This window comes from Taishania pollutisoli, assembly GCF_014518315.1.
GTDB lineage: Bacteria > Bacteroidota > Bacteroidia > Flavobacteriales_D > Crocinitomicaceae > Taishania > Taishania pollutisoli.
Genome location: NZ_JACVEL010000009.1, coordinates 57,672 through 152,649, shown reverse-complemented (window position 1 = coordinate 152,649; position 94,978 = coordinate 57,672). Strand labels below are relative to the sequence as shown.

General features: G+C 40.2%; 94 protein-coding genes and 1 other RNA gene (1 of these 95 running past the window's edge). 53 read left to right on the top strand and 42 right to left on the bottom strand.

The features are described 5' to 3' along the window. Window positions 1-158: 158 nt before the first annotated feature. Together H9Y05_RS12950 and H9Y05_RS12945 are read right to left on the bottom strand one after the other, a co-directional pair. A complete protein-coding gene (locus H9Y05_RS12950) occupies window positions 159-1,433 on the bottom strand; it encodes a serine hydroxymethyltransferase (protein ID WP_163491330.1) in 1,275 nt (424 codons plus the stop codon). A gap of 6 nt (window positions 1,434-1,439) precedes the next feature. Continuing rightward, window positions 1,440-2,360, bottom strand: a complete 921-nt coding sequence (locus H9Y05_RS12945; RefSeq protein ID WP_163491332.1) for an NAD-dependent epimerase/dehydratase family protein — start codon at window positions 2,358-2,360, stop codon at window positions 1,440-1,442. Between the two features lie 186 nt (window positions 2,361-2,546). Here H9Y05_RS12945 and H9Y05_RS12940 point away from each other — a divergent pair, with 186 nt between their 5' ends. The 3 genes from H9Y05_RS12940 (at window position 2,547) to H9Y05_RS12930 (ending at window position 5,723) form a co-directional block, all read left to right on the top strand. After that, complete coding sequence (locus tag H9Y05_RS12940) at window positions 2,547-3,989, top strand: aldehyde dehydrogenase (RefSeq protein ID WP_216714533.1); 1,443 nt, start codon at window positions 2,547-2,549, stop codon at window positions 3,987-3,989. Window positions 3,990-4,029: 40 nt separating this feature from the next. Continuing rightward, the gene (locus H9Y05_RS12935; RefSeq protein ID WP_216714532.1) at window positions 4,030-4,665 is read left to right on the top strand and encodes a GldM family protein; all 636 of its coding nucleotides are present in this window, start codon (window positions 4,030-4,032) and stop codon (window positions 4,663-4,665) included. A gap of 104 nt (window positions 4,666-4,769) precedes the next feature. Beyond that, the gene (locus tag H9Y05_RS12930; RefSeq protein WP_216714531.1) at window positions 4,770-5,723 is read left to right on the top strand and encodes a transglycosylase SLT domain-containing protein; all 954 of its coding nucleotides are present in this window, start codon (window positions 4,770-4,772) and stop codon (window positions 5,721-5,723) included. Between the two features lie 6 nt (window positions 5,724-5,729). Here the strand turns inward: H9Y05_RS12930 and H9Y05_RS12925 are convergent, their stop codons facing one another. From H9Y05_RS12925 to H9Y05_RS12915, 3 genes are read right to left on the bottom strand one after another with little or no spacing between them, the layout of a single operon-like run. After that, window positions 5,730-6,884, bottom strand: a complete 1,155-nt coding sequence (locus tag H9Y05_RS12925; RefSeq protein WP_216714530.1) for a glycosyltransferase — start codon at window positions 6,882-6,884, stop codon at window positions 5,730-5,732. Window positions 6,885-6,889: 5 nt separating this feature from the next. Then, window positions 6,890-8,095: a glycosyltransferase family 4 protein gene (locus H9Y05_RS12920; RefSeq protein ID WP_216714529.1), complete on the bottom strand. Its 1,206-nt coding sequence runs from the start codon at window positions 8,093-8,095 to the stop codon at window positions 6,890-6,892. Beyond that, window positions 8,092-9,579 (bottom strand): LptF/LptG family permease, encoded by a 1,488-nt coding sequence (locus H9Y05_RS12915; protein WP_163491344.1) that lies wholly within the window; start codon window positions 9,577-9,579, stop codon window positions 8,092-8,094. Before H9Y05_RS12915 ends, H9Y05_RS12920 begins: the two co-directional genes overlap by 4 nt. Window positions 9,580-9,887: 308 nt before the next feature. On the opposite strand from H9Y05_RS12915, the gene H9Y05_RS12910 reads away from it, so the two are divergent. Further along, window positions 9,888-10,286: a hypothetical protein gene (locus tag H9Y05_RS12910; protein WP_216714528.1), complete on the top strand. Its 399-nt coding sequence runs from the start codon at window positions 9,888-9,890 to the stop codon at window positions 10,284-10,286. Here H9Y05_RS12910 and H9Y05_RS12905 read toward each other — a convergent pair. Next, window positions 10,267-10,728 carry a hypothetical protein gene (locus tag H9Y05_RS12905; RefSeq protein WP_216714527.1) on the bottom strand — a complete coding sequence of 154 codons (462 nt, stop codon included), beginning with the start codon at window positions 10,726-10,728 and terminating at the stop codon, window positions 10,267-10,269. The genes H9Y05_RS12910 and H9Y05_RS12905 overlap by 20 nt on opposite strands. A gap of 55 nt (window positions 10,729-10,783) precedes the next feature. After that, window positions 10,784-10,984, bottom strand: a complete 201-nt coding sequence (locus H9Y05_RS16485; protein ID WP_216714536.1) for a SymE family type I addiction module toxin — start codon at window positions 10,982-10,984, stop codon at window positions 10,784-10,786. A gap of 250 nt (window positions 10,985-11,234) precedes the next feature. Here H9Y05_RS16485 and H9Y05_RS12895 point away from each other — a divergent pair, with 250 nt between their 5' ends. The 4 genes from H9Y05_RS12895 to H9Y05_RS12880 are packed head-to-tail and all read left to right on the top strand — an operon-like array spanning window position 11,235 to window position 13,700. Beyond that, window positions 11,235-11,660 (top strand): helix-turn-helix domain-containing protein, encoded by a 426-nt coding sequence (locus tag H9Y05_RS12895; protein ID WP_216714526.1) that lies wholly within the window; start codon window positions 11,235-11,237, stop codon window positions 11,658-11,660. Between the two features lie 29 nt (window positions 11,661-11,689). Continuing rightward, entirely contained in the window at window positions 11,690-12,739 is a 1,050-nt protein-coding gene (locus H9Y05_RS12890) for a ParA family protein (RefSeq protein ID WP_216714525.1), read from the top strand. A gap of 14 nt (window positions 12,740-12,753) precedes the next feature. Then, complete coding sequence (locus tag H9Y05_RS12885; protein WP_216714524.1) at window positions 12,754-13,410, top strand: hypothetical protein; 657 nt, start codon at window positions 12,754-12,756, stop codon at window positions 13,408-13,410. Window positions 13,411-13,421: 11 nt separating this feature from the next. Beyond that, on the top strand, window positions 13,422-13,700 hold the full coding sequence (locus H9Y05_RS12880; RefSeq protein WP_216714523.1) for an HU family DNA-binding protein: 279 nt from the start codon (window positions 13,422-13,424) through the stop codon (window positions 13,698-13,700). 16 nt (window positions 13,701-13,716) lie between these two features. On the opposite strand, the gene H9Y05_RS12875 is transcribed toward H9Y05_RS12880, so the two are convergent. Then, entirely contained in the window at window positions 13,717-14,472 is a 756-nt protein-coding gene (locus H9Y05_RS12875; RefSeq protein ID WP_216714522.1) for an HNH endonuclease, read from the bottom strand. Between the two features lie 992 nt (window positions 14,473-15,464). Then, window positions 15,465-15,773 (bottom strand): hypothetical protein, encoded by a 309-nt coding sequence (locus H9Y05_RS12870; RefSeq protein ID WP_216714521.1) that lies wholly within the window; start codon window positions 15,771-15,773, stop codon window positions 15,465-15,467. A 214-nt stretch (window positions 15,774-15,987) separates the two neighbouring features. On the opposite strand from H9Y05_RS12870, the gene H9Y05_RS12865 reads away from it, so the two are divergent. Beyond that, window positions 15,988-16,353, top strand: a complete 366-nt coding sequence (locus H9Y05_RS12865) for a hypothetical protein (protein ID WP_216714520.1) — start codon at window positions 15,988-15,990, stop codon at window positions 16,351-16,353. Window positions 16,354-16,453: 100 nt separating this feature from the next. Here H9Y05_RS12865 and H9Y05_RS12860 read toward each other — a convergent pair whose 3' ends face one another. Next, a complete protein-coding gene (locus H9Y05_RS12860; protein WP_216714519.1) occupies window positions 16,454-18,307 on the bottom strand; it encodes a hypothetical protein in 1,854 nt (617 codons plus the stop codon). A gap of 258 nt (window positions 18,308-18,565) precedes the next feature. Next, window positions 18,566-18,850, bottom strand: coding sequence for a hypothetical protein (locus H9Y05_RS12855; RefSeq protein ID WP_216714518.1), 285 nt, complete (start codon window positions 18,848-18,850; stop codon window positions 18,566-18,568). A gap of 221 nt (window positions 18,851-19,071) precedes the next feature. Between H9Y05_RS12855 and H9Y05_RS16480 the strand changes: the two genes are divergently transcribed. After that, entirely contained in the window at window positions 19,072-19,206 is a 135-nt protein-coding gene (locus H9Y05_RS16480) for a hypothetical protein (RefSeq protein WP_262890178.1), read from the top strand. Between the two features lie 26 nt (window positions 19,207-19,232). Here H9Y05_RS16480 and H9Y05_RS12850 read toward each other — a convergent pair whose 3' ends face one another. Together H9Y05_RS12850 and H9Y05_RS12845 are read right to left on the bottom strand one after the other, a co-directional pair. Further along, on the bottom strand, window positions 19,233-19,745 hold the full coding sequence (locus H9Y05_RS12850) for a DUF421 domain-containing protein (protein WP_216714517.1): 513 nt from the start codon (window positions 19,743-19,745) through the stop codon (window positions 19,233-19,235). A 183-nt stretch (window positions 19,746-19,928) separates the two neighbouring features. Beyond that, on the bottom strand, window positions 19,929-21,005 hold the full coding sequence (locus H9Y05_RS12845) for a type I restriction endonuclease (protein ID WP_163491355.1): 1,077 nt from the start codon (window positions 21,003-21,005) through the stop codon (window positions 19,929-19,931). 366 nt (window positions 21,006-21,371) lie between these two features. Between H9Y05_RS12845 and abc-f the strand changes: the two genes are divergently transcribed. Next, on the top strand, window positions 21,372-22,961 hold the full coding sequence (abc-f, locus tag H9Y05_RS12840; RefSeq protein WP_216714516.1) for a ribosomal protection-like ABC-F family protein: 1,590 nt from the start codon (window positions 21,372-21,374) through the stop codon (window positions 22,959-22,961). A gap of 125 nt (window positions 22,962-23,086) precedes the next feature. Next, window positions 23,087-23,797, top strand: coding sequence for a VIT1/CCC1 transporter family protein (locus tag H9Y05_RS12835; RefSeq protein ID WP_163491359.1), 711 nt, complete (start codon window positions 23,087-23,089; stop codon window positions 23,795-23,797). A gap of 10 nt (window positions 23,798-23,807) precedes the next feature. Here H9Y05_RS12835 and H9Y05_RS12830 read toward each other — a convergent pair whose 3' ends face one another. Beyond that, window positions 23,808-24,275: an Mpo1 family 2-hydroxy fatty acid dioxygenase gene (locus H9Y05_RS12830; protein ID WP_163491361.1), complete on the bottom strand. Its 468-nt coding sequence runs from the start codon at window positions 24,273-24,275 to the stop codon at window positions 23,808-23,810. 133 nt (window positions 24,276-24,408) lie between these two features. Here H9Y05_RS12830 and H9Y05_RS12825 point away from each other — a divergent pair, with 133 nt between their 5' ends. From H9Y05_RS12825 to H9Y05_RS12805, 5 genes are all read left to right on the top strand, one after another. Next, window positions 24,409-25,188, top strand: coding sequence for an isocitrate lyase/PEP mutase family protein (locus H9Y05_RS12825; protein WP_216714515.1), 780 nt, complete (start codon window positions 24,409-24,411; stop codon window positions 25,186-25,188). A gap of 887 nt (window positions 25,189-26,075) precedes the next feature. Continuing rightward, window positions 26,076-27,059, top strand: a complete 984-nt coding sequence (locus H9Y05_RS12820; RefSeq protein ID WP_163492689.1) for an LLM class flavin-dependent oxidoreductase — start codon at window positions 26,076-26,078, stop codon at window positions 27,057-27,059. An 81-nt stretch (window positions 27,060-27,140) separates the two neighbouring features. Beyond that, on the top strand, window positions 27,141-28,319 hold the full coding sequence (locus H9Y05_RS12815; RefSeq protein ID WP_216714514.1) for a glycosyltransferase: 1,179 nt from the start codon (window positions 27,141-27,143) through the stop codon (window positions 28,317-28,319). Beyond that, the gene (locus tag H9Y05_RS12810; protein ID WP_163492687.1) at window positions 28,309-29,574 is read left to right on the top strand and encodes an MATE family efflux transporter; all 1,266 of its coding nucleotides are present in this window, start codon (window positions 28,309-28,311) and stop codon (window positions 29,572-29,574) included. Before H9Y05_RS12815 ends, H9Y05_RS12810 begins: the two co-directional genes overlap by 11 nt. Further along, window positions 29,571-30,845, top strand: a complete 1,275-nt coding sequence (locus H9Y05_RS12805; protein WP_216714513.1) for a hypothetical protein — start codon at window positions 29,571-29,573, stop codon at window positions 30,843-30,845. The genes H9Y05_RS12810 and H9Y05_RS12805 overlap by 4 nt, the downstream gene beginning before the upstream one ends. Window positions 30,846-30,866: 21 nt before the next feature. Here the strand turns inward: H9Y05_RS12805 and H9Y05_RS12800 are convergent, their stop codons facing one another. The 4 genes from H9Y05_RS12800 to H9Y05_RS12785 form a co-directional block, all read right to left on the bottom strand. After that, window positions 30,867-31,715: a restriction endonuclease gene (locus H9Y05_RS12800; protein WP_163492685.1), complete on the bottom strand. Its 849-nt coding sequence runs from the start codon at window positions 31,713-31,715 to the stop codon at window positions 30,867-30,869. Window positions 31,716-31,800: 85 nt separating this feature from the next. Next, a complete protein-coding gene (locus tag H9Y05_RS12795) occupies window positions 31,801-32,382 on the bottom strand; it encodes a hypothetical protein (protein ID WP_216714512.1) in 582 nt (193 codons plus the stop codon). Between the two features lie 89 nt (window positions 32,383-32,471). Beyond that, complete coding sequence (locus tag H9Y05_RS12790; protein ID WP_216714511.1) at window positions 32,472-32,909, bottom strand: hypothetical protein; 438 nt, start codon at window positions 32,907-32,909, stop codon at window positions 32,472-32,474. Between the two features lie 12 nt (window positions 32,910-32,921). Beyond that, complete coding sequence (locus H9Y05_RS12785; RefSeq protein WP_163492683.1) at window positions 32,922-33,791, bottom strand: hypothetical protein; 870 nt, start codon at window positions 33,789-33,791, stop codon at window positions 32,922-32,924. Between the two features lie 178 nt (window positions 33,792-33,969). On the opposite strand from H9Y05_RS12785, the gene pepT reads away from it, so the two are divergent. The 5 genes from pepT (at window position 33,970) to H9Y05_RS12760 (ending at window position 38,778) form a co-directional block, all read left to right on the top strand. Further along, window positions 33,970-35,217, top strand: coding sequence for a peptidase T (gene pepT, locus H9Y05_RS12780; RefSeq protein ID WP_163492682.1), 1,248 nt, complete (start codon window positions 33,970-33,972; stop codon window positions 35,215-35,217). 1 nt (window position 35,218) lies between these two features. After that, window positions 35,219-36,217: a DNA polymerase III subunit delta gene (gene holA / locus H9Y05_RS12775; RefSeq protein WP_163492681.1), complete on the top strand. Its 999-nt coding sequence runs from the start codon at window positions 35,219-35,221 to the stop codon at window positions 36,215-36,217. Then, a complete protein-coding gene (locus H9Y05_RS12770) occupies window positions 36,217-36,906 on the top strand; it encodes a 16S rRNA (uracil(1498)-N(3))-methyltransferase (protein WP_216714510.1) in 690 nt (229 codons plus the stop codon). The genes holA and H9Y05_RS12770 overlap by 1 nt, the downstream gene beginning before the upstream one ends. Window positions 36,907-36,982: 76 nt before the next feature. Further along, complete coding sequence (locus H9Y05_RS12765) at window positions 36,983-37,618, top strand: DUF4159 domain-containing protein (protein ID WP_394366346.1); 636 nt, start codon at window positions 36,983-36,985, stop codon at window positions 37,616-37,618. Window positions 37,619-37,665: 47 nt separating this feature from the next. Further along, on the top strand, window positions 37,666-38,778 hold the full coding sequence (locus tag H9Y05_RS12760) for a hypothetical protein (protein ID WP_216714508.1): 1,113 nt from the start codon (window positions 37,666-37,668) through the stop codon (window positions 38,776-38,778). Between the two features lie 6 nt (window positions 38,779-38,784). Here H9Y05_RS12760 and H9Y05_RS12755 read toward each other — a convergent pair whose 3' ends face one another. Both H9Y05_RS12755 and ruvC read right to left on the bottom strand, forming a co-directional pair. Further along, a complete protein-coding gene (locus H9Y05_RS12755; protein ID WP_216714507.1) occupies window positions 38,785-39,621 on the bottom strand; it encodes an aldo/keto reductase in 837 nt (278 codons plus the stop codon). A gap of 30 nt (window positions 39,622-39,651) precedes the next feature. Next, window positions 39,652-40,206, bottom strand: coding sequence for a crossover junction endodeoxyribonuclease RuvC (gene ruvC / locus H9Y05_RS12750; protein WP_216714506.1), 555 nt, complete (start codon window positions 40,204-40,206; stop codon window positions 39,652-39,654). A gap of 13 nt (window positions 40,207-40,219) precedes the next feature. Here ruvC and H9Y05_RS12745 point away from each other — a divergent pair, with 13 nt between their 5' ends. Continuing rightward, window positions 40,220-41,128: a lysylphosphatidylglycerol synthase transmembrane domain-containing protein gene (locus H9Y05_RS12745; protein ID WP_216714505.1), complete on the top strand. Its 909-nt coding sequence runs from the start codon at window positions 40,220-40,222 to the stop codon at window positions 41,126-41,128. Further along, a complete protein-coding gene (locus H9Y05_RS12740; protein WP_216714504.1) occupies window positions 41,125-42,225 on the top strand; it encodes a glycosyltransferase in 1,101 nt (366 codons plus the stop codon). The genes H9Y05_RS12745 and H9Y05_RS12740 overlap by 4 nt, the downstream gene beginning before the upstream one ends. On the opposite strand, the gene H9Y05_RS12735 is transcribed toward H9Y05_RS12740, so the two are convergent. Next, on the bottom strand, window positions 42,222-44,387 hold the full coding sequence (locus H9Y05_RS12735; RefSeq protein WP_216714503.1) for a S8 family peptidase: 2,166 nt from the start codon (window positions 44,385-44,387) through the stop codon (window positions 42,222-42,224). The two genes, H9Y05_RS12740 and H9Y05_RS12735, sit on opposite strands and share 4 nt — an antisense overlap. Before the next feature lie 159 nt (window positions 44,388-44,546). On the opposite strand from H9Y05_RS12735, the gene rseP reads away from it, so the two are divergent. Continuing rightward, window positions 44,547-45,878: an RIP metalloprotease RseP gene (gene rseP, locus H9Y05_RS12730; protein WP_216714502.1), complete on the top strand. Its 1,332-nt coding sequence runs from the start codon at window positions 44,547-44,549 to the stop codon at window positions 45,876-45,878. Between the two features lie 211 nt (window positions 45,879-46,089). Continuing rightward, window positions 46,090-49,701 carry a T9SS type B sorting domain-containing protein gene (locus H9Y05_RS12725; protein WP_216714501.1) on the top strand — a complete coding sequence of 1,204 codons (3,612 nt, stop codon included), beginning with the start codon at window positions 46,090-46,092 and terminating at the stop codon, window positions 49,699-49,701. Window positions 49,702-49,764: 63 nt separating this feature from the next. Here H9Y05_RS12725 and H9Y05_RS12720 read toward each other — a convergent pair whose 3' ends face one another. After that, window positions 49,765-50,406, bottom strand: a complete 642-nt coding sequence (locus H9Y05_RS12720; protein ID WP_163492670.1) for an O-methyltransferase — start codon at window positions 50,404-50,406, stop codon at window positions 49,765-49,767. Window positions 50,407-50,437: 31 nt separating this feature from the next. Then, window positions 50,438-50,535: signal recognition particle sRNA small type (gene ffs, locus H9Y05_RS12715), an RNA gene on the bottom strand. A 171-nt stretch (window positions 50,536-50,706) separates the two neighbouring features. Here ffs and H9Y05_RS12710 point away from each other — a divergent pair. From H9Y05_RS12710 to H9Y05_RS12695, 4 genes are all read left to right on the top strand, one after another. After that, entirely contained in the window at window positions 50,707-52,878 is a 2,172-nt protein-coding gene (locus tag H9Y05_RS12710) for a S9 family peptidase (protein ID WP_216714500.1), read from the top strand. Window positions 52,879-53,015: 137 nt separating this feature from the next. Next, window positions 53,016-54,062 (top strand): agmatinase family protein, encoded by a 1,047-nt coding sequence (locus H9Y05_RS12705; RefSeq protein WP_163492668.1) that lies wholly within the window; start codon window positions 53,016-53,018, stop codon window positions 54,060-54,062. After that, on the top strand, window positions 54,059-54,556 hold the full coding sequence (locus H9Y05_RS12700) for a hypothetical protein (RefSeq protein WP_216714499.1): 498 nt from the start codon (window positions 54,059-54,061) through the stop codon (window positions 54,554-54,556). Before H9Y05_RS12705 ends, H9Y05_RS12700 begins: the two co-directional genes overlap by 4 nt. Before the next feature lie 71 nt (window positions 54,557-54,627). Continuing rightward, on the top strand, window positions 54,628-55,347 hold the full coding sequence (locus H9Y05_RS12695; RefSeq protein ID WP_163492666.1) for a T9SS type A sorting domain-containing protein: 720 nt from the start codon (window positions 54,628-54,630) through the stop codon (window positions 55,345-55,347). A 255-nt stretch (window positions 55,348-55,602) separates the two neighbouring features. Here the strand turns inward: H9Y05_RS12695 and H9Y05_RS12690 are convergent, their stop codons facing one another. From H9Y05_RS12690 to lpcA, 4 genes are read right to left on the bottom strand one after another with little or no spacing between them, the layout of a single operon-like run. Beyond that, entirely contained in the window at window positions 55,603-56,055 is a 453-nt protein-coding gene (locus H9Y05_RS12690; RefSeq protein ID WP_163492665.1) for a DUF1569 domain-containing protein, read from the bottom strand. Window positions 56,056-56,061: 6 nt separating this feature from the next. Continuing rightward, window positions 56,062-56,940 (bottom strand): diacylglycerol/lipid kinase family protein, encoded by an 879-nt coding sequence (locus tag H9Y05_RS12685; protein ID WP_163492664.1) that lies wholly within the window; start codon window positions 56,938-56,940, stop codon window positions 56,062-56,064. Then, window positions 56,937-58,832: an LTA synthase family protein gene (locus H9Y05_RS12680; RefSeq protein WP_216714498.1), complete on the bottom strand. Its 1,896-nt coding sequence runs from the start codon at window positions 58,830-58,832 to the stop codon at window positions 56,937-56,939. The genes H9Y05_RS12685 and H9Y05_RS12680 overlap by 4 nt, the downstream gene beginning before the upstream one ends. A gap of 26 nt (window positions 58,833-58,858) precedes the next feature. Beyond that, on the bottom strand, window positions 58,859-59,425 hold the full coding sequence (lpcA, locus tag H9Y05_RS12675) for a D-sedoheptulose 7-phosphate isomerase (protein ID WP_216714497.1): 567 nt from the start codon (window positions 59,423-59,425) through the stop codon (window positions 58,859-58,861). Between the two features lie 111 nt (window positions 59,426-59,536). On the opposite strand from lpcA, the gene H9Y05_RS12670 reads away from it, so the two are divergent. The 4 genes from H9Y05_RS12670 to H9Y05_RS12655 all read left to right on the top strand — a co-directional run bounded on the left by H9Y05_RS12670 (window position 59,537) and on the right by H9Y05_RS12655 (window position 62,822). Further along, on the top strand, window positions 59,537-59,959 hold the full coding sequence (locus H9Y05_RS12670) for a hypothetical protein (protein WP_163492662.1): 423 nt from the start codon (window positions 59,537-59,539) through the stop codon (window positions 59,957-59,959). 62 nt (window positions 59,960-60,021) lie between these two features. Beyond that, window positions 60,022-60,816 carry an SDR family oxidoreductase gene (locus H9Y05_RS12665; RefSeq protein ID WP_163492661.1) on the top strand — a complete coding sequence of 265 codons (795 nt, stop codon included), beginning with the start codon at window positions 60,022-60,024 and terminating at the stop codon, window positions 60,814-60,816. Window positions 60,817-60,861: 45 nt separating this feature from the next. After that, window positions 60,862-62,040 (top strand): acetyl-CoA C-acyltransferase, encoded by a 1,179-nt coding sequence (locus H9Y05_RS12660; RefSeq protein WP_216714496.1) that lies wholly within the window; start codon window positions 60,862-60,864, stop codon window positions 62,038-62,040. Window positions 62,041-62,150: 110 nt separating this feature from the next. Further along, window positions 62,151-62,822, top strand: coding sequence for a hypothetical protein (locus H9Y05_RS12655; RefSeq protein ID WP_163492659.1), 672 nt, complete (start codon window positions 62,151-62,153; stop codon window positions 62,820-62,822). Between the two features lie 66 nt (window positions 62,823-62,888). Here H9Y05_RS12655 and dusB read toward each other — a convergent pair whose 3' ends face one another. After that, window positions 62,889-63,893: a tRNA dihydrouridine synthase DusB gene (gene dusB / locus H9Y05_RS12650; protein WP_163492658.1), complete on the bottom strand. Its 1,005-nt coding sequence runs from the start codon at window positions 63,891-63,893 to the stop codon at window positions 62,889-62,891. A 116-nt stretch (window positions 63,894-64,009) separates the two neighbouring features. Between dusB and H9Y05_RS12645 the strand changes: the two genes are divergently transcribed. Further along, window positions 64,010-66,070 (top strand): M43 family zinc metalloprotease, encoded by a 2,061-nt coding sequence (locus tag H9Y05_RS12645; RefSeq protein WP_216714495.1) that lies wholly within the window; start codon window positions 64,010-64,012, stop codon window positions 66,068-66,070. Window positions 66,071-66,083: 13 nt separating this feature from the next. Here H9Y05_RS12645 and H9Y05_RS12640 read toward each other — a convergent pair whose 3' ends face one another. Then, window positions 66,084-66,929 carry an anti-sigma factor gene (locus H9Y05_RS12640; RefSeq protein ID WP_216714494.1) on the bottom strand — a complete coding sequence of 282 codons (846 nt, stop codon included), beginning with the start codon at window positions 66,927-66,929 and terminating at the stop codon, window positions 66,084-66,086. 1 nt (window position 66,930) lies between these two features. Then, the gene (locus H9Y05_RS12635; protein WP_235992201.1) at window positions 66,931-67,503 is read right to left on the bottom strand and encodes an RNA polymerase sigma factor; all 573 of its coding nucleotides are present in this window, start codon (window positions 67,501-67,503) and stop codon (window positions 66,931-66,933) included. Between the two features lie 191 nt (window positions 67,504-67,694). Between H9Y05_RS12635 and msrB the strand changes: the two genes are divergently transcribed. The 8 genes from msrB (at window position 67,695) to H9Y05_RS12595 (ending at window position 73,265) form a co-directional block, all read left to right on the top strand. Continuing rightward, entirely contained in the window at window positions 67,695-68,138 is a 444-nt protein-coding gene (gene msrB, locus H9Y05_RS12630) for a peptide-methionine (R)-S-oxide reductase MsrB (RefSeq protein WP_235992200.1), read from the top strand. Between the two features lie 105 nt (window positions 68,139-68,243). Continuing rightward, on the top strand, window positions 68,244-68,816 hold the full coding sequence (locus H9Y05_RS12625; RefSeq protein ID WP_163492654.1) for a fasciclin domain-containing protein: 573 nt from the start codon (window positions 68,244-68,246) through the stop codon (window positions 68,814-68,816). Between the two features lie 185 nt (window positions 68,817-69,001). Next, entirely contained in the window at window positions 69,002-69,316 is a 315-nt protein-coding gene (locus H9Y05_RS12620; RefSeq protein ID WP_163492653.1) for a DUF4286 family protein, read from the top strand. After that, the gene (gene rsmA / locus H9Y05_RS12615; protein WP_163492652.1) at window positions 69,313-70,095 is read left to right on the top strand and encodes a 16S rRNA (adenine(1518)-N(6)/adenine(1519)-N(6))-dimethyltransferase RsmA; all 783 of its coding nucleotides are present in this window, start codon (window positions 69,313-69,315) and stop codon (window positions 70,093-70,095) included. The genes H9Y05_RS12620 and rsmA overlap by 4 nt, the downstream gene beginning before the upstream one ends. 80 nt (window positions 70,096-70,175) lie before the next feature. Beyond that, on the top strand, window positions 70,176-71,300 hold the full coding sequence (locus tag H9Y05_RS12610; protein ID WP_216714493.1) for a hypothetical protein: 1,125 nt from the start codon (window positions 70,176-70,178) through the stop codon (window positions 71,298-71,300). After that, complete coding sequence (locus H9Y05_RS12605) at window positions 71,297-72,232, top strand: hypothetical protein (RefSeq protein ID WP_163492650.1); 936 nt, start codon at window positions 71,297-71,299, stop codon at window positions 72,230-72,232. The genes H9Y05_RS12610 and H9Y05_RS12605 overlap by 4 nt, the downstream gene beginning before the upstream one ends. 121 nt (window positions 72,233-72,353) lie before the next feature. Then, window positions 72,354-72,551, top strand: coding sequence for a hypothetical protein (locus H9Y05_RS12600; RefSeq protein WP_163492649.1), 198 nt, complete (start codon window positions 72,354-72,356; stop codon window positions 72,549-72,551). 60 nt (window positions 72,552-72,611) lie between these two features. Beyond that, window positions 72,612-73,265, top strand: a complete 654-nt coding sequence (locus H9Y05_RS12595) for a 2-C-methyl-D-erythritol 4-phosphate cytidylyltransferase (protein WP_216714492.1) — start codon at window positions 72,612-72,614, stop codon at window positions 73,263-73,265. Window positions 73,266-73,454: 189 nt separating this feature from the next. Here H9Y05_RS12595 and H9Y05_RS16660 read toward each other — a convergent pair whose 3' ends face one another. The 3 genes from H9Y05_RS16660 to H9Y05_RS12580 all read right to left on the bottom strand — a co-directional run bounded on the left by H9Y05_RS16660 (window position 73,455) and on the right by H9Y05_RS12580 (window position 77,527). Further along, the gene (locus tag H9Y05_RS16660; protein WP_449649467.1) at window positions 73,455-73,928 is read right to left on the bottom strand and encodes a T9SS type B sorting domain-containing protein; all 474 of its coding nucleotides are present in this window, start codon (window positions 73,926-73,928) and stop codon (window positions 73,455-73,457) included. A 742-nt stretch (window positions 73,929-74,670) separates the two neighbouring features. Beyond that, entirely contained in the window at window positions 74,671-76,035 is a 1,365-nt protein-coding gene (locus H9Y05_RS16655; protein ID WP_449649466.1) for a lectin-like protein, read from the bottom strand. 1,072 nt (window positions 76,036-77,107) lie between these two features. Beyond that, entirely contained in the window at window positions 77,108-77,527 is a 420-nt protein-coding gene (locus H9Y05_RS12580; RefSeq protein ID WP_163492647.1) for a nucleoside-diphosphate kinase, read from the bottom strand. A gap of 171 nt (window positions 77,528-77,698) precedes the next feature. Here H9Y05_RS12580 and H9Y05_RS12575 point away from each other — a divergent pair, with 171 nt between their 5' ends. The 3 genes from H9Y05_RS12575 (at window position 77,699) to H9Y05_RS12565 (ending at window position 80,128) form a co-directional block, all read left to right on the top strand. Then, a complete protein-coding gene (locus H9Y05_RS12575) occupies window positions 77,699-78,268 on the top strand; it encodes an RNA polymerase sigma factor (protein WP_163492646.1) in 570 nt (189 codons plus the stop codon). Window positions 78,269-78,274: 6 nt separating this feature from the next. Then, the gene (locus tag H9Y05_RS12570; RefSeq protein WP_163492645.1) at window positions 78,275-79,624 is read left to right on the top strand and encodes a hypothetical protein; all 1,350 of its coding nucleotides are present in this window, start codon (window positions 78,275-78,277) and stop codon (window positions 79,622-79,624) included. 129 nt (window positions 79,625-79,753) lie between these two features. Next, window positions 79,754-80,128: a YbaN family protein gene (locus H9Y05_RS12565; protein ID WP_163492644.1), complete on the top strand. Its 375-nt coding sequence runs from the start codon at window positions 79,754-79,756 to the stop codon at window positions 80,126-80,128. 2 nt (window positions 80,129-80,130) lie between these two features. Here the strand turns inward: H9Y05_RS12565 and fabF are convergent, their stop codons facing one another. After that, window positions 80,131-81,375, bottom strand: coding sequence for a beta-ketoacyl-ACP synthase II (fabF, locus tag H9Y05_RS12560; RefSeq protein WP_216714489.1), 1,245 nt, complete (start codon window positions 81,373-81,375; stop codon window positions 80,131-80,133). Between the two features lie 214 nt (window positions 81,376-81,589). Between fabF and H9Y05_RS12555 the strand changes: the two genes are divergently transcribed. Next, window positions 81,590-82,897 carry a serine hydrolase gene (locus H9Y05_RS12555; RefSeq protein ID WP_216714488.1) on the top strand — a complete coding sequence of 436 codons (1,308 nt, stop codon included), beginning with the start codon at window positions 81,590-81,592 and terminating at the stop codon, window positions 82,895-82,897. Here H9Y05_RS12555 and H9Y05_RS12550 read toward each other — a convergent pair. Further along, complete coding sequence (locus tag H9Y05_RS12550; protein ID WP_216714487.1) at window positions 82,894-83,136, bottom strand: hypothetical protein; 243 nt, start codon at window positions 83,134-83,136, stop codon at window positions 82,894-82,896. The genes H9Y05_RS12555 and H9Y05_RS12550 overlap by 4 nt on opposite strands. 43 nt (window positions 83,137-83,179) lie before the next feature. Here H9Y05_RS12550 and H9Y05_RS12545 point away from each other — a divergent pair, with 43 nt between their 5' ends. Then, window positions 83,180-83,539: a hypothetical protein gene (locus H9Y05_RS12545; RefSeq protein ID WP_216714486.1), complete on the top strand. Its 360-nt coding sequence runs from the start codon at window positions 83,180-83,182 to the stop codon at window positions 83,537-83,539. Further along, on the top strand, window positions 83,536-84,180 hold the full coding sequence (gene nth / locus H9Y05_RS12540) for an endonuclease III (RefSeq protein WP_216714485.1): 645 nt from the start codon (window positions 83,536-83,538) through the stop codon (window positions 84,178-84,180). Before H9Y05_RS12545 ends, nth begins: the two co-directional genes overlap by 4 nt. Window positions 84,181-84,211: 31 nt before the next feature. Here the strand turns inward: nth and H9Y05_RS12535 are convergent, their stop codons facing one another. The 3 genes from H9Y05_RS12535 to proS all read right to left on the bottom strand — a co-directional run bounded on the left by H9Y05_RS12535 (window position 84,212) and on the right by proS (window position 87,031). Beyond that, window positions 84,212-84,628: an ArsR/SmtB family transcription factor gene (locus tag H9Y05_RS12535; protein ID WP_216714484.1), complete on the bottom strand. Its 417-nt coding sequence runs from the start codon at window positions 84,626-84,628 to the stop codon at window positions 84,212-84,214. Window positions 84,629-84,852: 224 nt separating this feature from the next. After that, window positions 84,853-85,554, bottom strand: coding sequence for a hypothetical protein (locus H9Y05_RS12530; RefSeq protein ID WP_163492638.1), 702 nt, complete (start codon window positions 85,552-85,554; stop codon window positions 84,853-84,855). 1 nt (window position 85,555) lies between these two features. Beyond that, window positions 85,556-87,031 carry a proline--tRNA ligase gene (proS, locus tag H9Y05_RS12525; protein ID WP_216714483.1) on the bottom strand — a complete coding sequence of 492 codons (1,476 nt, stop codon included), beginning with the start codon at window positions 87,029-87,031 and terminating at the stop codon, window positions 85,556-85,558. A gap of 108 nt (window positions 87,032-87,139) precedes the next feature. On the opposite strand from proS, the gene H9Y05_RS12520 reads away from it, so the two are divergent. Then, window positions 87,140-88,411 (top strand): hypothetical protein, encoded by a 1,272-nt coding sequence (locus H9Y05_RS12520; RefSeq protein WP_216714482.1) that lies wholly within the window; start codon window positions 87,140-87,142, stop codon window positions 88,409-88,411. A 2-nt stretch (window positions 88,412-88,413) separates the two neighbouring features. Next, the gene (locus H9Y05_RS12515) at window positions 88,414-89,892 is read left to right on the top strand and encodes an OmpP1/FadL family transporter (RefSeq protein ID WP_216714481.1); all 1,479 of its coding nucleotides are present in this window, start codon (window positions 88,414-88,416) and stop codon (window positions 89,890-89,892) included. Here the strand turns inward: H9Y05_RS12515 and H9Y05_RS12510 are convergent. Further along, entirely contained in the window at window positions 89,878-91,413 is a 1,536-nt protein-coding gene (locus H9Y05_RS12510) for a hypothetical protein (protein ID WP_163492634.1), read from the bottom strand. The two genes, H9Y05_RS12515 and H9Y05_RS12510, sit on opposite strands and share 15 nt — an antisense overlap. 153 nt (window positions 91,414-91,566) lie before the next feature. Next, entirely contained in the window at window positions 91,567-92,490 is a 924-nt protein-coding gene (locus H9Y05_RS12505; RefSeq protein WP_163492633.1) for an AraC family transcriptional regulator, read from the bottom strand. 107 nt (window positions 92,491-92,597) lie between these two features. Between H9Y05_RS12505 and H9Y05_RS12500 the strand changes: the two genes are divergently transcribed. Together H9Y05_RS12500 and H9Y05_RS12495 are read left to right on the top strand one after the other, a co-directional pair. Next, on the top strand, window positions 92,598-94,112 hold the full coding sequence (locus tag H9Y05_RS12500; RefSeq protein WP_163492632.1) for an aldehyde dehydrogenase family protein: 1,515 nt from the start codon (window positions 92,598-92,600) through the stop codon (window positions 94,110-94,112). A gap of 78 nt (window positions 94,113-94,190) precedes the next feature. After that, a complete protein-coding gene (locus H9Y05_RS12495; protein ID WP_163492631.1) occupies window positions 94,191-94,565 on the top strand; it encodes a DUF779 domain-containing protein in 375 nt (124 codons plus the stop codon). Window positions 94,566-94,579: 14 nt separating this feature from the next. Here H9Y05_RS12495 and H9Y05_RS12490 read toward each other — a convergent pair whose 3' ends face one another. Next, a complete protein-coding gene (locus H9Y05_RS12490; RefSeq protein WP_205729605.1) occupies window positions 94,580-94,846 on the bottom strand; it encodes a NifU family protein in 267 nt (88 codons plus the stop codon). Further along, window positions 94,843-94,978 carry the 3' portion of an Mrp/NBP35 family ATP-binding protein gene (locus H9Y05_RS12485; protein WP_235992199.1) on the bottom strand. It continues 953 nt past the right edge of the window, so the window shows 136 of its 1,089 coding nt (coding positions 954-1,089); its start codon lies beyond the right edge, outside the window; it ends in the stop codon at window positions 94,843-94,845. The genes H9Y05_RS12490 and H9Y05_RS12485 overlap by 4 nt, the downstream gene beginning before the upstream one ends.

Sequence of the window (94,978 nt, the reverse complement as noted above, 5' to 3'; positions counted from 1 at the left end):
TATCGTAATATCGTAATATCGTAATATCGTAATATCGTAATATCGTAATATCGTAATATCGTAATATCGTAATATCGCAAAATAAAAAACGATCTGCATCCACTAAAAAAGCACATCCCGTTACCGAAATGTGCTTCCATTTATTATTGACTTATTTCTTAAAACTGAAACAAAGGTCTGCTTCCCATCAGTGCTTTTACTTTTGTTTTCACTTCATTGATCACTGATTCATTTTCAATGTTCATCAACACCTGATCAATCAATTCAACAATCTGAGGAATTTCTGTCTCAACAACACCACGAGATGTGATTGCTGCTGTTCCGACTCTGATTCCGGAAGTTACGAACGGAGACTCCGTATCAAACGGAACCATATTTTTATTCACCGTAATATCTGCTTTAACCAATGTGTTTTCAGCATCTTTTCCCGTAACACCTTTTGAACGCAAATCAATCAACATGGAGTGATTATCTGTTCCTCCGGAAATAATGGTATACCCACGTTTGATGAACTCATCCGCCATTACTGCAGCATTCTTCTGAACCTGCTTCATGTAGTTTTTATAGTTATCCGTCAATGCTTCGCCGAATGCTACTGCTTTTGCAGCGATAACGTGCTCCAACGGACCTCCCTGAATTCCCGGGAAAACCGCTGCATCCAACAATGCACCCATCGATTTCAGATTTCCGTTGTTCCACTTTAATCCAAACGGATTGTCAAAATTGTGGCGCATCATGATCACTCCACCTCGCGGGCCTCTTAATGTTTTATGTGTTGTAGAAGTGACAATGTGGCAATGCTCCAACGGATCTTCCAACAAACCTGCTGCAATCAATCCGGCAGGGTGGGAGATATCTGCTAAAATAATTGCTCCAACCTCGTCTGCTACTTTTCGGATACGTGCGTAGTCCCAATCACGGCTATAAGCGGAAGCTCCGCAGATAATCATTTTCGGTTGTTCACGACGAGCAGTTTCTTCCAACACATCATAATCTACACGCCCTGTTTCTTTGTTAACGCCATAGAAAAACGGTTGGTACAATTTACCTGAGAAATTTACCGGTGAACCATGTGTTAAATGTCCCCCGTGAGAAAGGTCAAATCCTAAAATTTTATCTCCCGGTTGCAAACACGCTAAAAATACGGCAGCATTTGCCTGTGCTCCTGAATGTGGCTGTACGTTTGCCCAGGTAGCACCGAATAATTGACACAAACGGTCAATTGCCAATTGTTCCACCTTGTCAACAACTTCACAACCTCCGTAATAACGTTTTCCCGGAAGTCCTTCAGCGTATTTGTTCGTTAACACACTTCCCATTGCCTGCATCACCTCTTCGCTGACAAAATTTTCAGAAGCAATCAACTCAATCCCGTTGATCTGACGTTGCTTTTCTTCTTCGATTAATTTAAAAATCTCCGTATCTCTAACCATTTTCTATTATTTGTAATTTAACGCGTATATTTTTTCCAACCCTTCTTTCAGTGAAGTATCCGGTTTGTAATTGGTCAAAGCTAATAATTTATCTGAACTTCCGACTCTGCGCTCTACTTCATAATCGTATCGCTTTTTAGGAGCCTCAATGTAACTGATCTCGGAATCAGATTTGGTAATCTTTTTAATTTCAGTTGCTAAATCTTCGATGCACCATTCTTTTTCATTGGCAATATTCACAATGTGAAATCCTTTTACATCCATCAATCTCACACATGCTTCGACAGTATCGTCAATGTATGTGAAATCCCGTGTTTGCTTTCCACTTCCGAATACTGTAATCGGCTCGTTGTTGATTGCTTGCTCAAAAAAACGGGGAATTACCATCCTGTTGTCCTGATTGTATCCGTACACATTGAAAAAACGTACCGCGATGGCATCAATTCCCTTTTCTTCGTGGTGAGAAGCCAGGTAAATTTCGTTGTAACGTTTTGCCATTGCATAAGATGTTCTAGGATCCACAAGTACTTCTTCCGTAAGCGCATTCCCAATGGCAGAATGACCATAGATTCCACTTGTAGAAGCATACATAATTTTCTTTACATTGTTGATCTGGGCTGCCAGCACAACATTTCTGGTTCCGATGACTTCCACATCCATTGTTTCAACAGGATTGTCAGCAACAATATCAACACCTAATACAGCAGCAAAATGAATAATGATGTCGCACGATTTACTTGCCTCCAGAACAGTTTCAAAATCACGTACATCTCCCTTGATAAAGGTTATTTTTTCAAAAGATTCCGTGTCAATTTTATTTCCTCTCAGCAAATTATCCAAAACGACTACTGTATGATTTTCTTCGATCAATCGCTTTGTCAGGTTACTACCAATAAATCCCGCTCCTCCGGTTATGAGTACACGCATGGTTCTATAAATTTCGGCAAAGATACAATTATTCATGGATGAATTCATGAAAATAAACACGATGAAGCGAAAACCTGCCTGTGAAAAACAGAACGATTCAGAATTCATTGACAGTATGCCATCTTGACAATAAAACGCTATATTTGTAAGGCTTAAAATTAACAAAGACTTTATTTTAATAATACTATGGAAAAGTTGTCCAATTTCATTGATGGTGCATCCGTTCCTCCTGTTGACGGAAACTACATTGATAATTATGAACCTGCAACGGGAATGGTCTATTCATTGATTCCGAATTCAAATGAAAAGGATGTAAACAATGCTGTTGCTGCTGCAAAAAAAGCATTTCCGGTATGGTCTTCACTTTCCATTGAAGAAAGAGGTCGTTGTTTGATGCGTGTTGCTGACGGAATTCGTCGCCGGATGGATGAATTTGTTGCTGCAGAATCACGGGACAATGGAAAACCGCTATCATTGGCGGCTCATGTTGATATCCCACGTGCCATTTCTAATTTTGAATTTTTCGCAACAGGAATTCAGCACTTTGCCAGTGAGTCGCATTATATGGAAGGGGTAGGAGTGAATTACACATTGCGTAAACCAATCGGTATTGTGGGTTGTATTTCTCCATGGAACCTCCCGTTGTACTTATTCTCCTGGAAAATAGCACCTGCATTGGCGGCAGGAAATTGTGTCATTGCCAAGCCGTCGGAAGTGACACCTTACACTGCGTATTTATTGAGCGAAATCATCAAAGAATCGGGGATGCCTGACGGTGTCTTGAATATATTACACGGATTGGGTGGCACAGTCGGAGATGCGATTGTCAAGCATCCTCAAATCAAAGCAATTTCATTCACAGGAGGAACATCAACCGGTGAATACATTGCCCGTACCGCAGCGCCAATGTTTAAAAAATTAAGTCTGGAATTGGGAGGTAAAAATCCAAACATCATTTTTGCAGACTGTGATTTTGACGAGATGCTGAAAGTAACGCTTCGTTCTTCGTTTGCCAATCAAGGACAGATTTGTTTGTGTGGTTCCCGGATCTTCATTGAACGTCCTATTTATGAGAAGTTCAAAGCCGCTTTTGTCGATAAAGTCAGTAAAATGAAAGTTTCCTTTCCTTCCGATCCGGATGCACGGATGGGGGCACTGGTTTCAAAGCCGCACCTGGAAAAAGTTCTTTCTTATGTTGAATTGGCAAAACAGGAGGGAGGTACCGTATTGACGGGCGGGGAAAAAGAAACACTTGCTGCACCATATTCTAATGGATATTACTTGCGACCGACGGTCATTGAGGGGTTGGCATACGATTGTAGAACCAATCAGGAAGAAATTTTCGGACCGGTTGTTACGATTACTCCTTTTGATACGGAAGAAGAAGTACTGATGATGGCCAATTCTGTTAAATACGGATTGAGTGCAACGTTGTGGACTTCCAACCTTCAACGTGCACATCGTGTGGCAGATAAAGTAGATGCCGGAATCGTGTGGATCAATGAATGGTTGGTACGCGATCTTCGAACTCCTTTCGGTGGTGTGAAAGCTTCCGGTGTAGGAAGAGAAGGAGGGTGGGAAGCCCTGCGATTCTTTACAGAGCCGAAGAATGTATTTATCAGGTATTGATGTTGGTTTGATTTTTGTTATCCCAGTATAAAAATAGTCCATGAAGTATTTTTTTGCCCTTTTCTGTTTATTGTCATCTTATGCGATGCATGCGCAGTTGGAAATGCGGAATTCTTCGTTGTCGGATCCAAGTCAACCTGTTGTTTACCGGAATTTTTACAACCTGCTGGAATTTCAGTCATCTATCAATGATTCCATTCTATGTGTACTCATTGAGAATGACACGGTTGAACGGTATCTGAATACGTTTTATATTGTTCCTGACGAATCGCACACATCCATTGTCATTGATGTGGTGACATCTGCAAATGATACGACTCAATTTGAATTAGAAGCACGGGATATCCCCGTTCCTGAGCTGTTTTTGGGAGACCTTCCGAACGGACCTCTCAGTAAAGCATACCTGTTGAACAATCCCGGATTAATGCTTGAATATCCGGATCATTCGTTGCTTCCGTTTATGTATGTGATTAAATGTGAATTGATCCTCATTTCCTCAAAGGGAAAAGAAACGCAACTGAAAGTTTTTGGAAATGCCTTTTCCGAAAAGCAGCTCAAAAAACTGAGTAAGCTTCAAGCAGGGGATACATTGTGGTTCAAAAATGTGCAGATTTCGTGTACGACATGTATGGATAATCGGATTCCCACGGAACTGAAACTCGTCTTAACTGACTGATAACGGCAGTTTATTAAAAATCGGTTGTTTAAAATAATTCACAGAAAAAAACGTTGTTAAACGAAATATCTCTAAATTCAGCAACTGTTAAAACTCTTGAACCCATGCGCATCCTTATTTCTCTTTCCTTAGCCGGTACGATCGCGTTTACTGCATGCAGTCAGACCTCTTCGTATGATCATGAAAAAATAGATGTTATCAAAGACAACAATTCCAGCGTTCTGATGGATGCTGCGATGTTGTACCAGGATAAATGGAGCGAACTGGCACAACCTCAGTTCTGGAAAAAAATCATGCGGCTTTCTCCCGATTCGTGTATCATTAATGTTGCGTCGACGCGACAAATCATTGCGATTACTTCTTTTGCTCAATGGAGAAGCCAAACGGAAGAACAAAAAGAACGCTACAAAGATTCGATCAAACTTGCATACAACCTGGATACAACCGAGCGCATTTATGTAACAACAGGAAAAAATGATTTTTACCGTTTTTCCGATGTTTACCCGAGCTTATCAAAAGGGGTGGAGGCATTCGAACGATACAACGTTGATCCGTGGTATGCACAAGCAATTCTACTGATTGAATCTCCGGGGCAGCTAAAAAAATCATCGGCGGGGGCTTATGGTGCCTTTCAGTTGATGCCTGCTGTGGCGCGAAACCAGGGATTAATTGTTAATAAAACAGTTGATGAACGTAAGGATTTTGACAGATCTGCTTATGCAGCATCTCGTTTAATTCGTACCATCTGTATTCCTGAGGCACGTAAAATTGTTCAAAAACATCAGTTGAGCTACAATGAACAGGATCTGTGGTTCCGATTGCTGGTACTACACGTTTATCATGCGGGAGCATTGAATGTTGCAGCAGCAGTAGATAAAATTGCACCTAAAAAGGGCGGACAGGAATTAATCACCGCTTTGTGGCAGACAACAGCAGCTAATTTTGGAAACAATTCACAAAATTACACACAGTTGGCGTTGGCTTCTCAGTTGATTTTACATGAATTGGTTCATGAAAACAGTGATTATGTCCATGCGTGTATGACCAATAAAGAATAAGGGGAATCAAATCAGGTGCTGCGTTGCTTTTTCCCAGCTGTAACGTTCACGAACAAATTGTTTTCCGGCACTTCCTATTTCTTCTCTCCATTCAGGATTTTGCATCAATTCCTTCAAATGTTGAATCATTTGTTCATTTGTGTCACAAACAATAATCGATTTATTGTGAATGGCTCCAATTGCATTATTGGCTAATGATGTTGTAACACATGGTAATCCCAGCGCCATTGCTTCCAGGAGTTTATTCTGCATTCCAGTACCCGTTTTCATCGGAGCAAAGAAAATTTCTGCGCTTGCATACGCTGTCCGGATATCGTCTACCCATCCGGAAATGGTCACGTTCGGATTCTCTTTTGCAGCTTTGATCAGTTTCGGATGCGGTGTTGCTCCGGCAACCAGTAATTTTCCGTTTGGAAAAGAAGGCAATATTTCATTGATAATGAACAGAACGGCTTCCACATTCGGAGGATAGTTCATATTGCCGACAAAAGCAAAATCGTACTTTTTTTCACTGAGAACGGGTTCCAGAAAATGTTCATCGATACCATTCGGCACGCAGATGATTTTTTCCCGTTCCGGGTGAAAAATATAGCGTTTATCCTGCTCTGAAATGATGGTTTTCTTATCAAAATAATCAAACATCACGCGTTCGTAGATCAGCAAGCGACGGTATTCGGTTTTGAAGAACCATTTTTTATACCAGGGCGCACGTTCAATCCGACGTTCCATTCCTTTGGACAATGCATCCATGTAATCCAGTGTTTTCGGGCAGTGGTGATAATTTTTTGTGTATTCTGTGGTGCGAATCAATTGCGATAAGATATGATCCGGTCGAATCGCATTCAAACTGGCTGTGATTTTTTTGTAAATTGCGTAATTGAAAAAATATCCCACCTGAATCGGTTTTTTCCCGATAAGCGCGATAAAAGTGTTGAACAAAATAGAAATTTTACTCAATTGGTGTACAGAAACCGAATCACAGTATTTCTTCAGTTCCCGGATGCTGTTTTCTTCAACAGGCGCATCACTCAGGGCAATCAAATGAATGGAATAGTTGCGGGATAATTCCTTTATCTGGTAATAGGATCGCAATTTATCGCCTTTTTCCAGAGGAAATGGAAAACGGGATAAAACAATTACTAATTTCTTTTTGCCATCCATCTCCATTACTTACTTCTATCTTCCTTGATCTGATAATACAATTCAATCACTTTTCCGGTCACGGATTTATTTTCAAATTCACGACACACCAGTTCTTGTGCTTTTTGCTCAATTGCGATTCGTTTTTCGTCCTTTTCCAACAAGGATGTAATGGCATTTACCCATTCATCCACCGTATCAGCAATTACAATATTTTCTTCATGTGTGTAGGGGATTCCTTCCGCTCCAACCGATGTGCTGATCACACATTTTCCGGATGCAAATCCTTCTATGATCTTCACACGCATTCCACTTCCTGAGAGCAGGGGAACAATCATCAGTTGATAGGCATTCATAAACGCAACGGAATCATCGACGAATCCATGAACAACCACATTTTTTTGGTTCAGCTCTTTCAACCACTGAGGCGTTGCTTTTCCGGCAATGTGCAACTCTAATTCAGGCTTTGCTGCTGTGACTTGCGGCCATACTTGTTTCAAAAACCACTTCAACCCTTCGATATTGGGCATCCAGTCGAGTGAACTAATACTGAAAATTGTCGTTGGTTTTCCGCGATCTCCTTTGTATTTCACGTATTTATCCAGAACGATTCCTGCCGGAACAACTGAGATAGGGGAGGTGACACCCATTTCCAACATTCTCAAGCGATCATCTGTTGTAATGGATGCAATTCCGTCTGCTTTGCTGTAATAAACGGTTTCAAATTTCTTCAGTCGCTTTGATAAATGCTTGAAGAACATTTTTTTTAACGGATTTTTCTCATGCACGGACAATCGTTCCCAAATCAGGTATTCGATGTTATGCGTCCGGATAATTACGGGAACATCGGTGTGTTTTCGAATATCGTCCATGTACAATGCTGTAAATGCACTTTCCAGTTGAATGAAATCATAGTGATGTTCGTTCAATAGGGTTTTCAATTGATCAGCTACTGCTTTGGAATAAAATCGTTCTACATTGTAAGGAATGCTTCCGAACGCTACATTTTTCATCAATTTAAGTGCAGAGATGTTTGTATCTACAAACACATTGTATTGATTGTAAGTTCTATTTTCCGTTGCTTCTGCCTGCTTGTGCTTCGGGGTATTAATTGCCACCACATCCAGGATGCAACCATTCTGGCTCAATCCGAGAATCATATTTGAAATGGCAATTGACCCACCGTCATTGGCAGGAAAAGGAACACGATACGTCAGGTGTAAGATTCTCATGCGTTCGTTGAAGCGTGTTTTTTTGTTCGTTTAAACCGTAGAAAACCAAACATACTTTTCCAGGTTTCTTTTTCGAACAACGGTGAATCATTGGCTGCTGCGTACATGAGAATACATGCGATTGGAGTGAGGACAATCGAGGAGAACCACATGCCCCAAAACGGGCTTACCGCTTCGGAATCCACCAAACTTTCTCCAATCGTGATCAAAACAAAATAGAGCATAAATAACAATGCAGCAATCACAACCGGAGCTCCGAATCCTCCTTTCCGGATAATTGCACCGAGTGGTGCGCCAACAAAAAACAACACAATGATTGCGTAGGTCAATGCGAATTTCCTGTAAAATTCAACCCAGTATTTATTGGAATTTCTTGTCACCCCGTTCATGTACTCAATTTGTGTATCTAATGTCGCAATGCGGGAGTCTACTTTTTGAAGTGCATTTGCCAGGAAATTACTTTTTTCGGATCCCGTCATTTTGGTAATGTCTAACCGCTGTGTAATCGTATCGTTACTTTTTACGTGTAGTGAATCTACCAGTTTCCGGTAATTAATTCCCTGGAAATATTCATGTGTATTCTTGATTGTTGCAACAAAACCACCTTGTGTGGAATTTACTTTCTTCTTCACGGAGTCAATGGCTGCACTGATCTGAAATACAGTCAGCATTTCATAATCATCTTTAAAACTTTCATCATCCCCGCGACTCATTGTAAAGCCGACCAAATCAATTTTATAGGTTGCCTGATCGAAGGTAGATCGTCGTGTTTCTCGCTTGTATGTATTGTTTAATTGTCGCACGCCATTCACATCATAAACAGGAGGTTGTATCGTCATTTCTTCAATAATCACACCGTTTTTCAGGTTAAAAAACAGGTGTTTACCATTTTCTGACTTAAACAATGTTCCTTTCTCGGCTTTTACGGTTTTGAGCTCGTTTGGTGTCGTTTTATCGTGAATGGTAATTCCTTCAAATGACCCGTCTTCATTTTTTGTATTCGCTTTAATGGCATATCCTTCCAGTTCTTTTGTATATACTCCGGGAACAATAATGGATGCGATTTTCGTATTCTGGAAGTCATAAATTAAGGAGTGCCATTTATAATTCGCCACAGGAATCACATAATTGGCAAATAAAAATGTCGCCAGGGAAATGATCAATACAATCATGGTCAGCGGACGCATAATCCGATACAGCGATAAACCGCTCGCTTTCAATGCTGTTAATTCATTGTTTTCTGCCAAATTTCCCATTGTCATAATCGACGACAGCAGCATGGCCAAGGGCAACGCCAAGGGAATTAAACTCGCCGAAACATAAAACAACAATTCCAGGATGTAAATCGTTTCAATTCCTTTTCCCATCAAATCATCAATGTATTTCCAGAAGAACTGCATGATGAGAATAAACATAGAAATAGCAAAGGTCACCAGAAAGGGACCTGTAAAGGAACGAATACTAAAAACGGACAGTCGTTTCAAAAGTTCAATTTTCAGCCAAAGTTAGTGAATACAATTCAAACGGGGAGGATTCGAGGGGATTGTATTTTGAATGGAGGTTTTTTGTCATTGTTTTTATTTAACATAATATTAATTATAGGACAAAATGATTTGTCGCTATAATGTATATTATGTCTGCGCTCCATTGCATTTCGCTTGCCCTGCGGGTAAATAAAGGCTCACGTCTTCGAAATTCAGCAAATAAAGTCTCGGCTCCGTATTTTGTCCTATAATTAGTCGTTATGTATAAATAGCCGCACGGCCAACGCAATTTGCTTGCAAAATTTTGAATGTGTCTTTTAAAAATCTACACATTAAATTTTGCTGCACAAAGCCACCGCACAGCCTCTGCATTTAATTTTTTTTTTTGCCCACGCACAAGAGAAAGAAAATTTTTATTTCGTGGCGTTCGCTGGCATACAAAAAATGCGAATGTGCCTTACAGGCTTTTTCCGCATTTTTCTATGCTGGCGCTCACGAGCTTGTCTATACGTTCTTTTGCCTTGATGCAAAAGAACCAAAAAATCAAGGCAAAAATATGCTGCCACGCGCTCTTGGCTTTCTTAACGGCCCTCGCATTACGGCTGCTCAGGCCTAAAAGCCAATTCACACCCACGCTCGGCCCGCATTTTTGCCGGGCCACCGCACGCCCCAACTTCAACGGTAATACTATTTTCTATTTAACATAATCTTTTCGAACCAGTATTTTTCTGCCAGTATTGGGATGGTATTTTTTGAAATATTGATGCCCCAGGATGGTTTATTCCGGGAATAATCGGTGCTGTCTATAAATAGTTCGTTGGGTGTACGCCAAACAATGGATGGAATCAGGTAAAAAATAGGTTCTTGCTCATCCATAAATAATACCAATGCCACGTACAGATTTTCCCTGAGTTCCTTTTCCCAGTAATATTTGGGAATGGCAACGTAATTTGTTTTCCCGATGTAAACTGTGGCTAAATAAATGTCCACATATTGCCCTTTCTCGTTTTTCACCACGAAGTCCACTCCCCTACTCCCGCCTGCATCTTCGTAAATGGCACAGTGGGCAGCAATGAAATTCATCTTTACATAATGTTCCGCATATTTTTGGAACTGGAGCGTGGTAAATGCCGACCAATCATTTTTCATTTGTTATAAGAATGGATTTACATCCTTAAAATTAGTTGTTTTTTCAAATTACCTGTTACCGCGTTTCATTTTTACGCACCGGAGCTATGGTAATGGTGAGCTTACTAGCTTCGGTGGAAACTTCGATTTCCTGTCCGGGACTGAACCCGCATTCCTGAAGCCACCGACCCATCAGCCGGATTTCGGGAAAGGTTACATTATATCTTTCATACTGGTAGTTTTGTCTTCGCTGTAGGGTCTTATCATAAACTTTCATCCGGCGTATGTTGGAACTTTTCATAGCGATGTGTTTTTTGTTTTGGTAAAGGTTGCCCAACGGGGATTTGTATCCCACTTACAGGGAATGTATCTTACAAAAGGTTTTGTGTTTTTTACCTGTCTTTAGAATAGTGATTGTTTGTTTATTTTTGTGGAGAAGCCAATACCAATAAACAAATGACTATCTTGTTTTTAAACATTTGCAACGACTGCTTTTTATAATCTGTAGAAATTGTTATTTTTGAACTATGACACATACCACCAACAACCCGAAAATACACCAGGGCCGCAATGTAAAACGTTTCCGCGAGATGCTGGGCATCAAGCAGGATGCACTGGCTTACGAGCTGGGCGATGACTGGAACCAGCAGAAAGTTTCCCTGTTGGAGCAAAAGGAAACGATTGAAGCCAACCTCTTGCGTCAAATTTCTGATGCATTAAAAATCCCCGTGGAAGCGATTGAAAATTTTGATGAGGAACAGGCGGTGAATGTGATTGCGAATACATTTAATATTGAGAAAGACGCTTATATTGGAAATTCAAAGCCAATTTTCAACATCAATCCTATTGAAGAAATAAAGAAATTGCACGAAGAAAAAATTGCATTGTATGAACGGATGTTGAAAGAAAAGGATGAAATGATGGTGCGGTTGGAGCAATTGATTGGGAAATAATTTATAATTTATTTATTAATATTATCAGGATGCAAATAATAACATTTTATAATCACAAAGGAGGCGTTTCAAAAACATCAACAACGTTTAATGTTGCTCATTTATTAGCGGAAATGGGTAAAAAAGTTTTAGTTGTTGATGCTGATCCGCAATGTAATATTACGGAATTACTTATCGGAGATTTAATTGCCGAATATGATGCTCGTATGGAGGCTACAGGAGAGGAAAATGAAATACCCGGAACAACTCTATTAAATGTATTATTACCTCGAATAAGTGGTGATATACCAGAAGTAGACATACAATCTATTAAAAGCATTGAAGTGAAAGAAAATCTCTATCTAATAAGAGGAGATGTGCAACTAAGTAGTATTGAAGATGCTCTTTCTGAAGCCCATCAACAAAGATTCTCAACAAAAATTCATGAAAAAAGAACTTATGTTGCAATTGGAGACTTTCTCACAAGATATGGAAAAGGAAACAAATTTGACTATATTTTTATTGATGTAGGCCCAAGTTCGGGATCTCTTACGCGTAGTTGTTTTCTTGCATGCGATGGTTTTTTCGTTCCTGTTGCTCCAGATAGATTTAATATACAAGCGATAAAGACTTTATCTCTGATAATTGATAGATGGATTGGCGAGCATGATAAAATTGTACAAGATTTTATAACATTAGGTTTACCTGTGAAAGACGGGAAACCTAAATTTTTAGGAGCGATTCCCCAGCATTATAAGTTACTAAAAGGAAAACCTAAACCTGGCTATAAATTATGGATGGACAGGCTTCCCAAAGCAGTAATTGATAATTTATTTCCTGTATTAAAAAAATATTCAAATGCTAATGATTTAACTAATGGGTTAACCAAAGATACAATTTCAACTCCTTCAATCCCTGACTTTCAAAGTTTAGCCCCTTTAATGCAAGAATTTTGTATACCTGTATATGCAATAGAGCAGAAAATGACCGCTTCAATTACAGAAAGAGGTGGTCAGTGGGGAGGTGGGACGTGGGATGATGCTGTCAGAAGAATGAATGAGTTTAAAGCATTATTTACTCAAATTATTGATCGAATATAACAAGATTTGATTTTATGCTAAACTATTACTTTGTTGCGTTCCTTGATATTTTAGGATATTCAAGTATGGTAAAATCTGATTTGGAAGGTCCTGCAGGAGAAGAAAAATATTTTCAAAAGTTAATTCAACTTCATCGAGAAACCAACGAATTGAAATATGAAAATTTAGATTTTACATTAATTCAATTTTCTGATTCAATAATTGTCTCCGCACCTTATAATGTAGATGCTTTCCATTCTTTTTCAAAACTTATAGCTGAATATCAATTAAAACTATTGCTAAACGGTATTTTAATAAGAGGTGGGATAACTTATGGCAAACATTTTTATAAAGAAGATTTTTTGTTTAGTTCAGCGTTGATAGACGCATATGGTATAGAAAGTAAATTAGCAAAGTACCCCAGAGTTTTAATTTCTGATGATCTTTATGAATTACTAAAATCTCAAAGTATTAATTTAGAGTACATTGCATGTGATAATAATTATAAAATAATTGATTTTTTGCACAGTACAAATCTTGGTGAAATAGATTGTGAAAAAATTAATAAATTAATTATAAATCTTGAAAATAATAAAAATGAGACCGTTTCGGAGAAAGGATTATGGCTCAAAGAATATATAAATTATAAAAACCTTCAGAATTCAATTAAATATGAGAGGTTTAGAAAGTAAATCATATTTTTATGACCCAACAACAACTCATCGAACGCCTGGCAGAACGCACCCAAACCACCAAAGCGGAAGCCAAAAGAAACCTGGAAGCTCTTACTACCATCATTGCCGAAGCACTCCAAAACGGAGAACGCATCCAACTCCCCCACCTCGGCAGTTTTGAAGTACAGGAATCTGCTCCCCGGATGGGGCGCAATCCCCGCACCGGAGAACCGCTACAAATTGCAGCCAAAAAGAAAATCCGCTTCAAAGCCGGTTCCGAACTGGCAGGAAATGTCAGTAAGAAGTAAGGCACATTTAGTAGAATCAGAGCTTCCCTCCGCTGTGTGGCGATTGGTATATCTTAATTTTCTTCTTTAATTGTTCTACAGTTAATACTCCAATCTTTCTATGCAACATTCTGTGACAATTGGCACATACAACTGCTAAATCTTCAATTTTAGTTTTATCTCCTGCTTGATATTCAGAAAGAGGCTTTTTATGGTGGCATTCAATAAAATCCCAACCTAAATCTCCATATGTTTGGTAGAAATCAAAACCACAGACCTCGCAGGCTAATTTCCCCGTAGCATTCCATACTGATTTCTTTTTGGAAACAACTATCTGTTTATTGCGTTCCCTATGTTTATGGAGTTTGTACAATACCTGCCCTTCTTTCACTTCATCTGTTTCCGTATTTTCGTCATCTTCAATCTTATATAGACTTTGTCTTAGGTTATCATCTTTAATTATATTTTTAATTTCACTTGCAATATTTATCAATTTTTGCCTGTCATTAAAGAATTCGTCAAACACTTCTTTATCCAATTTACTATACGCATTCATTCCCTTACCTTGATACGAAGGGTCAATTGCAAGAAAATTAGATAGCTTTAAACCAACCCCGTTGGGGTTTCTAAAACGTTCCCTATCAGGCTTGTTTGAAAAAATTGGTAGTTGATTTAATATTTCAGATAGCCTAATAATATTAGGATTTCTTGCTTCTATAGTACCTCGGTTAGAATCAAAGTATAAATCAAGAGCAAGAATAATTTCGTCTCTATGCCATTTGGGGTTTCTCATAATATCTTTAACTATAAACTGAATCTTACAAATTTAACTTTTTTAGAAAAATACTTTAAGTTAAGGCACATTCAGTATCATTAGGGCGTGCCCCCTGCCCTATTTTTAAATTGATTTTGGCTGGGCAGGGGTCGGGCTATCCGCTATATCTTTTGTTCGTACCTCACAAAAGGATGCCGCTGCTATCCCTCACGCACTCAAAATAAGTAAAGCCACCCACCCTGCAAAGCCCGCGCACAGGCTTTACCTATTTCTCGTAGAAAACAGAGGTATGTAAAGGTTGGAAATTGCTTAAAGTGAACCACAATTTCAACCCTTACATGGAGTTATTTATGAAATAAAAATTTCTCTTCTCCCCCCTTTCTAAAAAAATTAAATAAGCTAAGCTATATTAACATAACGCAATACATTATAGGACAAAATGACTTTTCCTATAATGTAATATTATGTCTGCGCTCCTGCGTCGCTTGCCCTGCGGGTAAATAAAGGTTCACGTCTTCGATACGAGCAAATAAAACTCCGGCTCCGTATTTTGTCCTATAATTAGACGTTATGTATAAATAGCCGCACAGCTAACACAATTTGCTTGCAAAATTTTCAATGTGTCTTTTAAAAACCTACACATTAAATTTTGCTGTACAAAGCCACCACACAGGCTCCGCGGCATTTAACATTTTTTCTGCCAACGCACAGGGAAAATATTTTTATTTGTGGTGTTCACTGGCATGCAAAAAATGCGAATGTGCCTTATTAAAGGCTTTATTTCCCGCATTTTTCTTTGCCGGCGTTCACGAGGTTGTTTGATTCATTCTTTTGCCTTGATGCAAAAGAACCAAAAAATCAAGGCTGTGATGCCTTCCGCTAAAAATGGACTATGTTCCGCTAAAATGCAAAAACTCGCTACGCTCAAACAGTTTGCATTTCTTAACGCTGCACGCTGTCCATTTTCTTAACGCTCATGCATCAAGGCCGTATAAAAACCGTGTAAAAACTTAAGACTTTCTATTTAACATAATGTTATTAAACCAGTATTTCTCTGCCAATATTGGAATTGTATTTTTTGAAATATTGATGCCCCAGGATGGTTTATTCCGGGAATAATCGTCGCTATCTGTAAATAATTCATCCGGTGTGCTCCACACAATGGATGGAATCAGGTAAAATATCGGTTCGTGTTCATCCATAAACAATACCAAGGCAACGTACAGATTTTCCCGGAGTTCTTTATTCCAATAATATTTGGGGATAGCAACGTAATTTGTCTTGCCGATATACACTGTGGCTAAATAAACAACACCCATCCACACCTCATTTATACCCGGTATTTTCAAGAAAGCAAGAAGAAGTACGCGTATCTGAGAACCGGTATTTCCTCTCTGAAATAAGACGTAAAACAACAGCAACTTTGTAATGGCCAAGGTGAAACTGAAATTCAGAACCGTGACCTGTCCGGTTGAAACACAGGAGGAGTTACCTGAAAATCCAAAAGAGTAAGGGGAACTAAAATTGAAAACGATGTCTAACACAATTAAGGTCACAGCATGTGACAATGAACTGATTATTATTGCTTACCAATGGGGAGCGAGTTTTGAACTGATGCGCATCCTAAGCGGAAACTACAACAGTGTTGATGTTACCATTAATATCCAACCCGGACAATACACAGGACCGATTGTTCTCAATGGTGTGAATAATCCACTATCCGGAAGTTACGATGTCTATCTGGCAAACGGAGATTATAGCGTAGTATTTCTTGGTCTTGACTGGGGCGGCCCACAAGGATTCAAAGTGAATTTCAATGGAGCTGAATACGACAGTGTTCCATCAGAAAGCGGAGAAGGATTGGTTTGGAATACCCCTCCTATCGGATTAACCGTTTAATCACCACAGAAGCAAAAGTACCCCGTATGCAAATCGTATATGGGGTTTTGTTATTTGTTAATGAGCGTGTTTCTATGGTTACAGTTAAATTAAATCAGCACTACTCCCCTACCTTCAAATACTCAATTTCATTGGCTTCTGTCAACACCGCAATTAATTTTCCGGTTTTCCCCAATGCAGCACGATACCGTTGATTACTGATCGGAGTCAGGGATTCGTCAACCAATTCAAACAAGTCACTTTTCGGATCTCGGAACAATGCAAAAATAAGGTACTTATCATTCACTGAACGAATACTGCAGTTGTCACAGATTTGCTTGAAATTACTGTTATAGATGGCACTCTTCCCATCTGTATGGGCTACAATTAAAAAATGATTTGTCTTCAATTCGGTGGCAGAAACAGTCCCTTTTCCCAATTCTAATATACTTTCTCCATCTCGTGTTTCAAAACTTTGTTCGCCATCACTCCCGGAATAATGAATCACATTTGCTGTAAACACACGTACATCTCGGTCTGGTTTACGGAACGGCACCCAATACAGCTGCTCTGTTTCCGGAGTGTAAATTGCCAGCTCAACACCTGCTGAATCTGTTTGTCTAAGCACTTCTATCGCTTTCTGATCAATACTCAAATGCACTTGATATGAACCGTCTCTCGTTCTATCTAAAATTTTTCCTGAAGACGACAGTAAAATAGATTCAACCGGCACTTCTTTGTGAGTACGCCTATGAATGACAATCAACTCATTTGACAACGAGTTATCATCAAAAAACGCATCCATCCAGGTATATATTCTTTTTTTCATCGGAAACGAATAAATAACACGGCCGTCATGCAACAGAAAGAATTGTTTCTCATCAGTGGAATAATACAAACGATAATTTCCAGACTGGTCACATAAAACTCCATTTTTTAGAATCGTAGTTCCGTCTATGGGTGAATACATCATATAAACATGGGGATGTCTCTTTGATTCTAATCGTACTATTTCCTCAATAGTGCGAAAATAAGGATCAAGTATAAGTGTATTTTTGTCTTTGTGAATACTAATAGGTGTAGTTGTGTGTAGCAACTGACCTTTTGCATCATACACAGAAATGCGTTCAGTGATCCCATTATGGTTATAATTATTTTTGTATAAATACAACTGTCCTTTCTCAAAAAAAGCACCAAGGCGATACTTATAGTACGTTACGATTGAATCGGGAGGGAGAATGATCTCTTCCGTTCGCTCATTAATAATCATTGTCTTATTCGTCTCATAATCCCGGTATTCTACCAGCGATTCTCCATAATAGTCCTTAAAAACCATTCCTGGTCTGTTACGTATAAATGCCTCACCCTTTATAGGGAAAAATTTCATCTGTCCTTCCGCACACAAAATTTTCCAATAAGGTTTTTCCGATCCGTATGTCGTGTACATCAATCCAAGCCGTGGAGAAGTTGCTTCAGGGAATAAATCGACATTATCAAGAGAATCCGTTTTATAATCCTGTGTATCATATGGTGGAGAATAATATGAGAATGGTGTGCTTTTTAGCTTCCAATCATCTGCGCTACCAGTGGTATATTCATACGAAATACCCTTGAAAGAGCGAGCAGTCATGACAAATATACTCTTTTCTGTATTATACCATTTTTCAACGGAACGGATGGGTTGATAAAACCGTGATTTCAGATTTCTGTCCAGCAAGATGTAGACGGTATCGCGCTTCGCAACACAAAAGTCTTTCCCGAACTTGAAGAGTGTATCGTAAACAGGGTCAGTTATCCGATGATGTTTATACTGAAAACCATATTTCCCGTTTTCTGAATAGCTGTGAATGCCATTTTCAAAGAAAAAAGCATTGTCTACCAGATAATTAAAAGGATCGGTACTTGCTTTCTGTCCCCGGCAATTGGATAGTGAACAGATAAAAATAATTGCGGTATAGATATAATTTGAGAACATCTCGTTTTTAATACAATCAAATATACTTCTATTTTATTTATCGCAATCAATATGAATCCCCCTCATAAATAATACCTGAAAGCGATCTTATTATGCACTTTTTTATTTAACATAACATTCCCTTTCAGAATCCCCTATTTTCAAACGCATCGAATACCAATACCAAAGTTCAAATTTTACATTCTCAGAAAGAATGGTAGCACACCTTCTTTTCTCTGATAAAATGAATTTAAAATCAGACACATAAACACATATTCATCACACATTGGCCAACTGCGGGTATTTTTTCTCATGCTCAGCAATCAACTCCATTGAAATCTCCTGATCCAATGTAAAGTTGTTTTGATAGATAAACAATTTAAAGCAATAGTACCGCTTCTTAGCAGTCTGCCATTCAGATTTTTTGCATTCAAAATCAGTGATCTGCTGATCATAAAAATAAAAATACCGAGGGTCCTCTTCAGGATCAGCAATCAGGAAAGCGTTTGTTTTTTCAGCAAAATCAGATTCCAGGTAATTTAAGTAGTCTCCAAAAGTCTTCATAATTTTCAGCATAGTATAGTACAGCGTGAAAAATGGTTAAGCAGTTGGTTATGCCTCTAAAAGTTAGCAATTGTACAAATGAACTATTTTTTTTGATTGACACATCATTTTTAACCCACTATTTTAAGCTCAACTTAAAAATCAGGTATTTATACGTGTTTTATAGATGTGAGCGTTACGAAAATCAGAATTAATTATCTTTATCAAAAAAACATACTATCATGGGAAAATTTGGAATAACTGAAATACTTGTTGTAATTAGCTTCCTTGCACTCATCTTTTTATTTGGTTTTTGGGTTGGGAAATTGGCTGGCAGAAATGCAGCCAATAAAGAGTTTATGAACAGAAAGTCGTAAACGTGTATAATCGAAACTATTTCTGATTAATTCCGAAACCGCCTCCTCAGTCGTTTTTTATGATGCGTATAATGTGTTTGTTGATTGTGATCCAATGAAATAACACTAATATTCCCATCCACCTCCAACACAGCCAGTTTTACTTCTTCAATGTGCTCCACACCATGCTCCCGCACAACTTCCAATACTTCTTCCGGGGTAATTTCAACTTTTTGAAGCATATACGTATCTAATTTACCATCTTTTATAAGAATGCGGGGATCTTCTTCTATCCAACTTCTGATGCGGGTATTTCTGAAGAGCAATCGTTTTAATACAAAATTAGCAACAAATAACACAAAAGCAGCTGTCAAACCTCCCTGTAAAGTTGTGTTCTCCCCTACCATTGCGTTCTGAACCGCATTGGAAATGAGTAATAATAAAATCACATCGCCGGCATTCAATTGCGATAATTGATTTTTACCGAACAACCTCAAACACAATAGCATGAACACATAAACAGCAAGACTTCTCAATGTAACATCTACCAGTGGATCCATACGTTTTATTTTATACGAGTATAAATAAAAAATCAATTGTTGGCACACGCGCTTCATCATTCTTGCACCTGTTCAGGCTACTACCCAACTCTACCACTACCTAATTTTGCTAAAAACAAAAGGATGTGCCCTCGAGGACATCGAGGAAGTGTTGAGAGGAAGAAATGAGGGAAGAGATTAGAATTATTCGTAATTCTTCAATGTATCTAATAATTCTACTTTATAATTATAGATATCGTCGATTGATTGCAACAATTTCTTTTCCCCGTTATCTTTTCCATTGTTGAACAATTCCAGGTATTTATTCCCCGAATTAAAATGAAGGCGGCAAATTGGTTTGCGGTTATTGTCATCTAACAATATTCCAAAATAGGATTGTGTATCACGAAACGCAATTCTTGACGCCTGTAATTGTTCTCTTAAAATTGCTTTGATAATTTGAGAACCTTCAATTTCTTCTTCTGTTGTAATAAATTTCGGTATCTCTGCATTATTCTCATCAACCGGATGAATTTCCTCCGTTGACTTTGACGGAATCGATTCATTGATATTTAAAGCATTTTTCAGCCTGAAACTAATTGATTCATTGATGGAATTAGCAAACGCCTTTTTCGTGTATTCTCTGAAAGTTGCCATTCTTGATGCTGTAAGCGGCTTTCCAAAAAAACGATTGACCAACAGTTTAATGATTTCATCAGAAGGTTCTTGAATTTCTTTTTCAAATTCATTTCTAATTGCTTTTATGTACTTTAAAGCTTCAGCAGAATCTAAGATGTTTTCAAGATTATAATCACTTTTTGTAAAGTTTTCCAGGATTTTAATACTTGAACTTTTCAGGTTTGACAAATCAAGGGTAAAAAATGGTTTTTCATCCATGATGTTCGGTCTTTCTAAATCGGTATAAAAATTATAGATGTGTCCGTTTGTCAGAACTCCAAACCGTGCTTTTGAAACATGAAAATAGCGATGAAGCTGTGAATTATGAGCATCGACATTTTCTTTCCAATGCTTACATTCAATGATTAAAATCGGCTCATTGTCTCGTTTGATAACGTAATCAACCTTTTCTCCCTTTTTCGTTCCTATATCACAAATAAATTCAGGAATTACTTCTGTTGGATTAAATATATCATATCCAAGAATCTGGATAAATGGCATAATGAATGCATTTTTTGTAGCTTCTTCCGTATTAATCTGATCTTTTAATGAATCGACACGTTGATGAAGCTGCTCCAGTTTTAATTTTAAATCTGCTTCCATGTTCGTTTTATATAGTTTTTGTTTAGGTACATCATTTATTTACAGCTATTCTATTAATCCACTTTAAATAGCCACTTCGTTTACACTCCGCAATATTACCAACACCTTTTGAAATTCAGACCACGTATAAATACCTGTTTTTATGTTTTCTATTAACAGTTTTGATTACTGATAAACAAAGGAAGTTATTAGTAATTTACACGGCAATCAATCATCAAAAAAGCATCTATAGCTATTTTTTTCACTATCTTTGTATTCATAAAATCAATTAAAACAGCATGTGATTAATCATTTCTTTCAGACTCTTTAAAGACAGCAGACCATCCGGTTTGTCTTATTCATTCCACTTTAAAACGAAAGAAAAACATGCTTACAATTCAGCAACTTTCATATACACATCCCAATAAGGATGTCGTATTCAATAACATCAACCTGGTTCTTCAATCAGGAGAAAAAACGGCACTGGTCGGTAACAATGGTACGGGAAAATCAACCTTACTGAAACTCATTGCTGGCGAACTTCAGCCAGTCAACGGAACAATTACAACAGATGCAATTCCGTATTCCATCCCGCAACTATTTGGTCCGTACAATCAATTAACGGTAGCAGAAGCACTGGGAATTGATAAACGGCTCCGTGCCTTTCACGAAATAGTGAACGGCAATACAAACGAGGAAATCTACGAGCAACTCAACGACGACTGGACCATTGAGGAGCGTTGCAACGAAGCTCTGAATTACTGGCAATTGAATGATGTACTGCTCACCAGCAAATTGGAAACACTCAGCGGCGGACAAAAAACAAAAGTTTTTCTGGCAGGAATTCAGATCCATCAACCGGAACTTATACTCCTTGACGAACCAAGCAACCACCTCGATGCAGAAGGCAGGAAATTGCTCTATGATTTTATTCTGCACACGCGAATGACAGTGATTGTTGTGAGCCACGACAGAGAACTATTGAACTTATTGAATACAATCCATGAGTTAAGCAGTCGGGGAATTACTGCTTATGGAGGGAACTATACCTTTTACCAGCAGCAGAGATCTTTCGAAAAAGCCAGTTTGGAACACGACATTCAACACACCGAAAAGGCATTGAAAAAAGCCCGTGAAAAGGAACGTGAGACCATTGAACGACAACAAAAAAACGATGCCCGCGGAAAAAAGAAGCAAGAGCAATCCGGGGTTGCACGCATCATGATGAATACATTGCGCAACAATGCCGAAAATAGCACGGCAAAAGCCAAAAACATACATGGAGAGAAGATCAATTCCATTTCACAAGAACTAACCGAGCTTCGTTCATCGCTTCCCGAAATCGATCAAATGAAATTCGGATTCGATGCTTCTCCTCTTCACAAGGGAAAAGTGCTGTTTACAGCGGACGGGATCAATTTTAAACATGGCAACGGGACTTATTTATGGCAAAAAAATCTGGATGTTCAAATTTATAGCGGCGAACGGATTGTTATTAAAGGGGGGAACGGTTCCGGTAAAACAACACTGATCCGGATCATCCTTGGAGAGTTGACTCCCCAGACAGGAACAGTAACGATCGCAGAAAACAATACGGTTTACATTGACCAGGACTATTCACGTTTAAACAATCAGTTATCCGTGTATGAGCAAGTACAAGCATTCAATACTTCTGCCTTACAAGAACACGAAATCAAGATCCGGTTGAATCGCTTTTTATTCTCCAAAGATGATTGGAATCAGTCCTGTGACACCTTGAGTGGCGGAGAGCGCATGCGTCTATTGTTGTGCTGCCTGACAATCGGCAGGCAATCCCCTGATATCATTGTACTGGATGAGCCAACCAATAATCTTGACCTTCAAAACGTTGAAATTCTGACGGCTGCCATCAACGCATACAAAGGAACATTGATTGTTGTGTCACACGATGCAACCTTTGTGGAGCACATTAACACAGAAAGAAGCATCACACTGTGATTTCAGCAAAAAAAGCGTTGTTGCGGAACAATCGGGTGGGCGCTGTTACCATGGTTGAATGATTTAAATAAGAAAAAATAACACTGATTAACGGTCAATCTATTTATTTTTCGTACGTTAGTTCTATGAACAAACAACTAACAATCGACAACTACCTGGACAATCATTACATCCACCGGAGTAATTGGTTGCGGGCTGCTGTTCTGGGGGCAAACGACGGCATTATCTCCATATCCAGTCTTGCAATTGGTGTAGCAGCAGCCAGCACAACGAAAGAGCCGACTATTCTCGCTACCGTTGCCGGACTTGTGGCAGGAGCGCTATCCATGGCGGCAGGAGAATATGTTTCTGTCAGTTCACAAACGGATATCGAAAAAGCTGACATTAAGCGGGAAGCAAAAGAACTGGAAGAAATGCCGGAAGCTGAATTAAAAATTCTGGCTGAAATCTATGAACAAAGAGGATTGAAGAAGGAAACCGCAATGCAGGTAGCGAAGGAATTAACCGAAAAGGATGCATTGGGAGCACATGTGAGAGATGAACTTGGCATCACCGAACTGACGCAAGCAAATCCAATACAGGCCGCATTCGCTTCCGGGGCTTCTTTTACGATCGGGGGGGCACTTCCGTTAATCGTTATCCTGTTATTCCCTGCTCAACACCTGGAGTACTGGCTGTATGGCTTTACAATTGTATTCCTGGTCATACTCGGCGCTATTTCCGCACGAACCGGGGGATCGGGAATTACAAAAGCAATTCTGAGAATCACGATCTGGGGTACACTCGCAATGGGATTGTCCGCATTTGTAGGATACCTGTTTGGAGTAAGTGTATAGTTTTTGCAGGTCAATACTTCACCGCTTTTAAAATAAAATTCATCAGCCAGGCAGGTCCGATCAATAAAAATTGAAGATCTTTGAGAAAGGAAGGTTTCTTCCCTTCAATTCCGTGTCCGATAAATTGTCCGATCCATGCCAGTGCGAACAGCCCCAGGGAAAACCATACCAATCCTTTCGTTCCCAGTTGCATTAGCAGCCACTCATTGCCGAACGAGACAATAGACGCCCATACAATAAACCCGAGGAATAGCGGGAAGGACAATACCAGGTAATACACAAGTACAAGTGTAAGAACGAGTGTTGCCCAATTCAGATAAGGAGATAAACTGAATACTGCATCCGGTACGGGAAGTGCACGAATCAGCCCGAAAAGTGTAAAAAAGATCACCGGAACACATATCCAGTGGATGAATTTATTGGTCCGGTCCTGATGACTTTCGGAATATTCCCGCAATAACCGTTCTATTTTTCGCATTGCCATGATGTATGAATGGATAATGAAATGTACGGTTTTATTTTCATTTTTCCTAAAACCGGTTTATGCTATTTTAACAGGCAATTGTTCATGTCGATGTACTTTTTTATTAAATTACCGGAAAATACCGTTTATGACAACAAAAAACATTACCCGGAAACAACAGTTATTTACCCAGCTTCATTACCAGGAATCCCCCTTGCTACTTGGAAATGTATGGGATGCCCACAGTGCGGTAATTGCACAGGAAGCAGGTTTTCAGGCATTGGGAACTTCCAGCCATGCCATTGCTTTTTCATTGGGGTACAAAGACGGGGAAGAAATTCCGTTTGACGAGTTACTGTTTATGGTTGAACGCATCATGCAGGTCGCTACGATTCCTGTATCGGTTGATTTTGAAAGCGGTTACAGTGAGAAACCGAAAAAAGTTGCTAAAAAAGTTAGAAAGTTAACGGAACTCGGTGTTGTGGGAATCAACCTGGAAGATAGCCAGGTGTTGAACGGAAAACGGCAATTACAATCTCCAGAGGTATTAGTTGCCAAAATTGAAGCGATCAAAGATCTGACGGATATTTTTATCAATGCGCGTACGGACACCTACACGACCAAACATCCTGATCCGCTGAAAGAAACGTGCGCACGTGCCAATCTATATGCAAAAGCGGGAGCGGATGGGATTTTTGTTCCATTGATTGAGTCCGAGAAGGATTTGAAAATCTTTCTGGATGAAATTAAATTGCCACTCAACGTTTTTACCACTCCTCACCTGCCGGATTACGAAACATTAAAAACGATGGGAGTACATCGCATCAGTCACGGAGGAAAACAATATGATCAGTTGATGGCTCGTTCACAAGAGTTATTCAAGAATTTTTTATCGAAAAAAGAATATGCAATCATCCTTGGAAAATAAGTAAACTAACTGGTTGTTATTTCGTTCTGCCAAACAGAGAAAATACCTCTCGCCAAAACGCCTTCTTATTAAATTGCAATAGACAAAGAAAAAATAGCTCACCAAGGCACTAAGTCGCAAAGGTGGTTATACTTAATGCTTGCGGCTTTGCTTGAAAAATAACGTTCAACGAACAACCATTTTTTCAATTCTTGCATTTTATCAAATCAACTCCCTTTTTGCATTGCAATAGACAGAGAAAAAATAGCTCGCCAAGGCGCTAAGTCGCAAAGGTGGTTATACTTAATGCTTGCGACTTTGTGTGAAAAATAACGCTTAACAAACAACCATTTTTTTCAATTCTTGCATTTTATCAAACCAACTTTCTTTTTGCATTGCGATAAACAAAGAAAAAATAGCTCACCAAGGCACTAAGTCGCAAAGGTTGCTACACTTAATACTTGCGGCTTTGCGTGAAAAATAACGCTCAACAAACAACCATTTTTTTCAATTCTTGCATTTTATCAAACCAACTTTCTTTTTGCATTGCGATAAACAAAGAAAAAATAGCTCACCAAGGCACTAAGTCGCAAAGGTTGCTACACTTAATACTTGCGGCTTTGCGTGAAAAATAACGCTCAACAAACAACCATTTTTTTCAATTCTTGCATTTTATCAAACCAACTTTCTTTTTGCATTGCGATAAACAAAGAAAAAATAGCTCGCCAAGGCACTAAGTCGCAAAGGTGGTTATGCTTATTACTTGCTACTTTGTGTGAAAAACAAATTGTCAATTTATTGATAACCCGTCAACTGTTCTTTGCCTGATATTTTATCCACTTCCAACTCCAATCAACGTTTCTATTTTCGTTAATTTTGTAGGATTCTCATTTCACAAACAAACGATCATGATTCCATATTCATTCTTAGATTTAGCCATCGTCAGTGAAGGAAACGATATTTCCCAGACACTTGAAAACTCAGTAAAAACAGCACAAAAAGCAGAACAATCAGGATATACACGCTACTGGTTTGCAGAGCATCACAACATGAAAAGCGTAGCCAGTTCCGCAACCTCTGTCCTGATCGGTCACATTGCTGGAAAAACAACAACAATTCGCGTAGGATCAGGTGGAATCATGCTTCCCAATCATTCTCCGCTGGTCATTGCTGAACATTTCGGCACACTGGCCTCCCTCTACCCCGGACGTATTGACATGGGATTGGGACGTGCACCGGGAACGGATCAGGTCACCGCAGCGGCACTGAACCCGAATTTCCTTGAAAACGTACATCATTTCCCTGAAAATGTGCAGAAAATACAACAATATCTTTCCGGAAAAAATGCCAATGCACAAGTACGGGCCATTCCCGGAGAAGGTACAGATATTCCGATCTGGATGCTCGGATCCAGTACCGATTCCGCTTATTTAGCATCTTCACTCGGATTGCCTTATGCATTTGCCAGTCATTTCGCACCGGCTCAAATGACTGCTGCATTTGATATTTATTCACACAATTACCGATCCGACGAACATCCTCCGAAAAAAATGGCCTGTGTGAATGTAATTATCGCACCGACAACAGAAGAAGCCGAACGCATTGCGACATCTTTCTACAGAATGTTCCTGGGAATGATTCGCAATCAACGGGGATACCTGCAAGCACCGATTGACACAATGAAAGGTATCTGGGATCCGGCAGAAGAAGCGTATGTGCGTCAAATGACACATTGCTCATTCATCGGGACAAAAGAAACCGTAAAAGCGGAAATCAGCCGGTTCATCAATCGGTTCAACCTGAGTGAAATCATGACGACATCACCTGTCTACAGCCTCGAAGATAAGTTGTATAGTATTGAGGCATTTTCGGAAGTAATGAACAGCATCTGATTTTAGTAATCAAACTGAAAAGGCACGTACACCTGCCACATTTAAGTTTTTAATTTAAATTTGTGATGTGACTCTGATCAAATGAAGCAAAGCGACAAAAAAAAAATTCTGTTTTTATCCTCCTGGTATCCCAATAAAAATGCACCGACATTGGGAAACTTTGTGCAGAAACACGCAGAAGCTGCCGCGCTTTACAATGACGTAACTGTGATAGCTATTTTCCCACACAACGAGAAATTTTACACACTGGAGTCCAATGAGAAAAACGGGGTAAAAAGTGTTTTATCTTATTACCCGCAGGTCTCCTGTTCCATTCCGGTTTTGAAGCAATTTTTACAGTATTACAGGACACGGAAAGCATTCCTGAAAGCGTATAACTATGCACGTACCACATTCGGCAAACCGAATCTTGTTCATGTAAATGTGGTCTACCCGATCGGTTTGTGGGCCAAACGACTGAAGACAACCGAAGGATTGTCCTATGTGGTCACAGAGCATTCTACCGCCTTTCACCCGGGAAGCAATAAACTATCTGCTACTGCATTAAAGTTGGGTATCTCCTGGATGAATCACGCAGAAAGAATACTCCCGGTAAGTGAAGACCTCAAAAACTCCCTGGAGCAACGAGGTGTAACACAACCAATGGAAGTGATTTCAAATGTTGTCAATGAACAAATTTTCGGGAATCTCCCTCCTGTCGAGCCGGTGAAAACAACGTTTATTCATATTTCAACGGCAGTCGACGCACATAAAAATGTCTCGGGCATTGTTCGCAGTATTGCCGAATTGAGTAAAAAAAACGTCGATTTCCAATTCCTCATTGTCAGTGACGGAGAACTGGCTCCTTTTATTGATTTAGCATACCGGCAATTAAACATTTCACATGATCTGCTGCAATTTGAAGGAACAAAAACAACAGAAGAAATCGCCGATCTGATCAATCACGCTTCCGCATTGGTTCTCTTCAGTAATTTTGAAAATTTTCCCTGTGTCATTCCGGAAGCTTTTATGGCAGGTAAACCAGTTATTTCTACAAATGTCAATGGGATTCCTGAGCATGTCAATCAGCACAACGGTATACTGGTGGAGGCACAAAATGAAGAACAATTGGTAGCTGCATTATCTGCTGTTATCAACCATCAAATACATTTTGATCCGGCAGCGATCAAATCATATGCATACGATCATTTCAGTTACCAGGCTGTTGGTAAAAAAATGGATGCGGTGTATGCTAAAATCCTGAACACACATGTTTCGTAAAATCGTTGAAACAATATTCAGCAAGGGCTTTACGGCGTTGTGCAACCTCCTGATCTTGTTGATTACAGCAAAATACCTGGGACCGCATGGCCGTGGAGAAATGGCCATTTTTGTTTTGGGAATTTCCATCGTCGGAATCATTCAAAATATTTTTTCAGGATCGATTTTAACATACCTTACCCCCAAATACGCTATAAGACACCTGATCGTACTGGCAAGTATGTGGAACATTTTCATCTCCTGCACCGTACCCTTTATCCTGGTTTATTTTGACTTGTTTCCGGCCATCCATGCTTACGATTTGATCAATCTCTCGTTATTGCTCGGAAGCGTATCATTGCTGCAGAATATTTTATTGGGAATGGAAGCCATTAACAAACAAAACCTGATTGAAATTACAAAAGCATTTACGTCTGCGCTGTTTTTGCTCCTGTTCATTGTTGTATTTCAGGTGCACACACTTCAATCTGTGATTGATTCTTTTTATTGGTCGTATTCAATCACCTTGGGGATTTCCATTATTTTTATCCGTGTTCATCCCCGCAGCATTCACACTGTTTCGCTCTCCGTTCGGGAGTTGATGCGTTACTTTTTCTCTTTTGGAGTACAAATGCAGTTAAACAACATTTCGCAAATGATCAATTACCGCTTCTGCTACTACCTGATTGAAAAGAAAATTGGTTTATCTGCTCTCGGAATTTTTTCCGTTACTACATCTTTAATTGAGGTTGTATGGATTATTTGCAAGAGCATCAGTGCAATACACTACAGCAAATCAGTAAATTTAAACCAAACAGATCAACGCATACGTCTGACACAAAAACTGTCAAAAATGAGTTTGTTACTTACATTACCTGCCATTTTAGGCTTATTACTCATTCCGAACGATATCTTTTCATGGTTATTCGGAAAAGATTTTACTAACTTTAAGGTACTTTTTATTTCCCTGGCACCAGGAGCATTATTCCTGGCAGTATTTACGATTTTTAATCATCACTTCTCAGGAATTGGTAAAAATATGATTAACCTGAAAGCATCTGTACTGGGCAATGTAATCACCATTTGCGTTGGACTATTCACTATTGATTCGGTTGGAATGTTATCCGGTGGAATCGCTACAAGTCTCGGTTATGCCAGTATGTTTATCTACCTGCTGATTCAATTCAACAACATGTATCAATTGCCGTACAGTTGGCTGCGCATCTCCAAACGGGAAGTAAAAACAATTTTTGATTTAAGGGAATTCCAGCTATGAAATTAAAATCACATCACTTCTTTCTTTTGATTATTGTCGCAATTCCGATCGTCGTGAGAACGATATTTGCGACTACTTATCACGGATTTGATGTCGGAACGTTTGAAAAGTGGATTCCGTCCACTACCCCCTTCTATGCCGTTTACTCTACCGATTGTTACTGCAATTACCCGATTATCGGCCTTTTCCTATCGACAGGCGCACTAAAACTCGCCGGCAGCTTTTTTTTATTCTTTCTGTACCTGGCACTGTTTGAGAGCATCAATGCCCTGTTGTTTTACCGGTTACTCGGCTTCCTGAACATTCAAAATAAATGGATTTACACCCTTTTATTTGTCCTGTTGCCTTCTACGTTATCCGGCGGTGCTTTGTGGGGACAAATTGATCATATCGGACTGACTTTTTTATTGATTTTGTTGATTCTACTCGCACGGATTTATCAAAACAACAAGCTGAAGCAAACCACTTCCCGGTGGTATTACCTATCCATCGGAGGCCTGTTCTACCTGGCTATTTTCACGAAACAGTTATTGGTTTTTCCATTATTCCCGATTGGAATAGCTATTTTATTGATACTCTATAGCCGGAAAAACATCAAAGAATCAATGTATTTATCCCTGATCATGCTTGCCGGTTTTTTGGTTCCGTTCATGGCATTTGAAACATGGCTTTCTTATCCTGAAACATACCGGTTCACACATTACCAGCGGATTTTAGAAACAGGTAGTGATCACATGGATATCATCTCCGGCAACGGCATCACAATCTGGCAATTATTTTTTCAGAACCTGGAGGCTCCTTCTACCGGCGAAATTGTTGCTTTCCTCTCCCCCAAATTAATTGGTTTGGGACTCACCTTCTTCTTAAGTGCATGGTTGTTTTTCAGTTACATTAAGCTGTCATTCAGAACGGAATCCGTAGCTTTTCAACTCGGCTTACTCTGTTTAATCATTGCTGTATTTAACCTCACGTTCAATTTATTCTTAACCGGAACTCACGAGCGTTACCTGTTTTATTTTTACCCGTTTTTAATCCTGGCTTTTCTCGGACTCCGTAATTTACCGGATCTGTTCAAAAAATACGACCTCGCTCTGTTTTTTATCGGCAGTATCGGTTACGGATTGTTTGTACTGGCGATCTTAAAAGGATGGTTAAAAGTAGACAACATGCATGTCAATACTGCTTACCATAAAATGATCACCATCACCCACCTGCTGATTTTTATACGTTTGGTGTTTATTATCAGAAAAATCAGAACTTATAAGGTATAAATATTGATTATCTAATGATCATTAAAACTCTGAAACCAACTCTTCCACTTCTCTGAAAATCTTGCTCTTGTTCCGTTGATTAATTACGTGATTGTTTTCCAGAATTTCCGGATTTTCATACAATTCTCTTACGAGAATACACCCTTTTTCAAGCAGGTAATCTTTTTCCCGCTTGGTAATCGTTGTCAGGCAGGTAATCGGATACAATGCCTTCTGGTCCACCAGGTTTTTAATACTTTGTTTAGCCGGGTAATCCCACGACAGCATTTTAATGCCGTAATATTCACCAAACTGGATGGAATCCATTGTCAGGTAAGCATTTGTAATCAGCCAACCTTGTGTAAATTGATGATTATTTCCAAATAAATGGTAGTCCTGCCCGGAAATATCATTGACCCTTGAAAGCAGGTACATCGGAGTTGTGACACTGATTTTGGCATCTACGGTGTTTCTGAATTTACATTCAATCCACAAGAGTTCATTTCCCTTTTTAGCGATCACGTCCGCTTCGTGTGAAACTGCATTTCCCTGAATAATTTTGTTTTCACAGGTTTCATACCCATAGCTTTGCAGAAAGCGGGATGTCCATTTTTCGAAATAATATCCGGCGGGCCCCAGGTCTCTCAATGCGCGCTTCAAACTGTAACGGGCAGCAAACGTTCCCGATACTTTTTTCAGTTGACGGAATGCCAGTTTATACAATGCCCGGGTTGTTATTCCATCATGAATCTGAGGTTGCATGGATTCCAATACTTCTTCTATTTCAATGGGTGAAGCTCCTGATTTACTCAATGAAATGCGTAGTTTTTCAACATCAAAATCAGTGAATTCCCCGGAGTGTTTTTTGACTTTTCTTACATTTAAACTCATTCTTTCTGTATGTGTTCTACAAAAATAAAATTGTTTTTGAGGTTTCAGCCTTTTTTGTCATATCGCGATAGTGCGATATCCCTATTTAGTCAGAAACATGAATCTGATACTCCCAATCCGCTGTCTTGTAGACTCCCGATCGATTTTGAATACTAATAGTCCCGCTTATCCGGTGCATTCCCCGGTGTAATTTCAAACGAATTCTTCCCGTTCCATCTCCCGGGTAATGAATACGTCCTGACATGTTATTTAGCGTTACAACAGGGATATTAGACGTATCAAAAGCCCCTATTGTCACCTTTAATTCAATCGAATCATTTTCACGCGCAACAAGTGGTCCGACAGCAATTGGCTGTATTTCATTGAACGGATACGAAGCCTGACAACCAAATGCCAGGCAATGATATACTGCCAACTGTTTTACATGCAGTATATCATTTTGCAATGTGGTAATTATTGCCAGTGCGGAAAGTAAAGAACTATTTTCAAAATAAGCTTGTTCCCATGAAACACCACCAATCATCTCAGGATAACTTAATCCTGCGTACACATCGATTAAAACCTGCTTATCTTCTTTTAAATTAGCAGCACTGTTTTCCACCATTTTTTCTGTGAGTAACAGTAATTCTTTCTTTGTTTCAAACCGATTAATTGATTTCGACTTCATCTGGAAAACCATTCCATTTCTTTCATAACTCCCCAAAAAGTCAGTTAAGTGATTTCTAAGTGTCTTTAAATTCAAATATACTTTAACACCTATCTTTTTTTATCCAGGAAGAAATCACCCACTTGTTCCTGCAATTGATCATGTGTTAATTGTGAAAAGTCAATTAATTGAGGGAAATAATTTTTAAGCACAACTGATTTCTTTATCTGATGCGCCTGTAAAAGGACGGATCTAAGCGTATCCAATCGTGCAAGCTCATTATCACAAACAGAATCAATGTGGAGATACCTATCGTAGATGGCATTCAACTTGAAATAATTATTATGCTGCTGTCCATTCCTTCGAAGACGTTCTACCTCAAACCGCAGTTCATTAGACTTCTCCTTTACAGCAACACAGGTCTGAGCATTATATCGTTGAATCGACTCAACCGACCCAACAAGCACGCGGTTCAATTGCCTTTCATCTTGATTATCACATGAACTTATCCCAATTAAAACCAAGATAAGGGATCCGGTTACTTTCATATTTCAAACAGTTCAATCCATTACACATACATAGTAGTGCATTAATTTTGAACAGAGAATCAGTTGATCCCAGGACTTTGAATCCCAGTTGAATAATGCGTTATTGTATACTCCTGTCAACGTGATTTTACGCACGTCCGGCAATACATCCTTATACGCTGTTAACTCAGCATCATTGGGCGGAAACCGTTTCATCAGCCTGGAAGCATAGCTTCGCACGTCAATATCTTTGCATGTTGAAGCAATTGTTTCCAATTGACTGTTTCCGAATGTCGTGTTTGTCATCCACAGCAATGTCACAATCGAACGTTGAGATTCAGGTGTTGTCTGTTCAAAATATGCAACTATCTTTTTCAGGTATAATTCCCGTTTCAAAGGAAGTAACAAGTATGCGAGAATTTTTCCCTGATTGAATGATTCTCCGGTGTCCGGATTGACAATTTTTACGCGTTCCTGTTTCAACAATTGAAAGGTTACATCCGTCACATCAATACCTGAAACAGAAAAGTCGCGCAGCTTTTCAATCAATTCCCAGGTACTCAATTCGGTCCACTGGATATTTTTAAGCGCCTTCTCAATGATCCGTTTATCATTTTCCCTGATGGAATGCATTTCCAGGTAAGAACTCATGTCAAAATAGAAATAGGAGGAGTAGCCTGTTTTCACCAGTTCTTTTCGTACTTTGGGGAGATAAGCCGTCGTATCTGCATTCAGCTCCTGCCAGAAATTATCCAGTTGTTTGTATTTGACTTCCAGGTCTTTTGCCGTCAAATCCGCAATTTTAAACGAATAAACTTCTTTTATTTTATCTTCAAATGATTGAGAATAACCCAATGAAATACAAATAGTTGAAAAATAAATTAGAAATAAACCTGCTTTCATTTCAGCGTTCAATTAAGTTGTGAGTCAGACGTTTTTACAACCGTATATTTATTCGTTCTGCAATTCTACGAATAAAATCTAAAATCGTACCACAATCTTAATTTCTTGTTGATATCTCTTGTATCAAATCGTTGTTTCAGCACAAAGAATCATTAACTTTGACACAAATCAAATCACGATGAGTACTTATAAACATCAAGTAGAAGAGAATTTTATTCGCTATGCGAAAATTGACACAACAGCAGACCCGAATTCAACTACCTTTCCTTCCACAATGAAGCAGAAAGACCTGGCGAAACTGTTGGTAAAGGAATTAATCGATTTAGGGCTGAAAGATGCTGAAATGGATGAGTGGGGATATGTGTTCGCAACCATCCCCGGAAACACAGACAAAGAGGCTCCTACCATCTGTTTCTGTTCACACATGGATACTGCCCCTGACGTAACGGGAACAAATGTCAAGCCAATCGTACATAGAAATTACAACGGTTCTCCGATTACATTACCGGACGATCCGACACAGGTTATCACAATTGAACGTCACCCGTATCTGAAAGAAAAAATCGGGGATGACATCATCACAGCGAGCGGTACAACCTTACTGGGAGCAGATGACAAGGCAGGAATTGCCATCATCATGGATTTTGCCAATTACATTGTAACACATCCGGAAGTGAAACACGGTGACATACGCATTTTATTCACACCCGATGAAGAAGTTGGTCGCGGAGTCGATCACCTGGACATCAAAAAACTGAATGCCGATTACGGCTACACACTGGACGGAGGAGTTTTGGGATCCATTGAAGATGAAACATTCTCAGCAGATTCTGTGAAAGTAACCTTCAAAGGAGTTAGCGCGCACCCAGGTTACGCCAAAGGGAAAATGATCAATGCGCTGAAACTGGTCGCCGATTTCGTAGCTGCCTTGCCAAAGGACCGGTGGTCTCCCGAAACAACAGAAGGTCGTGAGGGATTTGTTCACCCGGTTGCCATCAACGGTATCATGGAGGAAGCCAGTGTCAGTTTCATTATCCGCGATCACCTGACGGAAAAACTATCTAAATTTGAAGATGAACTGCAATCACTGGCTCAGATGATCATCGAGCCGCACAATGGTGCTACGATGGTATTTGAAGTAAAGGAACAATACAGAAATATGAAAGAAGTGCTTCAAAGTGTTCCGTTTGTAACAGATTATGCAATCGAAGCGATGAAGCGTGCAGGAATTGAACCGCGCCCGACGATTATCCGCGGAGGTACTGACGGTTCACGACTGTCCTTTATGGGATTGCCATGCCCGAATTTGTTTACAGGGGAAATGGGAATCCACTCCAAACAAGAATATGTAAGCGTTCAGGACATGGAGAAAGCTGTAAAAACAATGGTTGAATTAATCCAAATCTGGGAAGGACACGAGGATTAAGATGGACCACAAACTCATCATCAAAAACATCAAACAGCATCAATTCGAGAAGATTTATTTTCTTCACGGAGAAGAACCGTTTTTTATTGATGCCATTACTGATGCCATTGTAGAAAATGCAATGGATGATAGTGAACGTGACTTTAATCAGACAATCGTTTACGGAAAGGAATGTGAGGCAGGAGCGATTATTGCTGATGCGAAATCATACCCGATGATGGGAGAAAGACGATTGGTGATCATCAAAGAAGCACAGGAATTCAAAGATATCGACCTGCTGGAATCGTATTTTAACAACCCCGTTGACACCACCATCTTTGTCATCTGTTACAAACACAAAAAGTTTGACACCCGGAAGAAACTGATCAAAGTTGCGGCCGCAAACGGACTCGTGTTTTTATCGGAAAAAGTCAGGGATTATAAATTAGTGGACTGGATTTCCAGCTATGCAAAAGAAGTTGGTTATCAAATCACTCCAAAAGCCGCGATGTTGTTGGCCGAATTTTTGGGAACAGACATCAGCAGGGTGGTTAATGAACTGGATAAGTTATCAATTCTCATTGAGAAAGGAACGGCAATCAATGAAGTTCACATCGAAGAAAACATCGGAATTTCAAAAGATTATAATTTCTTTGAACTGGCCAATGCGTTTGCTGAACGCGATTACCTGAAAGCAAGTAAGATTGTCAACTACTTTGAAAAAAATCCGAAAATGGGTCCGTTGATTCCGGTTATTTCAAATTTATTCGGCTACCATACAAAGTTGATGCGGATTCATTTCGCAAAAGATAAATCTCCTGCCGCGCTGGCATCTGTTTTGGGAGTTGCTCCGTTTCTTGTTGCACAATACACCAAAGCAGCAAAAATCTACAATCCGAAGAAACTGGCGGAAAATATCGCTATCCTGCAGGAATACGATTTAAAATCAAAGGGAATTGACAATTCCTCCTCCACTGATGGAGAATTAATGAAAGAAATGGTTTACCGATTGATGAACTGATGCATTTATTCTACGATCCGAATATTGACCAATCTACGGTTTCATATCAATTGAATGAAACAGAATCCCGGCATGCCTGCAAAGTACTGCGGCTCAAAGAAGGAGATAAGATCGGGCTGTTGAACGGAAAGGGAATGTATGCAGAAGCAGAAATCACAGGTGCCGATCCCAAAAGATGCCAGGTAAAGCTTGTTGCAGTTCACCTGGAAGAAGCGCCTGACTATACGATTCATATTGCCATTTGCCCGACAAAGATGAATGAGCGGATGGAGTGGATGGTGGAGAAAGTAACGGAATTGGGAGTGACGGAAATTACGTTTTTATTGAGCAAAAATTCAGAACGAAAAGCACTTAAATTAGAACGCTTCGAAAACATTGCCGTCAGCGCCATGAAGCAATCGAAACGATTGTACCTGCCGAAAATCAATGAGTTGGTTAAAGTGGATGCCTTTATCAAGAACAATCCCAATGGTTTTATCGCTCATTGTTACGAGGGGGAAAAGCACAATCTTTCGACTGTTTTTGACCGGTCCTCTCCTATTTTAATCGGTCCCGAAGGTGATTTTTCCCCGGAAGAGTGTGAACTGGCGAAAACCAATGGTTACAAAGAACTATCACTGGGTGCCAATCGTTTAAGAACCGAAACAGCAGGGCTGTATGCCTGCATGCAAGCGTTAATGACCATTTAATTTTCAGGAACCTATGCAGATAAAACAGATAAATCGAAGTAAAACCCGGGCCGCACTCCGGCCGGTGGTACACGTATTGACCGTCTTATTCCTCTTCATTGGGTCAACTGCTTTTTCACAATATCCGTATCAATTGGCAGTGTTAAAATACAACGGTGGCGGTGATTACTATGCAAATCCCACATCTGTCCCGAACCTGGCTAAGTTCTGTAATGAAAACCTGAACATGAATATTTCTCCGAATGTCCCGTATGTAGATGTGGGAAGCCCGGATTTATTTCTGTATCCTTTTGTACATATGACCGGGCACGGGAATGTTGTTTTTTCTTCCCAGGAAGCTGAAAACCTCAGGACGTACCTGCTCGGAGGAGGTTTTTTGCACATTGACGACAATTACGGAATGGACCAGTTCATCCGTGTTGAAATTAAAAAACTGTTTCCGAATAATGAACTGGTTGAATTGCCATACAACCATCCGATTTTCAATCAAAAGTATCAATTCAACGGATTGCCGAAAATTCACGAGCACGACGACAAACGGGCACAGGCATTTGCGATTATCGAGAATGGAAAAGTCATCTTACTCTACACCTATGAAACCGATTTAGGTGACGGTTGGGAAGATCAGGCGGTACACAATAATTCACAGGAGAAACGCCGACAGGCATTGCAAATGGGAGCCAACATTGTCATGTATGCATTTACGGAATGATTCATTAAGTTCAAATAAACCAGGTTTTTATAAATAAAATATGTATCTTGGTCGCGATTAAACCGATCATTATGACCAATAAAAACCTCACACTACTATTCATTCCCTTGATGTGCGTCAGTAATTTATCACTGTCTGCAACCGGAATAAAAACAGAACATCAACCAGCAACCCCCAATCCTGAAACACATTTCCCCAGAATTGAAATCTACCGGGTAAAAGACTATGGGAACCCGGCATCCGAAGAAAAGCATCCGGAGAATGACGGAACGGTTCACTACATGGAAAAAAAATCACGCGAACCATATATTGAACGAACCAGCTACCTGCTGGATTCTGAAACGAGGCAAACGCTACTCAACCAGGAACTGGTTTTCCTCCCCTATTTCATGGAACTGAAACACCCCGTCACATTGCGACATTATTTCAATAGAAACCTGTTGCAGGACCTTCCTCAAAGACAGGAATTATTTCCTGCCAGCCTGGATGGTTACACGGCGATTATTCAGAAAAAAGAAATACAGCCGAAAACGCTTCTTGCTTATCACAACTATCCGCCTGCTGAAGTTGAAATTGTATGGCTGGATGAAAAAACGTGGTTTGTCAACAATGTATTTTATCAGTTATCCCTTGATGAAGTGATTCGCAATGCTCCAACAATTGTAACGGATGAAAAGCTGATCAAAGGTGAGCTGACTCAGTTTATTCACCATTCATTTGTTATTCAGTCAAAACTGAATGAAGGGTTTGCATACCTGGATACGGATACTTCACACTACCTCCGCAAAAAAGACAATGTTATTCTGGTTGTCGCGCAAATTGAAAAGAATCCGGAAGCAACAGGTTATGAATATACTTTTTATGCCGACGGAAGTATTACCACACCCGGATTATCTTATTACACACCTTTGCATAAGATATCCCATTGCCAATGGGTTGCTATTCAAAATCACCTGAACACCATTGATTTTGACATCCACAAAACAGAAGCAGACGACACACCTGCCTTTATCCGCGAGGGGCAGGCCAACAAATTGTATGCATTCAAAAACGGGAATTATTACAAACTGGAGTATCACAATGAATTTTCACCGATACCACAGCAAATTGTCGACTTTACACAGACAATTCTGGAGTTCTTATCCCAACTGGAAAAGTAACTCGTCTCAGAATCCGACTTCATCCGGATGCAACCCCGAGAAACCAGTTTCCGGCATCTTTTTTATTGCTTCTATGTCCTGTGGCTCCAGTTCAAAATTGATGGTATAATTCTCAATAATCCGGCTTGGTGTAGCTGATTTCGGCAATACGCAAATACCTTGTTGCAAAGCAAACTGCAGGCAGATGGCTCCTGTTGAAACATTGTACTTATCAGCAAGACGCATCAATACAGCATCTTCCAGTACTCTTCCTCTCCCCAGCGGACTCCAGGCCTCTACAATGATCTTATGTCGGTTACAAAAATCTACCGTTTCCTGTTGCAAATAACCGGGATGGTATTCGATCTGGTTTACCATTGGAACAATCATTGCGGTTTCAAGTAATTCTTCCAGGTGGTGCGCCAAAAAATTGCTGACTCCGATCGCCCGAACTTTCCCGTTTGTATACAAATACTCCATCGCCCGCCATGTTTCAGCGTTTAATTCTTTCGCATTACCGAAGTGTTTTGTATTCGCCGGCCAATGCACCAGATACAAATCTATATAATCCAGACCAAGCCGGGACACGGAAGCTTCAAACGCCTTCAATGTTGCTTCATATCCCCTGTCCGAATTCCATACTTTTGTTGTTATAAACAATTCTTCGCGGGGGATTCCACTTGCCCGAACCGCTTCTCCCACACTGGATTCATTTTCGTATACAGCGGCTGTATCAAGATGCCGGTAGTTATTTTCCAACGCAAATTTTACGGATTCATAACATTCTTTCCCTTCTGCTAATTTGTATGTTCCAAAACCGATTGCCGGCATTTCTATGTCATTGTGTAATTTAAAATTCCTCATGGTTGTTTTTTTATATTGATCTGAATGTTTTTACAATTTTCTTCCCGGATTTTTCTTAATGAAACCTTCCCAATTACTCACTTTTGATTTGCTGTGTTCCCCGATTCCTTTTGAGAAATGATGACACACGGCAACAGCCAGCCCGTCTGTGGCATCCAGGTACTTTGGCATTTCTTTGATTTGAAACAATTTTTCCAGCATGGCTGCTACTTGTTCCTTGGAAGCATTTCCGTTGCCGGTAATTGATTGTTTGATTCTCCGGGGAGTGTATTCTTCGAAGGTCATACCATTACTGAGGCACGCAGCAATCGCTACTCCCTGAGCGCGACCTAACTTGAGCATCGATTGAACATTTTTCCCGAAGAAGGGGGCTTCAATTGCCAGCTCACCCGGTTTGTACTCCTTGATCAGTCCGTCAATGCGTGAAAAAATACGCTCCAGTTTCTCCGGGTGATCCGATAATTTAGCCAGTTGAACCACTCCAAAGTTCAATAATGACAACTTCTTCCCTTGCACATGAATAATTCCATACCCTAAAACAGTCGTTCCGGGATCAATTCCAAGAATTATCTTATCTTCAACCATTCAATTTCAACTTTTGATTAAAACTAATAAAAATAGCGGGGTTAACTTCAAACTGGTAAAAATTATTCTGGCAATTGCTGTCGGAGTTGTATGTTTTTATCAAATAAAGAAGCTAAATTTCAATGCAATAAATACAATTACCTCTATTCATTATTTACCATTATTGTTTGTACTTATTTTAGTGCTCCCCAACTATTGGACAGAATATAAAAAATGGGAAATCATCCTTCGATCCGTCGACCGGAATGTTTCCGTTGCCACAAAAATCCAGTCTTTCTTCGCGGGTATAATTACCGGAATGATTACTCCGAATATGCAGGGTAACTTCATTGGAAGAATTTATTACTTCCCGCGAAAAATACGGCTCTCCATTACCTTATTAACCCTCACGGCAAACCTGGGGCAATTTTGTGTAACAATCATCCTGGGGATTGGTGCGCTTTTACTGATTGGAACAAATCACATGTATGTCTGGTTGTTACCATCATTGTTAGTCATCATTACATTGATTTTTTATTTCAGATTTGAGAATATAACCTTCTTCCGGGAGAAGGTTAAATGGTACAAACAAATCCGGGAATTACTCCAACAACACCGTTCACTCCGCCCCAACATCCTGTTACTTTCACTGATTCGTCATTTCATTTTTTCATTGCAATTCCTGCTCGCATTACACGCATTCGGTGCGGAAATGAATTGGCACACGTACTGCTTAATCTGGGAGTTATACTTATGGACAACTCTTTCCCCGTCACTGATTTTCGGAAAACTATTCGTCAGAGAATCCATCGCATTGTGGGTATTTGCCGGAATTTCGCTACCGGAATGGAACATCGTAGCAGCCTCTTTTTCCATCTGGGTAATCAACCTGCTGCTTCCTACACTCATCGGGCTGTTCATTTGTAAGAATCAAATCAAATGATGGATGTAGTAATCACATATTGCGCTCTTTATACCATACTGATTATCTTCGGAAGAATTGGTATTTCCCGACATTTCAGAAGAAGAAGAAAACAACAAGTAAAAGAAGATTCCGGGATTCCATTGACAATGATTTCCGTTATCATTCCATTTCGAAATGAAGAAAAACGGATTATTCCCCTACTCACTTCCATTTTAGAATCGGATGAATTACCGGCCCGATTTATTTTTGTAGATGATCACTCCACCGACAATACAATCCAACAAATCCGGAGTCAGCTTTCCAATTACCCGATCACGCTTTTAACATCAAAAGGAGCAGGCAAAAAAGCTGCTCTTCAAACAGGAATCGCTCATGCGGAAACTGCTTACCTGCTTACACTTGACGCTGATGTTGCATTCCATCCGGATTACTTTACTGCGGTGAAGAAGCTTTCCCCTGCCGACATGCACATTTTACCGGTACAGATGTCTTCCCGGGGATGGAAACAACTGTTTGAACTGGACGTATACATGGTCAACAGTATCAACCTTGCTGTTGATGGTTATTCCCGACCGATCGCTGCAAGTGGTGCAAACCTGCTATTCAGTAAATCAGCATTTGAAGAGGTTGGATCCTACTTAAGTCATGCACATATTTCAAGTGGCGACGATCAGTTTTTACTGGCAGATTTCAATCACGCGAAAAAAAACATTTCATTGCATACGGAAGCAATTCTTTCTGTTCAGACGCCTGTGCCGGAATCATTCAGAGAATTAATCAACCAACGTGTGCGATGGATTCAGAAAACACCTGCAGTCCGCGATTCACTTGCGCTTAAAATCGGTGCGATTCAGGTTGTAATGACCCTTTTATTTTTAATTCTTGCTGTATGGAGCATCTATCAATATAACGCTCTTCTTTCGACCCTTCTTTTAGGAACAAAAATAAAGACAGATCATTTTTTTGTTTCCCCTTATTTTTCGAGCATAAAAAAACAGGGATTGTTATATTGGCTCCCTGTTTACGAACTGTTATTTCCGTTTTATATGCTTCTTTTGGCAATCCTTTCTCTCTTTTTTCAACTTCATTGGAAAGGAAGACCCGTTGACCGCTAATGAATCATTACTTTTTTCTGGTATACCCGGTTGTTTGCAACCACCCGAACGGTGTACACTCCTGAAGCAAGTCCCTGAACAGACCACGAGGTTGCAGCAGCGTTCAGTTGCGTTTCTTTACCTGACACATCAAATAACTGCACCTGATCCATTTGCTCAAACCCCTCAATTGACAGTGTTGTCGTTGCAGGATTCGGATAAACGCTCCAATTATTTTCATATCCTGTAACGACTTCCTCCAATCCGACAAAACTCAAAGTCGCCTTTACTGCGGCCATCGCATTGACTTTCCCGTACCCCCATTTGGTGTCACCACCTGCCGGAATAACACCTGTATGGTTGTCTTGTCGTGCTGTTTCAATAATGATTTGCTTTACCTGGCGGGGAGATAAATAGGGATTGATTTCCCAGATCAACGCACAGATTCCGGCAACGGCCGGAGAAGACATGGATGTGCCTGAAAAACGGGCAAACGGATAATCTCTTCCCTGGAAGTTAACAGATGTCACTTCTGTATAGGTATCATCTGTAAAAGAAGAAATAGAACTCAACACAGAAGACCCCGGTGCCGAAATTTCAGGTTTCAAAGCTCCGTCGTTTCTCGGACCAATACTTGAAAAAGCAGAGCGGGAACCTCCCAATATGTTTACACCGTTTGAATGCATATATGATGCCGCATGAGACGCTACCGAAATACAATCGTCCGCACAGGTCGGCTCTCCGATACCGTATAAATTATTTCCCCCGATGTAACCGGTTCCCATTGATACAAACGGCATTCCCCAATTTCCTCCGTTGGTAGTCAACTCTACGAGGTTCCAAAAATGAACAGTTCCTTCCATTGCCCTAACCGCCAGATCAATACGCAATGACGTGTGTTTATTTTTTATCCGGAAACGCACTGTAGGTTTTAAATTTTGCGGATGTGCCTCCTGGGCAGCAACATTGTACCAGACAGTGTCACTGATATTAACAACAATAAATCCTTCATCATAGCTGTTCATGGTTGTCGGATAGTAAGCGGTTTGTCCCAATAATGTTCCGGATGTCGTCATTACCTGAATCTTTACTTCGAAATTCTTCCCTGTTTCTCCCCATCCGTGGATGCTTTGTCCCCACAATGAATCGTGGAGGCTATAGTCATAAAAATTAATTTTGGATTTAATGCTGTCATTATTAAATGATCGTTCAAAGTGAAAATTAACGCTTCCATTATTCCCTGCTGATGATACAAACAAGACCCCCTGGTCTGTAAATTCTTCAATAGCCTGGCTCAGTAACGACGTTCCGTCATTGGTACCAAAATGGTACAATCCCCAGCTCATGTTCACAACCAATCGTTTCTGAAGTGCTTCCGCTTTCTGATACATCCAATACCACGAATCAAGCGCAGCGGCTTCATCTACCAGGATCGTTGTAAATAGGTATTCCGATTCAAATCCCATTCCTTTCGCAATGACACCGGCACCGCTTCCCCCTGCAATTCCGGCAACGTGTGTTCCATGTGTCGCATACCCTAATTGATTAGATGTATCACATTGAGCTGCCTGCAACTGTGAAGGAGTATTGAATTCAGCACCATAGCTGAAATCGGCAGGAGTTGAACCGGCATGTCTGAACTGATCCCATGCGGCTAAAATTCGTGAATTCTGAAGCAGTGTATCGTAAAACATTGGAGATGTGTAGTCAAATCCCCAATCGTTTACTCCGATGATGACATTTTTCCCGGTATAGGATGCAGGCAATCCCAGTCCCGCATGGACACTGTCCACACGTGTATCAAACAAAACCTTATCCAGTGAAGGTTTTATTTTTCCCGCAAGCTCCAGGTATTCCAACTGATTCAATGTCGCAATGCGATACAACTCGGTTAACGGCACGCGAATACTTCTGATCCGTCCAACACCTTTTCCGATGACAATTCCTTCTGCAGCAGGAGCAGCTTCTGCCTGTTCTTTCAGTTTTCCGATGAATGAAACATAGATCCGGTTGTTGATTGTTACCAGTGGCAACTCATCTATGACTGCTTTGTCTCCTTTTAAAATTAACGGGATATTGCGTTGAATGTATATGAGATCCTGTTGCGACTTTTGAGACATTTTCGGAGCTTGTGCAATCAGAAGGACAGGCATCAATAGCAATGTGAATAAAATTGTTTTCATCGAGTAGAACTTATAATTTAATCGTTAAAAATAATTGTTTTCCGGGAGTTTAAATTGTTAAACACTGCCAAAATTATCAACAAGCAGTTTTAGTACCTGACAATATTCTGAAACAATACTTATATTTGCCTTTCTTTAAAATTGAAAATAAACCATCTGATGGAAGTACTGATCATTGCATCGCAACTTATTTTATCCTTAGCCATATTAGTTGTATTACACGAATTCGGACATTATATCCCCGCTAAATTATTCAAAATCCGGGTGGAGAAATTCTACTTGTTTTTTGATCCGTGGTTCTCTCTTTTCAAGCGCAAAATCGGTGAAACGGAATGGGGAATCGGATGGCTGCCATTGGGTGGATATGTAAAAATTGCCGGGATGGTCGATGAATCCATGGACAAGGAACAATTGGCAAAACCGCCTCAACCTTGGGAGTTTCGTTCAAAACCGGCCTGGCAGCGACTGATCGTGATGGTCGGCGGTGTGACGGTCAACTTTATTCTTGCATTGTTGATCTATGCGATGATCCTGTTTGTATGGGGGAAACAATATTACACCGTTAAATCAGCAGAGAAATACGGAATGGCCGTTTCTTATCCTGAATTAAAGCAATACGGGTTGGAAGACGGTGACATTCCGCTGAAAGTAGGAAATAAAAAAGTAGACAATCTCAAGGACATTTTTAAGTTTGTTGTACTTGAAGGGGAACGCATCGTGACAGTTGACCGTGCAGGTGAACAAGTTGAAATAAAGTTGCCCGAGAACTTTGATCAAATTGTATTAAAGAATGAGTATTCCGAACTGTATACATTGCGATTTCCTACTGTTGTAGCAAAAGTTTCTGATGATTCCAACGCTGAAAAAGCAGGATTGAAATCAGGTGACAGTATTGTGTCGGTCAATGCTACCCCGATCAACTACTTCAATGAACTACAGTCTGCATTGAAAGAGAATAAAAAGAAAACCATTGAATTGGGCGTTGTACGAAGCGGACAGTTAACACAATTGAATGTAAAAGTTGATTCTACCGGATTCATCGGATTCCAACCACAGGGATATGATTATTTCAACATTCCATACGCAACTGAGAAATTCGGATTCTTTGAATCCTTTCCTGCAGGAATATCGCTGGGAGTTGAAACATTGGGAAGTTATGTCAAGTCAATGGGGCTGGTATTTACAAAAGAAGGAGCCAAACAAATCGGCGGATTCGGTTCTATGAGTAAGATCTTTGCACCACAGTGGGATTGGCGTATCTTCTGGAATGCAACAGCGTTTTTATCCATTATTCTTGCATTCATGAATATTTTACCGATTCCCGCACTTGACGGAGGGCATGTTGTATTCCTGTTGTATGAAATTGTTACAGGAAAAGAAGCACCTCAGAAGGTATTGGAATACGCACAGTATGTTGGTTTCTTCCTGTTGATCGGACTCATGTTGTATGCCAACGGAAACGATATTGTCAGGTACTTTTTCGGGAAATAGTAGTAGCTGATTTACAGTCTTAAGCGGTTGTTTGGACGTTGTTTTTTTAACACGAAAAATGTAAAATGTCAAAATATAAAATGTAAGCAACCATTCACCTTTTTTTTAGTCTTTTTGTTAGGTCATTTATTTGTCCTTGGAACAATGTGTTGAATTTACTCACCCGTTCAACTTCATTGTTCCAATGACGTAAGCTATTATGAAAACAACGATGAAAAAGAAGGTTATTATCTCTTTAATTGAGAATGCTGCTATTATTTTTTTACTGGGAATTGCTTCCTCCACTCCATTCTCTAACGCCTACGGGCAACAAGCTGAAAACGAACAATACTTGTGGCAGAGAGAGTCTTTCGGACACCTGCAAATGAATCAGGAAGATGTATCCCGGAGAAGTATGTATGCGAAACACTTCCGAAATGCCAACGGAAAAATGATCGCCGTCGTTGGTTCCGGCCCTGTCAATTATTTAGAAGACGGTTCGTGGAAGACAATCTATCACGGAATCAACGCAAATTCAACCGGATTTGAAAATACAACCAACAGACATAAAACATATTACCCGAAGTCGTCCACAGGTTCCATTACAACGATACTACCGGAAGGAGAAACCCTTAAAGACATGAAGGGAATGCGGATGTATTACCAGGGAAACGGGCAGGAAATCCGAATTATTTCCATAAAAGATAAAAAAGGACAAGCCAACTGGAATGAACTGGTATACCCTGATGTTTATGGAGACGGAATTGATTTGAAATTAACTCAAAATACGACCTCCAGGAAAATGGATTACATCATCCGTGATCAGGCAGCGCTGGGAACCATTCCATCAACAGCACAATTTCTGGTGTTTGAGGAAAAGGTCGAGCTCCCTTCGGGATGGACCGCATCTGCCATTGATGATAAAATTGCACTTAAAACCAGTAACGGAGCAGTGATGGCGCTATTTGACCGCCCATTCTTCTACGACACTCCCGAACACCACCATGATGCAGCGGGAAATCACGTCCACGAAACTCCGAATGAACGAAACGGACATTATGAATTTACACAAAACGGAAATCTACTTACAATTAAAACACTGGTACCTGTCAATTGGCTGAATCAGGAATTGAGTTATCCTTTAATTATTGATCCGACCATCAGTTTGTACCCGGCAAATCTGGCGCGGTGGACGGGACATCATCGAACAACCAGCAACAATACCTGCTACACTTCGGGATGCGGAAATTATACTTCGACCAATATCACAGAAAGTGTAGAAAACAATTTTTGGATCGGAAGGTATGATACCGACAAAGTATACAATGGTTGGGTAAAATTTGATATCACGGCTATTCCGGATGATGCATGTGTCAATTCTGCGATATTGCAATATAACGTATTTGACAACAATACAGCAAGTAGCGGATGTGTTGTAATGACACGATTCCGGCACATGGCAACAGATCCCTCTGTTAATGATTTTTCCGTCGGAGCAAACAACCAGACACGACTGACTGATATCCGGGATGGAGATATTTATGGTGATTTTAATACCGCTGTATTGGTATCCGGTACAGGATGGCATTCCGTGAATCTGAACGCAAACATGAATCACTTACAATCTCAATTGGTGCCAAACTGGTTTGCCGTGGGGTTAAATACCCATGGAGGAGCGAATAATCACCTTACATGCAGAAACAATATCAGGGGCTACAGCCATGCCAATAAACCGGTATTAATTGTACATTACGATCCGCCTACGCAGGATGAAAACATCACCATTTGTTCGGGAGAATTGCCCTATACGTGGTATGGACAAACCATTACTACAGGAGGAACAGGAGTCGCTACACATATGACACAAGGAACGAATGGTTGTGATTTACAATTGACATTGAATTTAACAGTTAATCCGGGGACCCCTGCACAAACAGAGGACATTACAATTTGCAGCAGTGACCTTCCGTATACCTGGAACGGGCAAACGATTACCGCAGGAGGGAACGGAGTGGCGACACGTACCAACCAGGATGCGAATGGTTGTAATTATGTAACGACACTCAATTTGACGGTACACCCGGGAACAACGCCTCAAACGGACAATATCTCTATTTGCAGCAACCAGTTGCCATATACCTGGCATGGACAAACCATTACAGCGGGCGGAACTAACGTAGCAACACATACAACGCAAGATGCAAACGGATGTAATGTAACCACGACATTGAACCTGACTGTTGATTCTGAAATTAATACAACTGATGACATTACAATCTGTCAAAGCGACCTTCCGTATACGTGGCACGGACAAACAATTGCAACGGGCGGAAATGGTGTCGCGACGCATGCAGCGCCGAATGGAAATGGTTGTAATACGATCACTACGCTGAACCTGAATGTAATACCGGAAACTGCAACGACACAAACGCTAACAATTTGCCAAAGTGACCTTCCCTATACCTGGAACGGACAGGTCATAACCGCAGGTGGAACCGGAGTAGCTACACATGCAACACAAGATGCAAATGGATGTACATCAACTGTTACATTAAATCTAACTGTAATACCGGAGACGAGTACCACACAGAATATTGCTATTTGTCAAAGTGATCTTCCGTACATCTGGAACGGGCAAACAATCACTGCCGGAGGAAATAACGTAGCAACCCACACAAGTCAGGATGCAAACGGATGTAACTCGACGACCGTTCTCAACCTTACGGTTCATCCCGAAACAACAACTTCTGAGACCATTACAATTTGTCAGAACGCACTGCCTTACACCTGGCATGGACAAACAATTACTGCCGGAGGAAATAACGTAGCAACGCACACGAGCCAGGACGCAAACGGATGTAACCTGATCACGACATTGAATCTTGTTGTTTCTCCACAAATCCAGCAGACAGAAAACATTTCAATTTGCAGCTCTGCTCTTCCGTATACCTGGAACGGGCAGGTATTAACAACAGGTGGAACGGGTGTAGCTACACATACAACACAAGATCCCAATGGCTGCACCGTCATAACAACGCTGAATTTAACGATTACTCCGGTACCGGATGTGAGTTTTACGGCTACATATGAACCGTGTATCCCGTCTGACGTAGCTGTTACACCAACAGCAGTACTTCCCGGATTACAGTATTCGTGGTTACTGGATGGCAGTGTTATCAGTACCAACAGCTCAGGGTTCAATCTGAATGTTACAAATCCTGGATGTCATGACGTCACACTGGTTGTGACAACAAGTAACGGATGCTCTTCTTCCTCTGTCCAGCAACCTGCGTTTTGTATCGACGCTCCTCCAACAGCAAACTTCACATATACAGGCGAAGGTAGTGCGGAAACAAGCGGACAGATACAAACACACAACCTGAGTTCGCATGCTGCTTCGTATAATTGGGTGGTATCCAACGGTGCCGCCAGTTCGGAAACGTCTCCTTTACTGCAACTGGGGAATAGCGGAAACGGTACCTATACTATTACACTTTATGCCTATTCTGCAAATGGATGCGTGGATTCAATTTCAAAGGTTATCACAGTGAAAGAAGACATGATTTTCTATGTTCCAAATACATTTACACCGGATCACGATGAATACAACAATTCATTTGGCCCCGTGATTACAGCAGGAATTGATCTGTATAGTTATACATTCACAATCTATAACCGATGGGGGGAGCTGATTTTTGAGTCGCACGATGTTTCGGTACACTGGGATGGAACATACAACGGTAAAATGGTACAGGACGGGGCATATACCTGGCAATTAAAATTCAAGGAAATTCAAACGGACGCATACCATCGCTATACAGGACACATTAACTTAATCAGGTAAAAAACAAAAGGAGCAAAAATCATTTGCTCCTTTTGTTTTTGCTAATTCGCCAGCCAGGTCAGCTTATTTCTTCCTTGCGATCATCAATCCGTCGCGGATTGGCAACAATACTTCCTGCACGCGTTCGTCTTCGTGAATCAATTTATTATAATCCATAATGATTTGCGTTGACTTATCCAATTTTTCGTACGCCTCAAGTACCTTCCCCGACCAAAGCACATTGTCCGCAATGATGTAACCACCTGTTTTGACTTTGTCAAACACCTGGTGGTAATAATTGATATAATTTCGTTTATCCGCATCGATGAATACAATGTCAAATTCTTCATCCAACGTCGGAATAATCTTCGTTGCATCACCGATCAGCGGTTTAATTTTTTCACTTAGTCCGGATTTTTCGATGAAGGCATGAACCAGTTCTTCCAGTTCTTCATTTACATCAATAGTAATCAACAATCCATCTTCTACAAGTCCTTCTGCCAGGCAAAGTGCAGAATACCCGGTATACGTTCCGATTTCCAGAATACGTTTTGGACGAATCATGTGAGAAAGCATGCTCAATACACGCCCCTGGAAATGCCCGCTTAACATGCGCGGTTGCAACACTTCTACATGCGTCTTTCTATTCAGTTCTTTTAAATAATCCGGTTCATTTTCAGAATGCGCACACACGTACTGATCCAGTTCATCTGCTATAAATTCCATGTTGATTGATTAAAATAAAGGACAAAAAAAGAGGGGTAAGCTACTCATATCGCACCGCTACAACCTTCGGCCCTTGCTACATTCCTGTCCTGGGGGATTAGAAGGGAGCTGGTCGTACAAGACTTACCCCGGCGCAAAAGTAGTGATTTTTTTATAATTGAAACGAAATACCAAATTGTTTTTTTAAAATCATGCGCCGAAACAACTCCTGCAGTTCCCCTCTCCTGCCACTAATTTTATTCCGGACCTGCGTTGGAAAACAGAAAAATCGTATTTTTAACAACTTTAAAAATTCAGATTATGCGTAAAATAAGCCTCTTGATTGCACTGGTTCTGATGGGAACGGTGTATGGTCAGAAAGATATTACTGTTGAATCATTGTACAAAACCTATCAGTTTTTCCCGAAAAGTGTCAACGGTTTTAACGGAATGAAAGACGGTCAGCATTTTACACAGGTTTCGACAACTGGCGAAGGGTTATCCATTACAAAACATAAAATTACGGCATATTCCGAAAGCGGGGAAATCATTCTGAATCTTTCAGATTTAAAACTGGACGGAGAACAACTGGATGTCCAGGATTACTCCTTCAATGACGATGAAACAAAATTATTGTTGCTGACAGATATGCAAAGCATCTATCGTCATAGTTATTCCGCCTATTTCTATGTCTATGACTTAAAAACGAAGTCCATCGAACGGTTAGATCATTCCGATTCTCCGCAAACACTGGCAACCTTCTCCCCGGACGGGAAACAAGTGGCTTATATCCGTGATAATGATTTATTCATCAAAGACCTGGCTGCCAATAAAATCACACAAGTAACTTCTGACGGTAAAAAGAATGAAATTATCAACGGAACGACCGATTGGGTGTATGAAGAAGAATTCGCCATTACAAAGGCATTCGGCTGGTCTCCTGACAGTAAACATCTGGCCTATTTGAGATTTGACGAATCGGCTGTGCGTGAATTTACCATGGAATACAATGTCGGTGCGCTGTATCCTGAACTGTATACTTTCAAATATCCGAAAGCAGGTGAAGACAATTCAAAAGTAACGGCACACATTTATTCACTTACCAACCAGTCCACTGCCCATGTGAAGTTAAACGAATACGAGTATATTCCCCGGATTTCCTGGTCAAACGTAAATAATACGCTTGTCTTACAGACTATGAACAGACACCAAAGCCAGGTAGTTTACACCAAAGTAGAACTCAAAGGAACCGAATGGGTCGCAAACGCATTTTACACAGAGAATTCCAAAACGTACATTGACATTGACGACAACCTTATTTTCCTCAATGACGGGGTGTCTATTTTGCGTACCAGCGAAAAAAACGGGTATAAACACATTTATAAAATCGGGTTTGACGGTTCTGAATTTCAGCTTACAAAAGGCACATGGGACGTCATTGACTTCTGCGGGATTGATGAGCCGAATAAATTTGTTTACTATACTGCTGCTAAAAAAGGTGCCATTCACAAAGGAATTTACAAAATTGACCTGAAGGGAAAGAAAGATGTAGCCATCAGCTCTGAAACAGGGCAAAACAGCGCTGATTTTACTCCGGGAATGAATTATTTCGTAAAGAACTACAGCAATGCCAATACTCCTCCTGTTTTTTCATTGTGTGACAATAACGGAAAGGAAATTACCGTAATGGAAAACAATGAGTTTCTGAAAAACCGTATTGCTAAACATGAGTTTGCAAAAAAGGAGTTTGTGACATTTGATCTGAATGGTCGTTCCCTGAACGGATGGATGATCAAACCGGGGAATTTTGATCCGGCGAAAAAATACCCGGTATACGTAAGTATTTACGGAGGGCCGGGAGCCAATACGGTTGCCGACGGATGGGATTTTAATAGTGCGTGGCATCAATTACTGGCACAGGAAGGCTACATTGTTGTTTCTGTGGATCCGAGAGGAACAATGTACCGCGGAAAAGAATTCAAAGACAAAACATACCTGCAGCTGGGTAAATACGAAACGGAAGATTTTGTCGATGTTGCCAAATTACTCCAGACATACAATTATGTGGATGCAAACAGAATTGGTATCCAGGGATGGAGTTACGGGGGCTTCATGACTTCATTAGCCATGACCAAAGGAAACGGAGTCTTTAAAATGGGAATTGCTGTTGCACCGGTAACAAACTGGAAGTATTATGACAATATTTACACTGAACGGTTTATGCGCACACCGAAGGAAAACGAAAGCGGGTACAACGATAACTCACCGCTGTTTTTTGCCGATCAATTGCAAGGTAAGTACTTCTTGATTCACGGTTCAGGAGATGACAACGTTCATTACCAGAATGCACTGGAAATGGCCAATGCATTGATCGCCGCGAACAAACAATTCGATTTTTTCATTTACCCGAACAGAAATCACGGAATTTACGGTGGAAATACCCGGGAGCATTTGTTCCGGATGATGCTCGATTATGTGAAGAAGAATCTGTAAGGATTTTTCTTCTTCGTTTTTTGATCCAATCAAATGATACGATCAAAATCAAAAAGATGACCGGAAGAAATACACATTCTTTTGAAGCACATCTAAACTTTGGTTATTTTTGAACTTTAATCCATTAAGAAAAACATATGACATTCGATCCAAACGGTGTGGGAATTGCTAACGGCAACCTATTCGGATTCCCGGTAACAGAACAGGAAGCTAACCTTGTAATTATTCCTATTCCATGGGATGCTACGGCTTCATACGGAAAGGGTACCAGCAAGGGGCCTCAGGCAATTCTGGATGCTTCCACACAATTGGATTTTTACCATCCGAAGCTGGATAAGGCATACGAAACGAAGGTCTTTATGACCGAAATATCAAGTGAATGGCAGGAAATCAATGACCGTTTATGTAGCGAAGGATGCGATTATATTGCATTCCTGGAAGATGGAGGTGTCGTTGACAACCATCCGAAATACCAACAGTTTCTTTTGGAGATTAATGCTGCATCCAACGCATTGAAAGAAAACCTGAAATCCCGGGCGAAGGAATTGATTGCACAGGGAAAAATAGTTGCCGTTCTGGGAGGTGAACACTCAACCCCGCTTGGTCTGATTGAAGCATTGAATGAAACAGGAAAAGAATTTGGTGTGCTGCAAATCGATGCCCATGCCGATCTGCGTGATGCTTACGAAGGTTTTGAACAGTCGCACGCAAGTATCATGTTCAATGTACTCCAGAATTGTTCCAATATGGTTCAGTTAACACAGGTCGGAATCCGCGACATTGCAGAATCGGAAGTCCGGCTGATCGAAAACAGCAAAGGGCGGGTAAAAACGTTTTTCGACTGGCACCTGAAAGAGCAACAATTTGAAGGAAAAATATGGGCCGACCAGGTGCGTGAAATTATTTCCAATCTGCCTGAGCGGGTCTATGTTTCATTTGACATCGACGGATTAAACCCTGAATTGTGTCCGAATACGGGTACACCCGTGGCAGGAGGATTCCAACTGGAACAAATTAATTATTTACTGTTTGAGTTGGCACAATCCGGAAGAAAAATCATAGGATTCGACCTGAATGAAGTCGGCACAAGTGATGATTCTGATTGGGACGCAAATGTCGGAGCGCGCGCCTTGTGGAACCTGGTGTGTGCAACAGAGAAGAACAGGCAATTAACAAAAAAATGAAATCAGTCATTTCGGTCTTAACGGGAATCAGTCTGTCAGGAGCAATCATCTGTTCATTCGCTCTGTTCCAGACGGAATGGAGTTTTTCCGCCTTGTTTAAATCCGTTTTGTTCTTTTCATCTGCTTTTATCGGTCTGTTGGCTTTCCGGGCATCCAATTTCAATACGTTCGTACTTTTATTTGCAGTGCTCGGTTTTTCTTCGCTGGCAATGATTCTCGTGTATGTATCATTGTACCCGATCTTATGGAATAGCGTACTGGCAGGACATATCTTATTGATTGGATTTACATTGTACCTGGAAATGAAAAATCACCAACCGTCCTTGTTGCGAAAAATTACAACCGGGTCGATTATCATATCCTTATCCTTGTTCATCGTTCTGATTCTTCTAAAAATTCAATATCCGTTGTTTTATTCCATTTTATTCGTCTTACTCGCACTTACTTCTATCTTATTTATTACAAGTAAATTGCTTGCTTTTTTCAGGAAATAAATATCTTCACGGGATTAACACAACGTTAATTCTTTTACTATATTCGCAGTATTAACCCTAAAACAAAAACTATGAAAAAACAATTACTCACGGCTTTACTGGCATTATCCACAGGAGTTTTAACAGCTCAGACATGTAACCCGCAATACCAGGATTCAACATTTGGTGCATGGCCGGATACGACGACTAATTTTGCCCCTGCATTTGTGAATGTTCCGTATGTTCAGCTGCTTGACTTCAAAGCTCCTTCTGATGCGGGAGATATCGATCCTGCTTATTCAGGGGCAACGATTAACTCATACAGAGTGACGAGTGTAAACGGACTTCCAAGTGGATTTACATACCAATGTTCTGCTGCGAACTGCCAGTACAACGGTGGAACTGCCGGATGTGCACAGTTGACGGGAACAGCCAACAATACGCAAATCGGTACGCACCCGATTGATATTGTTATCCAGGCGACAATTATGATCGGATCAATTCCCGCTCCTGTTAATTACACATTTTCAGGATACAAATTAATCATCCAGGAGCAAGAGCTCGGAACGACGTTATTGGCACCTGATCAGGTGTATATTTACCCGAACCCTGCGTCCACAATGATCAACATCGTCCATGCAGATTTGTATGAAACAATTGAGATTTATGGCGTAAACGGACAATTGATTTCTCAAAAAGGAATCGCTTCATCAGAAGAACAAATTAATCTTTCGGATGTAAAAGAAGGAATTTACTTCATCCACCTGATCAAAGGTGAAACGAAAAACGTCCATAAATTTGTTAAGAAATAAACAAACACATGACGAGGTCTACATAACTGATGCAGGTTTTAGACTGAAATAAACAATAAATAAATCCCGGTAACTAAGTAGTTGCCGGGATCTTTGTTTCTATAGGTTCTTATTTTGATGTTTTACTACTGATGTATCTACTTTGGTGTTTTCATAAAAACAAGAGCAATGAGATTTGCAGGTGGTATATGTTATATATTCTAACATAACACTGTCACGAGGGAATTCGTTATCAGCATCTCTAAAATGAACGATTTACATCAATCCAAATTGTTCAAAATGATGTGTAAAGTGCTTCGAATGAATGCGATCCCACTCGACCTTGTTCAAGTATCCGTAAAACGGATGGAGGTTTTCTTTTCCGGGGTTGGACGCGTAATATTCTTCGTATACCAGCCAGGCATCGACAAACTCGTCAACAGCCAGTTCCAACTCTTCATTTCTCAGGGTGTATTCTTCCGGAGCAAAAGGAACGTTAAACTCTTTCGGCATGGGTTTATCAGAAGCCAGCCAGGCTTTTGCTTTTTCAACCTTTTCTTCCGGGATCAACAATTCGAATTGTTCTGTACCGGTAGACATATAAATAACATCTGAGAGGTGTTCTACCATTCGTTGTGCGTTCATCTTTCCCCATAAAGGTTTCGTTGAAGCGTCCAGTTTATTCAGGTAGTGAAGAAATGTTTCTAAATCGGGTTGAATGAACGGCATTGTGTCTTATTTTTTTCCTGCTAAAATATGCAAACTTTTGGGAACAACCTGCACATTTAATTCCTTTCTCACATCAAACGGTTCACCGTCATAATGCGCCATACTTTTCGACAGACTGATCCGTGCTTTTTCGAAACTGATGATTTCAGCAAATTTTGACTGATCGGTCTTTCTTCTGAAAAACTGAAATGCAAGCAATGGCAGCGACCAAAACCGGAACGGTTTCAGCAAAAACAATTCAATTTTACCATCTGTGACATCTGATTTCGGAGAAACACAAAAGCCGTTTCCGAATTCGGATGCATTAGCAATTGTACACAACATAACCGGCATGCTTTTCACCTGTCCGTTGACATCAACGGAGACATTTACAGGATTGTATTTAAAGAATTCCCGCATTACCAGTTTGATATAGGTAAAGAATCCTCTCTTTTTTCCTTCGTCAAATTTCTTGGCGATCAACGCATCAAATCCATATCCTCCGGCATTTAAGAACGGTTTATCATTAACAAGGACCGTATCCATCTGCATCACATGCATCGCGTTGATGTTCTGGATTGCTTTTTCAATATTTAGCGGGATGTTCAGGTGGCGTGCCAACCCGTTTCCTGATCCGGTAGGGATGATGGCCAATTTTGTTTTTGTGCCAATCAACGCCGTTCCGACTTCATGTACAGAACCGTCACCACCAACAGCACATACAATGTCAATCTTTTCAACAGAGGATTGATAAGCGAGTTCTTTCGCATGCTTACGGTATTCCGTATACACAATATCATAATCAAAACGTTCTGTATCCAGGTAACGCTCGATCAGTCCGGGAATGATTCCCTTCTTCCCTACTCCGGAGATCGGATTGATGATAAATCGTATTCTCGTTCTCATTTGATTGCCGTTGTTTTGTTACGAATCAAATCATGGTTGTACCGCTGAATAATTGCTTTTAGTGTTTTTTCATACCGATCAACTTCGTTGCGATACATTGAACTAACATCTACCAATGAATTGCCTCTCGATGTGAAATCATACAAATTTCGTGCCTGATTTCCTGAAAAAACGAGCATTTTATTGTTTTCGAAATAAAAATAATTACCTTCAAGGTAACTGACTGAAAATCTATCTGTTTTGTCATAAACAGAATTGCCAAACGAGTAAAAACCGGTGTTAATATTGAGCAAATCCAGAATTGTCGGGTAAATATCAATCTGCTGGATTAATTGTTCACTCTTTCCTTTCGGCAATTTCCCTCCCGGATGGTAAATGGCAAATGGAATTTGGTAAAGTTGTGTACGCAGATTATAAAAATCCGTTTCTGTTCCCGGCGTATGATCAGCGCAGATAATAAAAACAGTATTGTTGTACCACGCTTGTTTTTTCGCCTCTTCAAAAAAGAGTTTCAGTGATAAATCGCCATAACTGATCGAGGCACACAAAGGTTGCGGTCCGTAGATGACTTCTTTTTTACGGTGTTCGGGGATGTAAAACGGGTGATGGGAAGAGATTGTAAACAGCGTTGCGAGAAACGGTTGTTTCAGAGTTGACAATTTTCTCGCTGTCCACGGGTTGAAGTATTCATCGGAAATCCCCCATGTTTTATCAAAGTGCGCATCATTTCCATACTCTTTCCTGCCAAAATAATGGTCAAATCCGATGTAATCTGCAAAGGCATCAAAACGCATGGATCCGTTTGTAGCACCATGAAAAAAAGCGGATTCGTAACCGTGCTGTTTCAACAATTCAGGCAATCCGACGATTCTGTTTGAATTATAGGGAGAAGAAATATACGGGCTGTCCTGCAGACTTGGAATGGAGGCAAAGATAGAAGGAACTGCCTCAATCGACTTTTTCCCGTTTGCAAACCCTGCATCAAATGTCATCGATTCGGTTAATAATGAATCCAGGAAAGGAGTATATGTTTTTCCCTGGTTGTAATAACCGATAAATTCCTTTCCGAATGATTCAAGAATCAGGATGACTACATTTGTTCCATCGGGTAAAATATGCTGCGGATGGCTTTGTTTAACCGGGTTAAAATAGCGTTCTGTCGCCTGTATGGAAGGATAAAAATTTTCTTCTTTCAATTGCTCACTTCCGAATGATTTTACCATTGTAAACGGCGTATTGAGTACCAATGCTGTTTTTGAAGCATCTGTATACCGTGAAGCATCCAGCACGCCTACCGGCTTAAACACAAATCCTCCCCGACCGACAAAAACAAATACCCCAATGATACACAGGTAGTAAATGGTATCCTTCACAAAAGAAACCGGTTGCCGGGCAGTGTCCCTGTTTTTCCGGTAAAACCGAAATGATCCATAAATCGCAGCAACAAACAAAATGATCAGGTACCAAAAGTCGCTGAGAAATGTAGTAATCAACTGCCGAAGATCTGATCCCGCTCCTAAAATAGTCAATAAATCAATTGTCGAACGCTTACTGGTATATTTAAAATACTCTACATCTGCGAGGTTCAACCCGATGATTAAAAATGTAGTCGCCAGGAAAAGAAACGTACAAATCATCCTGTACCACCCCTGCTCTCTGAGCGACACGGGAACCGGTGCAAGATAAACAAGCATGTAGGGAAGAAAAAACAACGCCGCTGTCACACAATCAAACCAAATCCCAACGATGTAATCATACAGGTTTACTTCTGAAAAAGCCTGCCGGTTAAATACATGAAAAATCAATCGTGTCATCGTCATCAAGACAACAACAAACAACAGTTGACGAAACAACAATCGCACCTGCAACGGTATTTTATCCCGGAATTTCATACGGACAGACTTCTCCCAGGTATTACTTAACTGTTTCTCTCAATAAAGTCGATCAGACTATGGATACATTTTATATGGATCTCCTGTGCCCTGTCAGCGTAAGATGAATGAGGCGCGCGGATTTCCACGTCGCAAACCGCGGCCATCTTACCACCGTCTTTCCCTGTCAATCCGACCACTTTCATTCCTTTTTGCTTTGCAACATCAATCGCGTTCAGTACATTTTTGGAATTTCCGGACGTTGAAATCGCCAGTAACACATCTCCTGGCTGCCCCACTGCCTCAAGATAACGGGAAAAGACAAAGTCATATCCATAATCATTTGCCACACAGGAAAGATGACTGGGATCAGAAATGGAAATTGCCGGTAATGCCGGACGATCGCCCCTGTACCGGCCAGTTAATTCTTCTGCAAAATGCATTGCATCACACATGGACCCGCCGTTACCGCAACTGATAATTTTTCCTTTATTTTGAATCGCTTCTACCATTAATTCTCCGGCATCCGCAAGCTTTTGAAAGTTTTCAGTTGTGTTAAATTTTTGCAAAATTTCTGCGGCCTCAAAAAAATGGTCTGCAATTTGTTTATCCATCGTCATCTTGATTTTATTCAAAAGTAAAATTTTTATTTTTCTTGTAACAAAATTAAGGCAAACTTATTATATTTGGGACTCGGATTTTTAGAATCCACAAACTATAAAATTATGAAGAAAACATTACTTGTTACCCTTAGTTTTTTCACTTTGAACGGATTATTTGCTCAGGACGGATGTTTTGACCGTTTACAAAAAGCATTTGAAAAACGTGGAGCATACACTATTTCCGATGACATGCACAGAAACGTCATTCTGAGTTTTTTCACACCGGACGGACAAGAATGCTTAAATGGTAAAGTTCGGGTAGAGAATGGGTTTATTACATCTATCTTTATCCAGTATAACGAAGGTGATTACGAATTGTTGGACCGAAAATTTACAAATGCTCAAAAAACTCCTCCGAAAATTTCCAATGGAATTTCAGAAATGATTTATGTGGCTGACGGACAAAAAATACGGGTTGTTTTCATCGATAAGTTAAAGCCGAAAGCACGTGAATATAAAACAGCAGATTTACCAACCGATTTATAACGGTTCACTATAAAATACCTTTCAATCCTGCCCGAACCGGCAGGATTTTTTATGTTTGCATTATGTCATTTTTAATCAACAAAGTTGTTTGGGTCACAGGAGCATCTTCCGGAATCGGAGAACAAATCGCTGTTCAATGCGCAATGCTTGGAGCGAAAGTTGTATTATCCTCCCGATCAGAAGATTCGCTCCTTAAAGTTAAAGAAAAACTTAAAGGAAATCAACACCTGATTCTTCCGCTGGATCTTGAAAAATCTGCTGATTTCGAACTCCTCGCAAAACAAGTGGCAGATCACTATGGCAGCATTGATTACCTGTTCAACAACGGGGGGCTCAGTCAACGTTCCAACGCATCAGAAACAGACCTGTCGGTTGACCGGTACATCATGGAGGTAAACTATTTCGGAAATATCGCCTTGACAAAAGCGGTTTTGCCCTACATGATCCGGCAAAAAAGCGGACACATTGTTGTTATTTCTTCCATCGCAGGGAAATTCGGTTTCTTTCTCCGTTCAGCGTATAGCGCCTCTAAACACGCCCTGCAAGGTTTTTACGAAAGTCTGGCGCTGGAGGAAGAACACAATGGCATTCGCGTTACGTTGGCTTATCCGGGGAAAATCAATACGAACATTTCGATGAATGCATTGAACGGACATGGAGACAAACACAATGTCATGGATCACAACCAGAAAACAGGGATGCCGGTGGAAAAATGTGTTGCTGAATTGTTAAAAGCCGTAAAAAAAGAAAAACGGGAAGTCTTGATTGGCAATAAAGAAATAAAAGCGGTATTGCTTAAACGTTTTTTACCCCAACATTTGTTTTGGAAAATCATGAAAAAGCAATCTGCTACCTGAGATAATTTCATTAGTTTTGTACTGTATTAATCGAAAATATAAATCATGAGTAAGAAAGTATATATCGTTGCCGCTGCTCGTACCCCAATGGGCGCATTCATGGGCGGTTTATCAACTGTACCGGCAACAAAATTGGGTTCCATTGCTATTGAAGGAGCTTTGAAAAAAGGAAATGTAAACCCGGCAACTATTGATGAAGTGTTCATGGGAAATGTACTTCAGGCAGGTGTAGGACAAGCACCAGCTCGTCAGGCTGCTCTGGGAGCGGGAATCGGCAATAACGTTCCATGTACAACTATCAATAAAGTATGTGCTTCCGGAATGAAAGCAGTGATTCTTGCTGCTCAGACAATTCTTACGGGTGACAACCATGTTGTTGTTGCGGGAGGAATGGAAAACATGTCATTGGTTCCCCATTACCTGGACGGAAGAAATGGTATGAAATTCGGGAACATTTCAATGCTGGACGGAATTACAAAAGATGGCTTACTGGATGTTTACGACCAGGTTCCAATGGGAACGTGTGCTGAGAAATGTGCACAGGAGTACAATATTACACGTGAAGATCAGGATAATTTCGCTATTACATCATACAAAAGAGCTGCTGCTGCATGGGAAGCGGGAAAATTCAATGATGAAGTTGTTCCGGTAAGTGTTCCGCAACGCAAAGGAGACCCGATCATTGTTTCTGAAGACGAAGAATACAAAAACGTAAGTTTAAGCAAAATCCCTGAATTGCGTCCGGCATTCGCAAAAGACGGAACAATCACAGCGGCAAACGCTTCTACATTGAACGATGGTGCATCTGCGCTGATCCTGGCGTCAGAAGAAGCGGTTGAGAAATACGGATTGAAACCGATCGGTCGCATTGTATCATACGGTGATGCAGCACAAGAACCGGTGTGGTTTACAACAGCCCCTTCAAAAGCAGTTCCGATTGCGCTGGAGAAAGCAGGTTTGACAAAAGACCAGGTTGATTACTGGGAATTGAACCAGGCATTTTCCGTTGTCGGAATCGCGAATACAAAGATTTTAGGATTGAATCCTGAAAAAGTAGACGTAAACGGTGGTGCGGTAGCATTGGGACATCCTCTTGGAAACTCAGGTTCCCGAGTGTTGGTAACATTATTGAATGTATTAAAACAAAACAATGGTAAATACGGTGGTGCTGGTATCTGCAACGGTGGTGGTGGTGCTTCCGCTGTAATCATTGAGAATTTATAACAGTATTTTTCAGACTGATCAGAGGCTTACTTTCGGGTAAGCCTTTTTTTTGTCTAATTTATATCGAAATGAATTGTTATTTTCACCATTAACAAAATTGAAAAACCTCTATGAATTACGATCAACACTTTGAAACATCTGCCCAATTACGAAATGATTACTGGAACAGCATCGGTAAACTTCATGAAGATGTCGTTACGCATGTGATCAATCCCGCATTTTCGGGCGGGCCGATGTGGCCTTCTGTACGGCAGGCATTCGTCAGAATCGATACCACTTCCGGAACAATTCTCGCTTCTGACGGACTGAGCGATCCTTACAGTGATTTTGATGAAAACGAGACCAACCGTGATTACAACGGAATCGGATGTGAATTTTATATCGAGTGCAATGAGATACTCGGTGATTTCAACCACATGAAAACATCCTGGCAATTCAGTGTTTTGTACCAGGTTGCGCAACTGGCTGCCGGCAATCCCAATATTGCTTCTATTATCGGCGAGTACACACATGTTTCTACCGAACTGTACGATTGTAATGTTCCCGATTCCTACTTAAATGAACATGGAAGAGCAGGCGTGTTGCTGGGATTAGCATCTTCAAGGGTTGCTCCTAACGTGCAATTGTCCATTGAAAATATCGCATTGGTGAATGTTCGTTTGCTCACCTTACAAGAATTACACTACATCAACGAACATGGTGAAACCGGAAGAGCTAAAATTGCGGAGTTGCTTGCACAATATGAAGGAATAACTGATCTGTCCAGACCATCTGTTATCTGACGCGACACACGAGCGAACGGGGATTGTTGTGAGACAGGTCCCGTTCGTTTTTATGTCCATTTGATTTTAATCGAATGCATTTGCAAAGTAAAATTGCTCCGCATTCTGTTCAATTTCGTTGAGCGTTCGTAGAATTTCTTCCAGGTTGAACGTTGTAACTAATTTCATCCGGTAATCTTTGAAGTGAGCGATTCCTTTGAAATAATTGGTATAATGGCGTTTCATTTCTGCAATACCAAGCCCCTCTCCTTTCCATTTAATACTCATTTCCAGATGTCTTCTGGCAGCTTCTACCCGATCCTGGATGGTTGGTTTTGACAAATGTTCACCTGTATTGATGTAGTGTTTAATTTCGTTAAAAATCCATGGGTAACCGATACTCGCACGCCCGATCATCACACCATCCACACCATATCTGTTTCTGTATTCCACCGCTTTTTCAGGAGAATCAATGTCCCCGTTTCCAAAAACAGGAATGTGCATTCGTTGATTGTTCTTTACATCTCCAATCAGCGTCCAGTCAGCATTTCCTTTGTACATTTGCTTTCGCGTTCGCCCATGAATACTGATTGCTTCAATGCCCACATCCTGCAAACGCTCTGCAACTTCTACAATGTATTTTGTATCGTCATCCCAACCCAACCGGGTTTTTACGGTTACCGGCAATTTCACTTGCTTCACAATGGCCTCCGTCATACTTACCATTTTGGGAATATCCTGCAAAATTCCGGCACCTGCTCCTTTACACGCTACTTTTTTTACCGGGCATCCGTAATTGATGTCAATGATATCGGGATTCACACGTTCGATGATTTCCGCACATTGGCGCATGGACTCGATTTCTGATCCGAAAATCTGAATTCCGATCGGGCGCTCGTATTCAAAAATATCCAGTTTTTGAACACTTTTTGCCGCATCACGGATCAATCCTTCTGAGGAAATAAATTCCGTATACATTAAATCCGCGCCATGTTCTTTGCACAACGCACGAAAAGGCGGATCGCTTACATCCTCCATCGGCGCAAGCAACAGCGGGAATTTCCCCAATTCTATATCGCGAATTTTTACCATTGAGGGTGCAAATATACGGAAAAGTGAACAGGATAAAAAAAGAATGTTTAATGCCCGGATCAACTGTACAATTTTGAATTGATTTACTTTTTGTATTTTAGCTAAAAATTACACTTATGAAACCAGAGATATTGCTTTATTCTCTTTTATTTTCCGGCACTTTTATTTTTGCTCAGACTGAAAAATTCCCTTGTAAAACGGATGAAATGCATCAGGAATTGTTTCAGCAACATCCTGAATACAATCAAGGAATCAGGAATGCACACCACCAACTGGAAGCAGATACACGCGCTTTCTTCCATAACGGAGATCAGAAATCAGACGCACAATATGTAATCCCGGTTGTTTTTCACATCATTCATAATTACGGTCCGGAAAACATCAGCGATGCACAGATTCACGATGCTCTGAAGCAAGTTAATCTACAATTCCGAAAACTGAATCCCGATACGAATGAAATTGTAGCCTCGTTCAAACCCATTGCAGCTGATATTGAAGTCGAGTTTCGCCTGGCGCAATTAGATCCGGATGGAAATTGCACCTCCGGAATAACCCGTACTGTATCTTCACTCACGTCGCCCGGAAATCACGATGTAAAAGCACTGATTCACTGGCCACCCGATAAATACCTGAATGTGTATGTCTGTTCTCAGGCAGCAGGACTCGCAGGTCACGCATTGCTTCCGTCAGCGGCAGACACCATTCCTCAATGGGACGGAATCGTCATGCAGCATTCGTATGTCGGAACCATCGGTACATCTGAATATTTCAGAAGAACTGTTCTGTCACACGAGATCGGACATTTTCTGAATCTTCAGCACATCTGGGGTGGAAATAATGTTCCGGATTATTACTACTTACCGGTTGCACAGTCGGGTAATTGTGCCTACGATGACGAAGTGGCGGATACACCGAATACAATCGGATGGCAATCGTGCAATCTCAGCGGAAATACATGTGGTGAACTGGACAATGTACAGAATTACATGGATTATGCCTATTGCGGAAGAATGTTTACAGAAGGACAAAAAGCACGCATGCACGCATGTTTGAATTCTTCTGTTGCCAACCGCAATAAATTGTGGCAACCGGCTAACCTGATCGCTACAGGAACAGATGACGGGACCTATTATTTGTGTGCCGCAGCATTTGAATCGGATAAACAAATTGCCTGTACAGGAGATACAATTATATTTTCGGATTTATCCTATCACGGCATCGAAACACGAAACTGGGAATTCTACGGAGGAACAGCTTCCAGCCTTTCTGATTCAGTGGTCAAAGTTGTGTACACAAATCCCGGGAAATATGCTGTAAAACTCACAGCAGGAAGAGGTTCTCAAAGTGAAGAAATCATAAAAAAAGAATACATTACCATTTTGCCGGATGAAGGACTTTCCCATTTTCACCGTGAAACGTTTGAAGATTCTACAAATACAGCTTATACAATCGTGCACAACCTCTCCCCAAACGACTGGCAGGTGAATGAAGTCAGTGGTTATCAATCCCAACGATCCATTTTCATCGACAATTACAACGGAAGTCCGGGTATTATCAGTGATTTTATTTTACATCCCGTCAACGTAAGTAATCTTTCTTCCGCCGTAATATCATTTGATGTTGCTTATGCACAACGCACTTCTTCGGATAATGATTTATTACAGGTTTACATTTCAACTGATTGTGGTAAAAACTGGTCCATCCGCAGAACGTTGAACGGGACGGGAACATTGAAAACAGTCACTTCACCGGTTACCGGAAACTTTACTCCTACCGGCAACAATGAATGGAAAAATCAAACCGCAACCCTCAATGCGGCAAGTTTAACAGATGATTTACTGGTACGCTTCAGTTTTAAATCTGCCGGAGGCAATAACGTATATATCGACAACATTCAGGTCTCACATCCGGATGAATTATCCATTGAAAAACTCCATTCTGATGCATTGGTTATTTACCCGAATCCATCAAGCGAATCGTTTACAATTTATTCATCAGGTGAAGTATTGGAGCAGGTATTATTGTTCAATCCAGAAGGTAAATTAATACTAGAGAAAAATGAAATTAACACAAATGATTTTCAATTAAATACATCTGATTTTTCTATAGGAACATATTTGATTTCTATTCAAACAGATCAAGGTATTTACAAACATGTCCAGGTAATTTCAAGGTAGTTCCGGAGCGTGGTTATACTGCCGCTCCCATCACATACATCTGTTCCAATGTCGGGTTGACACTTCCCCCCTCTTTTTCAAGCGTGATTGCAAACGCTTGTGCGTTTTCGATGACGGCCATTTTTTGAACGGAGGTTTCGGGATGATTGCTGTAAACCCCGGCATCTACCGGTTTTCCGTCCACAATTGCCCATAACTGATATTGATGTCCTTCAGGCGCAGCAGGTAGGTTTTCCAGGCTCAGGTAAGTTTCCCTGGTAACCTTATTGACATATACCATTGCCTTCATTCCCGGATGTTTTTCCACTCCTTCCAATACAATTGTATTCATATCCGGGTTGGAGCTCATATCCCATTTGTTAAGCAATTCGGCATATTTCACCTGTTCTTTTTGATTTTCATCCTTCAACTGTGCAAGTTGATTTTCCAATTGCGTTTGTTTTCGATATGCGTTGATCCCCACACCTACACTGATAACCAACAAAACCGATGCTGCAATTGCATATGGTTTAAACCGGTTTCCTGATGGTGTTGCCACCCGGTAGGAATAATCAGGAGAGAAAGGAATGGTACGATCTGCGTCGGATTCACTTTTTACAGGCGGTCGTGTTGTTTCTTCAGCATCGACAGCTGTTTCTTGTTGAATAGCGGACCAGATGGAATGTTTCAATTCAGCAGGTGGAGCAACAGCCTGGTTGGAAACAAGTCCTTCCAATGCGATCTGCGCATCGAGAACAGCCTGTTTCACTTCCTGGTTGTGCTGTTGAATGCACTCCAGGATACGCGACTCCTCTTCGGTAGCGACTCCCATCACATAGGCCTCAATGATACCTGACGATATGTACTCCTGTGTATCCACGTTACTGATAATCTTTTAATAATCCCTTTAATTCCAACAATGCATTTCGCGTCCTTGTTTTTACGGTTCCAATCGGTATGTCAAGCATTTCAGCTATCTCGGACTGTGAATATCCCTGGAAATAAGCCAGTTCTATCAACTCCCGCCATTCCGGCTTCAAACCGTTTATAATTGTATTCATTCCAATCAAATCCGCATCTTTATCAGCAGGGTTATTCATCCCGGCAGATAAACGTGCTTCATCCTTACTTACGAAAATTGAAATCGATTGGTTTTTTTGCTCATTCTGATACCCTTTCGATTTCAGGTAATCAATTGCCGTATTTCTTGAAATATTGATCATCCATGTATAAAAACGACCTTTTGACGCATCATACTGATCAATGTATTTCCATATTTTCACAAACACATCCTGGATAACTTCCTGCGCATGCTCTTCAGATGTGACTATTCTTAAAATGAGTCCGTAGATTGCACCCGAATAATGGTCATACAAATAATTGAAGGCCCGCTCCTCTCTATTTTTTAATAAAGCGATCAGCTGTTCTTCTGAAAGTTGAATATGAGGGCTCAATCGTTTGTACTTTTAGCAACGAAGCAAAAATATAAAATAAATCCATATAAGCAACAACAATCCGTTTCTGTGAATAATTCGTATATTACTACAAAACCCCGTAATCATAAAATACGATGAAAAAATACATTTCAATACGTTTACTGTCTTGCCTATCCGCAAGCATCTTGCTGTTCGCTTCCTGTAACAGCATGGCACAAACGGATCAAAAAAAGAATCCCTATTACTCACGTACAGACACGACCACCCTTCATGTTTCGGACCAGGAATGGAAAAAAGTCTTGTCCGCCGATTTATATGAAGTGGCTCGTCATGCAGCAACAGAACGCGCCTTCACTGGCAAGTACTATGAATTTGATGTGAAGGGTACTTATTATTGTGCGGCTTGCGGAAATGCACTGTTTCGTTCCGATTCAAAATTTTCCACAACATGTGGCTGGCCTTCTTTTTATGAACCTATTCGTGTCAACGGTGTTATTTATAAAGCCGATTTATCTTATGGAATGAACCGGACGGAAGTATTGTGCGGGCGATGTAACGCACATCTGGGGCATGTATTTGATGATGGTCCCAATCCGACGGGGAAACGTTTTTGCATGAATTCCATCAGCCTGGATTTTGAACCTCAGAAATAATTTTTCATTTTTTTTGACTTCAAAAAATCCGATCGCTTTCATTCCTCGTAAATGAGTCTGTTAAACACAAAAAAATAAAACAAGAAACAACTAAATTTTTAAAACATGAAAAACACAACCAAAATGATCGCGATGGGGCTATTTACAGTGAGCCTGGCAATTTCAGGAGCAACGTACGCTCAGGGAACTTCCAAAGAAAAAACTGTAACTGTAGGGGGAGCACCAATGTACCCTTCTAAAAACATTGTTGAGAATGCAGTCAATTCAAAAGACCACACAACACTTGTTGCTGCAGTAAAAGCTGCCGGGTTAGTGGAAACATTATCCTCTGAAGGCCCTTTCACTGTTTTCGCACCGACAAATGCAGCATTTGATCAATTACCAAAGGGAACTGTGGAAACATTGGTTAAACCGGAAAACAAAGCACAATTGACAAGCATTCTGACTTATCACGTTATTGCAGGGAAATTCAACGCGAAAGACTTGATGGATGCAATTAAAAAAGGAGAAGGAAAAGCAGTGATGAAAACTGTACAGGGAGAAGCGTTGACTTTCTGGATGAAAGATAAAGCACTTTATGTGCGAGACAGTAAAGGGAATGATGCTAAAGTTACAATTGCGGATGTGAATCAATCCAATGGAGTGATCCACGTCATCGACAAAGTATTGATGCCTTAGTTTTACTCTAGACCACTAATCACGGCAGCCTGGTAAGTAATTTATCAGGCTGTTTTTGTTTGCCTAAAAAACACTACAGATGACGAGAATTATATTTTTATAGTTGAATACCGTACTATCGCTATATCGTAATATTACGATAAGGCAATGATGCATTATACCAAAAATGTGAATAAATTTGCAGTATGATTATTTACAATGTTACTGTCAATATCGACAAAGACGTTCATGACGAATGGTTAGAATGGATGCGTTCAAAGCACATTCCCGATGTCATGAGTACCGGCTGTTTCGTTGAAAGCCGTATTGCGCGCATTCACGGAGAAGAAGAAGGTGGCATGAGTTACGCTATTCAGTACGTCGCTCCTACGCAGGATCAATTTGATGTTTACCAACAATTGTTCGCTCCGAAGTTGCAACATGAACACACGACAAAATACCAGGGGCGATTTGCAGCGTTCCGGACAGTATTATCCATCGTTGAAGAATTCAAGCCATGACGGTAAGAGCAAAAAAACACCTGGGGCAACACTTTTTGACCGATAAAAATATTTGTCGAAAAATAGCAGATCAGTTTCAATACCATCAGGGATGTAAACGTGCACTGGAAATTGGTCCGGGGACAGGCGCGCTGACTGAGTACCTGTTGCAACAACCGGAAACAGACTTGTCTGTTATGGATGTCGACAGTGAATCCATTGATTACCTGAACGAACATTTTCCTCAACTGAGCGGACGTATTTATAAAAAAGATTTCCTTCGCGTTGACCTGGAAGAAATTATGGGTAAAGAACCGTTTGCGGTTGTCGGGAATTTCCCGTACAATATTTCTTCACAGATTTTATTTAAGTGCCTGGATTACCGAAATCAGGTACCTGAAATAATGGGAATGTTTCAGAAAGAAGTGGCAGAACGTGTAGCTGAAAAACCAGGATCCAAACAATACGGAATCATCAGCGTATTATTACAAACTTTTTACGACATCGAATACTGCTTTACTGTTGATGAACATGTATTCAACCCACCCCCAAAAGTAAAATCGGGGGTCATCCGATGTACAAGAAATGAACGAAAAGCACTTCCATGTGACGAACAATTATTCATTCAGGTTGTAAAAGCAGGATTTAATCAACGGCGAAAAACGTTACGTAACTCACTGAAAAAACTGATCAACAATCCGGATTTTGATCATGAGTACCTTTCACTCCGCCCCGAAGTATTGAGTGTGGAGCAATTTATAGAACTGACATCCTGCATTTACGAAGCGGGAAAACAATAAATTAACAATTTCAAAAAGAGTTATCAACACTTTTTCATTGCGTGCAAACTCCAACTATATTTGCGCCAAATTTTGCTAACATGAAAAAGTTCTTCAAGGTTTGCTACAACATTCTCCTTTATGGATTTGCCATTGCCGGTTTCGGTTTGATTATGAGCTATATGGCTATTCAATTCAAATGGACCAATCAAAAAGGGAGTGTGGATCAAAACAGCCGGTATCTGCACGATATCAATGAAAAATATAACGGAAAGAGTACAGCGATGCATTCCTCCTCTGAAATGGAAGAGAAAATTGCGGTATTCAAGCGCATTGAATTGTTGAATCGATTCTACCCCGTCAATGCCGAATACATTGTTCATGCACTTGAGAAAGGAGATACAATTACTGAGATTTCACGTATGCTGGATGCCGTAGATTTGGTCTTGAAAGACGATGCTAATTATCAGAAAGCATTGAAGCGATTGTCTAATGAACAAAAAACAGGTTCCGGAAGAAATAAACGGACTGCTTTTGAATGGATGAACATTGATGAATGGGAAATTTTTAAGGAAGCAGTTGCAAAAGATAAACACCTGATTGATTCTGTAGCAAAAGTTACGGGAGTAGAAGAACGATTGATTGTAAGTTGTCTTGTCGGGGAACAGATCCGTTTGTTCAATTCCAATCGTGAGGCCTTCAAACAATGGATCGGTCCGCTTAAAATTTTGTCTGTTGAAAGCCAGTTCTCATTTGGTGTGACGGGAATCAAAGAACATACTGCACAAAAAATTGAACGGTTGCTGAAGGATCCCACAAGTGAGTTTTATCTGGGACAGGAATACGAACATCTGCTCGATTTCAAAACTGAAGATCCTGCTACGGAGCGTATTTCACGACTGACTTCATTCAGAAATCATTATTATTCCTACCTGTATGCCGCCATTTTCCTGAAACAAGTGAAATTACAATGGGAAAAAGCAGGATACCCGATTGAACAACGACCTGAAATTCTTGCTACATTATTTAATGTCGGCTTCCCTCAATCCAATCCGAATGCAGATCCGAAAGTAGGAGGTTCAACGATAAAAATCCACGAGGTTCCGTATACTTTCGGAATGATCAGCTATCAATTTTATTATTCAGGCGAATTGTATGATCTCTTCCCTATTCGTGGCAAAAAATTTGATTGGAATAAAACCGGTCAGGTATTGAATGAACTATGATAAAAAAGAAGGAAGTGATCATAAAACGGTTGTTGTTGGTTGTATTAACAATCCCTTTTGTATCTTGCTCACAACAGGGCGATTCGGTGACAATCAATCGACCTGACTCGTTAACAGCTGATACAATTCCCATCACGGCGTTCTACAATCCGGATTATTACAATCGCTTTCACAATCAATGGGTGCAACTGGAAAGCGGCTTGGAATACATTGAGAAAGATGCTCCTAAAAAAGCAAGTGTTGGAGATTCCCGGATCAGTATTTTAAAAATCAATCCGGAAAAATTCAAATTTGAACTGCTTTCGGCTTCGCAATTTGACTCCACTTCCTTGTGCGTCAATGACTGGGCGGAAAAATTCAACCTGCATGTGGTCATCAACGCCGGAATGTACGATTTGAGACGACAACTTTCAAGCAAAGGGTTATTGCAAAACAGCCTGGAATATGCCAATAATCCAAAATTGTATGAGGGGTACAACATGATTATTGCCTTTAACCCATTAAAGGAAAACCTTCCTGAATTTGATATCATTGATTTAAAATGTACCGATATTTCAGTTGTAAAACGCAATTATGCTTCTCTTGCACAGGGAATGCGAATGATTGATTGCAGCGGAAACCCGATGAGCTGGAATAAAAACCCACAGTGGTGTAGTCAACTCATTGTTGCTAAAGACCAATACCAATCTATTTACTTCATTTTCACGCGATCACCGTATTCACATAACGAAATGATCGATTTTATGGTCAATTTTGAAGAACCGTTACTCAATGCCATCTATATGGAAGGCGGGCCACAAACCAGTTTATTCATTGATACCAAAAATGACCGCATTGAAAAATTAGGAAGCTACGTATCAAAAACTTATGCAACTGACAAGAACGCTGAATTCTGGGGGCTTCCGAATGTGATTGGAATCCGGAAGAAGTAAGAGGAACGATGATTCTGCTATGCGACATTGATATTAACAATCCGTTTATGAAAAATAAGCTTAAAAAAAAATCAATGATTCAAAAAAATATTGCTTTCTTTGCTAAACAAAATTAAAGAACATGACACTTACAGAATTTTTTTGGGGAATTGGAGACGGATTGACATTTTTACTTTCAATTTTGGATGAAAATGTAGGATTTACTGCGTTTTTTAACACATTCCTTATCCTCTTAGGATTTTTTGGTATGTTTTATTGGTTACGCCACCAGATAAAATACAACAAACAAGCAGAAAACAATCCGAATCAATTGAAGTAATCGGAAAATAATATGTGTAAAAGGTTGCTGTTCAGGCAACCTTTTTTATTTTTAGGCCTGATGAATACGTTTATTATTACCGCAGGAGGAATTGGCAAACGAATGGAAAGTGATCTTCCAAAACAATTCCTGTTGCTGAAAGGGAAACCTGTTCTGTTACGTACATTAGAGCGGTTTTATGAAGCTGATCCTACTGCGCAGATTTTCATCACACTTCCAAACGATTGGATCGACTACTGGAATGAATTACTCAGCAAGTATCATTGTCAGATTCCACATGAAATCATTGCCGGAGGAATTGAGCGCTACGATTCCGTTAACAATGCGTTGAAAAAATCTACCGGAACGATCATTGGAGTTCACGACGGTGTCCGGCCACTCGTTTCTCTAAAAACCATTAAGGCTTGTATTGCTGGTGCTACTCAAAAAGGAAGCGGAGTTCCTTGCCTTCCCGCCAAGGAATCCATTCGTAAAATAACACCCGAAGGCTCTTCTTCATGCATTCGACGTGAATATGTACTGGTACAAACTCCTCAATGTTTCTCAGCTGAACTTCTGAAAAAAGCATATCAACTTCCTTATCATTCAGCAATTACAGATGATGCTTCATTGGTTGAGGAATCAGGGGGGATCATCCATCTTGTTGAAGGGAATGAAGAAAATATCAAAATTACCACACCTGTTGATATGAAAATGGCCGAATCATTCTTGTAAGTGCAGACGAACGAACTTATACGATTCTTTTTATCGTGCTGTATTTTTAGATGTAATATCGTAATATCGTAATATCGTAATATCGTAATATCGTAATATCGTAATATCGTAATATTACAATAATACTTTTTATTTATATAAAAAACCGGAGCAATCCACTCCGGTCTCAACTACTATATCATATAATTCCTATTTCAGCAAGTTAACATGTCCGACAAACATTTTACGTTCGTCATTTTCACTTGTTTTGACTTCTATTTTCCAGGTATAGGTACCGGGAGTACACATCGTATTTCCATAATTCCCGTCCCATCCTATGGAAGCATCGTGTGATTCAAAAATCAGTTCCCCCCATCGGTTATAGATCAACAATGTAAAATCAAACGGATCAAATCCGGAAGTAAAGACAGGTTGAAAAACCTGGTTGTATTGATCACCGTCGGGTGTAAATGTATTCGGAATAAAGAATAATAGTTCTTCGATCATTCCAATTTCTCTTGCCGTTGTATCTCTGCAACCGTTCGGAGAAACGGCAATTAAGGTTACTGTATAACTTGCTGAAATATCCGATGGGTATACATGTTCCGGATTCGCTGTTGTTGATAATGGACTGCCATCTCCGAAATCCCAGACATAAGAAGTTGCATTAGCTGATGTATTCATAAAATCAACCCGTGGATCTAAACTGGACAATTTCCCCGGGTTATGTGTAAATGAAGCTTCCGGATATTCATCAATAATTACCACAGCATTCTGATACAACTGATTCACACAACCATACGAAGATTCAGCTTGTAATGTAGCACCATAAATACCCGCTTGATTAAATACATGTGAAATAGGACCACATCCTAAAATTGTTGAGCCGTCATCCAATATCCAAATACAATTCTGAACAGAAGGAGTCGTATTTACAAACTGAGCTATCACCGGGTAACAGTAGCTATCTTGCTGAACGGTAAAACTCAAATCCGGTATTGTTTGGATATCCACAACAACACTATCCTGATTCTGACATCCATTCGCATCGGTTCCTGTAACAGTATATGTTGTGGCTCCGATAACCGGTTCGAAAGCAATCCCATTTACAACATTAGCATCGTTCCACACATAAGTACCACCATTACCAGCTCCGGAACCTGTCAATGTAATCTGATCGTATTCACAGGCATATACATTGGTTCCGGCATCAATGGTCGGCAATGGATTAACTGTCACGGTCATTGTTGTACTATTCAAACAGTTATTTGCATCTTCTCCTGTAACCGTGTACGTTGTTGATGTGCCTGAAGTAAATATAACCATCGCCCCCGTTGTACCACTCAAGTTCGTTCCCGGTGACCAATTATAGTTAACGGCTCCACCCGCTGTAATATTTACTGTTCCGGTTTGACATACAGAAACGTCAGCAGCCGTAATANGTCGGTAACGCATGTACCGTGACTGTTGCTGTTTGAGAAAGCGAAGTAGTACACCCGTTTGCATCTTCAACACCCGTTAATTCATAATCAAACACACCTGAAGTACCTGTAGGAACGGTGAGCGTCGCTTGTCCTGCACCATTTGAAGTCACTGTTTGAGAAGCTCCTCCGTTAATGGTATATGTAAAATCGTATGGCGCAACACCTACACTTCCGGAAAGAGTCAGGGACGGAGCTGCATCATTCAGACAAACGGCCGTTGTTCCGGTAATACTTGCAGTAGGATTCGGATAGACTGTAACTGTAACCGCATCACTTCCCAAACAACCATTCGCGTCTTCTCCGTTTACAGTATATGTTGTCGTTACAAGAGGGCTGACCGTGTGGCTGGCACCTGTCCCCAAACCATTATCCCAGTTGTACAACACACCGCCAGTAGCCGAAATCATAGTTGAAGTTCCCGGGCAAATACTAACATCTGCACTTGCTGTAATCGTCGGAGGTACAGCAACTGTTACTGTCGCATTTACCGGACTTCCCGTACACCCGTCGAAACCTGGCGTTACAGTATATATAACAGTTCCATCAGTTGTCCCTGTCACATTCAAGGTCTGAGAAATTGCATTTCCACTTCCGTTCGAAGCTCCTGTTGCATTGGTTTCAGCAACCGTCCAGGTTAATGTTGCTCCGGAAATATCCGATGATAATTGCAGATTCGGATTACTTCCTGAACACACCAACGTATCGGCAGGAGTTATAATGGCTAATGGAACAGGTTTTGCTACAACTTCAGCCGTATCGGTTCCACTGCAATTGTATCGGTCTGTAACTGTGACAATGTATTCTCCATTCACCGAAGGAACGGTTTGCGTTTGAGTTGTCGCTCCGTTACTCCACGAAAACGTATATGGAAATGAACCTAATATAGGATCATCTGCAGCAATCACAGCTGGTTCATTGGCACATATAATGATATCATGCGTTGTAATTACCGGGCATAAGTTGACTTCAATAATTGATTGAGCATTCGCCGTATTACAGTTCAGGTCATTCCAGAGTCCATCCGGATAAATCTGTGTACACCCCTCATCTCCTCCTGAATTATTAGGCTCTCCAGGTGCCCAGTTTGTGTAAGTAATCGGTGCCTGATCGTACCATACAAAATTTCCTTCTTCTGCTTCGTCATTAAATCCGATCCAGATAACGCCACTTTGCCCCAGGCGGTTTAACTCGTTCATGATACATGTATTCTCAGCAGCACTTTGAACGGAAATCAAGTTGGCTCCCAATGTTTGTGCATATGCCTGGGCACTGCTTCCTGAATGCGGATCCGGATTGAGAAAGTACATACTGCAATCATTGTTACAAACAGGCAATTCGATACACCCCTCATTTAAAAATGTTGTTCGTATCAAATCAATGTCACATGTATTCGCATTCGGATCGGGGCACCCGTATGGATTTGTTCCGTAGTCACACGGACACACATCATACAAATCAGTAACTCCATCTCCGTCAGAATCTGTAGTTGCACTTGTTGTTCCGTCAGCAACCAACAGTAATCCATACGGATTGGATGAACCGGGACTACCATTCGGAAAGTTGTACACAAGTATATCAATGTAATTTACACCAACTACCCAGGGACCATCCAGATGAATGTTTAATTGCGCACCGGGAGCAAAGCTTCCTCCACTGATTCCCTGTGAATTTCCATTGATAAAAACATCAATGATTTGATTATCCACATATCCGTCCAGGTTGAGCACATAATTCCCCTGAACGGTTACACTGTTCCCGTTACAATCAGGTGGTAAATTAATTGTCAATCGGAAATAGCGGTATCCATCTGTTGAATTGGCTGCACAATCACTTTCTGTTCCTGTAATCCAGTTTCCGTTGTTCATTGGTGCCGGAAGAGAAGCCGGATCAACCCACGCTCCGGGAGCACAGTTATTATTGATCAATGTGGGACCATACGTCTGTCCCATCGGATTCCCGGGAATCGTAGAAGACCATGGAGAACACAGCCAGATCGGATCCTGGGTTCCCGGTGCTCCCTGCCCTGTTGAAAGTGTTGCAGGATTTGGAAAAAACTGAGCATTTAAGTTTGCTGATGCAACAAGCAATAGTATCGCAAATAATCGCTTCATAGAAAGTTCATTCATATCGATTGTATTAGTAGCAATTGTTGTTTAGTTATATGTTGAAGTTCGTTCAAACGCATTTAATCTGTTTTCAAGATTAACAAGGTATTTTTATTTTAACTGGCAAAATCAGCCATATACAACTGACAATCAACCTATTTGTTTTTAGTATTATAGATTTCATGCATTATCAGGCATAAATCCACTTTCAAGACGTAACAAAAATAAAAAAGAGGCCTTTAAAAGTGCCTCTTTTTGCATATTTATTGATTTCTTAAAAAATCTCAGCTGCTGTGAAATGAAATTTACCTTCGATTTCAGCATTTTCGTCTGAATCAGAACCGTGCACTGCGTTACGGCCTTTTGACTCAGCATAGTTTTTACGAATTGTACCTTCTGCTGCTTCTGCCGGGTCTGTTGCTCCGATCAATGTTCGGAAGTCTGCAACGGCATTTTCTTTTTCAAGAATTGCTGCGATGATCGGTCCTGAAGTCATGTACTCAACCAATTCACCATAAAATGGTCTTTCCGCGTGCACTTCGTAAAACTTTTTCGCTTGCTCTTCTGTCAAACGTGTATATTTCAATGCTTTGATTTTAAATCCCGCACCAATGATCATGTCAATAATTTTCCCTGCATAACCATTTTCAATCGCATCCGGTTTCAGCATTGTAAACGTTCTGTTTGTTGCCATAATTTCTTTATTTCTTTATATAACTGGGCGCAAAAGTAGTGTAAAGTTTCAAAAAAATGTGATCTAATCTTTTTTTTTATTAATTTATCGGTTAAAATAATTGTGTCTACAGGTTAAATTCTTACGCAAGGCAACCATTGACAAAAGTATGCGTCATTAAATCAGTAAAACGTGGAGAAACGAGTGGATGTACATAAAGTAATTGAGGGATGTTTGCAAAACGACCGCCGTGCTCAGGAGCGGCTCTTTCAACTTTATTATGGAAAGCTGATCGTTGTTGCTCTTCGCTATATCTCGGACAGAGACACTGCTGAAGAAGTACTTCAAAACGGTTTTATCAAGATCTTTGAGAAGTTGGACGGATATGATTTTAAAGGTTCTTTTGAGGGATGGACGCGCCGGATTGTTGCAAATACGGCCATCGACTACATTCGGAAGACAAAAAAGGACCCTTTATTATCCGGAACAGACACTGATTTCGTGTATGATACGGAAGACCCGGTCGTAGAAGCGGAAAACATTGAGAGTATGACACTGAAAGGAGAATTGGCACTGGAAGCAGTCCAACAGTTATCTCCGGCATACAGAACTGTTTTCAACATGTTTGTGATTGAAAATTACTCACATAAAGAAATCGCTGAAAAACTGGGAATAACGGAAGGAACATCAAAATCCAACCTCGCGAAGGCAAAATTGAATTTAAAAGCAATACTAAGTCAACAATTTACCAAAATATACTAAATAAATATGAATAGTAATTTGGACAATAAGTTTAAGGACGCATTTGAGCAGTATGAGTTGCCATACAATCCTGCTGCATGGAATGCCCTTAATAACAGGCTGGATAAGATCCAGCAAGCACCAGGGAATATTCAAAAGCCATCTTCTTCCGGTTCAGGTATGAAATGGATCGCAGGATCGGCTGTTGTGGTAATCGTATCTTCAGCCCTGATTTTCATGTTTTCGACTGATGATTCATCCGGTAAGAATAAGGTTGCTGACGGAATGACTCCGATTGAACAAAGCGGAAGTAATCCCACTACGTCCGGCAATCAACCGACAACACCAGAAACAACTCTGACAGCCAAAGATCATTCGGGAACATCGGTGAATACATCTGATCAAAAGAACGATCGTCAATCTTCCGGGCAAGGTATTCCGGCAGGAGATAAATCATTGCGAACGGAAGCAAAATTACCTGCAACCACTTTTAAAAATACCGCTTCTGATTATACACAAGCAAGCAATCCAACGGGCAAAACTACTGCTTCAGACACATATAAAGCCGACGTTACCGGAGGAACTGTCCATCCGAATGGCGATAATCATAAAGCAGAACTATTTTTTCCGGATATTGACTATACAATTTGTGAGCATTCATCTGCTTCCATTGCGAATAAAAATAGTACTGCTGATTTAATTATTACATCCCCCAACGGAAAAGAACAAGTGATTCCGGCAGGAAAAACAATTAATTACCAGACTGGCGAAGCCGGAGTTTACACAATAACGGCAAAAAAACAGGCAGCAGGTGGTACCTCTTTTATTGTAAAGGAATCTCCAAGAGTTGATTTCATGATGAATGATGAGATTAAATACGAAAACGGAATTCCTTCGATTCCCCTGGAGTCATATTCTGACGCAGCAGGTTTTGAATGGAGTTTTGAAGGAAATTCAATCAAACAATACGGAACAAAAGCATATGCTCATTTCTATAAAAAGGGAATTCATGAGATTACTTTGACCGGGAAAAACAGTTCAGGATGTAAAAACTCCGTTACGAAGTCAGTTACAATAGATGAAGATTACAATTTATTGGCGCCTTCGGCTTTCATGCCTCAAAGTGATGATATCCGCAAGAACAAATTTATTCCAATCGCATTAACAATGCGGAATACGGATTTCAGATTACTGATTATTGAACCAAGAACCGGAGCGGTTATTTATGAAACAACTTCTAAAGAAGGATGGGACGGAATTGACCGAAATACCAATCGAATGGTTGAAGAAAATAAATCATATGCATGGAAAGTTATTTTAGCAACACCTGAACCAGGTGAGCCAAAAGAATATTCAGGTATTGTTGTCAGATTATAATCATCAGCATTACAACTACTTCTATTAGTTGAGAAATATCTTCTGTCGGTTGTCGACAGAAGATATTTTCTTTTTAGTCATTCCATTTCTCATCAGATAGCTGTACATTTGCCACCAGAAATTTGAGTTGTGAAATACTTTTGGATTACTTTAGGATGCATTTCATTAGGATTGGGAGTTTTGGGTATTTTCTTGCCACTCCTTCCTACAACTCCCTTTTTTCTACTCACGCTTTTTTGTTTTTCCAAAGGGTCGGAAAAATTTCACCGTTGGTTTGTATCCACCAAGATGTATACGGACTATATTGAAAGTTATCGTCCGGATAAACCTGTCCCGCTTCGAAAAAAAATTGAAATTCTGGTTTCCGTACTGGTTGTTGTATCTATCAGTTTTTATTTTGTCGAAAACACCTATCTCCGCATCATTCTATCACTGGTTTTCATTGGCCACCTCATTTATTTCGGACTGTTTATGAAAACAAAAAAAGAAACCAAGGAGCATTAAAATTACTCCTCGAATTTCTTAAAAAGGACGCTTGCGATATGTCCGCCAAAACCGAATGTATTACTCATGGCATAATTCAGTGATTGTCGCTCGCCCTTTCCAAGCGGGAAATTGTACACATCTTTATACTCCGGTTCTATTTCTTTTGTATTGATTGTTGGAGGAACGATTCCATTTTTCAGTGCCAGAATGCATGCTATTCCTTCAATTGCACCAGCAGCCCCCAATAAATGTCCTGTCATTGATTTTGTTGCTGAAACAGACAACGATTTTCGTTCCCCAAATACACGTTTAACTGCAATTAATTCAGAAGTATCTCCCTGGGAGGTTGATGTCGCATGCATATTAATATAGTCCACGTCTTCCGGTTTAATCCCAGCTTCACGCAACGCTTCATTCATTCCCAACACAGCACCTTCCCCCTCGGGATGTGTACCGGTCAAATGATATGCATCTGCTGCCATTCCCCCTCCGACAATCTCACCATAAATCGTTGCTCCTCTTTTAACGGCATGCTCGTATTCTTCCAGAATAATAGCTCCTGCACCTTCCCCCATGACAAAACCATCACGTGTAACATCAAAAGGACGTGAGGCTGTCTCCGGAGATTCATTCCTTGTTGATAATGCTTTTGCCGATGAAAAACCTCCAATTGCCGCTTCATTGATTGCCGCTTCCGATCCACCCGTTATAATCATATCTGCTTTATCCCATTTAATGTAGTTAAATGCTTCTATCAAAGCGGTGTTGGATGTTGCACAAGCGGAAACAGGACAAAAATTAACTCCCCGAAAACCGTATTTAATTGAAATAATCCCTGAAGCAATATCAACTAAAATTCTGGGAATAAAAAACGGTGTAAAGCGAGGTGTTCCATCCCCTTCACAATATTCCTTCATTTGATCCTGAAACGTTTGAATTCCGCCATTTCCCGATCCCCAAATAACTCCTACCCTATTTTTATTTAGCTGTTCAATATCAATTTGTCCATGTTGAATGGCTTGTTCGACTGCATAGAGTGCATAGAGTGAAAAACGGTCATACTGTCGCAATTCCTTTACATGAAAATGATCCGCCGGATCAAAATCTTTCAACTCACAAGCAAACCTGGTTTTAAATTTTTCCGTGTTAAACTTTGTAATCGGACCAGCTCCGCTTACTCCATTAACCATATTGTTCCAGAAACTGGTTACATCATTTCCTATTGGTGTCAATGCACCTAACCCGGTAACAACTACTCTTCTCATAGATTTCATATAAACAAGCAGCAAAAATATAAAAAAAGTGCTTATTGAGGTTTCATACAATGACGAAGTACCTTTCAGCCCATATTGCAATATTGCGATATCGTCATATTTTGAAAATGTTAAATTCGAGATTACAGAATCAGAATTTAACACATTGTCTTACCTGAGTTAATCAAAAAAAAAGTACTTTAGCACTCTAATTTCCACATTGATTATGAAAACATTACATACTTTTATTATTCTATTTTTCGCATCTAATTCAGGAATATCTTTCTCTCAATCTTCCTATTTCCCTCCAACTTCAGGAAACACATGGGACACATTATCACCGCAATCATTGGGATGGTGTCAACAAAAAATTGACGCGATGTATAACTACCTTGAAAACAATAATTCTAAAGCATTTGTTCTGTTAAAAGACGGAAAAATTGTCCTCGAAAAATATTTTGGTTCGTTTGATCAAAACAGTACCTGGTACTGGGCGTCGGCGGGAAAAACAATCACTTCATTCATGACTGGCGTTGCCCAACAGGAAGGATATCTATCAATTAGTGATACAACATCTCACTACCTGGGACAAGGATGGACTGCCTGTACAAGTGAACTAGAAGAGAAAATCACTATCCGGCATCAGCTAACAATGACATCAGGATTAGACGACGGAGTCCCTGATAACTTTTGTACATTGGATACATGCCTGATTTATAAAGCCGACGCAGGATCCAGATGGGCCTACCACAACGGGCCTTACACATTATTAGATGGAGTGATTGAAAACGCCACAGGGATGTCTCTTAACAATTATACGACTCAAAAATTAAAAAACCCGACGGGAATGACAGGCCTGTTTTACTCCATCGACTATAATCATGTATTTTTCAGCACCGCCAGAAGTATGGCTCGTTTTGGGCTGCTAATTCTTAATCAGGGGAATTGGAATGGAACGCAGCTTATGACTGATCAAACTTATTTCAATCAAATGGTTACTCCTTCACAACCCATCAATCATTCTTATGGTTACCTGTGGTGGTTGAATGGCCAATCTTCATTTATGATGCCGGGAACGCAACTCACATTTCCTGGGTATCTAACACCTGCAGCGCCGGCAGATATGATCGCTGCATTAGGAATGAACGGGCAATTTATTGATATTATTCCAAGTCAAAATATGGTTTGGATACGGATGGGGGAAGCACCAAACGGAGGATTGGTACCTTATCTGCTACACAATGAAATCTGGGATTACCTGAACGACCTGACTTGTGCCCCTTTAAATGTAACCAATACGTCTTATGAAGAAATAAGTATTTCTCCTAATCCTGCAACGGAATTCATTACAATTCATTCCGTCGATGCAATTCATCACGTAATTATTTGTAGTTCAACAGGTCAAGTTGTTCAGCAAGAGAATAATATTCAAAATAACAGCATTAATATTAAAAGTTTAGATACAGGTATTTATTTTGTTTATACAGAGTCAATTAATGGTAAAAAGGTAATAAAAAAATTATTGAAATACTAATCTCCAAAATTCAACTGTTCTGCATCTCCATCCTGAAGTAACTCATAGGGAGGTTCACATGCAAGCATATCCATTATTCTTAACCGTTCAGGGTACTGCACTGCCGTAACAATATATTTGACAGGTTTTTCTCCAATCCATGACAATTCTATAAATTGCCCGTCAGAAACTATTTTATAGTATACTTTTCTACCTGATAGTACTCGATACTGAGGAAAGTCCTTACATTTGTTGTTCATGAGAAATTAATTTATGAGCCAAGAGACCACGTATACAAAAATAATGGATTTGATTCATAAAAAGGAATTTGAAGCGGCTATAGATGAAGTTGAACATTTAAAGAAAAACTCCTCCGAATCCATCCAACTCATTCTGCTTTCCATTTACTGTAAGGTTGAATGTGGTCGGCTGAGGAGCGCCGCAATTACCGTTTCCAAAGCATTAAAACGTATGCCTGAACATCAATTATTAGGCGAGCTAAAGGTGTATCTATCTGCATTAAAATCCGGAAAAAATCTTCCCAATCCGCTAAATGAGTTTGTACATGCTTTTACAACTTATGCGAATTCTAAAATCCCAACCGATCTGCATCAATTCAACTTGTTAATGGATCAAATTCTAGTTAAACCTTTTATCAAATGACAAAAAGAGAAAAAGCTGATTATATTATCGACGAGTTAGAAAAACTATATCCAGAAACACCTATTCCGTTGGATCACAAAGATCCATATACGTTATTAATTGCCGTTCTTCTATCTGCGCAATGCACTGATGCCCGTGTAAACACAATTACCCCTACCTTATTTAAACATGCCGACAATCCGTTTGATATGATTAAGCTAACCGTTGAAGAAATAAAAGAGATCATCAGACCATGTGGTTTATCCCCCCGAAAGTCTCAGGCAATTTATGATTTATCTCACATTCTCATTCAAGAACACAATGGTGAAGTTCCTCAATCGTTTGAAGAATTAGAAAAATTACCCGGAGTCGGTCACAAAACAGCATCTGTTGTAATGGCGCAAGCATTTAGTGTTCCTTCATTCCCGGTTGACACGCACATCCATCGGTTATTAACCCGCTGGGGAATTACTAACGGAAAAAATGTAGAACAAACGGAAAAAGATGCAAAAAAGCTATTCCCAAGAGAGAAGTGGAATAAATTACATCTTCAGATCATTTTTTATGGCCGTGAGTTTTCCCCTGCAAGGAGTCCAAAGCTAGAAAAAGACTATATTACGCGTACAATCGGAACAAAACAGGCACTTTCAGAATTAGTCTAATTTACCATCTGCAGGTATTCAGTTGTAATAATCATGAATTAAAACACTGATTCCAATTTGTAATCTCGTACAGTCTTGAATAAAATGATTTTACCGCATTAAATCGATCATCCTGTTTTAAATCAATCCTGTCAGAGAGGTGATTCAACAATTTATTAATCTGTTCCAAAGCGAGTTTATTGATTCTGTAAATTTGCTTACTTGTGTTGTTCTCAACAATTAACTTCGTCATTACTAATCCCGCATCTCTTAGTACTTTCAAATGCTGAGAAAGAGTCGACTGAGCAAGGTCAATCTCTTCCATGATGTCTTTGAGCGTAACATCTTCATCGGTTTCGTTTGCAATAATCAACACTGCTTTTAATCGTGCCGGATGTGAAATCGCTTTAGCGAGTTCTGATAATCTGATTAATTCTTCTGTATAAATTTCGAATTTAGTCGCTCCCATAAGGTTCGTTTTAAAGTAGTTATAAATGATTTTTCTTATATAAATTAAGAAACAACTTTAAATATTACAAATTTTGAAGGATTCTTTTTTATAAAACATACTGATTCGAAATTTTTGAGATTTAAGAATATCGTAATATCTTTATAAAATTTCCTATTAATAAAAATAAAAACGGGCAACAAATCAAATTGCCACCCGCTATCATTTTCTTCAACTAACAAGTTTTATTCTTCATCTTCAGATTGAAGCTTAAATCCAAGTCGTTTTCCTGTAGCTGCCTGAGAGTTACTTCCAATTGACTGCATTTGCCCTACATTTAATTCCTGAACCATTTCATATGGTGGAACAAACAAATCAAATTCAAGTGCATACGCAAAAGAGACCTGGATGATGTGTCGAATCGAAGAATCTCTCCATTCACCCTGGGCAAGATCTTTAAACAAAAATCCCAACTGCCCTCTTCCCTCTACAAAAAAGTGAGAATCTTTATTGACAAAAATACGACCGATTAAGTACCCCGGATCATTATATCTGTTTTGCAAAAATGATTCTGCCAGAAAGTTATAGACGTGAATAATTCCAAAAAAACCTCTGCTACTGTCTTCCTGCAAATAAGGACTTTCCCATAGTGGATGTCCATCTTCCAGACGAAATACATTCGAATGGACCTGGTACACCAAAACATCACTTCCGATAAATACCTGAAATTCAGACTGACTCTTCTCAACAATAGACAATCGAATACGCTTATCTTCCACACATTGCTTCAGCAAATCCACTTCTGTCTTTACCAATTCCCTCAACTGATCAAAAGCAGTGTGAGAATCCTCATAAACATCCTGTTTCAAAGCCGATTTTTCCTCCAACAGATTAACTATTCTCTTCGAATTAGGGTGTAACTCTTCAAATACCTTCTGATTCGCCATTTTAATATGCTTTTGAAATTACAACACGCTGTTTGGATGGCTTCCCTGTTACCATACACACACCTTCTCCGGTATGCTCAAAAGGAATACATCTGATCGTAGCCTGTGTTTCTTCTTTTATTTTCGCTTCAGTTTCAGCAGTACCATCCCAATGAGCCAGGTAAAAACCACCTTCTTTGGACAATCGCGTCTTAAACTCTTCATATGTATCAACCGTATGTAAATTATCTGTCCTGAAATTCAATGCCTTTTGATATAGATTATTCTGAATTTCATTGAGCAATTTTACCAGGTGTTGGTCCAGTCCCTCAAATGAAACAACCTCTTTGGTTTTCGTATCCCTTCTGGCAACTTCAATATTCCCGTTTTCCATATCTCTGGGACCCATTGCCAAACGTACAGGAACTCCTTTCGCCTCATATTCAGCAAATTTCCATCCCGGACGACGATTCTTGTCATGATCGTATTTAAACGATACCCCAAGCGCTTTCAGCTTTAAAGCAAGTTCATCAAACTTCTTACCGATGGCCTCATATTCATCATCTGTTTTAAAGATTGGAACACCAACGACCTGAATTGGTGCTAACTTAGGAGGTAAAACTAACCCTTCGTCATCCGAATGTGTCATAATTAATGCTCCCATTAACCGGGTAGAAACACCCCATGATGTTGCCCATACATGATCCAACTTTCCTTCTGAGTCTGTGAATTTCACATCAAACGCCTTCGCAAAATTTTGCCCCAGGAAGTGGGAAGTCCCCGCTTGCAATGCCTTCCCGTCCTGCATCATTGCTTCGATACACAATGTATCGTCTGCTCCTGCAAATCGCTCGCTTTCTGTCTTTCTACCCTGGATAACCGGCATTGCCATGAAGTTTTCGGCAAATTCAGCATACACCCCCAGCATGCGCTCTGTTTCTTCGTATGCTTCTTGTTTCGTTGCATGTGCTGTATGCCCTTCCTGCCAGAGGAATTCAGCAGTTCGCAGGAAAATTCGGGTACGCATTTCCCATCTCACAACATTCGCCCACTGATTAATCAATATCGGCAAATCGCGATATGACTGAATCCACCCTTTATAAGTATTCCAGATAATTGCCTCAGATGTAGGGCGTACAATCAGCTCCTCTTCCAGTTTAGCTTCCGGATCAACAATTAATTTTCCCGGATTTTTCTCATCTGTTTTCAACCGGTAATGTGTTACAATTGCACATTCTTTTGCAAATCCCTCAGCATTTTTTTCTTCTGCCTCAAACAAGCTCTTCGGGACAAACAAAGGAAAATAAGCATTCTGGTGACCGGTTTCTTTAAACATCTTATCTAATTGCGCCTGGATTTTTTCCCAAATCGCATAACCATAAGGTTTAATCACCATACATCCTCTCACTCCTGAATTTTCAGCAAGATCAGCTCTTTCAATCGTTTCATTATACCATTTGGAATAATCTTCTGCTCGTGTAGAATACTTTTGAGACATAGTATTTTTGTTTTTCTTAATTATATGTTAAAAATGGCTCGTTTTTTGCTCCAAGTTTGCAAAGTTACAAAATTCACGTTATCTTTAAGGAAATAAAATTAACAGGTCATGAAGTTCTTAATCCCATCCATTGCAGTCACCGGTTTATTACTCACAGCATGTGCAACAACGGAGTCATTTGTAAATGATGATGTCTATTCTGTAAGACCTAGTGAATTACCTATCGGTGAGTCAACTTCCGATGAAACATCCTATGCATCTTTCAAGAGTAGAAAAACGGGAAATGCAAACGACCGCATGACATATGCTGATGAAATGGCACTCGTCAACCGCCAGAACTGTTTGAATCAATGGAGATGGTATGATGGATGTGGCTGTTCATATAGTGAATGGGCATTGTACAGTAACTATTCTCCTAATAATATATATGGAACAAACCTGTATTGGAGGGGAACAAATTATGCCCGATTCTATAACTATACCAATCCTTACTATTCCTTCGGCGGGTACCATCCGTATGGAGGGTATTGGGGATATCCGGCCAGTTATATGTACCCGTATCATCATGCCCCATACATTATATCTGACCCATGGATGACCCATTATGGAACGGGTATGTTTGTCGGTTTTGGAATGGGATATTCACCTTATGGTGGATATTATGGGTACAATCCGTATAACCCGTATGGTTATTACGGATATGGATACGGAGGTTACGGTTATGGAGGTAATATGAACGGTTGGGGAGGAAATCACACTAATTCCGGGACAACCAGCAATGTAATCAGAGGGCCGAGAGGAACATCCAGCGGATACTACAATCCGACAGGAAGAACTGCCTCTTCTCACACAGTAAAATCCGGACGTGCGTCAGTACCTGTAAATACGGGGAAAGGTGCACCGGTGAGCGTAGGAAGAGCATCTACTGTAACAAAAGAAGTAAGCGGTCGGGAAGTTGTTTCGCGACAACATAGTGGCACTTCTGTTTCCAGAACAAATACAGCCGGCAATAGCAATTCCAGAGTTACATCTCCTGTAACCAGCAGCCCTCAGAGAACGATAAATACTGCTTCTCCTTCCCGAACAGTTACAGATTACCAGAGAGCAACATCAACTCCTTCAGGACGATCGAATGCGAATTATCAAAACTACCCGTCCAGAACGAATTCATCCTCCGGAATCAATACCAGAACACAGGGTTCAGGTTCCATAGAAAGAAGCAATAACTCAGGAGGTTTCGAGCGGTCATCCTCTCCAAGTCAGGGAACATCGATCAGCTCTCCAAGCAGAGGATCTTCCGGAATCGGTTCTTCAGGAGGCGGTGGCGGAAGCAGTCGAAGCGGAAGTTCAGGATCAAGTTCAAGCCCGGGAAGAAGATAAACATGAGGAAAAATATTAAGAAAGTTGCATCAATTACATTGATGTGTGTTATAACTGTGTCGGCATCATTTGCGCAAAATGATGCCGATTTATTTCGATTTTCAAAGCATTACCACGGTGGTTCTGCACGATTTGAAGCAATGGGAGGAGCATTCGGGGCTTTGGGTGCTGACATTAGTTCCGTTCAGGTTAACCCGGCAGGACTCGGACGATTTTCATCTTCTCAATTTTCATTGTCTCTAAGCCCAACGATTAACAGTACCAACGCATCCTTTATGGGGACGGATACTAAAACCGTTAAAACAAGTTTTTCGGTTCCCTCGTTTGGAGTCGTATTAACAAAAGACTTGTCTTCCCGTAACAAAGGAGATATGTATTCGCAGTTTGCATTCGGGATGAACAGAGTAGCACATTACAACCAACGAACAGTCATTGAAGGTGTGCAATTCCCTTCCCTTCTCGATAATTTTATCGGGCAGGCAAATGGTTATTACCCGGAAGAACTCAGTCAATTCTTCCCTTTCTCTACTTCGTTGGCCTATGAATCATATACCATTGATTATGATTCGATCAGTAATTCATACACCTCATATCTTAATGCAGGCGACATGAAAATGAAACGGGAAATTGCAACACGGGGAGGAATCAACGAATTTTTTCTTTCTTATTCCCGAAACAGAATGAACAGGCTGTATTATGGTTTCGCACTGAACATACGAACCTATAATTATACAGAATCATACGTCCATTCGGAAGACTTAACAGTTACCGACCCTGACTTTAACGGCTTCGATTATGAGTATACATTGCGAACAAAAGGTACAGGAGTCAATCTGAAATTGGGAGCCATTTATTTGATTACAGACGGTTTCCGAATCGGTGCTTCCTTCCACACTCCAACCTATATCGGGATGGAAGATAAGTGGACTGCTACGATGACAGGGCGATTCAAAGAAGGAAATTATTCTGTTCCGGAACAACTCGTCCCCGAAGCTCAATACAAATACAGAATGATTACTCCTTTGCGGGCTGTTGTATCTGCTTCCTATGTAATCGGCATGAATGCAGTAATCAGCGGAGATGTTGAGTATACCGGATACAACATGGGAAGGTTGAGATCGACAACTGATGTGACATACGAACCGTATGATTTCGATATTGAAAATGCCGATGCAAAAGCGCGACTGACGAATGCATTGAATTACAGATTGGGTGCAGAATTTAACATTCAGCAGAAATTTTTCCTGCGGGCAGGCTTTGCACTCTATGGCAACGCTTACAAAAAATCTGAAAATATAGACCCTAAACCGGACATTTCATACAGTGGCGGATTGGGATATAAAATTGGCAGATTCAGTATTGATGTGGCTTATGTGAACAGAAACATGCAGCGAACGTACTATTCATTCCTTGGAAGCAATGTTGCCAACACCCGTTTATCCAATAACTCGGTTATTATAAGTGCATCAATCCGTTTTTAACAACCGGACAACTTCTTCTGTGTATGAACGTTTGTTTAATTTTGATTCTACCCAGGCAGTCAGGTTGAAATACTCCAAAATGACCTGTTCGTGGTGATCTTTAAATGCTTCTGATAATTCTTCCTGTAAATTTCTGAAAATCTGCTGCTGTTCTTCCGGAAGAATATTTTTTGACAGTTTCCGGATATTACGGATCAATAGTGTTTCTGTCGCATAATCTCTTCCGTGCTTGGATAAATAACGATTGACTGATTTAATCACATATTCTGTAAAATCATAGTTCCCCAATTCAAAATGAAGCACCAGGTTAAAAATACGCGCGAAGCTATAGATATCCTGTCGGATATTTTGCTCATTGTCATTTAGCACTTCATTGATAAATGTAAGTGTTTTCTTATATTCGCCGATGGCAAAGTAGCTGACTGATTTATAGTAAATAAACAAAATACACTGTTCTTTACTCAGTACTTCTTCATATTCGGCAATAAAATCATCAATTTTAGGAATCAGCTCCACAGACTCCTGGAATTTTCCCTGTCGCTGTAAAAGCAGCAATTCCATTAAATAGGCATTGGATAAAATCCGGATTTCAGTATTGATGGTATTAAATCCTTTGGTACCACTTAAACCTCTCAGCTCATGAATCAATTGTTTCGCCTGATCGAATTGCTTTCCATCGATGTAGCAGCGCAAAAGATGGGTAATTGTCTGAACATACCTGGTACTCAAGTCTGTTTTGACAATGGGATTCTTATCCAGAATTTCCCGTGTCTTGTTAAAAAACAAGTAACTGTCACTAAAATTTCTGTTTGTAGCAGCACACAATCCTTTGATGTAATAACACATGGAAGATGCACGTGTTGAAATCGCTGTATTTTTTCCTTTTATCAAGTGATAATTTGCAATTTCCGCAACTTCCTGTTCTTCTTTTTCACTTCGGATAAATCCTCCGGATCTGAAAATATGATTGATCTTGGAATAAATTACCTGGTATTCCGCCAGGTTTCGAAGCTTATCAATCACTTCTTCTTCTTCCTTGATCAGGGTAGCCAAACCTTCATCATCGATTCCTTCCTGTACTCCTTCCTCTTTTAATTTTTTTTCCCAGGAAATAATTTCATTCCAATAATAAAATTTTTCCGTATCCTGAGCAATTTTCTTCGCCCGCACAATAAATTTTTCACATTCCCGGTACAAGGCTTTGTTGTATAGAATCTCAATGTTTTTGATTTCCTGTTTTAAAATGCTGCTTGATGACTCTTCACTGTAATAAGAGCGTAGACTTTTTAAAATAAGTTTGTACAAGTGATTTTTCTCAGAGGAAAGGTGCCGGATGAAGGTCTCATTCCTGAACGCTTCTTTCAACGCTTCCTCATCGTATTCTTTCTGAGCATCGATGAAATCAAAAATCTTAACATAGTTCTTATCCCCTGACTGGAGTGCAGATGACAGTTTGAAAAAACGCTTTTCCGACTTGGTCAGCGATTTGATCAACTTGTATAATTCTATTGACGGTTTCATTAGTTGAGCAGGATTGAATCAAACTTATTCCTTTTGGTTTTCAATGAATTGCATCAAAAACCTCTAACAAAGATAAAATTTATCCTTGGATTCCCAAATTGAGAATTGACGAAATTAACGGCAAACTTGAAAAGCTACCGGAAAGACAGCAGATTAAGACCTTCCCTTCCCGGAAATAAATTGTTGTTTATATTTCAATGGTGTCATTCCTGTAAAACTGCGAAAATGACGAACAAAATAACTGGTAGAACCAAACGACAACATGGAAGAGACATCTGTAATGGAATAGTTTCCTTTCGTCAGCAATTTCTTTGCGTACTTCATCTTTTCAGAGATAATAAACTCGTAAGGAGTAATTCCCAATTCTTGTTTAAAATGACGGAAAAAAGATGCTTTACTCATAAATGCTTTTCCTGCCAGCTCTTCAATTGTAAATACCTTTGTAAGGTTATTGCGGATGTAGCTGACAACTCCCGCCAACTGGTTATTGGAAGGGACCTGATCCGTATTGCTCAACAGGATATTTCGCGCCTTGGTTTGCAAAAGGCAAACAATCAACTCTCTGGTTGCCAATTTACTTAATGTACTTTTGTATTCCGGGTTCGAAGAGGCTAAGGCAATCAATCGCTCAAGATTTGATTGTAAAAACGAGTCATTTTCAAACTTTTGAACAGATCCTTCCAGTTTCCATTCCGATTTATCAATCCGGGGAGTTTTCTCATTCAACAACAGCAGTGTTTCATTAATCTCATCCGGAGATAAGATCAGTGCCATACAACGTGTGGGATTGTCTTGCTGCGCTTCGGGAAAATCAATGTGCATTCGTTCTCCCTTTTCCAAAATAAGGGACTCTTCCGGAAAGAAATCAAAGGAATGATCTTCACCGAAATGCATAATCTTTTTTCCTTCAATCATGGTTATCAGCGAAACATCGTCAAACTTCAAATCGAAATCAAACGCCTTGGTCTGTGTTTCGTACAAGTGTAACTCCACCTCATTTGTACCAAAGGTTTGCTTATTCTCTACCAGCGTTTCCAGTTTTGAATTATCGTATATCCGACTGACCAATCTATTCATACCTCCACACACATTGATACTATAGTGACATTTATTGATAAGATGTTTCTATTTCCCTTCCAAGATAATAAATAATTTGCAGTCAGTAAATTTAAAAGCGAAAAATTATGAGTTCACATGAAAATTTAATTGCTCGTCCATCCTTTAAACCTGTCTATGATAATTACATCAACGGTAAATGGACACAACCTGTAAACGGAACGTATTTTGACAACATCTCCCCCATTGACGGGAACGTATTTACAAAAGTGGCACATTCTTCCAAAGGGGACCTTGAATTGGCTGTAAATGCTGCTGAAAAGGCATTTGAAACGTGGAGTAAAACTTCCGCAACAGAACGAAGTATTATCCTGAACAAAATTGCCGACCGGTTGGAAGCAAACCTCGAGTACCTGGCTGCCGTAGAAACAATTGACAACGGGAAAGCGGTTCGGGAAACACTCAATGCTGATTTACCGTTAGCCATTGACCACTTTCGCTATTTTGCAGGTGTCATCCGCGCAGAAGAAGGATCACATACGGAATTGGATGAAAACACTGTTTCTCTGATTGTGCATGAACCCATCGGAGTCGTTGCGCAAATCATTCCATGGAATTTTCCGATCCTGATGGCTGTTTGGAAGTTGGCTCCTGCCCTGGCTGCCGGAAACACTGTTGTCCTGAAACCTGCGGAAAGCACCCCTACATCTATTATGGTATTGATGGAATTAATCGAAGATCTTATTCCTGCAGGCGTCATCAACATTGTAAACGGTTTCGGAGCTGAATTGGGAAGAGCGTTGGTTACCAATCCCAAAGTAGCGAAAGCGGCCTTCACCGGATCAACGGCAACCGGACGGCTGGTAATGCAGTACGCAACGGAGAACATTATTCCTGTCACATTGGAATTGGGAGGAAAATCACCGAACATCTTCTTCCCTTCTGTAATGGATCACGATGATGATTACCTGGACAAAGCAATTGAAGGAGCTGTACTGTTTGCATTGAATCAGGGAGAAATCTGTACCTGTCCTTCACGAATTCTGGTTCATGAATCAATTGCCGATACATTTCTTGCAAAAGTGATTGAACGCACCAAAGCGATCAAAGTAGGTAACCCGCTTGATCCAACGGTCATGATGGGAGCTCAGGCTTCAAAAATCCAACAAGAAAAAATCAAGTCTTATTTACAGCTGGGAAAAGAAGAGGGTGCGGAATTGTTAACGGGAGGAGAAGTCAATCACCTGGGAGGAGAACTTGAGAACGGGTATTACATCCAACCGACCATCTTCAAGGGACACAACAAAATGCGTATCTTCCAGGAAGAGATTTTCGGTCCTGTTGTAGCCGTTACGACGTTCAAAACGACAGAAGAGGCCATTGCAATTGCAAACGATACATTATACGGGTTGGGTGCAGGAGTATGGACACGCGATGCACATGAATTATACCAGGTTCCGAGAGCAATCAAAGCAGGAAGGGTTTGGGTAAATCAATACCACGCATATCCTGCGGGGGCTCCTTTCGGAGGGTATAAGCAATCCGGAATCGGACGCGAAAATCACAAAATGATGTTGGGTCATTACCGTCAAACGAAAAACATGCTTATCTCTTACAGCAAACAAAAGTTAGGTTTCTTCTAAAAAGAAGAGAGTAGTTAAACAAACAGGGCGAAGGCAATCTGTTAACGGATTGCTTTCGTTTCTTTTATTCAATCAAACATGACAAATCGATTAGATGCAACAGAACAAGCGATCGCACTCATACGGGAATTAAAATCCGTTCATGGAGAGTTGATGTTTTATCAGGCTGGAGGATGTTGTGAAGGCACACAACCACAATGTTTTGAAAAAGGAGGATTCTTTCCGCGGATGAATGATGTAATGATCGGAACAATTGAGGGGGCTGAATTCTGGATTGACCGCGATCTGTTTGAATATTGGAAATTCAGCCATTTTACACTGGACGTACTCGATGGGTTCGGTCCGGGTGGCTTCTCATTGGAAACACCGCTGGGGAAAACATTTAAAATTCACTACCGGCTTTTTACGGAAAATGAATTAATGGATTTATCTCCTGTTAAATTAATGGATTAATAAATTATAGCAAATTACTCCTGAATAAACTCTTCCATATTTATTGCTTCCACCGCAACGATCTCAGGAACAACTTTTTTTACTTGTGCTTCCAATCCCGCCTTTAGTGTCATCGCAGACATCGAACACCCGCTACACGCACCGAGTAATTTAACCTGTGCAACACCTTCATCGGTAATTCCGACAAGTTCCATATCTCCACCATCTTCATTCAGGTAAGGGCGTAATTGTTCCAACGCTTCGTTAATCTTTACCGCTAATTCTTCTTTATTTAAAATCATACGTGTTGTTTTTTTAGAGATTTTTGCGCTTTCGCCACTTCAACCTCTTGCACAAATATACGAACTAATTCTTCAAATGCAGTGCTCGTAGGAGTATTATCCTGGAACACAGCAGGCTTTCCTACATCACCT

Excerpts from the sequence above, each read along its gene's own strand:
- H9Y05_RS12950 (WP_163491330.1), bottom strand. The coding sequence starts at position 1,433 with ATGGTTAGAGATACGGAGATTTTTAAATTAATCGAAGAAGAAAAGCAA.
- H9Y05_RS12945 (WP_163491332.1), bottom strand. The coding sequence starts at position 2,360 with ATGCGTGTACTCATAACCGGAGGAGCGGGATTTATTGGTAGTAACCTG.
- H9Y05_RS12940 (WP_216714533.1), top strand. The coding sequence starts at position 2,547 with ATGGAAAAGTTGTCCAATTTCATTGATGGTGCATCCGTTCCTCCTGTT.
- H9Y05_RS12935 (WP_216714532.1), top strand. The coding sequence starts at position 4,030 with ATGAAGTATTTTTTTGCCCTTTTCTGTTTATTGTCATCTTATGCGATG.
- H9Y05_RS12930 (WP_216714531.1), top strand. The coding sequence starts at position 4,770 with ATGCGCATCCTTATTTCTCTTTCCTTAGCCGGTACGATCGCGTTTACT.
- H9Y05_RS12925 (WP_216714530.1), bottom strand. The coding sequence starts at position 6,884 with ATGGATGGCAAAAAGAAATTAGTAATTGTTTTATCCCGTTTTCCATTT.
- H9Y05_RS12920 (WP_216714529.1), bottom strand. The coding sequence starts at position 8,095 with ATGAGAATCTTACACCTGACGTATCGTGTTCCTTTTCCTGCCAATGAC.
- H9Y05_RS12910 (WP_216714528.1), top strand. The coding sequence starts at position 9,888 with ATGTGTCTTTTAAAAATCTACACATTAAATTTTGCTGCACAAAGCCAC.
- H9Y05_RS12905 (WP_216714527.1), bottom strand. The coding sequence starts at position 10,728 with ATGAAAAATGATTGGTCGGCATTTACCACGCTCCAGTTCCAAAAATAT.
- H9Y05_RS16485 (WP_216714536.1), bottom strand. The coding sequence starts at position 10,984 with ATGAAAGTTTATGATAAGACCCTACAGCGAAGACAAAACTACCAGTAT.
- H9Y05_RS12895 (WP_216714526.1), top strand. The coding sequence starts at position 11,235 with ATGACACATACCACCAACAACCCGAAAATACACCAGGGCCGCAATGTA.
- H9Y05_RS12890 (WP_216714525.1), top strand. The coding sequence starts at position 11,690 with ATGCAAATAATAACATTTTATAATCACAAAGGAGGCGTTTCAAAAACA.
- H9Y05_RS12885 (WP_216714524.1), top strand. The coding sequence starts at position 12,754 with ATGCTAAACTATTACTTTGTTGCGTTCCTTGATATTTTAGGATATTCA.
- H9Y05_RS12880 (WP_216714523.1), top strand. The coding sequence starts at position 13,422 with ATGACCCAACAACAACTCATCGAACGCCTGGCAGAACGCACCCAAACC.
- H9Y05_RS12875 (WP_216714522.1), bottom strand. The coding sequence starts at position 14,472 with ATGAGAAACCCCAAATGGCATAGAGACGAAATTATTCTTGCTCTTGAT.
- H9Y05_RS12870 (WP_216714521.1), bottom strand. The coding sequence starts at position 15,773 with ATGGGTGTTGTTTATTTAGCCACAGTGTATATCGGCAAGACAAATTAC.
- H9Y05_RS12865 (WP_216714520.1), top strand. The coding sequence starts at position 15,988 with ATGTCTAACACAATTAAGGTCACAGCATGTGACAATGAACTGATTATT.
- H9Y05_RS12860 (WP_216714519.1), bottom strand. The coding sequence starts at position 18,307 with ATGTTCTCAAATTATATCTATACCGCAATTATTTTTATCTGTTCACTA.
- H9Y05_RS12855 (WP_216714518.1), bottom strand. The coding sequence starts at position 18,850 with ATGAAGACTTTTGGAGACTACTTAAATTACCTGGAATCTGATTTTGCT.
- H9Y05_RS16480 (WP_262890178.1), top strand. The coding sequence starts at position 19,072 with ATGGGAAAATTTGGAATAACTGAAATACTTGTTGTAATTAGCTTCCTT.
- H9Y05_RS12850 (WP_216714517.1), bottom strand. The coding sequence starts at position 19,745 with ATGGATCCACTGGTAGATGTTACATTGAGAAGTCTTGCTGTTTATGTG.
- H9Y05_RS12845 (WP_163491355.1), bottom strand. The coding sequence starts at position 21,005 with ATGGAAGCAGATTTAAAATTAAAACTGGAGCAGCTTCATCAACGTGTC.
- abc-f (WP_216714516.1), top strand. The coding sequence starts at position 21,372 with ATGCTTACAATTCAGCAACTTTCATATACACATCCCAATAAGGATGTC.
- H9Y05_RS12835 (WP_163491359.1), top strand. The coding sequence starts at position 23,087 with ATGAACAAACAACTAACAATCGACAACTACCTGGACAATCATTACATC.
- H9Y05_RS12830 (WP_163491361.1), bottom strand. The coding sequence starts at position 24,275 with ATGCGAAAAATAGAACGGTTATTGCGGGAATATTCCGAAAGTCATCAG.
- H9Y05_RS12825 (WP_216714515.1), top strand. The coding sequence starts at position 24,409 with ATGACAACAAAAAACATTACCCGGAAACAACAGTTATTTACCCAGCTT.
- H9Y05_RS12820 (WP_163492689.1), top strand. The coding sequence starts at position 26,076 with ATGATTCCATATTCATTCTTAGATTTAGCCATCGTCAGTGAAGGAAAC.
- H9Y05_RS12815 (WP_216714514.1), top strand. The coding sequence starts at position 27,141 with ATGAAGCAAAGCGACAAAAAAAAAATTCTGTTTTTATCCTCCTGGTAT.
- H9Y05_RS12810 (WP_163492687.1), top strand. The coding sequence starts at position 28,309 with ATGTTTCGTAAAATCGTTGAAACAATATTCAGCAAGGGCTTTACGGCG.
- H9Y05_RS12805 (WP_216714513.1), top strand. The coding sequence starts at position 29,571 with ATGAAATTAAAATCACATCACTTCTTTCTTTTGATTATTGTCGCAATT.
- H9Y05_RS12800 (WP_163492685.1), bottom strand. The coding sequence starts at position 31,715 with ATGAGTTTAAATGTAAGAAAAGTCAAAAAACACTCCGGGGAATTCACT.
- H9Y05_RS12795 (WP_216714512.1), bottom strand. The coding sequence starts at position 32,382 with ATGAAGTCGAAATCAATTAATCGGTTTGAAACAAAGAAAGAATTACTG.
- H9Y05_RS12790 (WP_216714511.1), bottom strand. The coding sequence starts at position 32,909 with ATGAAAGTAACCGGATCCCTTATCTTGGTTTTAATTGGGATAAGTTCA.
- H9Y05_RS12785 (WP_163492683.1), bottom strand. The coding sequence starts at position 33,791 with ATGAAAGCAGGTTTATTTCTAATTTATTTTTCAACTATTTGTATTTCA.
- pepT (WP_163492682.1), top strand. The coding sequence starts at position 33,970 with ATGAGTACTTATAAACATCAAGTAGAAGAGAATTTTATTCGCTATGCG.
- holA (WP_163492681.1), top strand. The coding sequence starts at position 35,219 with ATGGACCACAAACTCATCATCAAAAACATCAAACAGCATCAATTCGAG.
- H9Y05_RS12770 (WP_216714510.1), top strand. The coding sequence starts at position 36,217 with ATGCATTTATTCTACGATCCGAATATTGACCAATCTACGGTTTCATAT.
- H9Y05_RS12755 (WP_216714507.1), bottom strand. The coding sequence starts at position 39,621 with ATGAGGAATTTTAAATTACACAATGACATAGAAATGCCGGCAATCGGT.
- ruvC (WP_216714506.1), bottom strand. The coding sequence starts at position 40,206 with ATGGTTGAAGATAAGATAATTCTTGGAATTGATCCCGGAACGACTGTT.
- H9Y05_RS12740 (WP_216714504.1), top strand. The coding sequence starts at position 41,125 with ATGATGGATGTAGTAATCACATATTGCGCTCTTTATACCATACTGATT.
- H9Y05_RS12735 (WP_216714503.1), bottom strand. The coding sequence starts at position 44,387 with ATGAAAACAATTTTATTCACATTGCTATTGATGCCTGTCCTTCTGATT.
- rseP (WP_216714502.1), top strand. The coding sequence starts at position 44,547 with ATGGAAGTACTGATCATTGCATCGCAACTTATTTTATCCTTAGCCATA.
- H9Y05_RS12725 (WP_216714501.1), top strand. The coding sequence starts at position 46,090 with ATGAAAAAGAAGGTTATTATCTCTTTAATTGAGAATGCTGCTATTATT.
- H9Y05_RS12720 (WP_163492670.1), bottom strand. The coding sequence starts at position 50,406 with ATGGAATTTATAGCAGATGAACTGGATCAGTACGTGTGTGCGCATTCT.
- H9Y05_RS12710 (WP_216714500.1), top strand. The coding sequence starts at position 50,707 with ATGCGTAAAATAAGCCTCTTGATTGCACTGGTTCTGATGGGAACGGTG.
- H9Y05_RS12705 (WP_163492668.1), top strand. The coding sequence starts at position 53,016 with ATGACATTCGATCCAAACGGTGTGGGAATTGCTAACGGCAACCTATTC.
- H9Y05_RS12700 (WP_216714499.1), top strand. The coding sequence starts at position 54,059 with ATGAAATCAGTCATTTCGGTCTTAACGGGAATCAGTCTGTCAGGAGCA.
- H9Y05_RS12695 (WP_163492666.1), top strand. The coding sequence starts at position 54,628 with ATGAAAAAACAATTACTCACGGCTTTACTGGCATTATCCACAGGAGTT.
- H9Y05_RS12690 (WP_163492665.1), bottom strand. The coding sequence starts at position 56,055 with ATGCCGTTCATTCAACCCGATTTAGAAACATTTCTTCACTACCTGAAT.
- H9Y05_RS12685 (WP_163492664.1), bottom strand. The coding sequence starts at position 56,940 with ATGAGAACGAGAATACGATTTATCATCAATCCGATCTCCGGAGTAGGG.
- H9Y05_RS12680 (WP_216714498.1), bottom strand. The coding sequence starts at position 58,832 with ATGAAATTCCGGGATAAAATACCGTTGCAGGTGCGATTGTTGTTTCGT.
- lpcA (WP_216714497.1), bottom strand. The coding sequence starts at position 59,425 with ATGGATAAACAAATTGCAGACCATTTTTTTGAGGCCGCAGAAATTTTG.
- H9Y05_RS12670 (WP_163492662.1), top strand. The coding sequence starts at position 59,537 with ATGAAGAAAACATTACTTGTTACCCTTAGTTTTTTCACTTTGAACGGA.
- H9Y05_RS12665 (WP_163492661.1), top strand. The coding sequence starts at position 60,022 with ATGTCATTTTTAATCAACAAAGTTGTTTGGGTCACAGGAGCATCTTCC.
- H9Y05_RS12660 (WP_216714496.1), top strand. The coding sequence starts at position 60,862 with ATGAGTAAGAAAGTATATATCGTTGCCGCTGCTCGTACCCCAATGGGC.
- H9Y05_RS12655 (WP_163492659.1), top strand. The coding sequence starts at position 62,151 with ATGAATTACGATCAACACTTTGAAACATCTGCCCAATTACGAAATGAT.
- dusB (WP_163492658.1), bottom strand. The coding sequence starts at position 63,893 with ATGGTAAAAATTCGCGATATAGAATTGGGGAAATTCCCGCTGTTGCTT.
- H9Y05_RS12645 (WP_216714495.1), top strand. The coding sequence starts at position 64,010 with ATGAAACCAGAGATATTGCTTTATTCTCTTTTATTTTCCGGCACTTTT.
- msrB (WP_235992200.1), top strand. The coding sequence starts at position 67,695 with ATGGCACAAACGGATCAAAAAAAGAATCCCTATTACTCACGTACAGAC.
- H9Y05_RS12625 (WP_163492654.1), top strand. The coding sequence starts at position 68,244 with ATGAAAAACACAACCAAAATGATCGCGATGGGGCTATTTACAGTGAGC.
- H9Y05_RS12620 (WP_163492653.1), top strand. The coding sequence starts at position 69,002 with ATGATTATTTACAATGTTACTGTCAATATCGACAAAGACGTTCATGAC.
- rsmA (WP_163492652.1), top strand. The coding sequence starts at position 69,313 with ATGACGGTAAGAGCAAAAAAACACCTGGGGCAACACTTTTTGACCGAT.
- H9Y05_RS12610 (WP_216714493.1), top strand. The coding sequence starts at position 70,176 with ATGAAAAAGTTCTTCAAGGTTTGCTACAACATTCTCCTTTATGGATTT.
- H9Y05_RS12605 (WP_163492650.1), top strand. The coding sequence starts at position 71,297 with ATGATAAAAAAGAAGGAAGTGATCATAAAACGGTTGTTGTTGGTTGTA.
- H9Y05_RS12600 (WP_163492649.1), top strand. The coding sequence starts at position 72,354 with ATGACACTTACAGAATTTTTTTGGGGAATTGGAGACGGATTGACATTT.
- H9Y05_RS12595 (WP_216714492.1), top strand. The coding sequence starts at position 72,612 with ATGAATACGTTTATTATTACCGCAGGAGGAATTGGCAAACGAATGGAA.
- H9Y05_RS16660 (WP_449649467.1), bottom strand. The coding sequence starts at position 73,928 with ATGAATACATCAGCTAATGCAACTTCTTATGTCTGGGATTTCGGAGAT.
- H9Y05_RS12580 (WP_163492647.1), bottom strand. The coding sequence starts at position 77,527 with ATGGCAACAAACAGAACGTTTACAATGCTGAAACCGGATGCGATTGAA.
- H9Y05_RS12570 (WP_163492645.1), top strand. The coding sequence starts at position 78,275 with ATGAATAGTAATTTGGACAATAAGTTTAAGGACGCATTTGAGCAGTAT.
- fabF (WP_216714489.1), bottom strand. The coding sequence starts at position 81,375 with ATGAGAAGAGTAGTTGTTACCGGGTTAGGTGCATTGACACCAATAGGA.
- H9Y05_RS12555 (WP_216714488.1), top strand. The coding sequence starts at position 81,590 with ATGAAAACATTACATACTTTTATTATTCTATTTTTCGCATCTAATTCA.
- H9Y05_RS12550 (WP_216714487.1), bottom strand. The coding sequence starts at position 83,136 with ATGAACAACAAATGTAAGGACTTTCCTCAGTATCGAGTACTATCAGGT.
- H9Y05_RS12545 (WP_216714486.1), top strand. The coding sequence starts at position 83,180 with ATGGATTTGATTCATAAAAAGGAATTTGAAGCGGCTATAGATGAAGTT.
- nth (WP_216714485.1), top strand. The coding sequence starts at position 83,536 with ATGACAAAAAGAGAAAAAGCTGATTATATTATCGACGAGTTAGAAAAA.
- H9Y05_RS12535 (WP_216714484.1), bottom strand. The coding sequence starts at position 84,628 with ATGGGAGCGACTAAATTCGAAATTTATACAGAAGAATTAATCAGATTA.
- H9Y05_RS12530 (WP_163492638.1), bottom strand. The coding sequence starts at position 85,554 with ATGGCGAATCAGAAGGTATTTGAAGAGTTACACCCTAATTCGAAGAGA.
- proS (WP_216714483.1), bottom strand. The coding sequence starts at position 87,031 with ATGTCTCAAAAGTATTCTACACGAGCAGAAGATTATTCCAAATGGTAT.
- H9Y05_RS12520 (WP_216714482.1), top strand. The coding sequence starts at position 87,140 with ATGAAGTTCTTAATCCCATCCATTGCAGTCACCGGTTTATTACTCACA.
- H9Y05_RS12515 (WP_216714481.1), top strand. The coding sequence starts at position 88,414 with ATGAGGAAAAATATTAAGAAAGTTGCATCAATTACATTGATGTGTGTT.
- H9Y05_RS12510 (WP_163492634.1), bottom strand. The coding sequence starts at position 91,413 with ATGAAACCGTCAATAGAATTATACAAGTTGATCAAATCGCTGACCAAG.
- H9Y05_RS12505 (WP_163492633.1), bottom strand. The coding sequence starts at position 92,490 with ATGAATAGATTGGTCAGTCGGATATACGATAATTCAAAACTGGAAACG.
- H9Y05_RS12500 (WP_163492632.1), top strand. The coding sequence starts at position 92,598 with ATGAGTTCACATGAAAATTTAATTGCTCGTCCATCCTTTAAACCTGTC.
- H9Y05_RS12495 (WP_163492631.1), top strand. The coding sequence starts at position 94,191 with ATGACAAATCGATTAGATGCAACAGAACAAGCGATCGCACTCATACGG.
- H9Y05_RS12490 (WP_205729605.1), bottom strand. The coding sequence starts at position 94,846 with ATGATTTTAAATAAAGAAGAATTAGCGGTAAAGATTAACGAAGCGTTG.